The organism is Nocardioides pelophilus, from assembly GCF_014180685.1.
Lineage (GTDB): Bacteria > Actinomycetota > Actinomycetes > Propionibacteriales > Nocardioidaceae > Nocardioides > Nocardioides pelophilus.
Genome location: NZ_JACEHF010000002.1, coordinates 1 through 113,500, shown reverse-complemented (window position 1 = coordinate 113,500; position 113,500 = coordinate 1). Strand labels below are relative to the sequence as shown.

The following is a 113,500-nucleotide window of genomic DNA, read 5'->3' as shown; positions in this document are numbered from 1 at the left end:
TCGAGAACCTCATCCCCGACTTCAACGGCGTGCCCGACCTGCTGCAGCAGGTCTTCGAGTCGCGTCCCGAGGTGCTCGCCCACAACGTCGAGACGGTGCCGCGGATCTTCAAGCGGATCCGGCCGGCCTTCCGCTACGACCGTTCCCTCGACGTGCTCACCCAGGCCCGCGCGTTCGGGCTGGTGACCAAGTCGAACCTGATCCTTGGCATGGGCGAGACCCGCGACGAGGTCAGCCAGGCGATGCGCGACCTGCACGCCGCGGGCTGCGAGCTGCTCACGATCACCCAGTACCTCCGGCCGTCGGTGCGCCACCACCCCGTCGAGCGGTGGGTGAAGCCCGAGGAGTTCGTCGAGCTCAAGGAGGAGGCCGACGAGATCGGTTTCGCCGGGGTGCTCTCAGGACCGCTCGTGCGTTCGTCGTACCGTGCCGGTCGCCTGTACCGTCAGGCGATGGACGCCCGGGCACTCGACAGCAGCGCCACCGCCTGAGCTCCGACCACCAGCACATCCCTACAAGTCAGGTAGGCAGCACAGCACGATGGCGAAAGAGCCTAAAGAGCCCCTCGACCCCTCGACCATGAGCCGGCGCCGGCAGGTCATCGAGACCTTCAAGATGACCAGGGAGGTCGACCGCGCCGTCGGCTGGTGGATGCTCGCCGCGTTCCTCCTCTTCGGCGGGATCGGCTTCGGCATCTTCTGGCTGTTGCCCGGCAGCGGCACGATCGGCCTGATCATGTCGATCGTCGGCGGCGTCCTGCTGGGCTTCCTCGGCATGATGATCGTCTTCAGCCGGCGCGCGCAGAAGGCGGCGTACGCGCGGATGGAGGGCCAGGTCGGCGCCGGTGCCCGCGCGCTCACCATGCTGCGCCGCGGCTGGAAGCTCGAAGAGGTCGTCGGCTTCACCAAGCAGCAGGACATGGTCCACCGCGTGGTCGGGCCTCCGGGCATCGTCCTCGTCGGCGAGGGCAACCCCAACCGGCTGCGGCCGCTGATGATCAGCGAGCGCAAGAAGCACGAGCGGGTGGCCTCCGACTACCCCGTGCACGAGGTGCTGGTCGGGTCCGGCGAGGGCCAGGTGCCGCTGCCCAAGCTGGTCAAGCACGTGCAGAAGCTGGGCCGTCAGGTGAAGCCCGCCGAGCAGACCGACATCCTCCAGCGGCTGAAGGCGCTCGACGCCCAGCGGCCCAAGGTCCCGCTCCCCCGTGGCCCGGTGCCGACGAGCATGAAGGGCATGCGCGGCAACCTCAAGGGTCGCTGATCCCCGCCGCTGGTTGAGGTGCGAGCGACGCGAGCCTCGAAACCAAGGCGTCAGGAGGGGTCAGGCGTGCACGGCGTGAGGAAGTCCTCGCCGTTGCGCTCCGCGACGCCGTCGTGCCCGAGCCAGCCGACCTGGTCGAAGTAGTAGACGTCGGCGGCGTGGTCGTCGGACTCGTCGCGTACGACGTCGAGGTCGGTGGTGGTCCCCCACACCTCCCCCGCGGCGTCGGCGCTGAACGAGACCCGGTCGGCGTCGGTCCAGTCGAAGCCCTCGGGCAGCGGCTCGGTGACCGTGAAGCCCCGGTGGGAGCCGGCCAGGCTCAGCCGGGTGAGCACGACGCCACGGGCGCGGCGCGAGCCGAGCACCCAGGAGACGCTCTCGTCGGTGCCGGCGTCGAAGGTCAGCGCGACCCGGGTGACCCGACGGCAGGGTGTGCCGGTCCAGAACCTCAGGTCGCCGTCGGTCACCCGCACGCCGAGCGCCGGCCGGAGCGACGGCGCGAACTGGGCGTCGGGGCTCCAGTCGTCGCCGGTGTCGCAGGCGGCGAGTCCGAGCACCGCCGCGACCGCGACCACCAGGGGCAACCGCCTCACTTGTAGCCGCCGTCCCCGAGGCCGGCGTCCTCCTCCGTGTGGTTGCCGCCGGTGATCTGCTCCCAGAGGTAGGAGGACAGGAACCCGGCGTACCCCTCCTCGGCCCACTGGTGGGAGTGACGCTCCTCGTGGTGCAGCAGCCGGTCGAGGTCGAGGTTGCCGGTGTAGACGCTGCCGTTGCCGTCGTCGTAGACCGCCCTGCCGGCCTGGATCGAGGCCTTCAACGCCGCGACGGGGTCGCTGTCGTCGACGTTGACCATGAAGATGTCGCCCCAGGTCGTGCCGCCCTTCTGGCTGTAGACGTCCTGCAGCCAGTTGCCGCCGGCGCCCATCAGGATGCCGTTGGGGGTGGTGACGAGCCGACCGCCGTTGCCGTCGACGAAGGCGACGTCGTCGTCGTAGCTCCAGTCGTTGGCCTCCTGGCGCTCCTTGATGTAGCGCACGTAGTCCGACGTGTACGGCTCGATCGGGAAGTCGTGGGCGGTCCCCTCCCCGTAGTCGGTGCCGGCGTTGAGGATGAACGTCATCAGGGCCGCGTCGCGGGCGTCGTCGCCACTGACGCCCTCCGGCAGGAGGAAGAACGTCTTGCCGTCGGGGTCGGTGATCGCCTCCAGGCCCTCGAGCACGTCGAACGAGTCCGGCGTGATGCCGTGGTCGCGCGCGATCTGCACGAGTACGCCGGGCTCGACCCCCTGTCGCTCGGCGTTGGCCAGCCACTCGGCGTAGAAGCCGTCCGGCGACGGGCCGGTGAGCAGCCCCGCCTGCCGGAGCTGGAAATCGTAGCGGCCGCCGGTGAGCTCGAGGTTCTGCGACGCCTTCTCGAACGCGACCTCGCCGAGGCTCTGGCTGGTCGGCGGGTTGTTGCCGACGAACCGCGCGAGCGTCGCGTCGAGGACCGCCACGGCCGGCTGGCTGCGGGTCCGGAGGGTGGCCAGCACGGCGGTCCGCTCGTCGTCGAGGTCCTTGGCCTTCTGCTCGAAGGCGTACTGGGTGCTCTCCCGCCACTCCTCGTGCTCGAACCGGTGGTCCACCCAGTCGGGCGGGTGCTGGTTGTCGTGGATGCGATCGGCGTTCGCGTCGTCGTACTTCTTGCGGATGCCGTCGATGTCGGCGCGCGCCTCCTCGACGTGTCCGACGTACGTCGTGATCGCGGCCGCCGCGTCGGCGAGGGAGCTGCTGTCGCCCAGCATCGCGGTGGCGAGGTGCCGGACGTCGCTGGCGGCCTTGGTCGCGGTGTCGGAGCGCCAGGATCGGGCGAGCTTGAGCTCGTCGTCGTTGACCTCGGCGTGCGTGTCGAGCAGCAGCACGCCGAGGTTGCTGATCGCACGCCCCTGCTGCTCGAGGACCTCGGGGTCCTCGACCGGGTAGGGGTAGCGCAGGTCGGCAGCCTCACTGGTCACAGCTGGTACTCCACGTCGATCTCGTTGGTGACCTGGATCGTGTTGTTGACCAGCGTGCTCAGGGCGAGCAGCTCCGCGGAGAAGACACGGAGTCGGCCGCCGAGCGCGACCAGGATGTCGTCGGCCGCGGACTGGACCGGCGCGGTGCCCGCACCCATCGGTCCGTGCATGCCGGTCGCCGACCCCTCGGCGCCCTGCGCGGCGGCGAGGTCGAGCTCCGCCCCCTTGGTCGCGAACCGGGCAGCTGCGCTGCCCGATCCGTCGTAGTCGATGTAGAACTCGTTGGCCACCCGTCGCCTCCTCGCCCAGGAGACTGACCGGTGGCGCCGAAGGTTAAACGCCGGTCGTCGTGAGGCGGCGGTAGGTGTCCATCGTGACGGTGGCGGTGCCGGCGAGGATGTCGTGCAGACCCCGGCCGTCCTGCTTGAACACCAGCGGCGGGATCACCAGCGCGATCGCGACCTGGCGGGCCAGCAGGGTGAGCGGGTTGGACAGGCGGCCCCGGCCGCGCGCAGGTACGACGCGCAGGCGGGTCGCGAGCTTGCCGAACGAGCCTCCGAGGAGCCACGTGAAGAGCGCCGCCTCGACCACGAAGACGACCAGCGTGTAGATCTGCGCAGGCGACCCGGGCTCGCCGTACTCGTCGAGGCCGACGAACGCGATGACGACCAGCGTCGAGGCGGTCCAGTCGATGAAGAGCGCGAGGATCCGGCGCCCCCAGGACGCGGTCGGGAACGGAACGGAGTGGGCCGGCTGCTCAGACATCGCCGTCACCCTAGTGCCACCGACCGGGGCCACCTCACGGACCCGATCCGGAGCGGCGGGATCGCGCTCTCAGAAACCTGTTACATCCCCGAAACAATATGGTCATGGTCGAGAAACCGCCCCTCCGTAGGTTCCTGGACAGGCGGTCGTCGCGCAGCGTTGCGTAGGTACGATGCCGCGATCAAGCCCCTCGATTCCGAAAGAGTCGGATTCCAGACTGGTGGCTGACCTTGGTCAGCCGAGGAGGAACGAATGTTCAGCAACAGCGAAGAGCTGCTCAAGTTCATCGCGGACGAGGGCGTCGAGAATGTCGACGTCCGTTTCTGTGACCTGCCGGGCATCATGCAGCACTTCACGGTCCCGGTCTCGTCGTTCGACCAGTCGGTGTTCGACGACGGCCTCGGCTTCGACGGCTCGTCGATCCGCGGCTTCCAGGCCATCAACGAGTCGGACATGGCTCTCTTCCCGGACCCGACGACGGCGTACATCGACCCGTTCCGGAAGTCGAAGACGCTCAACCTGAACTTCTTCATCCACGACCCGATCACCGGCGAGCCCTACTCCCGCGACCCGCGCAACATCGCGAAGAAGGCGCTGGCCTACCTGAACACGACCGGGGTCGCCGACACGGCGTACTTCGCCCCCGAGGCCGAGTTCTACATCTTCGACAAGGTCCGCTACTCGACCGCTCCGAACGAGGGCTTCTACCACATCGACTCGGTCGAGGGCTGGTGGAACTCGGGCGCCGAGGGCGACAACCTGGGCTACAAGACCCGCTTCAAGGGCGGCTACTTCCCTGTTGCGCCGTACGACCACTACGGCGACCTGCGCGACGACATGGTGCGCAACCTCGAGAACGTCGGCCTGCAGGTCGAGCGCGGTCACCACGAGGTCGGCACGGCCGGCCAGGCGGAGATCAACTACAAGTTCGACACGCTGCTCAAGGCCGCGGACGACGTGATGAAGTTCAAGTACATCATCAAGAACACCGCGTGGGAGCAGAACAAGTCGGTCACCTTCATGCCGAAGCCGATCTTTGGTGACAACGGCTCGGGCATGCACGTGCACCAGTCGCTGTGGAAGGGCGGCGACCCGCTGTTCTACGACGAGACCGGCTACGGCGGCCTCTCCGACATGGCCCGCTGGTACATCGGCGGCATCCTGAAGCACGCCCCGGCGCTGCTGGCGTTCACCAACCCGACGGTGAACTCCTACCACCGTCTGGTCCCGGGCTTCGAGGCGCCGATCTCGCTGGTCTACTCCTCGCGCAACCGCTCGGCCTCGGTCCGGATCCCGATCACGGGCACCAACCCGAAGGCCAAGCGCATCGAGACCCGCTTCCCCGACCCGTCGGCCAACCCCTACCTCGCGTTCTCCGCTCTGATGCTCGCCGGTCTCGACGGCATCCAGAACAAGACGGAGCCGGCCGCGCCCATCGACAAGGACATCTACGAGCTCCCGCCGGACGAGATGGCCGAGATCGCCCAGGTGCCGACCTCGCTCGGTGCCGTGCTCGACGCCCTCGAGGCGGACCACGAGTTCCTCACCGTCGGCAACGTCTTCACGCCCGACCTGATCGAGACGTGGATCGACTACAAGCGCGAGCACGAGATCGCTCCCGTGCAGCTGCGTCCGCACCCGCACGAGTTCGAGCTCTACTACGACATCTAGTCACGCGTGGGTGATGCCCACCGTCTAGGTGCCTGAAAACGGCCCCTGACCTGCGAAGACACCTTCCGACGTCTTCCATCGTCAGGGGTCGTTTTTCGTTCGTCTGCGGCCCCAGTGCGGCCCACGGCCGTGACGGCTGGTCGCGAGCCAGGGGCCACGCGAGCGCGTGTGGATGACGTCTAGTCGACGCCATGGTGCCGGTTGGACGTCTGGCACGGAGCGCGGCGCCATCGAGTTTTTCCGGCGAGGACGAGCCGCGACCACCGGCCATGGAAAACCTCAGGCCAGGATCCCCTCGTCCACAGCAGTGGCCTTGCACATGCGGCTGAAGTGCTTCGGATCCACGTCCTTGAGGAACTCCATCGTTCTGCGGATCTGGCCGTGAACCGCGCGAGCGTCCAACACATCGACGTGCTCGCCCCCCTCTCCGTGGGAGTAGCGGTTACAGAAGTCGTAGACGTCCCTGTAGGCCTCGGCAGCGTCTTCATCCTCGATGAGGCTCCGCAACTGCTGGTCGAAGTTAGGCAGGTGTGGCGCTCTGTAGTTCGCGTAGGACTCAAGGACACGGCGAGCAGCATTCGGGAGCAGGAACAGACGCTCACAGTCTGTGGCATCGGCGACGCCCTTCATCACCATCGAGAAGAGGTAGGCGTACTCCGAGACGTTGTTCCTGAGCATCCGCGGGAGCTCTTCCATCCTGCTGACCCGCTGCTCGCCTTGAGTAGTGCTGAACACCTCTAGGAAGGCGACGGCGGGGAACTGCTTCTCCGCTGCGTCCCCCTTGTCGATCTTCTTCACCGACTCGGTCCAACGGTTCTTCTGGGACTTGAGGAACAGCCGGAGAAGGTGGAAGTCGTGGGTCAGAACCACGAACTGCCCGAAGTCCTTGAGGGTGTCGTGCAGCCACTGGTGAGTTGCGAAGAGCGCCTCGCGGTCCAGCGAGCTGGAGGGATCGTCCACCACCACGATGCGTTCGGCGGGGGCACTGCGGTTCGTCTCGTCCTGGAGCTTGCGGAGGAAGTAGAGCAGGGAAAGCGTGGTCCGCTCCCCGTCGCTGAGGTGGCGGGCGGCCTCGTTCCCCCTACGGCATGAGTAGGACTTCCCATCGGGGGTCACCGTGACGCTCAAGTGGTCCTTGCCGTAGACCCGGGCCAAGTCCTTTGTAAGCGTTGCGGCCATCTTGCTGGTAGTGAACTGCTGCTGACGAACGTCTTCAAGTCTGCGGTCGGCAAGGTCAGCCGCCTCCCCTGCCTTCTTGGCCTCGGTCTTGTCGGCGGTGGCCTGCGCCTCAAGGTGCCGAAAGGCCTCGCTGCGGGAGCCGATGATGTAGTCAAGGACGGTCTGACAGCGTTCCTCGGTGACAACCGAGTGCTCGTCGGCCTGCTTGTTGTGCTCGGAGATGGCCTGCTGCATGGCCGCCACCGAGAAGGTGGCTTCGAGGAGAGCCCAATCAGGGGCGGCGGGTGTCGTGCTCGGGTCTTCCACCTTGGCGCTCAGCACGGCGGTGAGCTGCCCCAGCACCTCGTGCCGCGCCGTCACCTCCTGCTGGGCGGCCTTGAGGTGCTCGCCGTAGCCGTCTCGCAGCTCACTGACCAGTTCCGAGGGGTCGGGGAGCGTCGTGAGCCAGGCCGAGGAGGCAGCTTCAGCTCGCTGCACCTCCCCCAACAGCGCCTGGGCACGCTCGCGGATCTCGAACCAACTCTTGTCGAAGTGCTTCGCAAGCTGCTTGCGCCGCTCCAACGTGATGGCGTTGCCACAGAAGAGGCACTCGTCCAGCTCCTCGTGAAGCTGCATGCCCCGTTCCGCCCATGCCTGACGACTGTGGTCGGCGGCGAGAGATTCGAGCGCGACGCTGGTGGGGGTTGCGGTCAGCACCGCATCAAGGCTCGCGAGCGCGCCTGCGAGGCCATCAGGCGGCGGCGCCACGTCGGTGACTTGTTCGGCGGCGCCTTCGCCGAGGCGCTTGAGCGCCTCCGCGTGCTGGTTTTCATCGGGGTACTCGCCCTTGTAGTCGCGGAGCAGTCCCTCCACCACTGGCATGGAGTAGCGATTCTTGCTGAAGCGCGTGTAGTCGAACTCCCTCAACTGGTCCGCGATGGCGTCCTGAGCCGCGGTCGCGAGCTTCTTGGCTTTGGTGGCGTGGTCCTGAGCCCGCTTGTCGGCCTCCTTCGCCTTGGAGCCGAAGTCCTCGATCTGCTCGAGCAGCTCCTGCTCCTGCTCCTTGGCCTCGATCGCCTCCTCGCCGAGGGTCACGATGGGCGAGGCGCCCGCTCCTTCGAGGAACTCCGAGAGGTTTTTCTGGACCCATGACTTGGTGAAGACCGCCATCGAGGGCGACGGCCCTCCCCCGCCCTTCACGATCCTGTGTGTGTTGCCGCTCTCGTCTTCCCACGTCGCGTCAATGGGTGAGCTGCCCGCCGCGATCTCAAGAAGGAGGTCGGAGAGGGTGGACTTGCCGCTGCCGTTGTGCCCGTAGATGACAGTGCGCTTGCCGAAGGCAATGCTAGAGGGCCAGAACCCCTGGCCGAGCGACCTGTACTGAGTCGTGGAATCAAGGCGACGAAGCATGGGCAGACAGTAGTTCGAACCGCCGACGATCGAGGGTGCTCCGTGTGAGTCGATCGGCCGAATCCGTGCGCCGACGTTGCGACGGGTCTGCACGCCGGGAGCGCATGCCGCCAGGGCGTCCAGGTCGCTGCCGTCCACTGACTCACCCGAACTCGCCGATATCGGCAGGTGCACTCCCCGCTGTACGCGCTGCTAGGAGCGTCTGCCACGAATGGTCCGTATCGTGTGAAGGGCGGTTTGGCTCGTGAACGACTCGATCTTCCGCCCGCGATCCCCCATCGCACACAGGCCTGAACCCCTACTGTTGACCGCGTCACGGTCAACCGGAGGGACTTGAGTGGCGAACGAGATCATCACCAGGGCTGTGCAGCGCCTCGCGACACGTGGAATCCACACTGAGGCCGACATCCAGTCCGAGATTCAAACCCTCCTGGCCGGCGGAGAGCTCAACCTCACGGCAGACCAGGCACCTAAGCTCGAGGAGCAGACGGCGGACGGCACCCGTCGGCGCATCGACATTGCCATCTGCCACTGCGTGATCGAGGTGAAGAAGGACCTCCGCAACGCCGCGGTCCGGGCCGACGGCCAAGAACAGCTCAAGGGCTATCTCAAGACTCGGCAGGCGCAGTATGGACGCCGCTTCGTCGGCATCCTGACTGACGGCGTCACGTGGGTGCTCTATGACTTGGTGCAGAACGACGAGTTCGTCGAGATCTCCTCGCTGGAGAACGCCGCCGACGCGGACGCACTGCTGCTCTGGCTCGAGGCGATCCTCGCCTCTGAGACCGCTGTCCCGCCGACGCCGGCCGAAATCGAGCAGCGCTTGGGCGCCAGCTCACCAGCACACCTCCTCGACTTCCGGGAGCTATCGGCGCTCTACGAGGCTCACCGAGAAGCTCCCGAGGTCGTCCTCAAGCGCCAGTTGTGGGCCAAGCTGCTGAAGACTGCCTTCGGATCGGACTTCGAAGACGACTCCGACGCGTTCATCAATCACACGCTGCTCGTCCTGACCGCAGAGATCATCGCGCACGCCGTCTTGGGAATCGACGTGTCGGCCGCTGGGCCCGTGGCCGCGGAGGACCTAGTCACCGGCCGCGAGTTCGACGAGGCCCAGATCCACGGGGTAGTGGAGGCCGACTTCTTTGACTGGCTTGTGGCCGTTCCGGGAGGGGCGACGTTCGTTCGCACCCTGGCCGACCGGGTCTCCCGGTTCGACTGGAGCGGCGTCGAGCACGACGTCCTGAAGCACCTGTACGAGTCGATCATTGTTCAGGAGATGCGGGCGAAGCTGGGCGAGTACTACACCCCCGACTGGCTTGCGGACAGGGTCGTGAACGCGACCGTCACCGACCCACTCAACCAGCGAGTCCTCGACCCCTCCTGCGGCTCGGGCACCTTTGTCTTCCACGCGGCTCGCGCGTACCTGGATGCCGCCGACACCGCTGGTCTCGGCGTCGGAGAAGCTGTCGATGGCCTGACTAGTCACGTCTTGGGCATGGACATCCACCCTGTCGCAGTAACTCTGGCGCGAGTCACCTACCTACTGGCCATCGGCCCGGAACGACTGCGTCACTCGGAGCGGCCAGCCATCTCGGTTCCGATCTACCTCGGTGACTCGCTCCAATGGGAGCAGAACCGAGACCTGTTCACACGTGACGACGCCGTCTCAATCGCCACGACGGCTGACGACCTGGTCGGCAAGGGTGGCGGCATCATCGGTGATGACGACCTCGTGTTCCCGATGTCGGTTCTCCAGGACGCCGCAGTGTTCGACCGCCTGGTGGCCCGCATGGCCGATCTTGCGCTCGATGATTCTGGAACGCTGCACCGCACACTGATCACGCCGGTCTTCAAGCAGTTCAAGATCGCGGAGGAGGACCGCACGATCCTCGGGCAGACCTTCGCGACCATGCGAGACCTCGCTCGCAGCGGTCGCAACCACATCTGGGGCTACTACGTCCGCAACTTGATCCGACCGATCTGGCTCGCCCTGCCTGAGAACCGCGTCGACGTGCTGGTCGGGAACCCGCCGTGGCTCCGCTACAGCAAGATGACCGACGCGATGAAGGCCCGCTACAAGGCGTTGGCGAAGCCCAGGAATCTCCTCACTGGAGGACTCGGCGCCTCGGGCCGCGACCTCTCGACACTGTTCGTGACGCGGGCCGTCGAGATGTACCTCAACCCGGAAGGCTCGTTCGCCTTCGTCATGCCACACGGCACGCTGACCCGGCTGCCGCACACCGGCTTCCGGTCAGGGAAGTGGTCCTCGGCTCAGGCAGGCGACATCACCGTCTCCTTCGGCGAGACCTGGGACCTGACCAAGGCTCCAACCGGATTCCCCATGGTGTCGTGTGTGATCAGCGGGTCCCGCACAAACCTTGCGGTCGGGATGACGAAGGCGGTGCGAAAGTGGCACTCGACACTGCGCGCTCCGGACGCGACCTGGCAGCAGGCTAAGTCCACCTTCACCATCTCCAACGGAAACGTGTTCCAGCTGAATGCGGGCGACGACCTTCCCGTCTCTCCGTACAAGCGCAAGTTCCGACAAGGCGCCATCCTCGTTCCTCGTGTGCTCGTCACAGTCGAAGACGCGCCTGCAAGCGCGCTCGGTGCAGGCGCGGGTCGCCGGCGCGTTCGGTCACGCCGAACGAGCCAGGAGAAAGAGCCGTGGAAGTACGTATCGACGCTGACAGGATCTGTGGAAACCGAGCACGTGCGGCGTACCTACCTGGGCGAGAGCATTGCCCCGTACCGACCGCTCGAGCCGATCCTGAGTGTGTTGCCACTCGAGAATGACCGGCTCATGCGCCCCAGCGAGATCGCCGAGAACCAGGGGCTCTCTGACTGGTGGACGCAGGCGGAGACGGCCTGGGAGAGCAACAAGGTCCAGACGGACCCCTCGGACCTGCTCACTCGGATCGACTACATGAGCCAGTTGTCCTCACAGCTTCCAATCGCGAGCCAGCGAGTCGTCTATACAAAGGCTGGATCGGCTCTGACCGCAGCGCTAGTTCAGGATCCAACGGCCGTCATCGACCACAAGCTTTACTGGGCCCCAGTCGGCAGCCTTGCTGAGGGCCGGTACCTCGTCGGTATCCTCAACTCTGAGGTACTGCTCCGGCGCGTGACCCCGCTGCAGAACGTTGGCCTTTTCGGTCCCCGCGACTTCGACAAAAACGTCTTCTACGTGCCGTTCGAGGCCTACGACTCAAGCAACGCCGATCATGCAGCCTTAGTAAGCATCGTCGAGCGTGCCGAACAGGTCGCAGCGAACGTCACCCCCGGTGCCACTGCGGATGCGACCCGCGGCGCCGTCCGTGCGGCGTTGACTGGCGCCGGACTGACCGAGGAGATCGAAGCAGCCGTCGCACGCATCCTGCCCGTCGTCGCTGAGGAATCGGAGAGCACTGACGAGGTGGTGCTCAAGCCCGACATCGCTGGAGAGGTCGAGGCACGTCGCGAAGTTGTCGGCGACGACCTCGAAGAGGCCGACGTCGAGATCGACCTGGATGTCGAACACGACGATACGGGCGTCTACCTCTGGGGCTACCTCGTCACCCGCCGCGGAGTGGCCGACTCCGAGTACCACAGCGTTGGGTCGTCCCAGGTGGTCTCCGATCCCGATGTGCTCCAAGCCAAGTCCTTGGTCAGCCAGGTGTCCGACGTCATCCGAGAAGCCCAGGAAGCTGGGCTACAGGTTCGCCTGTTCCATTACGGAGTCACCGAACGAAGGTTCCTCGAGAAGGTCGGCGGTGACGCGGCGGACCTCCTCGCCGTTGCGACCGACTTGCTTGAGTTCGTGCGTGGCCGGTTCTCGAGCACGGATGGCTTCAGCCTCAAGACGCTGGCGCCTCTTGGGGGCGCCAGCTGGCGCACGCAGGGGCTTGATGGGGAGAGCTCAGCGGAATGGATCGCGAAAGCGCGGGCCGGCTACGAACAGGCGTGGCTTGAGCTACTGGACTACAACGAGGACGACGTCCGGGCGACGCTCATGCTGCGGCGATATCTGCGTAGCTAGGGGGGAAGACCCATGACCGCGCGCGGCTGGAGCTACTGGTCAAGGAACAAGCTGGAGATCCTCCAGGGCTACCTGCCCGCGTTCAACCAGGCCGCCAAGTCCGTCGAGGAACGAATCTACCTCGACCTGATGGCGGGCGAGCCCGAGAACTTCGACCGGGACACTGAGAAGAAGTTCGACGGGTCCGCGCGCATCGCCTTGTCAACGACCCCGTCCTTCACTCGGTTCGCGTTCGGGGAGTTGCCGCCCCGCGCAGCCAGGATCAAGGCCGATCTTGAGGCGCGGCATCCCGGGGCGCCGTTCCGTATCTACCCGGGTGACTGCAACGTCACGGTCAAGCGCATGCTCGCCGATCTCAATGACGTCCGCTGGGCACCGATGTTCGCCTTCCTCGACCAGCAGGCAGCCGAGCTGCACTGGGAGACGATGGCGACGCTCGCTGCTTTCCGGAAGGGGAAGTTCAAGTCAGAGCAGTGGATCTTGTGGTCGCCGGCGATGATCGTGAAGGGCGCCACGGGTAGCAACGGCGACGCGTTCGCAGACCGGGTGGACCGCATGTACGGGTCCGACCGGTGGCGAAAGATCCTGGGCGCGCGACAGGCCGACTCGATCACGGCCAGCGACTTCCGTGCCGAGATGGTCAATCTGCTGCGCTGGCAGTTCGAGACCGAGCTCGGCTACCGGCACACGATCCGGATCCCGATGACGATGAAGACCGGCACCGCGCTCTACGACATGGTCTTCGCCACCGATCACGAGGCCGGCCTGAAGATCATGTCCCACCTCTACAAGAAGGCCGCCGAGCGAGAGCCGCGTATGAGGCAGGAGGCACTGGACGCGCAGTCGGGCCAAGAGGCGCTCTTCGGCGACTACGCCGGGCCGCTGCCCGAATGGAAGAGCGAGCCCTGCTGGGATCCGTCCGAGCGCCCGTGGTGGCGCTAGACGCCTGCTGCCGCCAACGCTGGCATGTCGTCCCAGGTCCGGCCATCGAGCTCGCGGCCGTTGGCCTTCGGCGTCCGGCCACCCCACTGCTTGAAGAAGAACGCGACGTCGGCGCGGAGGCACTGGTCGCGGATGTCCTCGACCCACTCAGGGGCCATCGGTCGGGCATGCAGGCCCGACTCGCCACCGGCGATCACCCAGTCGATCTGCTCGAGGTTCAGCCCCGGCATGGCCGTCAGGAGCGGCTCGCAGGATAGAAATCTCGTGGCTGCCGGCGTCGCCCGTAGGTGGTCGATGCGGTCGACGACGTCGAGGGATTCTACCGAGACGCCCATCCAAAGGTTGTCGGGCCAGTCGAGCTTGTCGGCGACCCGTGCCATGCGGTGCGCGCGCTTCGTCAGCACCTGGTAGGTGTGACGCGGCGTCTCGCGCATGACGTCGAAGATGTCGCGGATGAAGTCCAGCGGGACCTTGGCGTGGAAGAGGTCGCTCATGGAGTTCACGAAGACGACCTTCGGGGAGCGCCAGCGGTAGGGCTGATCGAGCGAGGACGGGTGGAGCGTCACCGCGAACCCGGGTCCAGACGTTCGCGGGTCGCCGTCGTTCTTGTACTTCTCGGCGCCCATCGCCTTCAGTCGCTTCGCCAGAGTCAGCGCGTAGCAGTTGTCGCAGCCCGCGGCGACACGGTCACACCCGGTCACGGGGTTCCAAGTGACCTCGGTCCACTCAATCGCGCTGTGCGTCGCCATGGTTCACCACCCCTCTTCGGACACCGTAGCCGCCCAGAGGACGGCACCGGCGGGAAACGCCGTCTGCATCAGCAGTCACATTGGGCACTCCTGTCAAGCAGCATCGGCTCCTGCGCTTTTCTCGGGGCTCGATCGACTTGCCCCTCGCCCGGTCGAGTGCCGAGATCCTCGGATAGGCCGACCGACCGGGAGGCGAAGCCCTCCGACAGCCGATGCAAGCGAGGTCAGGCATGCCAGGATGGCGAACTTGATCGCATCCCATGCAAGCAGCAGGACGACGATGTTGAGCAAACCCGGGGCGCCAGCATCGATTGCCAGGTGGAGTGTGTGAACCGAAAGGGCGCACGCGAATGCGAGAGCGCCAAGGGCGACCGCCATGCGGATCGTTGGGCGAGCCGATTGAACACGTCGGATCAGGACGTTGGACGGCGCATAGGCCTGGAGCAGGCCGTACGACAGGGTCGCAAGGATGATGACGGGCAACGCGATGAGCAGCAGCAACATCCCTGACCTCCGGGGCTGGGTGATGACGAACCCTGCTTAGGTCAAGTCGCCCGTGTCGCCGAGCCAAACCGGGCCGCTTTGTGGATGGAGACGCCAAGGATGGTCCTATCGGGCGGAAACGGCCCGAAGATCGGCGACAACTTTGCGTCCGGCCGGCGTTGACTCAGCGGCGCTGTCCGCGGCACGTCGTGCGGCTTGTACGGCACGACGACGATCCGCCCGTTGTGCATCGGCCGTCGCTCCTCCTCCGACGGGCAAGTCCGAACTGACCTTGTATCGGTCGCGGTACGCCGCGACTGTGGCCGCGGCGAGCATCCAGGGCGTCTGATCCTTCGGATCGGTCGGCGGCCTTCCCAGTCGGCGAGCCCAGGGTGCGCCCGCGTCCACAGCTGCCGCCGCGAGTGCGAGGGCCCGGGCCTCGATGAGCTCGGCCCGTTCGCCGATCGCCTGGCGGTCCTCAGCGGACATCTCCCCCAGCGGCTCAGGGATCAGCCCCGCGATCAAGCGCGGGCGCAGCCGGCAGCCCCGGGGCGGGGATGCGGCTGCCTGCTCGACCCGGTAGCGAAGCACTGCGGCGATGTCTTCAGCATCGTCCAGCGCGTTCTGCCCGACCACACGCGGAACCAGCTTCTCGAGGTCGTGATGATAGGCCTCGGCCCGGCGGAGGGACGCGGTGAGCGGTCCGAAGGCGCTTGACTGGACTACCGCTTCGTGCTGTTCAGGCGTGAGGCCGGACCGCCGTAGGAGTTCCAGGAAGCGATCGCGTTGGACGTCTGCCGCAAGGGTCTCGAGTTCGGCCGCGAGGCGGTCGATGCCGCCATGGATGGCGTACTCGGCCTCCATCGTCTGGTGCGCGGACATGCTTGCGCCGCTGTGCTGGAGCACCCCGAAGAGCACGGTGCGAGCCGTGACGTCGTCTGGCCCGGGAGTCGAGTGACTGTCGTCCGGCTGGTCGAGAGCTACGTAGGCGATGTTCGACTCCCGGCCGCGGCTCATGGACACGTAGAGGTTCTCTCTGGTCGTCGTCGGTGTGACGACGACGTGGGAGGTGTCGACGGTGATGCCCTGAGCCCGATGAGCGGTGACGGCGTAGCCCAGGTCGACGTACTCGCCCACGTAGTCAGGCGGCAGCACCGCCCTTCCTCGACGTCGCGGGTCGAGCCGGTCGACCAGCACGGAGCCGTCGCGGCGAATGTCGACCACGCGCCAGCGGTCACCGTTCTTGACCCAGCCACCACCGGAGGTCCGGAGGGTGCGCTCGTTGCGCCGCGTGATGACCACATCCCCAACCGAGGCGCTGTTGCCTGCGGCCAGTGGGATCTCACGACCATCGACGGCGCCGTCGAGCAGGAGCCGTTCGGCGCGGGCCCGCTCGTTCAGAGTTCGCACGGCGTGGGATGACTCAGTCACGAGGATGCTGGCCTTGCCGGCGCTGCAGTCCGCGCGCCATGCCTCGTAGGCCCGGTCGAGCATCTCGTCGGTCAGTCCTTCGCGGACTCGCTTCTGGCGGATGTACGTCGAGATGACCTCGACCTCACCCCGACGAAGGGCGAGGGATGCGTGCCTCTCCCACTCGTTGACGAAGCGATGGACGTCGGTCAGCTCCGGGGCGTCGGTACGGCGGCCGACCAGCAGCGCGAAGGCGCCCCCCGCTTCGACGGACTGAAGCTGATGGGGGTCACCGACGAGCAGGACCTTGGCTCCGGCCGCCTCTGCTATGCCACTGATCCGGTCGAGCGTGGTCGTTCCCGCGAGCGTGGCCTCGTCGATGATCACCAACTGCCCGGCGCGCAGGTCCGTGCGTCCGTTGTCGTACTCATGCAGCCACTTCGCTGTGTTGTCACAGGTGACCCCGAGGTCGTCGGCCAGTGCCTGCGCAGCTGTCGCGGACGGCGCCAGACCGATGACGCTGCGCTGCCCGTGCTCGATGATCCACGCGGCGCGGAGGGCGCGCATCGTTGTCGTCTTGCCGGCGCCCGCGGGGCCAACGAGCAGGTCCAGGTTCCGTCCGGACGAGGTGATGCTCTCGAGTGCGGTCCGCTGTTGAGTGCTGAGTCGACCGTTCGAATGCCTCACCACGCGCGCCAGTGTGCTGCGGCGTACGGTCGGCGCGGTCGTGGCTTCGGAGCGGTCCAGGAGACGTGCTTCTGCCTCGATGATCGCGGTCGAGGAGTACTTGGCCGCGTGCCGCTGCCGGAAGAGGCTCGTGCCGTCCTCCCGCTGGAATCGGATCGGGCTGCTCGCGAGCTCCGGCGGGGTCAGCGACACCGACTGACGCTGGGCGGCCTCGACAACCATCGCGACGACCGCCTCGCGGTCCGAGGTGGTCGCGAACCGGAGGTCCATCGCCTGCTTCGACGCCTCCGCCATGAGGTTCCAGTGATTCCACACCGCCCGCTTGACCTCGACGACGGCCACGACGTCGGCTGCGATGGCCTCTGCCGCTGCCAAGGGAACGTCGTCGACGGCGAGCGGAGTGCCTCCGGCGCTCAGGAGTGTTGCGGCCCAGGCTGTTGCATCGGCACCCACGCGCTCGGAGGCTCGCCGCCGCCAGTCAGCGGTGAGGTCGGCGAGGGACCGCAGCTCCTTGGGTGGGCGGGTGGCCAGGGTGGCCTGGGCGCGGAGCTCGACGATGACCTTGGGCGACGGCATCCGACCGTGCCGTGCGACGTACTCCCCGATGAGCTCGTCCTTCTTGAGCTCGATTTCGCGGGTGCGGCTCGAGAACTCGGCGATGAGCTCATCGCTGACGCCGACGACCTCCCACTGCGGATTTCGGTCGGCGCTGCGTTCGCGAAGTTCCCAATCGATCCCGATGTCGCGGCTGAGCCGGTCGGCCAGCAGCCCGTTGTAGTGCGCGGACAGTCCCGTGACGGAGGAGAACACCGGACGGCCGTCGAGGCTTCGCCAGCGCCCGTCCATCACCGTCAGCACCTTGTTGGACACCACCACGTGGGTGTGGAGCTGAGGATCCCCGGCGCGGGAGTCGAAGTGGTCGTAGGCCACCGCAGCCACCCCGGCGACGCTGACTTGAGCCACGGCGCCATCGCTGTCGGAGATACCCGCCCGAGTCGCGGCTACCTCCCGCTCGAAGAAGGCGATGACGTCGGCGACGGCCGCGTGATGTGCATCCGCGATCTGCTCCTGGGTGGCCGCGTCGGCGACTGCCCATAGCACCGACACCGACTTCGGGACGCTGAAGGTGAGATCGAAGCCAGCCACTGCATGGCGCATGCCGGCGGCTGTCTCCTCGGCTTCGATCCTGCTCGTCTCGGCTGCGCAGTCCTCCTGGATCATCTCCGGGTCGAGAGCCGCCACTCGCTCGTCGATGCGGTCCGCCAGACGCTTGTAGGTCGGATACGCGCGTCCGAGCTGCTCCCCCGTGATCGGGTCTCGCCCCATGCCGATCAGCAGCGCGAGCTGCTCCTCGGTCACCTGCATCCCTGCGCCGAGCTGGCCGTTTCCGAAGGCCCGAACTCCCGAGCCGAGCCAGCGACCTGGCGGCGTCCCGACCTCCGAGTAGTACCGGGTGAGTGACGTCGACAATGCTCTGCTGCCGTCGCCCGCGGCGACACTGCGCAGCAGGTACTGGTAGCCGCTTCCCGCGGACATACGACGCAGCGAGACCGTCACGGCCGTTTCCTTTCCACAGCCCTCAGGTGCGCTTGTCCATCCACAGAGATTGGCGGAGGGGTCGTATCCATTCGGGTCGAATGCCCCGGACTCTCGACGGGAGGATGTGATGCTCCTATTGGCCGGCAGGGCCCGGGGGTCGAGGTGCAGCCGCGCCGGCAGCCGGCCCCTCGTTCTAGGGTTTCGTGCTGTGCCCCTTATCGCTCTGGATCTCGATGGAACCCTGGTCGATCAAGCGTCCGCAGCAAGAGCGTGGGCGTCCGGGTTCGTTGACGAGTGGGGGCTCTCGTCGGCTGAGGTCGACGTTGTCGCAGTAGCCCTGACCGCTCGTCGTCCGAAGGGTGAGGTCTTCAGTACGCTCGTCGATCGGCTTGGCCTGTCGACCACGGCCGACAGGGTTTGGGGCGACTACCGCTCGAAGATGCCGTCGCTCGTGACTGTCACGGATGACGATCGGAGCGCCCTCGCCGACCTTCGGGCTGCCGGTTGGACCATCGGCATTGTCACCAACGGCATGGTCGACAACCAGGAGGGCAAGATTCGTCGCACGGGCCTCGATGCCCTCGTCGACGGGTGGGTGGTGTCCGACGCGGTCGGTGCGCGGAAGCCGCTCCCTGCGATCTTCGAGGCTCTGGCCACCAGACTCGGTTGTGCGCTTGAGGGCTGGATGATCGGCGACAGTCTCGAACTCGATGTCGCAGGTGGGGCCGCGGTCGGGCTGAGCACCGTGTGGCTCGACGATGGATCCGACCCGACGGGCTATCACCCGGATCTGGTCGTCGACTCGGTAGCGGCTGCGGTGAGGACCATTCTGGATGGCCAGCCGAGTGCTCCGCGGCTCTGAGCCAGGCACCGCAGGTCTGGGGTGGTCCGCGCCTCCCGATCCCGACGTCAAGTTTGCCTCGGACTCTGACTGAGCGAGCGGTCGGCGATGTAGCTGCGCCAGTCGCGGGCTGCCAGGCGTGCCCAGTCGGCGGCGTTCTTGTGGCTGATGCCGATGAGGTCGCCCAGGACGGGTGCGGGGATGTCGGCGGCCAGTTGGAAGAGGGTGGCCTTGCGTCCCTCGTAGGGCTTGAGCCCGATCGCGACGAGTTGCTTGCGGATGTTCTCGGTGGCGATGTGTCGTCCGGGGCTTCCGCCGGGGAAGAGCCACCCGGTGTCGCGTGATGCATGAAGGCTCATCCCGCGTTCGGTGAGATGGCCTGCGATCAGGTTGTCCAGTGGCGGCGGCATCGCGATGGCGGTGTTGTTGAACGTGACGTGGAGCAGGCCATCGGCGTGACTGATCTGGCTGGTCTTCATCGCGACGATGTCAGCCATTCGTTGAGCGAACAGCAGGGTGAACAGGCCCGCGATGCGGGTGTAGGGCTTGATGCTCGGATCGTGTAGGAGTTGGTCGATGAGCTCCCATCGGTGGTCCTCGCCGACGGTCACGGCAGGGTCGGGCCGCTGCGGCTGGGTCGGCAACCGGATCCTCGGGTTCACGCCGGTCGTTCGCAGCCATCGAATGAATCCGTGTTCCCCGCAGAGGCGTCCTCGGCTGTGGACGTAGTGGTCCAGGTTGGCTTGGGTCGCGGTCTGCGCGGTGACGCCGAGTCCGTCGAAGTACGCGAGGACCTTGCTCGCTATGCGGACCCGATGTCGTGCCGCGTCGGCAGTCCCGCGGCTCAAGCGCCCCACGCTTGCGGAGTGACGCATCTGCTTCATCACGTGCCATCGCCCGAAGCGGCGCAGGAGTTCTCGGTGGCGCTCGGGCACCGTGTCGAGGAAACCGTCGAGCCATGGGCCCATCCGTTCGATGTACGGATCGAAGGGCTCGAGCACTCCGACGGCAGCGAGGAGGTGCCGTAGGTAGCCGTGCGCAAGATCTTGGGGCAGTCCGCGGAACGTGTCGTGAGTGATCGGGACCTCGCCGCGGGCCATCTGGCCGAGCAACACCGCGCCCACGCCAGGCTTCTTGCGCAACCACCAGATCGTGGTCTGGGGCCGTTCGGACTCGATCAGGGTGTCGAACACAGGCTGCAGCCGACTATTGACCTCACCAGTGGTGGGATCGGTCAGCAGCGCGCTAAGACGCTCGCGCAAGAAGCAGCGGGCGCACCGGTGCCGGCCGTAGAGATGCTCTTCGCTTCCACACTCTCGGCAGGCGAACGGCGACGCGACGCCCGCGCAACCGGCGCAGACGACGAGCTGATCGTCGAGGAATGCCAGCGGGCGTCGCACGCGACAGACCGGACACGGCGCCGGGTGGTAGTGCCGTCTTCGGCCGCAGCCCAGACAGAGCGCTCCCTGCGGCACCTCGTATCGCTGCCAGTTGGTTGCCTTGCCGCAGATCCAGCAGTCCGGATCGTCGGCTTCACTCACCCGGTCGACGGACCTTGGCGCGGATCGGGCGCAGGTTGCCGATCCCGGGTCCGGCGTCGTTGACCGCGGCCGGTGCGACGGCCTGTTCGACGCGCATCTCGATGAGGTCGTTGGGGGTGCAGTCCAAGATGTCGCACAACGCTGCGAGTAGATCCAGGTTGATCCGCTGCGGCGTCTTGGTCACGACACGGTGGATCATCTGCCGCGAGAGCTCCACCCCCCGCTCGTGCAGCGGTTCGAGCAGGTCGCTGGTCGCGAACATGCCCTGCTCGGCCATGAGCTGGCGCAGGTTCCACCGCGCCACCATCTTGTTTCCAGACATCACTGCTCCTCGGTTTCGTGGACTCGGTAGACGCGCGCGAGCGCAGCCTGAAGGGTCTTGGTCTTGAAGTCGTTGGACACCGACGTGTAGATCGCCGTGGTCGAGGCGTACGAGTGGCCGACCTGCTCGGTGACGAACCGCTCGGGGTAGCCGAACTCGATCAGGTGCGTGACGTAGGAATGCCGCAGGCAATGCAGCGTGAGATCAGCAGACAGTCCGGCGCCCTGGCGTAGGGATGCGAACCGTCGGTCCACGGTCTTCAACGCCACCCGTTGCCGACGTTCGGTAAGCCACAACTCGCCGCGCTTCCCGGGAGCCAACAACGGCCGGGCTTCCTCGACCCACTGACGCAGCCCGTCGATGACCCAGTCGAACTCCGGGACGGCCAGCACCGTGCGGCGGCGGGGCGCGCTGCCCCGGCTGGACTTGCCATAGCGCACATGCATGGCCGCGTAGGTGCCCCATTGGGGCATCGCTGCGTTGGGTCGCAGGTCCGCGACATCGAGGAAGCACAACTCGCGGCGGCGTAGCCCGAACGCGTAGGCGGTCTTGATCATCTGCGCGTCGCGCAGCGCCGCGAGTGCGCCCTTCTTGCCGGACCGGGCAATCCGATCGACCCTGTCATCGAGGTAGTCGAACAACGTCTGGACTTCGTCGTAGTTGAACGGACGACGCTCCGGGCGGCCCTCGTACTCCGCCAGGTGCACAGCGGTGTTGAAGTCATGACAGACCTGCGAGGGGATCTGGTCGAAACGTGTCTCGCACTGAACGACCCAGTCGTAGCGCCCGTCGAGCAGGTAGTCGCAGAAGAGCTTCAGGCTCACGTGGTGGCCGCGGATCGTCGACGGCGCGAGCTTCGCGTCGCCGCTCATCAAGGACATCGTGAAGTCTTCGACATCGCCCGCGTTCCACTCCCATGGATAGGACCCGGCGAAGGCAGCGAACCGGCGGATCAGCGCCAGTCGCGCTGCCACCGTGGCGTCGCCCAACAACCGAGACTTCTGCTGCCGCTCCCACCCCGACACCATCGCTGCGAAGACCGCTGCGGGCTCGTCCAGGTGCACCACGCCGGCTGCCAGCGACAGCGGAACAGCACCCGGAACGTCCATCACGCACCCTCGATCGCCGTAAACTTAGATGCGACATTGACAACGTCAAGTTACCACGGCGATCTGATACCGCTCCCCAGCAGCGAGAACGCCCGTCGTCGTCCACAGGCCACTTGGAACTCGCCCCTCCCAGCGATCGGATTCGGTCAACCTGGAGTTGATTCGCGGCCTTTCCCCTCGATCTGCAATCCGTGTGAAGGCGAGAAGGGCTGAGGTGGAGGAACGTGGCGGACAGGGCGTAGGGCGCGGGCAAGCGCGGGGTGGCGAGGTAGAAGGCGTGGCAGGGACCAGGAGGAGAAGGAAGGCTCAAGAGGAAGGGGTGAGGTCGGGACGGTTGGAAGGCGGAGAGCACCTGAGCGGTGCCCCGGAAGGCGAAATGACTGGGTGCCAAATCCAAATTCGGGCTTTACGATGAGGCGCAGACGGCGCTCGGGATCCGTCCCCAGCGGCGTCCGCCTCCTCAGTCACATGCAGGAGGGACAGGAACCGCATGATGAATCGACTCGGGCTGATCTCCTGGGCGACCGGCACACTGATGTTGGCCGCGGTCTCCTCCTGTGGCGGCAGCGACACCGATCCCCCGGCGACCGCCGAGCCGTCGTCGACGTCACCGAGCTCACCGACGACGAGCGCCTCGCCGAGCTCCCCATCCGACGCGGCGAGCGCTGATGCAACCGACATAGTCCGGAACTACTTCACGGTGGTCGACCAGCTCCGCAGCGATCCTGGGGCCGATCTCAAGAAACTGAGGTCCGTCGCGACGAGCGCGCAGCTGAACGCGGTCACCACCCTCATCGACCGATCGCGCGACGAGGGACAAAGGCAGACCGGCACGACAGCCATCAACGAGCTGCAGGTCCAGTCAGTGACCCTCGACAACTCCAACCCGAAGGCGGGCAAGGTGCCGACGGTCGTCATCGACGTCTGCTGGGACGTCAGCAAGGTCGACGTGCTCGACACGAGTGGCAAGTCGATCGTCTCCCCCGACCGCCCGGACACCGGGTGGACGCGTTACACCGTCGCGAACTACAAGTACGCCGCTGACCCGACCGGCGGCTGGCGCGTGGCGACGGGCCAGGACCTCAAGCAGACGCCATGTGCCGCATCCTGACTCGCCTCCTCCTGACCGCGCTGACCGCCGCCGGCCTCTTCGTCCTCGTCCACGCTCCGTCATACGCGGACACGGTGTGCTCGCAGACCGACCCGGCCACGGGCGAGTGCCTCATCTGGATCGAGGTCCCGGGCACTCCGGGGACGCCAGGGGAGCCCGGTGACGACGGGCCACAGGACACCGGCAGCGGAGCCGCCTGCTACTGGGACGGCACCAGCCAAGGCATCACAAAGCCTCCGCCCGGGCCGGTGCCCTGCTCCTCGACCGCTGGCTACTGGTCGAACAGCTACCACTGCTACATCAGTCCAGTCGAGCCCCAGCCGCCCGCGGGCGACCCCAGCTGGCAGGGTCACGAACCCGGGGACGGCGCGGTCTACAACTGCTACCAGCCGCAGACCGGCCTCCTCATCACCATCTGGTCGCAGGACCCGCCGCCGAACTCCGGCACCGGACCAACCCCGCGCGAGGTAGCGCAGATCGCGATCGAGGAGATGCATCTGTCCGCTATCAACATCGGCATCGCGCCCGAGCCGGGTCCGGAGAGCGTCGGCCTTGTCGGGATGCCCGTCTGGATGTGGGCCAAGGACCCGAACGCCCACACCGTCGGGCCCATCACTGAGAGCGCCTCCGCCGGGGGCATCACAGTCACGGCCACCGCGAAGGTCCTCCACATCACCTGGGACATGGGGGACGGCGCCGAGGTCATCTGCGACACGGCGGGCACGCCGTACAAGCCGTCGTACGGGAGGGAGGACTCCCCCGACTGCGGCCACACCTACACGAAGTCGAGCGCGCACGAGACCGATGACGCCTACACAGTCACGGCCACGTCGAGCTGGGTCATCACGTGGTCGGGCGCCGGCCAGACCGGAACGATCCGGCTCGACGGCCTCAACCGCTCGACACAGATCAGGATCGGCGAGGCGCAGGTGCTCGTGAACTGACGAGCTGCGCGGGAGGTACGACGAAGTGTCCACAACTGCCCGAGAGGACCGGAGGACCGGCCCGCGCCCCTCCGCGCCGGAGACCACCGCCAGCATCACTCCCCCGCCCAAGCTCCGGAGACGCCCGGCGCTCGTCGTGGCCGCGGTCATCGTGACGGCGCTCGGCTGCCTTCTCGGCGCGTGGGCCTGGAGCGCGACGACGAACACCCAGGAGGTGCTTGCCGCCCGCGACACGATCCACCGCGGTGAGATGATCGAGGCAGAGGACATCCAACGGATCCGTATCAGCGCCGACCCGGCTCTCTCGCCGCTACCCGCTTCGGCGTTCGACGATGTCGTCGGGCAGCGGGCAGCTCTCGACATCGCGGCTGGCGGCCTGCTCACGAACGAGTCGACGGCCGAAAAGCCGCTACCTCCGCAAGGCCAGTCGATCGTCGGGATCTCTCTGACACCCGCGCAGGTCCCCGGAATGCCGCTGTACGGCGGCCACAAGGTCCGCATCATCGTCACCCCAGGCGACAACGGCGAGGCGCCGGCAAACGCCCCGGCATTCACCGTCGCCGAGGTCGTCGGCACTTACCTGGACGAGACAACAGGCAACACGGTCGTCAACGTCCTGGTGCCTTATGCGGACGCGGGTGTCCTTGCCGCACGAGCCGCCACCGGGAACGTCGCCTTGGTGCTGGACTCGGGGACCGAATGATGGCTGTCATCTGCCTGACCTCCGCATCCGGATCGCCCGGCGTGACGACAACGTCCGTCGGCCTCGCGTTCTGCTGGACGCGCCCTGTGCTTCTCGTCGAGGCCGATCCGACCGGCGGCTCGGGGATTCTTGCCGGATTCATGAAGGGCACGACGCCGTACGACGCGGGACTGGTCGAGCTGGCGCTCTCGCCGCTGGGCACGGCGGATGCGCTACGGGACGTCGTCCGGCCACTGAGCCCGAACGTCTCGCTCGTCGCGGGAACGCGGACACACGCTCAGGCGGCGGCACTACGCGACGTGTGGGAACCACTCGCCTCGGCCTTGCGCGAACTCGAAGCGAGCGGGCAGGACGTCATCGTCGATGCCGGCAGGCTCGGACTGACGGGGTCGCCCCAGCAACTCCTGGACTCGGCTGACGCAACCGTGCTGGTCACTCGCGCCAACCTGCCGGCGATCTCGGCGGCACGCTCGTGGGCGGAAACCGTCCGCCAGCCCGGGACCGGGTGGCGACACCCGGGCCTGCTCCTGATCGGCGAGGGGCAGCCCTACCGAGACACCGAGGTCTCCAAGGTGCTCGGCATGCCGGTAGTCGCCGACCTCCCCGACGATCCGGCGGCGGCCGCTGTCTATCACCGCGGCGCGCGCCCGCCCCGCCAGTTCGAGACCGGACCCTACGTCCGGGGGCTCCGGGCATTAGCTGAGTCGGTCCAGGCGCACGTCGCACGCAGTCGGTTCGCTCTCGTCGAGGAGGCGGCACAGTGACCGAGGCCTCCCGTTACCGGAGCGAGTACGGCGACCTCTCGCGCCTGCCGCTGTTCAGCCAGTCGACCAACGGCACGGCGTCAGCAGCCGCCAAGCTCGGCTCTCCGGTCACCGCTCCCCCGCCATCGGGCCCCGACGTCGAGTGGTCCGTCGTGTCAGAACTGCGCGCTCGAGCGTCCGAGCAGCTGAGCCAGGCCGTCGCCTCAGACCGCAGCCGCCTCGACAAGGCAGCTCAACAGGAGCTCGGCCGTTCGATCGTCCTGGACCTCATCGAGTCCGCGATGGCCGACGACGTCGACGCCGGCCGCGGCGCATGGAGCCCCGCGCGCCAGCAGGCGACGGCGCAGGCTGTCTTCGACTCCCTCTTCCGCCTTGGCCGACTGCAGCCCCTGGTCGACAACGACGACATCGAGAACATCGTCATCGTCGGCCACGACAACGTCCTCCTCGAACTGGTCGACGGCACCCTGATCGATGGCCCACCGGTCGCTGACTCCGACCAGGAGCTCATCGACTTCCTCGTCTTCCTTGCCTCGCGCAGCGAGGTCAACGCTCGCTCCTTCTCCGAGGCACAGCCGCGGCTCCATCTGCGGTTGGACGGCGGCTCCCGCCTGGCCGCCGCAGCCTGGGTTACGCCCCGTCCATCAGTCGTGATCCGCCGACACCGGCTGATGCAGGTCACCCTCGACGATCTCGTCGCCAGAGAGATGATGACGCCGACCGCGGCATCGTTCCTGCGGGCCGCTGTCCGTGCGCGGCGCTCGATCGTCGTCGCCGGCGCCCAGGGGGCGGGCAAGACAACCCTGGTCCGGGCGCTCTGTGCCGAGATCGATGCCATGGAGGCGATCGGCACCTTCGAGACCGAGTACGAGCTGCACCTCCACGAACTCGGCCGCCACAAGGTCGTCCACGCGTGGGAGGCACGCCCGGGATCCGGAGAGCGTGGGCCTGATGGCCGCCAGGCTGGCGAGTTCACTCTCGACGAGGCGCTCGTCGACTCCTTCCGGTTCAACCTCTCCCGCCAGATCGTCGGCGAGGTCCGGGGCAAGGAGATCTGGGCGATGATCAAGGCGATGGAGTCCGGGACGGGCTCCATCTCGACGACGCACGCGGCTGACGCCGTGTCGGCCGTCCGCAAGCTCGTCACGTGCGCGATGGAGGCTGGTCCTCACGTCACCCAGGGGCTCGCGACAAGCAAGCTCGCGGCCACAGTGGACCTGATCGTCCAGCTGAGCATGGAGACCAAGGCCGTCCCCGGCGGCGCGCAGCGGACGAGACGGGTCGCCGAGATCATCGCCCTTGCCCCCGGCGAGAAGGAGGTCGGGTACGCGACCACCCACGTCTTCCGTGCCGATGCGTCAGGTGTCGCCGTACCGGACGTGCTTCCGGACGAGTACCGCGCACTGGCCCACTACGGCTTCGACCTCGCGGGGTACCTCTCGACCCAGCCGTACGGAGCCCAGCCGTGAGCCCCCTGATTCCCGCCCTCGCAGGTGGACTGGTCGCCATCGGCATCCTCGGTATTGCCCTCGGCCTGCTACCGACAGCCGAGCCACCTCGCAAAAAGCGCATAGCCCGAGGCCGCCGCGTCAACCTGACCTCGCGCACCCGGATGCTGCTTCTGACCGGCGTCGGGCTGGGCGTCCTCGGCTGGATCATCACCGGCTGGATACTCGCTCTGGTCATTGCGCCTGTGGCGGTCATCGGACTGCCGGCTCTGCTGGGCGCTCCGCCCGCCGCCACCCAGATCAACCGACTCGAAGCGATGGAGGAATGGACGCGTTCGCTCTCCGGTGTCCTCACCGTCGGAATCGGGCTCGAGCAGGCACTGGTCGCGACACTGCGCTCCACTCCGGCGCCGATCAGTCCTGAGGTCAGCCGACTCGTCGCTCGCCTTCGTGCCCGATGGGACACCGAGACGGCGCTCAGGGCCTTCGCGGACGAGCTCGACGATGCGACAGGCGACCTGATCGCGGCGAACCTCATCCTCGGAGCACGCCGCCGCGGCGCCGGGCTCGCGAGCGTTCTCGAGGGGCTCGCAGAGTCGGTCGCGGCCGATGTACGGGCCCGCCGCCAGGTGGAGGCCGATCGAGCCAAGCCTCGCGCGACCGCTCGATGGGTGACACTCATCAGCGCCAGCGTGCTGGTTGTCCTTGCGCTCTCCGGCCAGTACGTCGAGCCGTACGCGACCGCCATCGGCCAGGTGATCCTCGTCGTGCTCCTCTCGGCGTACGTCGGCACCCTGATCTGGATGCGACGCATGGCTACCGGCAAACCGCTGCCGCGCTTCCTCGAGACTCGACCCGATGCGGTGGCGACGCCATGATCACGGGTCTCCAGTTGGCGGTCCTGTCCGGCGGCCTGATCGGCCTCGGGCTCGCTCTGGTCGTCGCGCGGCTCTTGCCCGCGGAGCCGGACCTCGCGGACGCGTTGGAGCGGGTCTCCTCGACGCGCAACCGCGCGAACACGAGGGCTTCGGCGGCGCGGACTGGCAAGGAACGGCTCGGGCTCTGGGGCATGCGGGTGCTGCCTCCCGGAGTGTGGGTGCGGACGCCGACCCACGAGCTTGCCCTGCTCCGGATATCCGTCGCGCAGTTCTACGGCGAGAAGCTCACCTTCGCGGGCCTCGGTCTCCTCATCCCGCCCGGGCTCACGCTGCTCTTCAACTCGCTCGGCCTCGGCCTTCCACTTCAGATCCCGGCGCTCGCGTCGATCGGCCTCGCGGCCGTCATGTTCTTCATCCCGAACTACAACGCGCTCGATGAGGCGCGGAAGGCGCGCGTCGAGTTCGCCCGCGCCCTCGGCGCCTACATCGACCTGGTCGCCCTCGAAAGGCACAACGGCATCGGTGTCCGACAGGCCATGGAAGCGGCGGCGGAGGTCGGCGACTCCTGGGTCTTCACCCGGCTCGCGGAGGAGCTGACGCGGTCGCGCTGGTCGGGCCTCCCGCCTTGGGATGCATTGCACACCTTGGCAGAGGAGCTCGGACTGCCCGAGCTCGACGACTTCGCCGACATCATGCGGCTCTCCGGCGAGGAGGGAGCGAGCGTGTACGCCACCCTGCGTGCCCGATCCGCCGCCATGCGCACGGCGATGCTCAACGAAGAGATCGCCCAGGCGAACGCCGTCGGCGAGCGGATGACCATCCCCGGCTCGCTGCTCGGCGTCATCTTTATGGCCCTGCTCGTTGCCCCCTCATTGCTTCGCATGTTCACGACCTCGTGAAACGGAAGGACAGATCCAAGGAGGAACTCATGTTGAAAGTCTTGATCCTGCTTCAACTGGCGGTCCTAACCTCGTACGACGACCTGCGAGCCGCCCGACGGGACGAGCGTGGCTCGGTGACCACGGAGCACGTGCTCTGGGCTGTCGCCGTGATCGCCATCGTCGGGATTGTGGTCGCGGCCGTGACTACCTATGTCAAAAGTCAGGCCGGCAACATCAAGTAGCCGCCGCCGGCGGCGCGACGACCGGGGCTCGGTCTCGATCGAGCTCGTCATCCTGCTGCCCGCGCTCTTCGCGGTCATGTTCCTTGGGATGCAGGCCGCGCTCTTCTACCACGCGCGAACGGTCGCCATCGCCGCCGCGCAGGAGGGCGCCCGAGCGGCCGGCGCTGAACATGGCCGGGAGGCCGACGGCGTGGGCGCTGCCAACGACTTCCTCGCAGAAGCTGGTGGCGAGGATGTCATCACCGGGACGTCGGCCACCGCCAACCGCACGACCACCACCGCGACGGTCACAGTCACGGGCTTCAGCCTGAGCGTGATCCCCGGATGGAACGTTCGGATCACACAGAGCGCGTCAGTTCCCGTTGAGCGGCTCACTGCTCCCAACGCGGCGGGAACACCATGAAGCGGCGAGACGAGCGCGGGTCGGCGGCGATCGAGGCGGCGATCGGCGTACCTGCCTTCGCGCTGTTTCTCGGCCTGATCATCTTCGGCGGCCGTACGGCGACCACCCACGAGGCGCTTCAGTCTGCTGCCACGGACGGCGCCAGGTCAGCCTCGCTGGCGCGGGACGCGCAGACCGCACGCGCCGACGCTCACGCGGCTGCCGTAGCGAGTATCGCGAACCAGAAGATCGGCTGCTCCGATGTCGACGTCAACGTCGACACCGACGACTTCAACAAGCAGCCCGGTGTGCCCGGCTCGGTCGACGTCACCGTCTCCTGCCGCCTGAACCTCTCCGACCTGGCGGTCCCGGGCGTCCCCGGCTCGCGGGTCATGCAGGCGACCATGTCCAGCCCCATCGACACCTGGCGGGAACGATGAACAGGGAGCGGGACGAGCGCGGCTCGATCACCGTGTGGTTGGCCCTGGCCAGCTTCGTGATGATGTTCCTCGTCGGACTCGCCGTCGACCTCGGCGGGCAGGTGCACGCACACGAACGAGCCCACGATGTTGCAGCCCAAGCGGCTCGCGCCGGCGGCGAAGAGGTCGAGGGCAGTGCGGCCATCCAAGGGCGGGAGCTCACCATCAGCCCAGCTGCCGCTCGTGCTGCCGCTCAGCGCTACCTGGACTCCGCGGGCGTCACCGGGACGGTCGAGATCACCAACGGCGACACGATCACGGTCACCTTGCACGACTCGTACGACCCGCAGTTCCTGGGCTTGATCGGCATCCATCGTCTTGACGTGTCGGGCACCGCGACGGCTCGTCTGATCCGCACCCTCGGAGGTAGCCAGCGATGAGCACCCTCAACTCCCGCCTGAGTGGCCTGGCAGCCACGCTGGCCCTTGTCGCTTTCGTGCTCGGCGTACCGACTGTCCTGGTCGCGATCGACGCGCTTCCGGACCTTGCGCAGTTCGCGTGGTCGCGACTCACCGCACCGGACGACGGGACGTTCGCGGTCGAGCTGATAGCCGCCGCCTGCTGGATCGCCTGGGCAGTGTTCACCTGCCAGGTCATCACATCGATCGTCTCCCAGATCCGGGGCATCCGCACGCCACGGTTGCCTGGACTGGCCGTGCCGCAGCTCGCGGCCGATCGACTCGTCGCGGCAGCTGCCCTGCTGTTCGTCGCCTTGCCGACGGCGACAGTGTTCCTGCCTCAGCCGAGGGCGGAGGCCGCTGCGACCGCTGCACCGTTGGTCGACGACACCCGTCAGATAGTGAAGCCCGCATACGCCGCTGCGCCTTCGCCAACGGTCGAGCATGAAGAGGAGAAGGAGCCGGAGGTCGAGCGGTACACGGTCAAGCGTGGCGACAGCCTCTGGAAGATCGCCGAAGAGCGCCTCGGCGGCGGCACAAGGTACGTCGAGCTCGTGGCGCTCAACGAGGCCGTCCTCGATGGGCGTCCCGACTTCCTCCTGCCGGGCACCATCCTCCGTGTGCCGATCGCCGAGACCGCTCCGGCGGACCCCTACGTCGTGCGGCCCGGCGACACCCTCTCGGAGATCGCAGAGGCCCAGCTCGGCGACGCCGACGCCTACCCCACGATCTACGAGGCCTCCCGGAACACCGTCCAGCCCAACGGAGACCGCCTCACCGATCCGGACCTGATCCTGCCCGGGTGGAAGCTCACCATCCCCGGACAGACGCCGGCGCCGGGCTCACGGGAACCCAGGCAGGCGAAGCCGCCGGAAGAGCCTGCCGAAGCGACCCCAGCCCCGACCGAAGTCACGCCTACTGAACCGGTCGGCGAAGTGGCGGCTGACTCCGACGAGCCGGGCCCGAGTTCGGATGACAGCGTCGTGCCCGGCTGGCTGGTTCCCGGTCTCGCCGGTGCGGGAGCGGTCCTCGGCGGCGCGCTGTGGGTCGCACTCCGCTCCCAGCGACGAACGCAACTGCGGCATCGGCGTCCGGGCACGGTCATCCCTCCCCCGCCCGCCGAGCTCGTTCCCGCCGAGAAGACGGCACGCGCCACAGCATCGGTGCTCGCGCCCCGGATCGACGCCCTCGACGCCGCGCTCCGATCCTTGCCGCCGCTTCACCTGGTCACGGTGACGCTCGCAACCGACGAGATCTCCTTGGCTCTTCTGGAGCCGGCCGACCTGCCAGCGCCATGGTTCGGGGCCGGCGTTGAGTGGCGCCTCGATCTAGCGGCCGTGCCCGATCGCCCCGACGACTCGTTCCCGCCGTACCCGCTCCTGGTGAGCGTCGGACAGCGCGACGACGGCTCCTTCCTGTTCCTTAACCTCGAGCAACTCCGCACGGTCACCGTCACCGGGGGCAGCACCCGGAAGGAAGCCTTCGCACGCCACGTCGCTGCCGAGCTGGCGGTCAACCCGTGGTCGGTCGTAACAACGGTCGACGTCCTCGGGCTCCGGTCTGACCTAGCGTCGTTCAACCTCGGTCGGGTCCGGACGCACCCGGCTGGCGACACCGAGTTCATTGCGGACCTCGTCCGCGACCTCTCCTCCATGACAGCGGGCGTCGAGCCCGACGACTTCCACGCCGCGATCATCGCCACCGCAGACCGCCCCACCCCCGACTTCGACAAGCTCGCAGACCTGATCGAGGGCATCCCGGGTCGGTCTTCGGTAGCGCTCGTCGACCTCGCGGGCGAACCTCGACCCTCCGGAACCCATCTGGTATTGACACCAGGCGGTCGTCTCCGGGTGACGAGCCTGGGTATCGACGTGACTGCTGCCGGACTCAGCGGTGATGAGGCCAGAGCGTGCGCGCTCCTTCTCGATCTCACCCTCGACGACACGGTCGTACCTGTCCCGAAGCCGGACGCTGAAGACGCCGTGGCCGACCTCGGCGGCGCCCTCGTCGACGACCTGACGGACCCGCGTTCCGAAGGTCCAGCGGGCGACCTCGCCTTGCTGCCTCTCGATGCAGCCGTCTACGCCGACGCCGCTGCCACCACCGCCGAGGACGTTGAGGTTCTGGCACCGCCCGCGAAAGCTGAGGCCGGTCGGGCAGTCGAGGCTGCGGACCCGAGCCTCGACGAGGACCTCGCACGCTGGGAGTCGCCCACGCTGTCTTCGGTGAAGCTGACGCTCCTCGGGCCGGTGGGCGCCCGGGCAACGGGCGACACCAAGGCAACGGCTCATCGGCGGCCGTTCTACGTCGAACTGCTGGCCTTCCTCGCACTCCATCCCCATGGTGTCTCCGGCCACGAAGTCGCAGACGCGTTCGGGATCCGTCCTGAGCGCGTCCGGGTGGACATGAGCCAACTACGTCGCTGGCTGGGGAACGATCCCCGCAGCGGTGAGCCCTGCCTGCCAAGAGCAGAGCCCGGCCCCAGCCCCGACTCACCTGCTCTCTACAAGCTCAACAGCGTCTTGTGCGACCTCGATCTGTTCCGTCGCCTCCGGGCTCGAGGGCAGAGCCGCGGCGCCAGCGGCATCGACGATCTGATCGCGGCACTCCGACTCGTCAACGGCGAGCCGTTCACCGACCTCCGCGAAGGCCATTGGAACTGGCTGCTCGACGGCGACCGCTGGGACCACATCATGACAAGTGCCATCGTTGACGTTGGCCATATCGTCACCACCCATGCACTCGCCGCGGGCGACACCGGCCTCGCCCTGTGGGCTGCTCAGGTTGCCTACACGGCGTCGCCGTACGACGAGGTCGCGCAACTCGACATGGTCCAGGCGGAGAAGGCAGCCGGTAGCCATCAGAAGGCCGACCAGGACCTGAATGAGAAGGTCTTCAACCGCCGTGACGACGAACTGCCGCCGATCGACGTTCCGCAGCGCACCGCACAGATCGTTCAGGGTAAGGACTGGGCAACCCGTGGCCCCAGTGGTCGTCGCACCGGATGATCTGAGCGCCAACGACCGTCGTTCCGACGATTCCGAACATCGCTCAATCTTGACCAGACCTCGAACATGTGTTCGACTCGGTGTGTGGCAATGACATCTGGCGAGCAGCAGTACATGGCTGGTTACAACGCGGGCCGGACCATCGCTCTCCAGACAGGATCGGCGGACGCGGGACACCGCTGGCTCGCCGAGCACAGAGAGACTGACAGCGCCTTCATCGCAGGCTACGAGTGGGCACTCTGGGATTACCAGGATGCCAACGGACTGGTCCACGGCTCCCGGACCGTGGCCATCTCCGGTTAGGTGACCCCGGGCGGGCCAGAGAGCCAAGTACCGGCACCCTCCCCAATACAACTTAGGGAACGCCTCTGACCTGCGGAAACGCAGCGTTCCCCGGTACGTTCCCCCTCCTTGTTACCCGATTCCGGTAACACTGCGGCTCCACTCTCAGGGGCATGTTCGACCCGGCAAACCCGATCCCAGAGTGGACAGTCTCGACGATGCAGCGTGTCGCTGCCGAACCGACCCTCGCGGGCGCCGCGATCCGCTACGCCAACCTGGGCATTCCGGTGTTTCCCTGTGTCCCAGGCGGTAAGCAGCCGCTCACGCCGAACGGCTTCCTCGACGCGACGTCCTCGGCCAGCGTCGTCCATCAGTGGTGGCAGCGGACACCCGACGCGAACATCGGTCTTCCCACCGGCGCCCGCTCCGGCATCCTCGTCGTCGACATCGACGTTCACGCGGGCGGCAGTGGATTCGCGCCGTTCGAGCGTGCTCGCTCCGAAGGGCTCGCCCTGCACTGGGGCTGGATGGTCCGCACGCCGTCGGGCGGGGTCCACGCCTACTACCCGAGCGTGCCCGACCAGGAGCAGCGGTCGTGGCAGGTCCCGTCCGCGCACGTCGACTTCCGAGGCGACGGCGGCTACGTCATCGCTCCCCCGTCCCGGATCGAAGTCGGCGGCGCGATCAGGACGTACGACGTCATCGCGGTAACGACCCAGCCGGCCAAACCGGTCGACGGGGTCAGACTGCGTCAGTTCCTCGAGCCGCCCCGACCGAAGCCACTGGGGCCGCCTTCTGGTCTTCCACCAACGCGATGTCGCCCCGAGGCCCTCGCCCGGGTGGTGGCCCTGACTCCTGAAGGCGGTCGCAACCGGGCCCTCTTCTGGGCGACGTGCCGGATGGCCGAGGACGGCCAGAGCCATGCGAACGCTGTCAGCTACCTGGTGCCCGCCGCCCAGTACGCCGGCCTTCCCGATCGGGAGATCGAGTCGACCATCGACTCCGCCTTCCGGATCGCGTCCCGGCTCCGCCCCGGGAGCCGCCTGGGCCCTACCCAGAGGAATGAGGCGATCCAGCTGTGAACACCCACGCCGAGTACCGCCGTCACAGCTACCGTCCGCCGGAGCCGCTGGCGCCAGCGCCGGCGCCGGCGCCGAACACCGAAGCGGCCGCTAGCGCTCTCGCTCGCCACCGTGATCCGTCGCTCTCCGCGGAAGGCAAACCGCCGACACCGACGGCGAGGGGAATCGCCTGGGTCCGGCCCACCGAACTCGCGACGTACGTCGCGCCCACGGTTGGGCGTGGGGTCGACCTTCATGCCGAACTGCTCCGACGCGCACGCCGGTCTCCGGTTACGACCACGCGCTCCCTCAAGCGAAGCCTCCCCCACTCGCCAGCGCCGACCCGAGCGGCGAACCGAACAGAGGGGTTGTCGCTGTGAGCCATTCGTTCGAGACCGCGACGGGGCTGCGCCGGCTTCTCGTCCGTCTACGGGTGTCCGGACCGAACGCGTGGGAGCACGACGCCGAGGCCCACGACCTCATGCTTTACGCCGCGCGGAAGTACGAGGCGCTCGCGATCAAGCACCGCTGCGACCCGACCGCCGGAGCTGCAGCGGCGTTCGAGGCGATGCGGACCTACGCGGTCCGCACGGCCGATGACCCGTGGGCCGTCGTCACCATGGCGGTCAAGGTCACGCTCATCGCCGAGGAGCGTGCCGACGGGCTCCTGTGCTCCGTCGACCAGGCCAGGCGGCCGGAGATCTCCAGGCACCACGACGTACGCCGGTTCTGCGACACGGAAGCCGACCTGCCCAACTTCCTTCCCACGCTCGCCGTCGAACCGTTCAACCCGGACGAGACTCCGCCGACTGGCGCGTACGAAGCGGTCGACGCGACGATCGACCTCTTCACCGCGCTCGGCTGGCCGCGGGACACAGCCACCTGCACGCTCGACTACATCTCCGCACGCCTGGTCGAGTCCGGATCCCGCCCGAAGGCCCATGCAGCTCTGCGGCGCGACCACACGGCGCGGGCGCTCCTCGACATTGATCAGGAGGCGTGGTCGACCGTGCTGCGCATCGTGCTGGGGAATCCGAACCCCGACGAAACCTGTACGTCCGACGGGCACGGCGTACTCCTGCGGCTGCTCATCGGGCACCCGGTAGCCGAACTCCTCGACGACGACCTGCTCGTCTTCGAGATCAGCGAGTCCGCTCCGCGGCCGAAAGTCCAGATCCATGCCTGACACCCGCGGCCACATCGAACTCGACCGAGCGCTCGACTCGATCACCGTCGGCGTCCGCCACCGCAAGGACCCTGGCGACCTCAGGCCACTCATGGAGTCGATCGAACGGCTCGGCCTGCTACAGCCGATCACCCTCACCCCCGAGGGCGTCCTGGTGTGCGGGTGGCGGCGGCTCGAGGCCGTACGCCGGCTCAGCTGGCGCACGATGAAGGTCTGGGTCCGGTCCGGCATCTCCGACAAGCTCTCGCTGCTGCTCGCTGAGCAGGACGAGAACCAACTGCACAAGCCACTGAACGAGCTCGAGAAGGCGGCGCTGTACCGGGAGCTGAAGGCTCTTCGAGCCGAGGACGCCGAGCGGCGGATGCAGGCGACCCAGTTCGGGAGCTCCGGCTCCGCACCCGGTGCGGAGCCGGGCGAGAACGGCGATGCGCGGTCGCAAGCGGCCATGGCGATCACCGGAAAGGCGTCGTACAACACCCATGAGCGGGTCTGTGCGCTCATGGACTGGGCCTCCCGAAAGGCCACGCCACCAGAGATCCGCGCGCTGGCGAACGACGCGCTGCAGAGGATCGAGCGGGGCGAGCCGGTGAAGCCGCTCTACCTCAAGGTCAAGGAAGCCTTCGACGATGCGCAACAGCCGCAGCCGGAGGAAGAGACCGATCTCGCTCGGCTGGCGCGTGAGGCACGGGCGCGTGCCGAGCGCGAGGTGCGCGAGAAGGGCCGCAGCGGCCTCAAGCGCAACCACGGACCGAGCAGCCACTTCCGCAGCGTTCGCTCGTTCAACCTGACCTGGACCGAGCTCGATGGCTGGACGGAGCTGTACGACGTCGATGCCCTCGCCGCTCAGCTCAGCCGCAGTGACTGGGAACGGTTCGACCGGGTGGTCACCGCCACGATCGCCTTCCGCGACCAACTCGTTGCCGCCCGACGTCACGCAACGACATCGGCGTAGGTGGTGCACCTATCGAACGTCCCTGAACCCGTCACTCGGAGCTCCGATGTCCAACCTGACCGGCCGCCAGATCATGCTTCTCCTTGGATGCGCGCTCGCGATCCTCACCGCCGCCGTCGGCATCTACGGCCTGATTCGCGGACCTGGGGGCACATCCTCCGGAGACGGGCCACCGGCGGCTACCGAGGTCGTGGCGGATCCGACCAACCCGGTCGACACCCTGCGGGATCGCTCTCTCCCAAAGACCACCGACCCGGTGGCCTACGCGCGCGCAGTGGCGGTCTCGCTCTTCGAATGGGACACAAGTGCAGGCTTCCTGCCCACTGACTACACCGCGGCGGTGCTGGCCGACGCCGATCCGTCCGGCGAGGAGACTCCCGGACTGATCAATGACGTCGCGACCTACGTGCCGACGGTCGAACAGTGGCTCGACCTAGGAGCGATGGAGGTCGTCCAGACGATCGAGATCGACGACGCCTATGTACCGGACTCGTGGGCAGCCGCCGTCGATCAGGCTCACGGGCACCTGCGGCCCGGAACCACGGCAGTGACGATCACGGGGACCCGCCATCGCAGCGGAGTCTGGAACGGTGAGAAGGCCGAGTCGTCGTATCCGCTCTCCTTCACCGTCTTCGTCGCGTGCCCGCCCTCCTTCGAGCGCTGCCACGTTCTGCGCCTCTCGCAGCTCGACAACCCAATGAGGTGAGCGGCCGATGGGCATGAAGGTCCTAGCCGCCGGCGCCGCCACGGCGATCCTGTTCGCGCCCGGGGCCGCGGTCCTTGGCGTAGCAACGCTGGTCAGCCCCGCGGCCGCCGGGTCCGGCAGTTGCATGTGGGAGGGCCAGTCCACCGCCAGCCTCGGTGTCGCCGGCCCGGTGCCCGCGACCCTCACTGCGACCAACACGAACGGCGAGACCGTCACCCTCAGCAAGCAGCAGCTCACGCGGGCCGCGACGATCGTCGCCGTCGGTAACGACGAGGGCATCCCGGCGCGAGGCCAGCTGATCGCCGTCATGACCGCCCTGACGGAATCGTCCCTGCGAGTCCTGTCGAACACGAGGGCCTACCCCCACTCGGCCAACATCCCGAACGACGGTGACGGGAGCGACCACGACTCGGTCGGGCTGTTTCAACAGCGACCCGCCGCAGGCTGGGGCACGATCGAGAACCTGATGGACCCGGTGTGGTCGTCCCGCGCGTTCTACGGCGGGCCGAGTGGACCGAACCACGGCTCTCCGCGCGGCCTGCTCGACATGGACGACTGGCAGACGATCGAGCCTGGCACCGCCGCACAAGCTGTCCAGGTCTCCGCCTACCCCGACAGGTACGCCGTCAACCAGCCGGTCGCCGAGAAGGTTCTTAGCGCCGTTAGCGGCGTATCGCTAACCGGCGACCTGGAGTGCGCGCAACCCGCCGGCGACCTACCCGCCAACCTTCCGCCCGGCTTCCCCGGAGCTCTCATCACGGCGGCCGCTTCGCAACTCGGCAAGCCGTACGTCTGGGGCGGCGGCGACTTCAACGGTCCCACCGGCGGCGGATTCGACTGCTCCGGTCTCGTGCTCTTCGCCGCGTACCAAGCCTCCGGCGGCCGGATCCGGCTCCCCCACTACTCGGGCGACCAGATCCACGCCGGCACGGGCATCCCTTGGGCCCTCAAGCGACCCGGCGACCTGATCTTCTTCAGCTATCCAGGCGCTGGCCGCCCACACCACGTCGCGATCTACGTCGGCGGCGACAGGATCCTCCACGCGCCCCGGACTGGCGATGTCGTCCGCTACGGAACGATCAGCGAATTCGCTGGCGAGGTAATCACCATCCGCCGCCTGCACTGACTACGAGTCCGGGTCGTCGGCAGCGCCTTTGAGCAGGAACTCGTTGATGTCCTGAGAGCCGACGTTCGCGCCCTCTGGAGGCAGAAGACCTCGCGCACGCAGCCACTCGTAGGAGGCTCGGTTTCGCTCGAAGAAGTGGCGCTCGATCTCAGCATCCTTTGCTGCATCACCTGTCACCTGGTGCATCGAGGCAGGCGTCTCGAGATGCTCAGAGGTCCCATCTGCGTAAAACCGCTGTGCGCTCATCCCAGCCATGCGGTGCTCGGACAGGAAGTCGAGGAAGCAGCCCCTGCGATCTTCGGCCCACGCCCACCCGACGTGCATGCCACGGTGGAAGGAGTGGCCGTTGTCGACGACAACAACCGCCTCAGGCGTGACGGCGAGGTAATCCTCGGGCACCGTGCGGAGAGCTGCTTCCGCGCAACGCAATCTGTCAGGGTTCATGAGGCTGACCGTACGGCGTAGGTACGACACAACAGCATCAGTTCTTGTTGTGGCCCAGCGAGCGAGCGTGAAGGACTTCCTTCCAGTACGACTCGCGCTTCAAGACGTGGTCGTCATCGGTACGCATCGACCAGAACTCCAGCAATGCGAACTTCATGTTCGTTCGGAAGTAGTCCTCGCCCCCTTCTTTCAAGAGCTCCTTGAGACCTACGTTGTTCCCGTGGAGCGTCGCGGCGTAAGTGCTCCAGCGCTGCCAGATTCCAGTGTCACCGTAGGCCGACCCCACGTACCTGGCGCCGGTCGTTTGGTCGTGGATGACGTAGACGCCCTTCATGTGCTCGAGGGCGATCCGCCAATCAGGTCGTTGCTGGCTCACGATGACCTGGAGATCGGCGAGCGTGTGGTTGATGCGATCGTGGCCCGGGAATGGGTCGCCCACGAATGCCTCTTCAAGGATCGAGGACACGGTCATCTCATCAAGGCATGACTCCATGGTCCTTCTTCGCTGCCGCCCGGCTAGGTGCAATCTGACGTAGAGACGGCGAACGAAGGGACCCATCAGGTCTTCCCGCGGGATGACGTCGTAGGAATACGTCCTCGGCTCAGGGCGCCGATCCACAACCTCCCAGATCCCGCCAAAGAGCCACAGAGTTGGGTCATGGCGATCCTGCGCGAGCGAGAAGATGAACTGCCGGTTGAAGTCGTTCTTGTCACCGCGCCACGAGTTCCAGCGTTGCCACTCCGCGGGATCGTTGGCCAGCACGTCAATCGGGTAGTTCTTGCCGTTGAAGACTGCACAGTGCAGCTTGCACGTTGCCGGGTCGAAGTGCGCGGGAAGAAGCTCTGCAAGCAGAATCGGCTCCATGAGCGGAGCGTACGCAGAGGGACCGACCTCGACCTCGTCCGGTGCGATCGACGGTGCACCTGAATGCCATGAGTACGCCAGGTCAGATCCGCACGGACGTAGGCCCGGACTTCGGCGCAGTGGGCGGCGCTGGCGATCTGCGGGCAATCGTCGGCGCGCTTCTGACCTACGGCCTGATCATCGCCGTACTCATGCTCGTCATCTCGGCAACGACCTGGGCCATCGCGTCCAACTCCGGTAGCTGGCACACCGCGCAGAAGGCGAAGGTCGGCTGTTTCGTCGCCATCGGCGGCGCCGCCCTGACCGGTGCCGCGCTCGCCTGGGCGAACTGGCTGCTGGACATCGGCGCACACCTGTAAGACGTCCGCCCATTCGACGTCAGGAGTCCTCCCGATGGACCTTCTCACCGCAGTCCTCTTGCTGCCGCTCGACATCGAGATCGACCCGAACTCAAACGGCCTACCCGGGATCGGCCAGCTCAAGAAGATCGTCGGAGCCTCGATGACCGTCGGGCTCGTCCTCGCCGTACTCGCGCTGATCATCTCCGCCATCGTGTGGGCGCTGGGGGCCAACTCGTCCAACCCACACCTCGCGGGCCGCGGCAAGCTCGGGGTACTCGTTGCCCTCGGTGCCGCGATCGTCTGCGGCGCCTCGGTGACGCTGGTGAACTTCTTCTGGAACGTCGGCCAGCAGGTCTGAGGAATCCGTCATGGGTGTCTGCGATGTGCCGGTAATCCACGAGGTCTGCAACGCCGCCGGCGACGCGGCCGGCTCCGTCGTGACCGCGCCATTCGACTGGCTTGCTCAGGGCATGGGCGGCGCGGCCGAGTGGATGTTCATTTCAGTCTGGAAGGTCATCGACACCACGACCTTCGTCGACGTGACCAGCGGTGAGTACACGAAGGTCTACAACATCATGTTCGGCGTCGGCGTCTTCGTGATGCTCGGCTTCTTCATGCTCCAAGTCATCGGCGGCATGATCCGCCGCGAACCAGCAGCCCTATCCAGAGCCGCGCTCGGACTCGCGAAGTCGATACTCGGATCCTTCGTCGCTCTCGCCCTGCTCGCGACAGCGCTCGAGATCACCGACCAGCTCTGCATAGGCATCGTGAACGCCGCCGGCACGAACATGAACGAGATGGGCGACAAGGTCGCCGTACTCGCCGCCGGACTCGGAGCGATCAACCTCAGCGCACCCGGCGCGGGCGCGATCCTGACGATCTTCCTCTCGAGCCTCGCCATCGTCGGTGCGATGGTGGTCTGGATCAGCCTCCTCATTCGCAAGGCCCTCCTGCTGATCGCGATCGTGTTCGCGCCCATCGCGCTCGCCGGATCCAGCTGGGACCACACCCGCACTTGGCTGAGCCGCTGGGCGACGTTCGTGATCGCGATGATCCTGTCGAAGGTCGTCCTGGTGGTGATCTTCCTGCTCGCCACCGCCCAGGTCTCAGCTCCGATCGACGCTGACCTGGAGTCCGTCAGCCAGCCGATGGCCGGCGTCGTACTCATGCTGATGGCCGGGTTTGCGCCGTACCTGACCTACAAGGCCATCGCATTCATGGGCTTCGACATGTACCACGCGATGTCAGCCGAACAGGAGGCCAAGGCGTCGCTCAACCGACCGATGCCCATCCCGCTCTCGCGCCGCACCGGCAGCGAGCCCACCAAGATCCTCGGCGACACCGGCGGAGGTACGGCGACGGGTTGCTCGCCCGCGGTCACACCCACTGTCGGCGGTGGTGGCGGGGCGTCCGGAGCCACTGCAGGCGGCGGCACCGCTGGTGGCGGTTCCGGTGGCGGGGCCGCTGCGGGCGGCTCGAGTGGCGCGGCAGCCGCAGGCGGTGCGGTCGCTGCTGGCGCGGTCGTGGCGAAGGAAGCGGCGGCGGCTGGGCCGCGTCTCGGAGGCTTCGTTGCAGCCCAGGCGACCGACCAAACCCAGGCCCACGATTCGGCGGCGCCGTCCACGGTCCCGCCGCCGGTCGCGGACTCGACGCTTGCCAAGCCCGCAGGACGGAAGTGATCGGCAGTGAGTACGTCGAGCAGTGCCGAACCGTCGCTGAGACCCATCAAGTTCTCCCGGCTCACCAAGCGCGGGATCCTCCTCGGATTGTCAGGTCCGCAGCTGGTGATGGCGAGCCTCGCCGCCGGCACCCTTATCCTGGGCCTCTATCTGGGCGCGGTCGTCATGACCTTCCCGATCATCCTCGTCTTCGTCGTACTCGGATTCGTCGGCGTCGGTGGCCGGAAGATCATCGAGTGGGGACCCATCGGAGCACGCTGGCTCTGGCGCTCCGCCGGAGGTCAACTGTTGTATCGCCGCCGGGTGGTCAAGCCGCGCCCGGCGGGAACGCTAGCGCTCCCGGGCGACGCCGCACGGCTCAGGCAGTGGGTCGATCCGGAGACCGGGGCAGTCATGGTCCATGACCCCCACGCGGCCACCGTGACCGCAATCGTGGGTGTCTCCCACCCCGCCTTCGTGCTGCTCGACCCTGCTGAGCAGGAACGTCGGGTGGTCAGCTGGGGACGCGTGCTCGCGACCGCCTGCCGATCCGGACGCCTGGCCTCGGTCCAGGTCATGGAGCGCACGCTCCCCGACTCCGGCAAGGGACTGGCGGACTGGTGGGAGCAGCATGGAAACCGCGTCGAGACGTGGGCATCGACGACGTACGGCGAGCTCGTCGACCGCGCCGGTCCGGCTGGTGAGCGCCACGCCAGCACCATCTCGATCTCGCTCGACATCAAGACCGCTGGCCGCGCAATCCGGGCCGCAGGTGGCGGGAACCGCGGCGCTGCCGCCGTACTCCGCCAGGAGATGGCAACGATGCTCGCTGCCCTTCGGTCCGCTGACCTCTCTCCCTCTGACTGGCTCACCCCTGGCGACCTCGCCCTGATCCTTCGATCGGCCTACGACCCAGCTGTGGCGGGCGCCCTGGAGCGGCACGGCGCCGTGGGCCGCGACCTGGCAACCGCCGGCCCGGTCGCCGTCACCGAGTCCTGGGGCAGCCTCCGCAGTGACTCAGCGCACCACTGCGTCCTCTGGATCAGCGAATGGCCGCGCTCACTGGTCTTCCCCGGCTTCCTCGCACCAATCCTCCTCTCCTCCGGGATCCGGCGGACGTTCTCTCTTCTCTACACGCCGATGCGCACCGACAGAGCGGCTCGGGACATCCGCAAGAAGAAGACGGAGTACATTTCCGACGCCGCCCAGCGGCAGAAGATCGGGCAGATTGAGGACGCCCAGCAGACGGCCGAGTACCAGGACGTCCTCCAGCAGGAGGCGGACCTCACCGCCGGTCACGGGGTGCTGCGGGCAACCGGCTTCGTCGCCGTGAGCGCGAGTGACCCCGACGAACTCGAGCGCGCTGTCGCAGCGATTGAGCAGGCGGCAATCCAGGCGTCGTGCGAGACACGTCGGCTCTGGGGACAGCAGGCTCAGGGCTTCGCCGTAGCCGCGCTGCCACTCGCACGAGGCGTCTAAGGACACCGGAACCACCTTGAATCTCGATTCCAGGGACAACGGCCGACGGCATACTCCAGGATTCTGCCCAGACCCCGCAGGTGACCCGAGACGCCTGCGGGGTCTTCCGTTGCCCGGGAAGGCGTCGGACGTCCGGCGTAGCCTTCCTCCATGGCCGCGATCCCGCACCAACCCCGCCCTCCGTGGCGGGTGTTGTTCACGGATCGGAGTCGTCACCATGGCGCACTCGCCTCACCGGCAGCACAAGGGCTGCCAGCTCTGTAAGTCCCACAAGAACCGCCGCAACGGTCGGGCTGTGCGCGAGCCTTGGCCGGTGCTTCGCAAGACGGGCAAGCGCCGCCGTGTCCGCCGCCGAGACATCGGCGATGCCGCCGACGAGTAGACCAGCTCAGCTACAGGGAGCGCCCTCACAGCAGGGCCGGATGTAACCGCATCCGTCGCAACGCTCGTGAGAGGTCTCCCAGCGCATCAGGTGTCGCAGTTCGGGCAAGGCTCCGTCAGATCGGCCACGGCCACAGGGTAGGTCGGGCAGCGACCGCCGCCACGACGACACGGCGGACCACCACGCGCACCTCATCGATGAAAGACCATCGACCGAGGAGCCACCGATGCCTACCTTCAACGACCCGGTCGCCGACGCTGACGAACTCCGGGAAGCAGTCCGCGGCCTCGCCCACGCGACGCGCTCGATCGAGGATCCGACCTCGCTCTATGCCGTACTCGGGTCCATCAGCTCCGCGCTCGCGTCGCTGAGTCAGTCGCTGCACCAGCTCGGCCAGTTCCACGATGGGCCGACTCGCAAGCAGGCATGGATGAACGGCGATGCCAACGCCGGGCGCGCAGCGTCGTACAGGGAGTCCTGGGAGCTTCACCGCGCCGCCGAGATGATCCACCAGGTTGCTGAATGCGTGGACCGGGCGCACGAGATCGAGGCGACGATCGCCTACGACATCCACGACTACCCGTCATTCGCACCGGTTCAGCGCTCGCCGCACCAGCCAGGGATGTCGCTGTGACCGGGTGGCAGGACGGGCGCCTCCACTCAGCCGTCCTCGTCTCACCAGGCCGCGAACGGCGGCACGATCGCAAGCTCCGCAAGGCGGCTGCGCGAGAGCTCCTGTCCACCGATCGCGAAGCCCGGCGTACCGAGGCGAAGCGCAAGGCTGAGCAGCTCTCGGCTGAGAAGCGGGCAACGGTGACGCTACCCCGCCCCGGCGAAACGGGCCCGGCCGCTCTCCGCACGCCCGGACGATTCCGAGTCCCACGCCATCAGGACACGTCAGCAACCCTGGCGGGCGCGTACCCGTTCCTTGCCGAAGGCGGCCTGGGCAGCGAGGGCGTATTCGTCGGCCAGGACCTGTACTCCGGCAGCTCGTTCGTCTACGACCCCTGGATCCTCTACGCCCGCGGCCTCATCACCGCACCAAATCTGGTCCTTGCCGGCATCGTCGGTTCCGGCAAGTCCTGCCTCGCCAAGAGTCTCTACACGCGATCCATCCCGTTCGGCCGCCGCGTGTACGTGCCCGGCGACCCCAAGGGCGAGCACACCGCGGTCGCCGAGGCCGTAGGCGGCCGAGCCATCGCCCTCGGCCACGGGATGCCCAACCGACTCAACCCGCTCGACGAAGGCCACCGACCATCTGGCCTCGACGATGCGCAATGGTCCAACCAGATCGCCTCCCGCCGCCGAGACCTCGTCGGCGCGCTCGCCGAGACCGTGCTCGACCGCCGCCTCAGCCCGCTCGAACACACAGCCGTCGACATCGCGATCGACCGCACAGTGCGGAGCACCGACGTCCCCGTCCTCCCGATGGTCGTCGACCGGCTGCTCGCACCGGACCGCACCGACGACCCGGATGGGCGCCTCACCGAGGACGGGCGACTCGTCGGGCACGCCCTCCGTCGGCTCGTCGCCGGCGACCTCGCCGGCCTCTTCGACGGGCCGTCCACGGTCACTTTCGACCCAACGCTCCCGATGATCTCGCTCGACCTCTCCCGCGTCACCGAGAACGCGACCCTCATCTCGGTCCTGATGACCTGCGCGTCGGCGTGGATGGAGTCAGCGCTCCTGGATCCCGCCGGAGGTCAGCGCTGGGTCGTGTACGACGAAGCGTGGCGGCTCATGTCGCACCCAGCCCTGCTGCGGCGGATGGACGCGCACTGGCGGCTCGCTCGCCACTACGGCATCGCGAACATGCTGATCTTCCACAAGCTCACTGACCTCGACAACGTCGGCGACCAGGGTTCGGCAATGCGTGCGTTGGCCTCCTCGCTTCTGGCGAACGCCGAGACACGGATCGTCTATCGCCAGGAGTCCGACCAGCTCGGCGCCACCGCCACCGCACTCGGGCTCACCGGCACCGAACAGAGCCTCATCCCCACGCTCGGCACGGGCCAGGGCTTGTGGCGGATCAAGCACCGGTCGTTCGTCGTCCAACACCAGATGCATCCTGCCGAGGTTCTGCTCTTCGACACAACGGCCCGGATGACTGGAATGCTCTAAGAAGCCGAAGCTTCTCGGTGCGCGGTGCCGTCTTCCGCGCCGGATATCGGGTGCTGTCACACCCCGTTGACGTGTTCGCGAGGCCAGGCCGCTCATCGGCCAGTTCCTCCAGCATGCGGCCGAGGGTGTCCGCCAGGCGACGCGTCCCGGCATCGACCGCGTCAGGCACGGCTCCGCGCTGCGTGAGATCGGTCAGATCCAGCGGACGACCGATGCTGATCGTGACCGTCGTGCGCTTGGACAGTCTCGGCCGTCGACCATAGGCGGGGAGGATCTCTTGGGCGCCCCGCTGTGCTACCGGAATGAGCGGTGCTCCTGTCTCGAGCGCCAATCGGACGGCGCCTGTCTTGAGAGGCATCATGCGCCCACCTGGGTCCTTCGTGATCGATCCCTCGGGGTAAACCACGAGAAGTGCACCGCCACGAAGTGCCATCAACGCGGCGCCGAATCCGTCCGCACCATGCGATCGATCCACCTCGACATGCCCGGCAGCGCGGAACCACCATCCCACGACGCCCTTCCCGAAAAGACTGCTCTTGGCCAAGAAGGCCGGAGTCCTGCCGTGCGCGAGCACCAGCTCGGCGATGAGCAGGGGATCCACATGGGAAACGTGGTTCGCGGCAAGGACAGCGCCGCCACACGACGGGATCTGTTCGAGCCCACGCCAGTCTCGACGGCGGACCAACACCAACACCGGCTTGCAGATCATGAAAGCGACCCACCACGCCACGCCCCAACCAGGCCGGATTGCATGAATCCTCACCGGCACTCCGCCTCCAGCTGTGTTTCTGGGTCAACCGCGGTGAAGTGTTCAGGGCCGACCACCACGAAAGTGGCCCCGGCCGATCCGGCCTTCTGACCGGCGTCGTCCCACGCGTCCGCATGAAGTAGCAGCCGACGTCCTTCGTGTTGCGCCACACGGGCACGGAACGTGTACGTCCGATGCAACCGGAACGGGGCTCGGTAATCGACGGTGAGGCTGCGTGTGACGGCGAGCGACCCAACGGTGTAGAGGGCGAACCCGAAGAGGTCGTCGAAAGCGAGAGCGACCGCTCCTCCGTGTGCGATACCAGGGGCGCCTACCTGGCCCTCGGCGAAACGATGCACAGCTTCGACGCCCGACGCCGTGCGGACCGCGTGCAAATGCAGGCCGGAGGGGTTATCTGGCCCGCACCCGGCGCAGTCGGGCGAGTGCGGGGGCAATGTCTGGCCAATCTCCACCGGAGTCTGGCCGGCGAGGTGCGACGCCCACCGCGAGATCGTTTCCCGATCGCGGGGCGCTCCTACTTCGGTGCCGCCCTGCGCATGCTGGTGGTCGCCTTGGTCCAATGCTTTCGATATCCGTGTCACTCCTGGTCCCCTGTCTGCCTCAGGACCTCCGAATGGGGCGAGCCGTCGGCAAGCTCGATGGCAGCCAGGGTGTGCAGCGCAGCACCCGTCGAGGGCAACGCCAGCTCGTGACGCAGAGCTGCTGTGGTCGTCGGGAGGACGTTCAACATCGTTCTCTGCATTCGATTCCTAGATTCATGTGCACTTCTTGACGGAGCGATTTCGCAAGCACGCAAACCTCGGGATGACAATGGAGATGATCAGTGATCTCTCGCGTTCAAGGAGATTGCGGCACGCTCGAGGGACTCGACGAGACGCAACTCCAACTCCGGTAGCCGGCTGGCCGTCCGGACCAGGTCGTCAATCCGCGACCGCGGATGGGTGTCGCTTTTGACCGCGGCGCGGGCGGCGTCTGTCCAGCCTTGTGCGCAACGGGCGGCTTCGGTCGCAAGCTCAGCGCTTGCGGGGTCGCCGGTCAGTCGTGCGACCTCAGCGCAACCGTCTGCGAGCAGTCGGCGGAACAGTCCGCCGCCGGTGCCTGCCTTCTCGATGAAGGCACCGAGGCTGAACAGCATGATCCCGAGTTCGTCTTCGGGAAGCTCCGCCCAGGTCGCGATGTCGTCAGCGAACAAAGCAACCGCCTCCAGGCCCTCGGAACCGACGGCGGCAGTGGTCGGGCCGGCAATGCTGTGGCGTGACGGATTGCGCATGTTGCCTGCGGATTGGGAGAACGCGCTTGCAGCGACTTCCGCGATGCCGGGCAAGGAGGGGGGCCAGGTGATGCGGTACATGCAGTGACGAGTGGGTTGCGGGAACGCCTGTGAGGCCCGTGCCCGAGCCAACGCTGCCAGCGGAACCTCCTGCGCCTCGGCGCGATCGTTGTCCACGACGTAGGCGAGTTGTCTCTCATCGTCATAGCCGATGACGACGATGTCGTGGCGGCTCATCTGCAACTGGACACGGAGATAGGGAAGTTCGGCGATGTCGCCCCAGATCAGGCTGGGCCTGCCGGCGTCGAGTTCCTCACGCACCCACGACCAGCCCTCCCCGGGATCGTCGGTGGTGAGCACCTGCACGACTCCGCCCAGTCGTGTCGGTAGATCGACTTCGAAGTCGGCACCTCGTCCCACCAGGTACAGCGGGGGAAACAGTTCGCTCGACCGGAGGTAGGAGAGCCCTAGGGCGCCGCCGAGCGCGAACACCAGACCCTCATCGGGCGGGCCGTCCCATCCCAGACCGTGCCAGTGCAGGAGATCGCGCATCGCACCGGAGCCGCAGTGTCCCCCCATTCGATGGGGGTAGTCCTCGACCAAGGCGGTGACGGTCATGTTGCGTCCTCTCATGTGCCGGATGGTTCTGGAGCGTGGAGTCAGTTGTTCCGGATTCGGTCCAGGTAGGCCTGGCGCGCGCCCATGTCGACGTCGTCGAGGAAGACCGAATCCGTGCCGAGGGTCGAACCCAGCGCGGAGGCCAACCGTCCCGGCACGAACTTCATTGCTGCGACCATGCCTCCGGCGAGGCGGGTGACGCGTACGAACGGGCGGGGACGTTCGATGAGCTCGGCTGTCGCCCGAGCAATCTCCTCGGGCTCGGCGTTGCGCAGCCCCTTGGCTCCGGTGGTGCCGGCGACGAGCTCGGTGTTGGTGAATGTCGGCCGAACGGTGGAGAGCTGGACTCCGGAGTTGCGGTACTCCTGTCGAGCTGCCTCGGTGAATCCGATGACCGCGAACTTGGTGCCGCAGTAGGTAGCCAGGCCCGGTACGGGGAGCTCCCCGGCCAGCGATGCGGTGTTGATGATGTGTCCGGCCCGCCGCGGCAGCATCCGCTGGAGGGCGAGCTTGGTTCCGAAGATCACTCCGAGGACGTTGATCTCCACCTGCCGCCGGGTCACGGCGTCGTCCTCCTCGTGAGCGTGCCCGGTGGGTATGATCCCCGCGTTGTTGACCAGCACGTCCAGGGGACCAAGCTGGTCCTCGACCATGTCGAGAAAATGCACGGAATGAGTCGGTGTCAGTGACGTCGAGGCGGGTGACAGCAGAGATACCGAGCTCATCCGCCGCCTCCTTGACACGGGCCTCATCGATGTCGCCGATGGCGACCCGATGACCGCGTCGGATCAGCTCCTTCGCGGTCTGATAGCCGATGCCGCGAGCTCCACCGGTGATCGCGATCGTCTTGGCGGGGAGGGAAGTGGTGCGCGTCATTTGCTCTGTTCCTTGTTCAGGCCGAGGCGTTGGCGCAGGCCGCGCCCGGCTGCGGCGCGCAAGACCATGGCGGCGATGGCCGTGCGCCGGGCGGAGTACGGGTACCACGTAAGTTCTTTTGGCAGGACGGGAAGTCGCGGCTCAGTGACCGCTCGGACGCGGCAGTACTTGTGCAGCCCGTCGGGTCCTCCGAGCCGGGCGCCCATGCCGGAGGCCTTCCAGCCACTGTGAGGCAACGTCATCGCGAAGAGGTTGCTGAAGACGTCGTTGATGTTGACCGCGCCGGCCTCCAGGCGCCGTGCGACGCGGCGGGCGCGAGCGTGATTGCGAGTCCACACTGTCGCCGACAATCCGTACGGGGAGTCGTTGGCCAGTCGGATGGCCTCTTCTTCGTCGGCGACGCGCATCACCGGGATCGTGGGTCCAAAGGTCTCTTCGGTCATGCAGGACATCGTGTGATCCACGTCGACGAGGACCGTTGGCGCGTAGTAGTTTCCGGCCGCTCCCCGTCTGCCGCCGGCCACTACCTTCGCTCCCGCCGCCACCGCCTCGCTGACGTGGCGATCCGTGATGTCAACCTGTCTCGCGGTCACCAACGCACCGACATCGTTGCCGGCGTCCGCACCCTGGGTCAGGGACTGCACGCGCTCTGTCAGGCGGGCCACGAACTCCTCGTAGACCGCAGCGACGACATACACGCGCTCGACTGAGATGCAGACCTGCCCTGCGTTGAACAGGCCACCCCAGGCGACGCCCTCGGCCGCTCGAGCGAGGTCGGCGTCCTCCAGCACGATCGCCGGATCCTTGCCGCCCAGCTCCAGACTCACCGGTTTCAACTGCTCAGCACAGCGGAGGGCGACCTGGCGCCCTGTCGCTGTCGAGCCTGTGAACTGGACGAAGTCGGCGGCGTCCGCCACTGCGGCACCAGCGCCGCCGGCTCCTGTGACATGGGCCAGGACTGGTGGAGCGCCGATCTCACGCCAGCCGTCGATGACCCGCGCACAAGTCAGCGGTGTCTCCTCCGAGGACTTCACCAGTACCGCGCAACCAGCAGCCAGTGCGGGGGCTGCGTCCATGAGGAATAGGGTGATCGGGAAGTTCCACGGGGTGATCAGACCGACGAGAGGGTAGGGCTGGTAGGTCCGGGACAGTCGCTTCGGCAGGCTCAGGACGCCCGCGGTCTTGACCCTTTCGTCGGCGAGGAACTCCTCCGCATGGTCGGCGTAGTAGGTGATGAACTCGCACGACGCGGTCGTCTCTACGAGAGCGTCAGGACGCACCTTGCCCGTCTCGGCCTGTAGCAGGTCGGTGAGCTCATCGGAGTGAGCGAGGATCCAGTCGCGCCAGAGGCGCAGCCACCTGGAACGATGCCGCGGACCAGCGTCGGCCCATGCACCTTGGGCCAGGCGGAGCTGCGTGGCACGGCGGTTCACGGCGTCTTGGTCGTCAACGGACACGGTTGCCACCAGCCGACCGTCGGACGGGTTGCGCACTTCGAGTGCGGCACCTGTAGTCGTTGTGATCATTGATCCTCCTGAGGCGAAGTGGACCGACCTGAGGAACCATCGGCTCTGACCGGGCTGGCGGGCCCGGCGGTGAAGGCGTCGTCGATCGCGTGCGCCGAGGCTTGGACCATCGATCCATAGGTGGTCCGGAGCTCGGTCAGGATCGCGGTCAGGGGAAGGTCGTCAAAGACACCTCGGTCGCGGACGTACTCCATGTGCTGGGTCCCGTCCCCAGTGAAGGCGTGCATGAGCGCGTCGTGCTCACCGTCGAACTCCACAGGCGGGACACCGAAACGAGCGCACAGTTCGACGTTGAACGTCGGGGTGGCCTTGAGCCATTTCCCGTCGATGTGGAGGCTGCTGTATCCGTGGTAGACGAACAAGTCGGTGCCGCCCATGAGGGTTCGCAACGATTCGGTCTGCAGATGGTTGCGCACATCGGCGAACCCCAACCGCGCTGGGATTCCGGCTGCACGGCACACCGCGGTCAAGAGCACCGCCTTCGGGACGCAATAGGCGCGCCCTGCTTGGAGGACGAAGCTCGCGCGGTAGTGGGTGGGGTCGGTCGACACGGTGTAGGGGTCGTACCAGACTTGGTCGCGGACAGCAGTGAAGAGGCGCTTCGCCTTTTCTTTGTCGCTGCGCGCGTCCCCCACGGTGGCCTCGGTGAAGGCGCGGACGTCCTCGTGCTCGGTGTCGAGAAACTCGGTCGCCGCCAGGAGCGTCGCTGGTGCGCGACTCATCGTCGCTCCAGTGTGATCGGCAGCCCGTCTACCGGAATCGGTAGGGATGTGTTGTCCCATCTGACTTCGTAGCCGTCGGGGACCGTCCATCGATAGTTGCGCAGCATGTGGTGAAGGATCGCCTTGACCTCGAGTGTTCCGAAGTGGAGACCAATACACTTGTGCACTCCCCCGCCGAACGGGATCCACCCGAAGCGGTGATGCTGGTCCTCGCGCCGCGGCTCGCTGAATCGGCTCGGGTCGAAGGCGTCAGGGTCGGTCCAGCACGATTCATCGAAGTGGTTGACCGCCGGAGCGACGGCCACCAGTGTGTCAGCTGGAATGTGGTGACCCGCGATCTCTGCATCCTCGATGGTCTTGCGCATGACTATCGGCACTGGCGCCGCCAGGCGCAGCGTTTCCTTGATCACGAGATCGAGAGTCACCAGCGACTCCAGGTCGTCGATGTTCGGGGTCCGTTCACCGATGCGGTCGGACTCGGTCCGGGCCCGTTCCTGCCACGCCGGGTGCTTGGCGAGAAAGTAGGCGGCGGCCGCGGTGGTGATGGTGGAGGTGTCGTGGGCCGCCATCATCAAGAAGATCATGTGGTTGATGACGTCCTCGTCGGTGAAGGCCTGTCCTTCGGGCGTCCGCGCATGACACAGTCCCGCGAAGAGGTCGCTGCCCTGACCGTTGCGCGCTGCCGGAAGGTGACGCGCGAAATAGGCCTCCAGCAAGGCGCGCCCACGGACACCGGCTCTCCAGCGCGTGCCAGGCAGCGGGACCCGGACGATCGAGCTGGCGGCGCGCACGGTCGCCACGAAGGCTTCGTTGATCGCAGCGGCGTCCTCGCGTCCGCCCCGCCCTGCCATGAAGACCTCTGTCGCAACGTCCAGGGTCAGGGTCTTGAGCAGCGGGTAGATGCGCGTGGACTTGCCGGCAGTCCACTCCGGGATTCGCGCCTCCAGCGTCGGTCCGAGCTGGTTGACGTATCCAGCGAGCCGATCGCGGGTGAACGCCTCCTGCATGATCCGTCGATGCATCTTGTGTTCGTCGAAACTCATCAGCATCAGGCCCCGGTGAAAGAAGGCATCGATGAGGAAGGTCCATCCGTCCTGAGAGAAGGACTTCGCCTTGGTGGTCAGCGCCTCCTGTGTGGCGTCCGGGCCGGCCACTACCACCACCTTGGTGCCAAAGGCGCCCATCCACGTCACCGGCCCGAGCCGCTCGTGTCTGGCGCGCGCGAAGTCGGATCCGTATCGGATGTAGTCCAGGGTGTGGCCGAGAACCGGGAGTCCGGCCGTCCCTTGAACGGACTTGAGGCCCGAGCCTGCCGGAACGGGGGCGAGGTCGCGGACCGGCCACCGGTCCTGGGCCTCACACAGGGCTCTGTCTACCCGAGCCGGTAGCGGGACGAGAAGCACCGACGACAGTCGGTCGCGTCGGTTCGGCGCCAGCCGAAGGAGGTTCGTCATCGATTGTCCCTTCTACGAGCGGTTCCGCTTCTCGTTGTCCTGCGACTACCTGATGGGCCGGTTCTCCGGACAACCGCGGCCCGACTCAGGCCACGACGGTGATTCGACTCGAGGGCCATCACGCACCGAGGTCACTCACGGTCACCAGGGGCAACTCTGCCCGCCCAACGCCCTGAGTTGCTTGCGTTAGAAGCCGCTTGCTGAAGACGAAGTCGCGGGGGCGGTTGACACAGTCCGCGGCGATCAGCTCGCCTTGGCGGAGGTAGAAGCAGGTGAAGTCGCGGTCCCGGTTCGGATCACCGCTGAGGACGACTTCGTCGTACCCGGTGTTGAGTCCAGCGATCTGAAGCTTGACGTCGTACTGATCTGACCAGAACCACGGAAGCGCCCTAATCTCCCTGCACTTTCCAGAGATTGTCGCCGCCGCCGCCTTCGCCTGCTCCCCCGCACTGGGCACGCACTCCAGGCGGACCCGACTGCCGTAGCGGGCGATGTCTCGACTCGTGCAGTCGCCGGCCGCGACGATGTCCGGATCGCTGGTCCGGGCCCGGTCGTCAATCACGACACCGTTGTCGATCACCAGGCCGGCGGATGCGGCGAGTTCAGTGTTCGGCTCGATACCGATACCAACAATGACGAGGTCTGCCGGGACTGATTCACCGCTGGACAGGACCACTTCGCGGACCCGAGCATCACCCGCGAGGGCCTCGACCAGGGCGCTCGTCTGAATGCACACCCCCTCCTCACGGTGGATTCGATCGAAAAATGCCGAGACCTCGGGGGCCGTCACGCGTTCGAGGACTCGCTCGGTCGCCTCGAGGACGGTGACGTCGAGACCCAGCGCGCGGAGTGAGGCGGCCGTCTCCAGCCCGACATAGCCGCCACCGACGACCACCGCCCTGCTGCCCGGTTTGGCTGTCGCTCTGATCAAATCCACGTCCGCGGCGGTGCGAAGGTAGTGGACTCCGGCAAGGTGGGCTCCCGGAACCCGGAGCCGTCGCGGACGCGCGCCGGTGCACAAAGCCAGCTTGTCGTAGGCCAGCGACTCGCCGGTGCTCAGCGATACTCGACCAGCAGAGCGGTCGATCCGCTCCACGGTCGCACCGAGAAGGCGGATCTCTTGGCGTGCGTAGAACTCTGCGCTGCGGATCGCCAGTTCCGCGAGTGTGCTCTTCCCTGCCAGGTAGGCCTTCGACAAGGGAGGGCGTTGACAGGGAAGTGCCGACTCGTCACCGACCAGGACAACCTCGCCGGCCCAGCCTTCCTGGCGCAGACTGGCGGCGACTTGGGCACCGGCATGGCTTGCCCCGACGATCACCGCTCGCTGCACGCTCATGCGGTGGGCTTCGCGGTGAGCCGGACCATCAGCTTGCTGATGCCCCGTACGAAGTTGGACTGTACGTACTCCGGCTCCCCCACGACCTCGATCTTCTCGAAGCGCGGGAGCAGTTCCTCCCACAGGACCCTCAGCTGGAGCTCGGCCAGCCGATTGCCCATACAGCGGTGGACGCCGAAGCCAAAGGCGATGTGGTTGCGCGCGTTGGGCCGATCGATGATCAGCTCATCCGGACGCTCGAACACAGTCTCGTCGCGGTTGCCGGAGGCGTACCACATCACGACCTTGTCGCCCTTGCGGATGAACTGGCCGTTCAGGACTGTGTCCGCCTTGGCGATCCGGCGCATGTAGGCGAGCGGAGTCTGCCAGCGGATGATCTCCGACACCATGTTGGGGATCACGTCGGGGTTGGCCTTCAGCTTCTCAAATTGATCGGGGAACTGGTTGAGCGCAAGAACGCCGCCACTCATCGAGTTGCGGGTCGTGTCGTTGCCCCCGACGATCAGCAGCACCAGGTTTCCGAGGAACTCCATGGGGCGATCGATCAGGTCCTTGGTGTTCTCGTTGCTCTGCAACATGGTGATCAGATCGAAGCCCGGTTCCTCCCCTGCGGCAGTTCGGGCGGCCTTGTCATGCCAGAGCGCGCTGAGACCTCGCGCCATGTCGCGCATTCCGTGGAAGACCTCGTCGTTGTCAGAGGGACCGCCGTTCGCCTGCTCCATCGACGACGCAAGATCTGACCAGTAGGTCAGCTTGTGTCGTTGCTCGTACGGAAAGTCGAGCAAAGTGGCCAGCATGCGGCCCGTCAGCTCGATCGACACGTGTTGCACCCAGTTGAAGGGTTCGCCGACCGGAAGGCCGTCCAAGACCTCGCGGACGCGCTCTCGGATGAGACTCTCCATCTCGCGGAGGTTCTTCGGCGCGACAACGCCCTGGACCGCCTGCCGCTGCAGGTCGTGCCGCGGCGGGTCCATTGCGATGAACATCTCGATATCGAGGAAGCGGGGTGGCACGCCGATCACGATCAAGGGTTCGGCTGAGAAGACCTCATGGTTCTTGTCGACGGCGATGATGTCGGCGTGCCGGGTGACCGACCAGAATGGCCCGAACGGGCTGTTCGACTGATAGTGGACGGGAGCCTCGTTCCGCAGCCGCTGGAAGTAGGACTGCCAACGGCCCTGTCGGTACAGGAACGGATTGCTGAGGTCGATGTCCGCGAACTCGACTTCTTCGACTGGCGGGATGGGACGCTCGACGAACATTCGCTCACCGTTGGTGCCCGTCACCCACCTCCTCGTCTTGTCGTAGAGATGCGCACCCTGGATCTGCCGCTCCATCGGGATGGCTGACTGAACTTTGGCAGTGATCGCCTCAGGAATCCTCATGATTTCGACGCTCCTCTCGTTGATCACATCTGGAATTCGGGCAGACGGACAGTCAGTCCGTCCCAGGCCTCGGAGACCACCATCTGGCAGGACAACCGAGAGGTCGGTTCACGCTCGGGGTTCATGGCGAGCATCTGCTCCTCGTCGGCACCGGATGGCCCCACGCGGTCCGACCACCGAGGGTCAACGATGACGTGACAGGTCCCGCACGCAGCCTCGCCCCCGCAGTCGCCGTCGATGCCGGGCACCGCGTTGTTCGTCGCGACCTGCATCAACGACTGCCCTTCCTCCAGGGACGCCGCGTGTGTCTCGCCGTCGTGCGACACGAAAGTAACCACTGCCATAACCAACTCCTGGTGCATGTCGGGGGCCGCAATGCCTTGCTCAAACTCTTGCCGCGGGCGCCGGGCCTGGCTATGTTCACCGGATCCAGATAGTTGTGAGTTCGGGTCAGAGAAAGGCTTCGATGAGCTTCACCGAACCGGGTGTCCCCTACACCGCATTCGCGCAGTTGCTCGAGAGCCAAGCGCTCGACGCGCACGCGGTCGCACAGTTCCGCGCCATCATGACTCGCGAGAGTGCCGCCGATCCGACCCTGCTGCAGCTTGAGGGCCAGGTCCCGGTGCGGTGGTTCCGGGAGGTCTACCCCGAGCTTGACGCCGAACAAGCAACCAAGCTCGGCCACGCGTTCGCAGAACACGCTCAGTTGACCTCTTTCGGCCCCTTGAGCGTTCCGCTCATCAGCGCAGGGTCCGTAGCCGAGATCATGGAACTGCTCACGTATCTTCCCTTGATCACGACGGCCGTCACGACACGGTTCCATCCGAACGAAGAGGGACTCACGGTTGGGCTCACAGGCCACATAGGTGATTCGGACCTGGACTGCCTGATCGTCACCTACTGCGGCGCCGCGCTGCGGCGATTGGTCCAGATGCTCGTCGGCGACGAATCAATCGTCAGACTGCACACGAGTTGGCCAGCACCGACCGACGTGGATCAGGACGACGCGCGGCCCGGGAACATGGTTTTCAACGCCCCGATGACGTTCCTCCACGTGCCCACTGAGCCTCTGAATGAGGTCTGTCGATTCTCCGATCCCGTTGCCTATCGGCTCGCCATTGCCGACCTCCGGGAAGCTCTCGAGCACAGGGTCGGACCCACGTCGTACTCGGCCAAGGTACGAGCGTCGTTGGACGAGGCTGCAGCGCTCAAGACGTGCCGGACGGTCGCCGAGGAGCTGTCAGTGTCCGCCAGCACCCTCAAACGGCGCCTCCACGAGGAGGGCACCACGTTCCGCGAGTTGCTCGAGTCGTCGTTGCTTGAGCGCGCCACGCTACGGCTACTCGACCGATCCATGTCGGTCAGCGAGATCGCCGTTGACCTCGGTTACAGCGACCTCACCAACTTCTCGCACGCCTTCAAGCGGTGGACGGGCCGGTCTCCACGGCAGTTTCGAGAATCGTGCCGGAGCTGGTGATCGATCCGCTTGGTGTGCGGCTCGCGTAGCCGGCACAGCGCCCGGCCCGACCTACGTGCCGGCATCGATCAGATCTGTCCCGACTCGCCGTGCTCGGCCAAGGTCGGCGCCCGATCTCACGATGCGTGCCCTCCGTCGCCTGCCAGGTACTGGCTACTGCCGCCCCCAACTGCTGATTCCAGATTCCGACGAGCTCCACCGATAGCGAGACCTCCAGCGGTGTCGGAGGAGTACAGCGGTCGGAGACGCTAGCCAGCAAGGCCCTGCATCAGTACAGCGAGGACCCGTTTCGCGATTTGTTCTGCGGACGGGCGGGTGTCTTCGACGGCGTGGTAGAGACCGGCGACGGTGATGGCGCCAAAGATCGCGAGCGAGGCGTCTTCGGGGTGGGGCTGGACCTGTAGCGATCCATCGGCGGCGCCTTCGTCGAGAAGTTGTTCGATGGGTCGCTGGAAAGCCTCCTGGAGGGCGTGGGCCAGCTCCGGGAGTCTGGTGGCACGACCAAGGTCACCCACGAGCGCTCGGCATGCGGCCGGCTGGTCGAGCATGACGGCGATCTGCGCGTGGACCGCGGCTTCGAGACGCTCGCGGGCGGTTCCGGGGGTGCCGACGGCGGCCGCAACCTCCCCGGCGATGGCTTCGAGCATGTCGGTGAGCAGGAAGGCCAGGATCTCGTCCTTGCCTGTGAAGTAGTAGTAGAGCGTTGCGCGGGGGATGCCGGAGGCGGCGGCGATGTCGTCCATCTTGGCCTCGGTGATGCCGCGCTCGGCGATCAGCTCTGCTGCGCCGTAGAGCTTGCTCGCGATCGTTGCTGGCAGTTGCCGCATCTGTGCCTTGACCTTTCGGGCGAACGTCTCTGCGTTCGTTCGATGTGTATCGACTGTGGCGCCAGTCTATGTTGTACTTTGAGTACAAACCAAAGATGCAGACACCGTGGGGGTATCCGTGGGTGTTGGGGCGCCGGGCCGTCTGGCCCACTTGTGCGCGGTGGGAATCCGCTTCCCGCGTGTGGTGGTTGTGGGCTGGCTGATCGCCGCTGCGGCGGTGACCTTCGGGCTGCCGTCTCTGCCATCGGTGGTTGAGCGAAACAGCGCCGCGTTCCTGCCCGAGGATGCTCCGACGTTGGCTGCGTTGCACCGGATGGATGAGGCGTTCGGGTCGGGACGCACCGAGTCGTTCGCCTACGTCGTGTTCCGCAACGAGAAGGGCTTGAGCGCAGCGGACACGCGCGCCTACCGCAATCTAGTGCGGACCCTGCAGGCGAATGAGGAGCGGGTCTCCGATGTGCAGCACTTCGTCGGCAACAAGGAGGCCCGGCAGCAGCTGGTCAGCGAGGACGGTCAGGCCGCCTACCTGGTGGTGGGGCTGACCAGTGGGATCGGGTCGCCGGACTCCGAGCAGGACGTGCACTGGCTGCGTGAACAGGTTGACGAGCTGTCGGCGCCATCGGGAACCACGACGCATGTGACCGGCGACCCGGCGATGATCACGGACCTGACCACGGAGGTGAACGCCGCCTCGGTGAGGATCACCGTCGTCTCAGGCCTCCTCCTGGTCATCATCTTGTTGATTATCTACCGCCGGATCACCACGGTGCTGCTCACCTTGGTGACGATCGGTGTCGCACTGGCCTGCGCCCGAGGGGTGCTGGCGTGGGCCGGTGAGCAAGGAATGGCGCTGTCGACCTATACCGATGCGTTCGTAACCGCCATCGTGCTCGGCGCCGGCACCGACTACTGCGTGTTCCTGATCAGCAGATTCCGTGAGGCGTTCGGGCGCGGGATCGACCCGCTCGCGGCGGTCGAGGAATCCGCGACCAGGGTGGGACCAGCCCTGGTGGCCTCCGCGGGCACGGTCATCCTGGCCGCGATCTGCCTGGGGTTCACCAAGCTGGCCATCTTCTCCACGACCGGACCGCCGATGGCGATCTGCGTCGCGGTCACCGTGGCGGTGAGCCTGACCTTTACCCCGGCGCTGATGGTCTGGTTCGGCCCGAGAATCGGTCCGGCGCGTACGCCCACACCGACCTCGGCGTGGTCGCGTGTGGGCCAGCTCGTGGCGCGTCGACCCGCTCGCGTGCTCTTGGTCGGTACCGCCGTGTTGGTGGCGCTGGCCGCGTTCTTGCCGACGATGGTGATCTCCTACGACCAACGGAACTCCCAGCCCGAAGAGACCCCGAGCAACCAGGGCCTGACAGTGCTGGAGGAGCACTTCCCCCGCAACGAGACCCTGCCTGACTATCTGCTGGTCGAATCCCCTCGCGACATGCGCAATCCCAAGGACCTCGCCGTCCTCAACGAAGTCAGCCGTGCCGTGGCCAAGGTCGACGGCGTGACTGGTGTACGCAGCATCACCCAGCCGGCCGGCACGCCTCTGAAGCCGGCATCGATCGCCCGGCAGCTCAAGCGACTCGCCAACGGCCTCGGGCGTGCCAGCGACGGCCTGGAGGAGGGCCAACCCGGGCTGGAACGCCTCTCCTCAGGCAGCACTCAGCTCGCGGACGCGATCGACCAGGTGGCCAACGGCGCCGACCAGGCCCACGACGGCGTTGGCCAGCTGGTAAGCGGCACCAACGACCTCACCGACGGCCTCGGCCGGGCTGCGAAGAACACCCGGGGAGCCGCGCAGGGCGCCCGCCGCCTCCAGACCGGTGCCGCCACCTTGGCGACAGGCCTCCAGACCGCGCACGACCAAGTCAGCATCGCAGTAGACGGCATCGACCTGATCGTCCAGGCACTCAACCGCGACCTGCTCTGCACCGCCGACCCAATCTGTCGCCGATCCAGGGAGGGCCTCGCCCAGATCCACCGCGGCCTGAAGAACGAACTCCTGCCCGGACTGCAGAAGGCAGCCAACGGCGCGGCACGGATCGCCCGCGGTCAAGGGCGGCTCGCGGGTGGACTCGACAGCCTCGTCGCCGGGCTGAACCAGGCCAAGAAGGGTTCCAAACAGATCACCAAGGGCCAACGCATCCTGCGCACCCGGCTGGGGCAAATGGCGGACGGCACCAACCAGATCGCCGGAAACGCCGAGGCCTTCGCTCCGGGAATCGAGGAGCTCATCAGTCAGACCAGCGTGCTCGCCGAGAACCTGGAACGTTCTGAGTCCTACCTGCGAACAGTCAACCGTCAGGCCAACACCCCAGAGGCAGGCGGCTTCTATCTACCCGCCAGCGCCCTGCGCGACCAGCGTTTCGCTTACGCCCGCGACGTCTTTCTCAGCCCCGACGGCCGCGTCGCACGCATCCAGGTCACCGGCGACACCGACCCCCTGAGCCCCGACGGGCTGCGCCGCTTCGACGAAGCCCAGGCGACCGCCGAATCCGCGCTCAACCAGACACGTCTCGACGACGCGACCATCAGCGGCACCGGAGCGGCAGGGCTCGGCGCCGACCTGAACCGCTACCTGTACGACGACGCCAAGCTCGTGCTCGCTGCGGTCCTCCTGGTCGTCCTGCTGCTACTCATCGTCACGCTGCGCTCCCTCGCCGCCCCCCTGTACCTGCTCGCCTCAGTCGCGCTCTCCTGCGCTGCGGCCCTCGGTCTGACCACCCTGGTCTTCCAAGACATCCTCGGCCACGACATCCAGTTCCCCGTCCCGGTCATCACTTTCGTGCTGCTGGTCGCCGTTGGCGCCGACTACAACATCCTGCTCATGAGTCGCATGCGCGAGAACGGCACCACCCTGACCCGCGCGGCAGTCGCCGAAGCCGTCACCCTCACCGGCCCGGTGATCACCTCCGCCGGCATCATCTTCGCCAGCACCTTCATCGCACTCCTGAGCTCACCGGTGATCACCCTCGCCCAAACCGGGTTCGCCGTCGCAGCCGGGCTGCTGCTTGACACCTTCGTGGTCCGCAGCCTCATCGTCCCCGCCTGTGCAGCGCTACTCGAGAACCACAACTGGTGGCCCGCCCGCAACCCGCGGCACTCTGAGCAACCCGCGGCATCGCGGGCAAAGACGGCCTCCTGAACCGCGCCCGCACATCTCCATCCGCTGAGCCATCCGATTGTGCCGCGCAAGGGGATCGAGTGCCGGCCTTGGCTTGCTGTGCGGATCGGAAGTGGCTCGGACTAGCGCCGACCCTCGACGTCGTGGCGCAGTTGGGGTACGACATGCCGTCTGAGCTGGCTGCTTCCCCGGAGCGCCACCGACCGCGACACGGCCTATCGCGACGCTGACCGGGGTCGCAGGGACCACGACCGCGTTCACCGCCCCTTGGACGAGCAGGGACTCGGCAGCATAGACATCGTGATCGCAAGCTTGTGGTTCTGACCGTCCCGGTCATCGCCGTCGTGGCCCACCGGTTCGACGAGCGCCACCGCCTCTTTGGGCCTCGCGCCGATCGCCGGCGTCGTGGTCGTGGGCGCGCTCGACCTCCTCACCAGCGACGCCTCGATGGCGGCGCAGATCTTCTTTCATCTTCCCAGCGCTCTACGGGCGTCGCAGTTGTCGATGGCCGGCGAGATCGCCGTGGTCTTCCACGTTCCGGAGCCCGGGGGCAGCGCACAGCGGCGGATCGCGACTGTGGTGCGCAACCTTCAGCGGCCCGCTGCCCCGCCCTTCGAAGCAACGTGCGTTCATGCATGCATGTAGTCTCTCCCCGTGCCGGTCCAAGTCAGAACCCAAGAAGAGCGCTCGGCCGCGACGCGGCTGGCGCTCCTGGACGCCACGGTGGCCTGCCTGGCCGAACTCGGCTACGCGGGCACGACCAGTGCCGCGGTAGCGGCGCGGGCAGGTCTCTCGCGCGGCGCCCAGCTGCATCACTTCGGTACACGGGACCAGTTGGTCGTCTCGGCCGTCGAGCACTTGGCGCAGGAACGCCTACGCCGGGCCCGAGAGCAGATGGTCCTCCTCGGACCCGCTGGCGCCGGAGCAGGGAAGAGGGAGACGGCGCTCCGGTTGCTCGCCGAGGCCCTCTCCGGCCCCCTGTACGCCGCGAGCCTCGAGTTGTGGGTCGCAGCTCGCGCTCATCAGGCCCTACGGGCCGAGCTGGTTCCCGCCGAAGAACGCGTCAACGCCGAGCTCGCCGAGATCTGCCGCACCTACGTCACCGAGGACCCTGTGGAGATCCGGCTCACCCTCGACCTCCTCCTCGGTCGAGGGGTCAGCGGCCTGCTGAGTCCGCATTCAGGTCAGCGTCAAGCCGAGGCCCTGGACGCCTGGGCGCGACGCCTACAAGGACGGCCTCGTGGCTGACCTGCAAACGCTGCTCGCGGCGTGGGCGGAGAAGTTCGTCAGCTACCCCGACGGCGCCGACCTGCCGCCCCACCACGACGAGTGCCTGGGGTGCGGACCGCACAACCCCCACGGGCACCACCTTCGATCCGTCCGCCACGGCGATGGCGTGCACGCCTGGCACACCTTCGACAACCGCCACGTAGGCGCCCCTGGGATCGTCCATGGCGGCGCCGTGGCCACGGTCGTCGATGACCTCTACGGGTTCCTTCTCTTCCTAGAGGGCGGGCCCGCTGTCACCCGCCAGCTCTCCATCGACTACCTGGCGCCGGTGCTGATCGGAACGACCTACCGACTCCAAGCCGACGTCATCCGACGCGACGGACGCAAGTTGTTCGTCGCCGCCAGCGCAGCCGCACCAGACGGTCCCACCGTCATCACTTCGACGGCCGTGTTCGTCAAAGTGGGCGCCGAGCACTTCGCGCAAGGCACTCCATCGGGATCCCCCACCGGCTGACTCTCCACGGCGGCCAGACCGCTTCGCGCCAACCAACGGGCGCCTGTTGCGTGTCCGCTGACCATCCGCGGAGGTTCGGTGCCCCCACGGCGCGAGATACACCGGGCTCCCCAGTCACGACGCCCTCAGGCGAGACAGATGCGGCCCAACCTCCGGCCGCTCGCGCGCCCCCGGCTGGAACGCCGGCGCGCTTCCTCCTCAAGGCCGCTCCGGCAAGCCCCACCCAACGCTGCCCTCGAAGACTTACATACATGCGCGATCGCATGTAGCCTGCTGATTGGACGGTCCTCTCGTCCCGTCCACGTGAGGCGGGTAACCCATGCATGACCGACACGCCTGGCACCAGATGGCTGACCTGCTCTCCGACGCGGTGCTAAACGCCATGTGGTGGCTCTACGGCGGACTGATCGCCTTCGGGAGCTGCTGGTGGATGGGATACGGCGGCTACCGCGCCTGGCAGGAGTGGGATCGGGATCGGCTTCAGCGGCGCGAGGAGCGGCGGGCACACCGGCTCGAGGATGACGTCGCTCGCGGCCTGCGTGAGGTTGAGCTGTTCTTGCAGGACCAGTGTCCTTCGAACGGAGCGCACGCGGAGAAGGCGTCGAAGGCACCCCGGACCCACCGGTGGCGCCCCTACCGAGGTGAATCTCCCCGAGCCTGAGTCCGCGCCGCCACACCCACCCTGTGCGGCGACTGTGGTCGTGCCGGGCCGGCATGGGCTCCGCCGTGGCGGCGTCCTTGGATGGTCAGTCGGTTGCCTTGCTCACGGCGTCGATCCCGGGCGTCCCCTCGCTGCCCTCGCCTTCGGTGAGCATCCGCAGGAGTCGGTCACCCTCGACGTCGAGGTCGGGCAGGATCCGGTCCAGCCAAGGCGGCAGCCACCATGCCTTGTCGCCAAACAGTGCCATCAGCGCCGGGGTCAACGTGATGCGCACCAAGAATGCGTCGATGAGGATGCCGATCGCGAGCGCGAACCCGATCTGCTTGATCATCACGTCGTGGCTGGAGATGAATCCGGCGAACACCGAGACCATGATCACCGCGGCGGCGACCACGACCCGGCTGGCCTGGTCGAAACCGTGCACCACGCCGGCCTGGCCGTGGTGGCCGTGGACGTGGGACTCGCGCATCGAGGAGACCAGGAAGACCTGGTAGTCCATCGCCAGCCCGTAAAGGATTCCAGTGACGATCACCGGGACGAAGCTGAACAACGGCCCGCCGGTGTCGATCCCCACCAGCCAGCCAAGCCACCCCCACGAGAACACCGCGGTGGTCACCCCGAAGGTCGCCAGGATACTGAGCAGAAATCCGAGCGTGGCCTGGATCGGGACCACGAGTGACCGGAAGACCACCAGCAGAATCATCAGCGACAGTCCGACGATGATGGCCAGGTAGAGCGGCACGATCTCGGCGAGCCGGTCGGACATGTCGATCCCGATCGCGGTGAAGCCGGTGACACCGACTTCGACGTCGTACTCCTGTGCGACCGCCGACCTGGGTGCACGCAGCGCCTTGACGAGGTCAGCGGTGGCGTCGTCGTCCGGACCGGAGGTTGGGATGATGCTGAGGACCGTCATCTGCCCGTCCTTGCTGGTGCCCACAGGCACCGCGGCCACCACCTCGTCACGCTGCTGCAGCTGCTGGCTCACCGCAGCGAGGGTCTGGCCGTCGAGGGCAGCACCCTCCGAGGACTCCACGGTCACCAGCAGCGGCCCGTTGAACCCCTCACCGAACCCCTGCGTCACCAGTTCATAGCTCTGCCGGGCGGCCGTGTCGGTGTTCGCGGTCGCACCCGTCGGCAACCCCAGGTCCATGCTCGCCGCGGGAGCAGCGCCCACGCCCAGCACCGCCACCACACCGAGGATCACCGGCCAGCGAAACCGCAGCACCGCCTTGACCCACCGGTCGGCCACGCTGTGGCTGCCCTGCCTCTCCCGCTTGTTGTGTCCCTTCTGCCGCGTCTTGGCCGAGACGATCCGCTCTCCGATCAGTCCGAGCATGGCCGGCAACAGGGTCAGGGCGATGAGGACGGCAAGCAGGACCGTGGCCGCGGCGACCAAGGCCATGGTGGTGAGCATCGAGATCCCGATGACGGTGAGCGCGACCAGCGCCACGATCACGGTGAGGCCGGCGAAGAGCACCGCGCTGCCCGCGGTCCCGACCGCACGGCCAGCTGCCTCGCGGGCATCGAGGCCGCGGTCGATGATCAGTCGCCGCTGCCGGTTGACCACGAACAACGCATAATCGATGCCCACGGCGAGGCCGATCATCAACGCCAGCACCGGGGTTGCGGTGGTCATCTCCACCGACGTCGACAGCGCAAACGCCGTCCCCACACCCACCCCGACTCCGACCAGGGCGGTGATCAAAGGAAGACCGGCGGCGACGAGCGAGCCAAGCGTGAGGACGAGCACCACGGCCGCGACCGCGAGACCGACCACCTCGGCCGCGCCGACCGGGATCTCGATCGCCTTAAGCGAGTCACTCGGCAGTACCTGCAGGCCGGTTCCCTGCTCCGCATCCTCGACCACCTCCAACACCGCAGAGACCTGCTCGTCGGTCAGCGAAGTGGACGGCACCGTGAACTGGAATTGGAGCAGCGCCACCGGTGCCCGGGTCGAGACCAGGACGCCGGGCACCGGGGTCCCGTCGACGACCATCGGCCGGTACGGCGGCGCGGTCGTCTCCGACTCCCGTTGCGGCTGGTCGACCCTCGGCTCTGCCTGAGGTTGTGCCTGGCCCTGGCCCTGGCTCAGTTCGGCCGGGTTGACGACCTGCTGCAGCTCGTAGACCTCCCGCACCGTCTCGGCGATGGCGGCCATCCGCTCCGGTGTCTCCAGCCGCTCGCCGTCCGGGACGGTGAACACGACACTCGCCTGGCCACCCGAAGCCTGCGGTAGCTCCTCGGTGACCCGGTCCAGGACCTGTTGGGCCTCGGTGTTGTCGATCTTCATCTCCGAGGTCACCTTCACCCCGTTGACCACCAACGCAGCCGCCACCGCAGCCAGCACCAACAGCCACCCGACGATGAAGGGCCAGGGTCTGCCGTAGCAGCCGCGTCCGAGGTGGTACAAGAATGTGGACATCGGGGCTGCTCCTCAGCGGGTGATGTGCGGGTCAGAAGCCGTTACGGAGGTGCTTGAAGACCTCGGTCAGGAAGTCGTCGAACTCCACGGCCCCGCGACTGGGAAGTTCGCCAGGAAGGCGGACGTCGACGAGCCCCTCGAGCGCGGAGGAGACCATGCCGTAGACGGCGCCGACCAGCAGCGTGACGTACGAAGGCGGGTAGCGCCCGGCCGCCACGGCGACCATTCGCTCCTCGACCTCCAACCGCATCCGGTGTTGGACGTGGTAGACGTGTGGCTCCAACGAGGGATTCGCGCGCGCCAACGTCAAGACCTCCCGCATCCGGGACAGTCCCGTGGTCGTCAGCTGCAGCCGCAGCACGACCTCGACCGCATCCAGCAACCCCCGTCCCTCCGACACTTCCTCGAGTGCATCGGCGGCTGCCTCGATACCGGCGTAGGCGACCGATGCCACCGCCGCCTCCTTGCAGGGATAGTGGTTCGCGAAGGTACGGCGCGAGTACCCAGCCATCTCCGCGACCTCCTCGATCACGAACCCGTCCAGGCCGCGCTCCTTCGCCAGGTCGAAGGCGGCCTCGGCAAGTGCCCGCGCGGTCGCCGCACGCTTCCTCTCCCTCAGGCCTTCGATCACGACGCCACTCTCACAGGAATGTGCCCATTGGGCAAGATTGCCCATTACGCACCCCGGCCGTCGAGATGGGGCCACGTCGGACGGCATGAGGAGGACGGTCCTGGGCACCATGGGTCGCAGGGCTGCCCGACTGGCGTCCGCGCCGTGCCAGGGCCGGCCGAGGCTCGACGATGAGGTGAGTGGGAATGGCGATGACACCAGGAGGTCACTCCGGGACCGAGGGTTCGCGCGTCCCTGAGGCCCGCCGCGGACTAGCCAGATTGGGCCTGCGTTTGATCGCTGGTTCTGTCCTCGCCTCGGCCACGCTTCCGTGGCTCGCAGACTGGAACCGCCGCCATACCTTCGGCCCCGAGTACGGGCCGCACGCCCGCTGGCACGGCACGTCGGAGGTCGTCAGCGCGACTACGGAAGGACTTGTGGCGCTCTGGCTGCTGCGCAACCGCCAGTCGGGCGCCCCCTCCTCGGAGCGTCTCATCACCGCAGCGGCTCTGCTGCCGATCGCCCGCTGGGCGCCGTTCAACCTGACCCTGCTCATACCGGGCACGTCGCCCTACGACCAACACCACATCCCCCAACGGATCCTGGGAATGCCGGCCGCACTGCTGAGCCAGGACCTGATCGCCGCCGCAGCGGCTCTGGGCCTCATTCTGAGACGAACCGCGCGGCGAACGTGATTGCCCGAGGGCGACGGGGCGCCGACGAACGTCAGACCTGTTGGCCCGCCCACTTCTGACAGGGCCCGGGAACGACCCCTCGACTCTGCCAGAGGTCTCGACCTGAACTGTGGGGGTGTGTTGTACTCGGAGTACAAACACATTGTCGAGACCGAGAGTTACCTCTGGGGTCCTCGGCCCTGACGGGATCACCACCTTCCGGCAGCGCCCTCGCAGGACGCCCAGGCGAGACACACCAGATTCCGGCAGGAGTGCAGCGGCGTGAGCGGGCGCCTCCGCGCAAGGCACGGGACGAACACCACTTGGAGAGCGCCGATGGGCAACCAACAGCTGACCTACAGCCCCTTCGATCCCGACATCATCGCCGACCCCTACCCGATCTACCGGGAGCTTCGCAGCGAAGCCCCCGCCTACTGGTCGGAGCAGGCGAACACCTGGGTGCTCAGCCGATACGACGACGTCTGCGCAGCTCTCGCCGACCCGGCGACGTACTCCTCGGCGTCCGGGATCTTCCCGACCCCTCCGGGGGTCGACATGACCGAGTTGTTCCTGCCCATGCTCATCATGACTGATCCACCGCGGCACACCGCGTTGCGCAAGATCGTCAGCAAGGCCTTCACCCCCCGGCGAATCGCCGCACTCGAACCACAAATCCACACCATCGTCGAGGACCTCCTCAACGATTCGCCAGAATCCGGCGGGTGGGACTTCGTCTCCGGGTTCGCCGGTCCCCTCCCCGCCGTCGTCATCGCCGACATGCTCGGCGTGCCACGCGCAGACCGTGACCGGTTCCGTATCTGGTCCACCACCCTCATCCAATCCAACCCCACCCGCGGCGAGTTCGGCCCCGGCCTGGACGCCGCGGCGTCGCTCTACGAGTACTTCTCAGGGTTCCTCGAGGAACGACGCGCGCACCCGCAGGACGACCTCATGACCGCCCTGGTCCAGGCCGATGCCGACGGCGAACGCCTCAGCGAGGAGGAACTGCTCGGCTTCTGCCTGCTCCTGCTCGTGGCCGGACACGAGACCACCACGAACCTTCTCTCCAACAGCGCGGTCGTGCTCGCTCAGCATCCCGATAGCCGCCGCGAACTGGCGAACCGCCCAGAGCTCGTCACCAGCGCCGTGGAGGAACTGCTCCGCTACGACTCCCCCGTCCAGGGCCTCTCGCGCACCCTGACCCGCCCGGTCGACGTGCACGGACAACACATGACGGCTGGCCAGACCGTGCTGCTTCTGTTCGGATCCGCCAACCGCGACGACCAAGCCTTCCCCAATGCGGATCACTTCGACCTCCACCGCGCGCCAGAACGGCAGGTCGCGTTCGGACGCGGCATCCACTTCTGTCTCGGCGCGGCGCTGGCCCGGCTCGAAGCGCGCATCGCCCTGCAGACACTCTTGGCCCGCAAGCCGGACTGGCAGGTCGACCTCGACTCGGCCGTTCGACTCCGCTCTGGCCCCATCCGCGGCTACGTCTCGCTTCCCCTGGATTAGGGGCAAGTCTCCATGGGCCCCCGGGGCCCAGGCGGCAGCAACAGCCCGTCAGCGATTGAATCGCCCAGGGGGCTGACGGAGGATCGGGACACACCAGAGTCTCCACGAAACGCGGGCGATCAATCGGCTCCGGCGACGCGAGGAACGTCGCACCATGGAATCCAGCCGCGACCTGCGGGCGGATCGCGGAGGCGATCACGAACTCATAGGCATTGAAACGGCGCAGCGTAGCCAGCGCTACACCGCTCTGCCGCCGGCTGCGGCTATCAGCCGTGATTGAGGTCGAGTGACATGGTCATTAGCCACTCGCGGACACTGCCAGCGCGTACGGTCGACCAGCTCATGCTCCAAGCCGGCTCAGCCCGCGTACCTAGAAGTGCCGGATCAACAGGGGGTCCCCGGCAACGCCCAACCCCGTCAGCCATGGACTTCGAGCGAGGCGAGCATGCGTCGACAGTCTTGCGAAACCGTTAGCCAGAGCGATGGCTCATCCGCTCTGTGTCCGCTGCCCACACACGGGCGTGACAAGCACATACTGAGGTGCGGCGCGCTGCCCTGCCGCGATGCATCGCCGCCCGACGCGATTCGGCAACCGGGATGACCGGCCAGCCCGGCGCCCGAGACCGTCGCGAGGCGAAGCTCGAGGCCCTACAGCAACAACTCTCAGCGTCGGTGTCCGCGCTCGTCACGGGTGATGACTGGAAGCGAGCGCTGACGTTTGCCGCCGAGTTCCGCTCGCGCAGCTTCAACAACACGATGCTGATCTACGCCCAGCACTACTCTGCGTTCAAAGAGGGACGCGTGCCCGAACCGACGCCGACGTACGTGGCCGGTTTCCACCAGTGGCTCACGCTCGGACGCCATGTCGAGAAGGGCCAGCACGGCTACGGGATTCTCGCGCCGGTCACTGCCAGGTTCGCCTCCGCGAACCCGTCGGACCCGGCGTCGTGGCGTCGTCTCTCGCGCGGCGAGAAGCCGGGTTCTGGGGAGTCAGTGAGGTCGAAGCTCGTCGGCCTCAAGCCCACCCACGTCTGGGACGTCTCGCAGACGGCCGGCGATCCCCTGCCCGAGTTGCCCCGCCCGACCCTACTGCACGGCCAGGCGCCTGCCGGTCTCTGGGACGGTCTCGCCGATCAGATCACGGCTCTCGGGTTTGAGCTCCGATTGGTCTCCTCCGCGGCGGCGATCGGTGGCGCCAATGGGCTGACCGACTTCCTCGCCCGCGAGGTCTCGGTACGCACGGACATGGATGACGCCGCCCAGGTGAAGACTCTGGCCCACGAGCTCGGACATGTCCTTCTCCACCCTCCTCAGGAGAACGTCATCTCCACAGACCTCGCCGCCGACGCGACCCTGCACCGTGGGATCGCGGAGGTCGAAGCGGAGTCGATCGCGCTGATGGTCGGCGCAGCGCACGGGCTCGACACCTCGTCGTACACCGTCCCTTACGTCTCGACGTGGGCAGCGAGCGTCCCCGGCAAGACGCCGGTCGAGGTCGTCCAGTCGACGGCCGAGCGGGTCAGGAACACGGCGCTCAGCGTGCTCGACAAGCTCGACACCCAGAAGGTCGGCGACGGCACCCCGCCCGGTCTCGATCGAGAGCCACTCAGCCACCGAGCTGGGATGGCGCCTGCCATCACCGGCACGCGTCGCGACGGATCGGTTATCGGGCTATGAAGGTCCCAGTCGTCCTCACCACCGTCCGCTTCGACATCGACAACGCCGGCCGGCTCGAGGTCAGCGTCGACGGGCAGCCACACGCCGACGATCGAAGGTTGTCTCGCAGCGACCTCCGATCGGTCCTCGACGAGATCACTGCGAGGCTCGGCACTGCTGTGCGTGTCGAAGTCCACGAGGCTGACGGCACGACGTACTCGGACATCGAGACTCCCGCGGAGAGCACGGCTCCGAATGCCATGGAGCCCGAGCCGGAGACAGCCACAGCGGCACTTGCCGGCGCCGGCTTCCGCCCAGGCGAACAGGTCGCCCTCGCCTACGTCGTGGCACGCCAGGAAGCCGATGCCAACGGCAATGCCGCAATCAACCTCCCACCGGCGCTGTTGACCGGAACACGCCAAGGGCTGGTTCTCCTCGGTCTGACCTCGCTGACGGTCGCGCCAGTCGAGGCGCAGGCATGAATCCGAATGCTCGCAGCGCGAATGACGAGCTCGTCAACCTTGCTCTGATGGGTCTCACCGCCCTCTTCGGCTTTGGGCTCGCCCTCGGAGTCGCCGGAGAGGTCGCAGCGTTCCTGGCCGGTGCGCCGGGGCCCCGCGGAGGTATGGCCAGCGGGCTTCGTGTCCTCACTGACCCAGGGCACCCCGGAACGGCGCTCGGCACACCCGGCCTGTCCGCCGCGGCGTACTGGCTCGTCGTCGCAGCCATGCTGACGCTGGTCGCCATCGCTGCGTGGCTCGTCTGGACCGTCATCGCGCAACTGCGCCACCGCACCAAGCAGGATCCTCACAAGATCGAGGGCATCGCCACCCGCCGCGACATCGACCTGGTGGCGTCAAAGCGAGCACTCGTACGCAGAGGCGAGACCCTCCGCCCCTCGATCGGCCGGCCGCGGCCGGAGGATGTCGGCTACCTGCTCGGGCGCAGCTGCGGCCGAGAGATCTGGGCCTCGGTCGAGGACTCGATCCTGGTCATCGGACCGCCCCGGTCCGGCAAGGGCCTGCACCTCGTCATCAACGCGATCCTCGACGCGCCCGGTGCCGTCGTCACGACGTCCACCCGCCCCGACAACATCGTCGCCACCATTGCGGCCCGTAAGAAACGCGGACCGGTGGCGGTCTTCGACCCGCAGCACCTCACTGCAGGACTCCCTATCGTCGACGGGACCGGAGTCCGCTGGTCCCCCATCCGCGGCTGCGAGCAGCCACTAACCGCGATGATCCGAGCTGCCGGTCTCGCATCGACGACCGGTCTGTCGTCCGGCGGAGTCGAGTCCGGTGGCTTCTGGGAGGGGAAGGCGAGATCAGCACTCCAATCCCTGCTCCACGCGGCTGCGATCGAGCGTCTACCCACCCGCGCACTCTTCGAGTGGTCGCTGTCGCCCTCGGCTGCGCTCGATGCGGTCGGCATCCTCGCCAGCCGACCCGAAGCCGCGCCAGGTTGGTCGGATGCTCTCGACGGGATGATCAACGCCGACCCGCGCACCCGAGACTCGATCTGGATGGCGGTGAGCCAAGCCCTCGCGTGCCTGGCCGATCCGGCTGTGCTCGACGCCGTGAGTCCCGACCCAGACGACGCCTTCGATCCGCGCGACTTCCTTCTGCAGAACGGGACGCTGTACTTACTGGGGACCGGCGCCGGCGCTGGCGCTTCCTGGCCACTCGTGGCGGCCTTCATTGAGGACCTCACCGAAGTCGCCCGGCACCTCGCGGCCGGCTCCACCGGCGCACGGCTTGATCCCCCGCTTCTTCTGGCGCTCGACGAGATCGGCAACCTCGCCCCGCTCCCCTCCCTTCCAGTCCTCATGGCGGAGGGCGGCGGGACCGGCATCACGACGATGCCCGTCCTCCAGTCGCTCTCACAGGCGCGCAACAAATGGGGTGACCACGCCGCCAGCACGATCTGGGACGCCTCGATCGTCAAAGTCATCCTCGGCGGAGCGTCGGCTTCCAAGGACCTCCAGGAACTTTCTGTACTCATCGGCGACCGCGACGAGCGCTCCGACACAGTGACGATCAGCGACTACGGCGCCCGCTCTCTACAGCGGTCGACCCGACGGGCGCCAGTGATGCCGCCCGAGCGGATCCGCACCCTCCCGTTCGGTACCGGGCTCGTGCTCTTGCGTAGCGCTCCGCCACTCGTTGCGGACCTCCGACCTTGGATCATGCGTCAAGGATCGGGCGGTGCTGACGCCCGGCGGTCACATCCCGCTTGACGGACCCGGATCCGGGGCTGACCCGGAACCGTTGCCGTGAAGCGCATTGAGAACCTTGCTAACGCCGGCTGCGCCGTAGCCGTCCAGGGTGGTCCCGTCAGGAAGCACAACGCGTTTCTTGTCGTGCCTTGCCAGAACAGCAGCGAGAACCTTCGCGAGGGCATCGATTCCTGCCGCTGCCTTCCCGAGGCTCACGAGAATCTCAATCGCCTGCTGGCCGTGGGCTGCATGCGAGAGCGGAACCTCTGCATGGAAGCCCGCGCGTTGAAGCGTTGTGGTCAAGTCGTCGGCGTAATCCGCGGAAGCGCGGAACACAAAATCACTGCCACCGATGGATCACCGCCTGCGAGTCGAAGTTCGAGCGGAGCGGTCATGGACCACATGATCCACTCTGCGGGGCCTTCTGCGCTCCACATTGCCGAACCGAGCGACGCGCCTGCTCCCGTCAAGGAACAGGCATCTGCTGGGAGGGCCAACGCACCTGATGACTGAACGCGGAGCTAAACCGGAGTCCGCTCGATATCAGGAGGCAGCATGTCCATCCCCACCCAGATGAGCCTGGTCGGCTTCATCGCCTCAGCACCCGAACTTCACTTCACCAAGGCCGGCGCCGAGTGCTGCCGCATGCGCGTCGGCATCGAGCAGTGGCGCAAGGAGGTCGACGGGAGCTTCACGAAGCTCGACCCGACCTTCCACGACATGGTCGCCTTCGAGAGCACGGCCCGCGAGACCTACGCCCGCTTCCGCAAGGGCGACTCCTTCGTGGCCAGCGGCTACGTCCACGAGTACGAGGTGGACGGCCGCGAGGGCAGCGTCATCAAGGAGGAGTTCGTCGCCCGCAAGATCGGCCACAACGTCAACAAGACTGACTACGTCGTCCAGCGCGGCCGGCACGCTGCTGACCGGTCCCTGACATCCGTGCCCCAGCCGCCCGCCGTTGGCCTCTGATCGGGCTCGCCATGAGTCCGTACCCGGACGAGCCCAACGACCCTGACGGCTACCGCAGCGTGGCCGATCTCCTGGAGCGACCGCCGGTTCCGATCAACTGGAACCTGCTGGACGCGGAGCAGGCCGAGATCGAGTGGCACGACCTGGACCAGTGGGTCAAGTGGCTCAAGAACACGTTCGGTCTCCCGCCGAACATCGTGCCGCCGTACTGGCATCGCCACGACGAGCTTGTCTGGGAACTGTCGGCGCTGCACTGCCACTGGCTCAGCTGCTACCACGAGTCGGCATCGCCGTCGGCTCCGATCAGCTGGATGCGGGACTTCGCCGAAGCTCGCAGCCGACTTCGGGACTGGGTCTCGATCTGCGGCACTCGGCTCGACCGCGACCGCCCGACTAGGCAGACCACCTGGCCCGGTGATCTCCCCGCTGATGAAGGCGGCGAGATCGAGATCCGCGACCGCAACAAGGACTTCGTCGAGTTCATCCGCGAAGACGTTCTGCGTCGTCGCCGGATCGAGGCAATCGCGAATCAGGAACTCATTGGGTGAGCCGGATACGTGCCATGGCCGAGTCGCGCCCACATTCGTCCACAGCATTCGCGCCGCAAGACGACTGAGAGCGATCACCGGCGCACGGTCGATTCCCGACCCCTGAAGGAGGGAACATGCTTCTCCACCACACACAGACCCTCGCCCAAGCCAGGTCGTACGTCGCCGCCCTCGCCGACCAGGCTCTGACCCTCGAGGCGTCGTCCGCTTACGAGCGGGTGCTCCTGGAACTCGACCGCGTCCACGCCGACGACTGCCCGGCGCTCAACACCGAGGACCTCACGGACGACCGCGACATCCTGCTCGCCGTCGCGAGCAACGCGGTTGAGGAGCTCGAGAACTACGGCGTCGACCCCCTGTCGGTCGAGCTCATCCTGGCAATGCTCGTCGACGCACACGATCTGGACATCGGCTGATGTATGGCGAGAACGGTGCCCAAATGCGCACGGAGTTGGCTGCGCTCCTGCGCCAGCACCGGGTAATGCACCGCCTCCCCGCTGACTCGCCCGCCGAGCGGACTGAGGTCGGGCAGCAGATCCTTCGCTTCAGGCACGCGCTCATCGTCTGGTGCGCGCAAGCCATCCGTGTGGCACAGCCGCTCACGTTCCCGAACATCCCGCCGAAGCCGGCGGACCCGTTCCGCGCGACGACCGAGCACGGCGCGGCAATCAGCGAGCTGGCGCGGGCCCTCGAACTCGCTCGCGACCAGGCAACTGCGCCCGCCGCGTCCAGTACTGAGCTCGCGACGCCAAGCTCGAACGACGTCGTCGAACACTGGCGCTTGGCGGCCCGGGCCGCGGCACTCGCGGAGCACGACACCGCGCCCGACCTGGCGGTCCACCTCACGGCAGCCCAGGCCCGAACCATCGCAGGCGACGTCGCGGCGATCAGCCAAGCACTGGTCGTGCTTGATCGTCGCTATCGGAACACACCTGACTGGGAGTCGCTCCCTGGCTGCGATCGCCTCGGGTGGGCCGCACTCGCTACGGCGCTCGCCGTCAGTCTCGGGCAGCCCGACTACAGCGTCGACCAAACCGGATGGCGCCCGCGGACCAAGCCGATCCGCGGACCGGCCAAGCCGGGGATCCTCGGAGTGCTCCAGGCCGAGCACAACCTCCTGGTCCGACTGAAGTCGTTCCCGAACGCCATGAACCTGCGTCTGATCGTCGACTCCCAGCGCCTCCTCAGCTCGCAACTAGTTCCGTACGCCGAACGCGTCGATCCCGAGCTGGCCGAGCAATGGCGAGCCCGCACCGCGACGTACACGCGGATGCAGCGCGAGCTCCGCAACGTCGGAGGACGACTCGGCAATGGGGCCGGCGCCACGACAGAGGCAGCGAACGCGGTCAGCCGAATGAAGGCGTTGCCAGCCGACACCGTGATCGAGCCGCGGATGCTCGGTGGTTTCCAGACACTCTTCCGCCGCATCGACGAGCGCATCAGCGATGTCCTCGAAGCCGGTGTCGAGCGCGGGGCATTCGTCCAGCGCGTGACTGTCCCGCGGCTGGTGAGCGGCGAGGGACGGCTGGTCCACCCCGTTCGCGAGCGCTTCGTGCCAGTCGCCCGTGCGGCCGACCTCGAGGTCATCAGAACCGCGCGTGAGCACCTGCGGCCGCCGGCAAAGCCCGTCGCGGCTTCGCCAGGCGCGAGCCGGATCGATCTCCATGCCGCCCTGATTCACCGTCCGCTCGAGAAGGGAGCGCAGCCCGATGTCCCAGGTTTCTAGCGCGAAGGCGTCCGTTCCCCGGCAAAGGCAGAAGATGGAGAGTCTGCTCTCGGTGGACGAGGTTGCCGAGTTCCTCGGCATTCCGGTGGCGACCCTCTACCAGTGGCGACACAAGGGCGCCGGCCCTGAGGCCTATCGCGTCGGCCGGCACCTCCGGTACGAGCCGGCCGCTGTGCGCGCATGGCTGGACGAACATCTGGCGGATCGCCATGGCCCACGTTGAACGGCGCGAGCGCCGCGGGAAAAACGGCCAGGTCCTGAGGTCCTACCGCGTCCGCTGGCGCGGTCCGGACGGCAAGGAGCGCAACAAGAGCTTCAAACGCAAGGTCGACGCAGACCGCTTCGCGGCCACGATTTCAGCCGATCTCGTGCGCGGTCAGTACGTCGACCCTGACGCGGGCAAGATCCTCTTCGAGACCTACGCCCGGAAGTGGCTCGCGGCCCAAACCTTCGATGAAGGCACCCACGTCGCCGTCGAGCTCAGGTTCCGCCTGCACGCGTTTCCGGTGCTCGGGAAACGGAATCTGAACGACATCCAGCCATCGACGATCCAGGGCTGGCTTCGCACGCTCACGGATCTCGCGCCGTCCTATCGACTGATCATCTTCGCGAACGTGTCGACGGTCTTCACGGCGGCGGTCGACGACGCCCTGATCGTCGCGAACCCGTGTCGAGCGCGGTCCGTCCGCCGCCCGAAGCGCGGGCACCACAAGGTCGTGCCCTGGACCCGGGATCGAGTGCTCGCCGTCCGCGACGAGTTGCCGCCGCGCTACCAACTCATGGTCTGGCTCGGTGCCGGACTCGGCATGCGGCAGGGCGAGATCTTCGGACTCTCCCCCGAGGACATCGACATCGACCGTGGTGAGGTGCACGTTCGGCGCCAGGTCAAGCTGGTCGGCAACAAGCAGATGTTCGGCCTGCCGAAGGGACGGAAGGTCCGAGACATTCCGCTGCCCGACGCGGTCCTGGAGGCGATCAACGCGCACATGACCGCCTACCCACCTATCGAGGTAACGCTCCCGTGGGACAGGACGGATGGGAAGCCCACGACCTTCTCGTTACTCCTGTACAGCCGCGAGAAGAAGGCGCTGGGCCGGAACTACATCAACACGTTCATCTGGAAGCCGGCGCTGAAGCGAGCGGGGGTGCCCATGACACGCGAGAACGGCAGCCACGCTCTCCGGCATTTCTACGCCAGCACAGCGCTCCATGAAGGTGAGTCGATCAAGGCCCTGAGTGAATACCTCGGTCACGCCGACCCAGGCTTCACCCTGCGCACCTACACCCACCTCGTCGAGGACAGTGCCGAGCGCACCAAGCGCGCCGTCGACGCCGTGTTCGGGCACCAGACGCCGGAGCCCGACCCAGACGACGCAGACAACGCAGAACCAGACGAAGGCCTCACGGAGGACGATGAGCCAGACGAGGGCGACGACGATGATGTCTGAGCACGCGGGGTTTGGCTTCATGACCGTGGCCAGAGCCGTGAAAGGGTCAAACTGGGATCGAACTGCCGTCGCCGGCGCGTGTCGCGACTCGGTGACGTGCGGCCACGGCGCGGCCCACGAGCCCTGAAATCGAGCGTTTGAGCAGGTCAGGGGCCACCCGGCGTCAGAACTACGACATCTAATTCCGGGGTCTCGCTGACCTGCGGCTAGATGCCTGAAACGGCGTCTGACCTGCGAAAACGTCTTTCAACGTCTTCCAGTGTCAGGCGCCGTTTCTCATCCTTGTGCGTACCCAGTGCACCCCATGAGCGACGCGCCAACTCGACCGGTCCGATGGTCCCGGCGACCAGATCGTCCTCGCGAACGAGCATCCATACGCCGTCGGCAAACTGGATCTCGAACAGTGCCCGCTCCCCTTCAGGGCGGTGTCGTTCGACCAAGCGATTCATCGAGAAGTACGGGTGCCCATCGCGCGCTAGCGCCTCACCGTCTCGTGTCACACGAGCGCGGAAGACCCCGATCTCATAGCCAACGGATTCCATGGGTACATCTTCCGCTCTGAATTGGACGAGCGGGACGACAACGCCGTACCTGTGGAGGGCGGGAAGTGGTTCCCGGCCATGGCGAGTTCCTGGGGCGTTGCTTCGCCGAGGCGTGCTCAGATCGAGAGGACCTCTTCGGGGCGACGGTGCGTGACTGCCCCGCCGTAGCCGTCGATCGTCGACTGAAGCAAGGCTCTCAGGTCCCCGCCGAAGTTCGCCTGGGCCATCTTGCGCACGCTAGCTGCGAGCGTGCCTCCAGAGATCAGGACTACCGGATACTGGTCGTCGATGATCTCGATCTGCGCCTGTCGGGAGAAGGAACCGGTGGTCACGTAGACCCCGATCCAGCCGCGGCGAAGCCGGGCGACGACGCGTGCGACCTGCTCGGGCGAGACGGCTGACGACGGGAGGATGCATTTGGCCTGGCCGAGCACGACGACCGGCGTGCTGGCCGCTACCGAGCCCATGTCGATGCGACCGATGAAGTCGACTCCCCCGTCGCCAGACGATCTGGACAGCCACCCTTCCTTGTACCGAGCACCCGACTCGCGAAGCACGTCCGCAGCTACCCTGGCCGCCAGGAGCTCGAACGAATGCTTCCGTCCGTCGTAGAACTCGTACAGCTCGCGCAGGACGTCTGCATCCGGGCTCCCGGGCGCGGGCTGCTGCTCCCTGCTAGTGCGAACGGTGCTGGCCAGCACTCGCCGCCGCACGCCTGGAATCGCGATCCGCCCCTGCTTCACCCAGCGCACCCACGATTCAGGGGCGTGGCGAAGTGCCTCCTCGGCCGTCAGGCTGGAGTCCCGGCGATCATCAATCCACCGAAGATCGATTCCGTCGACCGCTCCCCCGGACACGACAGCCAGGTCGAGGGACAGGTTCGGAAAACTGCGGCCCGACTCCGGGTCTCGTTGGACGACATGCTCGAGGCGCTCGATGATTGCCGCGCCGCAGAACTCGACATGCCCTTTCACGATGGCCCGACCGTCACGGTAGATGGTCAGGCTGCGGAACAAGAGCAAAGGTGGGGCTAGCAGTCGCTCGTCGAGCGTCGTCCCGGCATGCAATCGAGCCGCTTCTAGAAGTAGGCGATTGCCTTTGGTCGCGCCGGGCAGACCGACCGTCCCCGGCTTGTGGTCTCCGAAGTAGCGAACGTGACCATGATCGAGGTCGAACTCGTCATGCCAAGGATTGCTCTCGTGGCCCGCCTTCCACGGACTCGACCGGATGGCGATCAGTGCGCGCCTGGGGCCGTCGGGGCCAACGACCTCGGAGGGAGCGTTGATGCCTGCCTCGAGCATGACCATGGGGCGCCCGAGTTCCGCAGGGCTGAGAAGCCAGTGATAGTTCAGGAAGCCGTCGTGCACCACTTCGATCTGGTTCGACCGCTTCGCGTAGCGCAGTTCGTCGTGAATGAAGAGATGTCTCGGGCTCGGTTCGCCGGTGGGCGCAGGCCACACGATGTCGACGCGCGACCGATCCACCACAGGTTCCTCTCGCCAGATTCGAGTGAGGCGTACAAGCTACCGAGCCCGAGGGCCTCGTGGCAGACACAAGGCACGGGCGGCGACAATTGCGGGATGGCGTTCGATCCGACTGCTCCGGTGTTGGTGCTGATCATCGACGCCTGCGACGACGTCGCCACGTTGCGCCCCGCGGCCGTCAATGTGTCCGGCCGCATCGCTGAGATCATGGGGGCTCTCTCGAGGCGATCGAGATAGACGGCGGCTCCGTTCTCTGGCTCGACGAGTCGGGAAAGAACCGCGGTCTCCCGACGAACCTGCTGGCAACCAAGGTCGCGCACCGGCTTCATGCCGGCCTGTTTCCCGACGACACGATCAACGGCCGGGCCCTGATCGTCGGCGAGGGGCCGGGGCCGCACGGAGATCTCGTCAGCATCGACGTGACTCCTTCGACGCTGGACGCAATCAGCGCGGTCAATGTCGAGGTCGTTCCCGGGTAGATCAGTCTGGGCGATCGTGGTGCACAACGGCCCCGCGTCGGTCCTGCACCGCGTGGATGATCGCCTCGGCAACCTCGCCCGGCGGCTCGTGCTCCCAGAAGCGGAGAACAAGCCATCCCGCGTCCTTCAGTCGCTGTGACGTGTCCACGTCGCGCAAGCGGTTGCCCGCGACCTTCTCCGCCCAGTACGTCGCGTTCGCCTTCGCGACCGTGTGGTGGTCGGGACAGCCGTGCCAGAAGCACCCGTCGATGAACACCGCGACCTTGGCTCGCGAGAAGACCAGATCCGCCCGACGGTTCAGCGCTGCGAGAGGGCGCGCGTCGACCCGGTACCGAAGACCGCGCGCGTGCACGATCCGCCTGACGGCGATCTCGGGGCCGGTGTCCCGCCCGCGGTTGCCCTGCATCGATCGGCGTGTGGCTTCCGAGGTAGCCCAGGACGAGGACTCGGGCATCGCGTCGACCTCCGTCCTCCAACCACGCCGGTTGCTCCTCATGGCGCCGATTCAGACGCCGTTCTCCACAGGATGGCGCCGCCACGCGACGACTCTCAACGCGTGGCCCGACAGTTGGGCACATGAAGAGCCCCGACCCAGATCCCGTAGCAGGTTCGCGTCACATGCGTCACTCCGGTCACGCCACGGCGTTGCTTCCGAAACTGTCGGCGCCGGAACATACGCTACGTGCCATGACCAATCCGACCGTGATCGACCTCTTTGCAGGCTGCGGAGGCATGACGGTCGGGTTCCACGACGAGGGCTTCGAGCCGGTGCTCGCGGTGGAGTGGGACCTGCACGCCGCCGCTACGTACGCGGCCAACTGGGGCGAGGACCACGTAATCGCCGGCGACATCGCCGCAGTCGAGAAGCGTCAGATCCCCCTGGCCGACCTCATGATCGGCGGCCCGCCGTGCCAAGGCTTCTCGAATCTGGGCTTGAAGAAGCTCGACGACCCGAGGAACCAGTTGTGGCGGGAGTACATGCGGTTCATTCGGACCGCGAAGCCCCAGGTCTTCGTCATTGAGAATGTTGACCGTTTCTCAAAGTCGCCAGAGTTCCAGATGCTCTTGGACGAGGTGGATCACGGCGTTCTCAAGAACTACGAGATCTCGTATGGCGTCCTGAACGCGGCCGACTACGGCGTGTCGCAGCGGCGCCGGCGAACCATCGTCATCGGTTCACGGGTCGGCAAGATCGAGCTTCCGAACCCGACACACGCCCGGGCGCCAGAACCAGGCTCGGGGCTGCTGCCGTGGCGAACCGTTCGTGATGCCATCGAGGGCCTGCCTGCTCGTCCGGATACGACGGAGCTGCCGGAGTCTGTTACCGAGTTCTTCGGCGAACCCATGCCGGGCGTCTTCAAGGGACTCGACATCCACTTCCGCCGCAATCCCAATCAGATGTCGCTCGACCGGTATTCGTACGTGCCGCCAGGAGGCGGCAGGTTCGACGTGCCAGTCGAGCTACTCCCCCGCTGCTGGCGGGAGAAGCCCACAGGTACGACGGACGTCATGGGCCGCATGCGGTGGGACGCACCGTCGCTGACGATCCGAACCGAGTTCTTCAAGCCCGAGAAGGGTGCCTACCTCCACCCTCAGTGGGTGCCCGGCCGACAGCGCCGTGGCGACGATCCGAAGTACATCAAGGGCGACCCCGGGAAGTCCGTCGATCGAGTCATCACCCACTACGAGGCGTCCCTCATCCAGGACTTCCCAAAGGACTACCTTTGGGTCGGGACGAAGACCGCCATCGCGAAGCAGATCGGCAACGCCGTTCCTTCTGGACTGGCACGCGCGATCGCCAAGCAGGTCCGCCCGTTCATCGCCTGACAGTTGAGTCCCAGCCCGCCACGGGCTGACAGACTGGCGCGGTGAATCAGGAAGCCCTGCCGCTCGACGACCAGTTGAGGACGCCGACACAGGACTCGCGCGCCCGCGCGATCAGGCGCCGACGAAACACCTTTCGTACGCATCCAGCCCCAGCCGAGCCGATGGGGAAGACCCCCGCCGCGTGGTCGATACGCAGCGGGCTCGAGCAGACCGTGCCGCAGGAGCTGGCAGACATCGTCGCGTGGTTCGAGAACGAGCCTGACGCACGCGAGAGATTCCGCTGGGCGCTGCGCGACTCGCTCGACGAGCTGCTGGATGGACAGCGCACTGGGCGCTGGGCCTATCAACATCTCTCGAAGACCGAGAAGACCTACCTGGGCACCGCCGTTGAGGTCAACCTGACCAAGGAGTTCGAGTTCGCCAACGGACATGATCTCGACTGGCGCGTCGCGGACCGCGACGTCGACTGCAAGTTCTCGAAGGATCTCGGTGGTTGGGAGATCCCGATGGAGATGTACCGCTGCGCGGACCATGAGGGCAGGCAGGGCAAGGCCGACCACCCCGCTCTGCTCACCTGGATCAACGACGACACCAGCACCTGGGCAGCCGGACTCGTCAAGATCACCGACGAGCGTCTGCGGTGGCGGACAGACAAGAACACCGGCGATGTGGGCAGGGCATACAACCGCGACAACAAGAGACGGCTCGCGGACGCCTCGGCGCGCGACGTCTACTGGCTCTGGGGCGGGCTGCAGATCGACCTTCCACGAAACCTGCTGCTCCACATGGACCCAGCGGCACGGGATCGCATCTTCTCGTTCCCCCGGTCGGGTCAGGCTCGGGTCGATCAGCTGTTCCGGGAGGTCCGCGACTCGATCGTCAGTCGCCAGATGGTGCTCACGGTCGCCCAACAGGACGACGCTCCCAAGCGTGCTCGTGACGCCCGACTGAATCTTTGCGATGAGGGGCTTCTGGTCCTCGGGCACCAGGAGTCGCATCCCCACATTGCCAAGGCCCTGCAACTTCCAGTCCCGGTCAAGGGCGAGTGGATCGCCACCCGCGTCGTTCCGGTGGAGGCAACCGACAGCCGGCCGTTCTTCAGCGTTGCGGAACAGCGATGGGCGCGAGCTCACGCGGACGAGCCGGTCGTTCCCGCGCCGAAGCTGCCCCAACGGCTCGACGTCTTCTGGACATGAGCGAGCTGCCGCCGCGCAAAAGAAGGTTCGCTAGCAAGCGCAGGAGCAAGAAGCTGGCCGACACGGCGAACTTGATGCTGTCCCACGCGAGCAACATCACGACAAGGAACAGGGACCTACTCGCGCCAGAGTCAATCGCGATCAGCGCGAGGTGGACGGCGAACGCAAGCCCAAGGGCGAGCAGCGTCTGAGCCATCACGACTCGCCAGGACAGCTCCGACCTCCATGCACGACGTACGGCTTGTTCGACGGAGCGCGGCGGTGGAGCGCTCGGTGGCAGAGGGCGACGATGAAGATCACGGGTACGGCCAGAAAGACGATCATCGGATACCTCCAAGGGGACTGGCCCAGACATAGGTCCGACTACTCGCCACCTCTACCGCTAGGTGTCCTTCTGTGGATAAGGACGCCGAACGCAGACCTGTGGCGCGCACAGCGTTCGCCGCGTGACGAAGGTCGAGACTGCGAAGCCGCGCGCCGCGGACGCGACGTCCTCTCGCGAAGCTAATCTCCGGGCCATGAGGAAGCTGCGCGTCATCGACCTGTTCGCAGGTTGTGGTGGCCTCAGCGCAGGGTTCGAAGCGTCCGGCAGGTACACCCCTGTCGCCGCCGTGGAATCAGACTTCCAAGCCGCCGCGACATACGCACACAACTTCGGCGATCACGTGTTCGTCGGAGACATCGCGGACTGGGCCGACGGCTCAATGCCGGCCGCGGACGTCGTTGTCGGTGGTCCGCCGTGCCAGGGGTTCTCGGCGCTGGGCCGGCGTGATCCGGACGATCCTCGCAACAAGCTGTGGCGGCATTACGTCGAGGTGCTTAGTCGCGTACGACCGGCGTTCTTCGTCATCGAGAACGTCCCACAGTTTCTTGGGACCACCGAGTTCGCGAGTCTCCACGCGGAGACCTCGGCTGGAGGAGTGCTGGCCTCGTACCGACTTGAGACCTTCGTGCTGAATGCAGCCGACTACGGCGCTCCTCAGGCGCGGAAGCGAGCTGTCGTTGTCGGCCGACGCAGGGAGCTCTCGCCGATCGGTCCCCCGCCCGAATCTGCCCGCAAGGTCCTAGGCGATGCGTTCCCCGCATGGCTCGATGCGCGGGTCGAACTCAACGACCTTCCGAGCCGGAGCACGGAGTTCCGCGGCAAGGTGGTACCGGGGCCGTTCAAACTTCCCGAGCTGCACTTCACACGCATCGTTCCGCCGCTGTCAATAGCGCGGTATCGCGCGATCCCGCCAGGGGGAAGCCGCTTCCACCTGCCCGACGAACTCCAGACTCCCGGCTGGCGCAAGCACACCCGCGGCGCGGGGGATGTCATGGGCCGCCTCTCGTGGGACAAGCCGGCCGTGACGATCCGGACAGAGTTCTTCAAGCCGGAGAAGGGGCGATTCCTGCACCCCAGCGAGCACCGGCCGTTGACTCACGCCGAAGCGGCACTCATCCAGGGCTTCCCCGAGTCGTTCGCTTGGTGCGGGACCAAGGCTGCGATCGCGCGACAGATCGGCAACGCGGTACCCGTGCCGCTTGCTCAGGCTATCGCCGCGCACCTCGCAGGTTTCATGACCGTGTAGGTGCTCTGATTGAGCACCGGTGAGTACCGGTTCCTTTGCCAAACCCTGATTTCTGTCGGCGGGTTGCCATAGATTCGCTGCGTTGGTCGACGGGAGGTTCGGCCTTCGCGGATGTCGTCTCACGATGGGGTTGCAGTGCAGGGTTGGGAACGCGGGGCGGACGGCCTTGCCAAGGTCGTATGGGAGCAGACCGACGTCTGTCTAAAGGTCTACGCCGAGGACCCGAGCCGTGTGCTGCAGGACGCGAACAACGAGCGACGGATCTCCGAGGGCGGGTACGCAACCCGGCAGCTTGAAGAGCTTCTCCAGAATGCGGTCGACGCGGCGCGCAAGGGCGGCGAGCGCGTCGAGGTCCTTCTGACCAAGGACACCCTGTACGTCGCCAACGACGGTGAACCGTTCGACGAGCGCGGCTTGCGGTCGGTGATGGCATCCGACATCTCGTCCAAGGACGACGACAAGATCGGCAAGTTCGGCATCGGTTTCAAGTCGGTCCTGGCTGTTTCGACCAGCCCGCGCGTGTTCAGCCGCACCGTGTCGTTCGGCTTCGACAAGGCCTGGGCCACAGAGACGCTGAAAGACGAGGGATACGAGTTCGAGCAGTACCCGACGATGCGCCTGGCTCGTTCACTCGACCCGATCTCCGAGGGCTCGGCGCGAGACGACAACCTTCGCGAACTCATGGAGTGGGCGAGCACCGTGGTTGTCGTACCCCTGGCGGTCTCGTACGAGACGATCTCGCGCCGCCTCTACGACTTCCCTGCGGAGTTCATCCTCTTCTCGGCGCACATCAAGCGCGCACGACTCAGAAACCTCGCAGAGTCGGACCCCGCTGCAAAGCGAGGGGCATCGGGTCGCCCGGCTGATCGATCGATCAGTCAAGAAGCGGTAACGGATGGCTCGGTGATCCTCAAGTCCGGCGGGGTTTCGGCCCGCTGGGTCGTGAAGCGCGCGCTGCACGTACCGAGCAGCTCGGCTCGACGCGAGGGCGGGCACGTGGCGTCCCGCCAACAGGTGGAAGTTCAGTACGCCCTGCCGATCCCACCCGGCTCCAATCGCCTGGGCCGCTTCTGGGCGTACTTCCCCACCAACTTCGAGACCACGCTGACCGGGCTCATCAACGCTCCGTGGAAGTTGAGTGACGATCGGACGGGCCTCCTCGAGGGCGGATTCAACATAGAGTTGCTCGAGAGGCTTCCCGGGCTCGTCGGCCAAGCGCTGCAGATCCTCAGCGGAACCAACGACGCGGTCTCGGCCTTGGACGCGATGCCGGCGCGAGGGCTCGAATCCCGGAACTGGGTCGATCGTGAGATCAACGACCCGATCTTCAGGGAGCTTCGGCGGGTGCCCTCGCTGCCTGATGGCACCAACACGCTCCGCCGGCCCGCGGACGTGAAGTGGATCGGCGACGCGCCGACGGAATGGCTCGAGCATTGGGCGCGGATCAAGGACGCACCTCTCGAACACTGGCTGCACCCCAGTGCCTACTCGAGTCCCGAGCGTCGCAACAAGATCGTGCGGTTGATGCAGCACGAGCGCGGTTCATCGGACGCTCCGACTCACTCGGGCATCGACGAGTGGCTGGAGGCGCTCGTCTCCGCAGGGACCGTGGAGGCGTCTGCGGAGGCGATCCTTCTTGCAGCCAGGGTCGCGATGGACGCCGCGGCGTCGACCGAGGTGAGAGTGCGCAACGCCGCTGCCGACGTGCGTAGTGCGAAGATCATCCGTCTTGAGAACGGCGAATTCCGTGCTCCGGCAAAGGGCCGGGTCTTCGTGCGCGTCCCGGGTGACACGTCATCCGACGTCGACTTCGTGGACCCGGCACTCGCTGCGCTGCCTGCTGTGCGGGAAGCGTTGAGTCAGCTCGGCATCGTCGTCATGGACCGAAGCGGAGAGCTCCGCCGCTTGCTCGCCGAGGCGAAGACACCCGCGGCCCTTAAGTCGCCTGACAACGTCTGGTCGGCTATCTGGGCCGTGCTTCGCGACATTCCGCGCGATACTGCGCTCCAGATTCTGCGTGAGGACCTCGGGCAGGACCTCCTGAGTCACGTTCGAGTCCGGACGGCTGCCGGCACCTGGCTGCCGATACCGCAGGTGTTCCTGCCAGGCAGGATCATCCCGGCAGACGGAAGTCGGGATCGCGACCGTCTGATCGACCCGCGCTTCCATGCCCGGGATGAAGACCTCCTGCACGAGTTGGACGCTGTCGACGCTCCCGTGTGGCGGATGCATGCGCCGACCGAGGCGTGGTTCGCGGTGTACGAGGACGACATGCGCAATGCCTTCATTGCCAAGCAGCCCAAAGGCGGAAGCCGGCCGGACCCAGCGAAGATTCAAGTCTCCGCCGGGACGAAAGGATCTCCTCCCCCGTGGCCACTCGCCCCGCTTCGGACACTGAGCGCAGAAGGCATCGCGGCCGCGACAGAGCATCTGATGTCCCGGCCTGTGAGCGCATGGTGGCGGGTACAGCACACGTCGAACGCGAGCTATGGAACGTTCTCAGTCATTCCTCCTGAGGTGTGGTTCCTGCGCAAGCACGGACTGCTACGCACCGAATACGGGGTCCGACGCCCTACCTCCACGCTGCTGGCCGGCGAGGGCATCGACCCGTCGATCTTGCCCGCAGTCGACGTGTCTGATGCGTGGGCCAATGCGCTGGGAATCGAAAGGGACCCGGAGACGCTTAGCGCCGCGGACTGGCGCGACCTGAAAGCCATCGCAGACACCTGGCGAGGTCCGGAAGACGACGAGCGTCGAACCACGTTCTACGCCTGGCTCCCCGGTCGCATCGAGTGTGACTCCCTGGTCGTCCGAGTCGGTCGCCAATTGCAGTCCGTGGAGACGAAGAACATCGGTGTCACATCCGAAGTTGCTGTGCACGAATCGATGGTGGAAGCGCAGATCCCCGTCTTGTTCGTCGCGGACGCCGACGACGCTGAACGGTTTGTCGAGACGTGGGGTATGCCGCGCGGCAAGGACCTCCTTCAAGAGGAGATCGTGGCCGAAACATCGGGCGAAGCCGTCTTCTTGACCGACATGTATCCGCCGTTGAAGCTGCGCCTGGATCCGGCCGACCAAGACCTGCGCCTCCAACCGGCGTCCAGGCTCGTCAAGATGATCGCGACGCCTCGGGGCCAGGTAGCGTCGCCGATCCAAGCGCGCCGCGACGGTGACGTGATCCTTGTGACCGCCACCAAGCCCACCGAGCAGATCGCTCAAGTTTCACGTGTGCTCGGCCTCGGCATGGATGCGGCAGCCATCGCCAAGGTCCTGCAGCAGATGGAGCGGACCGCCACCAACAAGCTGCGGACTGAGATCAAGAAAGCCAAGTCGGATGACGAGAGGCTTGTAGTCGCGGTCGGCGTCGACGCGCTCCGCAGGTGCGTGCCGGCTCAGGCGCTCGAAGTTCTAGATGGGGCTACGGGCGGAGCGAGTCCTACGGACGTCGCCTCCCTCGCGCGCTCGGTGCACGGGGTCGCGATCCTCAAGCAGCTCCGTCCCGCACTCGAAGAACGCGGCCTCGAACCGCCCCGCGAGTGGACTGGACGGCACCGGACCCGTCAGTGGGTTCACGACCACGGGTTTCCTGCCGACTGGGCGGGATTTCCTGGCAGCAGCCGCGCGGCGGTGGAGGTCATCGACGGCCCCGCGATCCTCAGCCCACTGCACGATTATCAGGACTTCGTCACCGATCGCATCAAGAGCATGCTTCGAGGCGTCGGCAACGAGCGCGGGATGGTCTCTCTGCCCACCGGGGCAGGTAAGACCCGGGTGACGGTGCAGGCGCTTGTGAATGCAGTTCGCGAAGGCGACGTGCCTGCGAGCGTCCCCCAGATCTGGATCGCCCAGACGGACGAGCTCTGCGAGCAGGCTGCCGAGACCTGGACGTACGTGTGGCGGGCGATCGGGCCGCAGGTCCCGATGCGTCTCGGCCGCCTCTGGGCGAACAACGAAGTCCCTGAGGAACCCGGGACGTTCCAGCTCGTGATCGCAACAGTGGACAAGCTCAACTCTCTGGTGACGCGATCCAATGGCGAGTACGACTGGCTGCGCCAGCCGTCGGTCGTCGTCATCGACGAGGCTCACACGTCGATCGCTTCGTCCTACACACGCGTGTTGGACTGGCTCGGCCGCGGCGCGCGCCCGCGCAAGGGCGAGGTTCGAAAGCCTCTCATCGGTCTTACGGCAACGCCCTTCCGCGGCACCTCGGTCGATGAGACCGAGCGGTTGGCGGGCAGATATCTCGGAAATCGGCTGGATCGTGGTGCGTTCACCAAGGAAGACCCATACGAGGAACTCCAAGACATGCGAGTGCTCGCACAGGTCAAACACCGGATCCTCGATGGAAGCGATGCCGAGCTGACCGCGTCTGACATCGCCGAGATCGAGAAGATGAAGCGGCTGCCGCCGGCCGTTGCCGAGCGCCTGGGCGCGAACCTGACTCGAACGTTGAAGGTCGTCGATTCCATCGCCGCACTCCCTGACGACTGGACGATCCTGGCGTTTGCACCGTCTGTGGAGAACGCCCGAGTTCTCGCAGCGTTGCTCTCGCATCAGGGCATCCCAGCGGTCTCAGTCTCCGCGGATACAGAGACCGCGGCCCGGCGACACTACGTGGAGGAGTTCAAGGCAGGCCGAATCAGGGTGCTCACGAACTTCAACGTACTCACGCAAGGTTTCGACGCACCGAAGGTCCAAGCCGTATACGTGGCGCGGCCGACCTTCAGCCCGAACGTCTACCAACAGATGATCGGTCGTGGACTTCGCGGTCCGAAGAACGGCGGTTCGGAGGAGGTGCTGATCGTCAACGTTCAGGACAACTTCCAGCAGTACGGCGATCTGCTCGCCTTCAGGGAGTTCGAGTATCTCTGGACCAAACGATGACGGATGTCGCGCTGGACCCGAGCCAACTCGAGGCGGTCCAGATCGAACCGGAGGAGCGGCAGATCGTGATTGCAGGCCCTGGCTCGGGCAAGACCGAAGTCGTGTCGGCGCTGATCGAACATCTGACAGAGGAGGCGGGCGTCGATGCCGTCGACGGACTCCTCGTCATCAGCTTCTCGAACGCGGCGGTCAACGCCGCGGAGGGCCGGCTAAGGGCCCACGGCGCAGCACCTGTTTCGGTCCAGACGATGGACTCGCTCGCCGCCGAGATTCTGAGAGAGCTCGCTACCGAGGATTACAAGGACCTCGACTTCGACGACCGAGTAGAAGAAGCCACGCGTCTGTTGGCCGACGACGGATGGGACCGGATCGGCGACCTTCAGCATCTCATCGTCGACGAGGTCCAGGACGTCGTCGGGGTCAGAGCAGACTTCCTCAGGTCGATCCTTTCCGCCATGCCGGCCGACGCCGGGTTCAGCCTGCTGGGTGATCCGGCTCAGGGGATCTACGACTTCCAGCTTCGAGAGACACGTCGTGGCCGCGGGGCCTCGTCCACCACTACGTCTACGCAGCTCTTGGAGTCCGTGTCCGAAGCTCACGCTCCAACGCTCCGCGAACTGACAGGGCAGTACCGCGCGTCAAGCCGCGATTCTCAAGCGGCTATGCGGTTGCGCGACGCGGCGCTCCCCCACGGCGATGCGTCGGCGCTCGAAGGCTTCTTCGCCGACCTCATACACCTCGGCCAGATCGAGGACGCCGTCGATCTCCTTGGCAGCTGGCGGGGCTCGACTGCTCTGCTCACAGCGACGAATGGCCAGGCACTGGCAACCGCCGGCGCACTCCGACGGCTGGGCGTGGGTGTAGAGATCCGTCGAAGCGCGCACCAGCAGGTCGCAGCCAGCTGGGTAGCGGCGACGTTGGGCGACTCCACGACTGACAGTGTCAGCAAGGCAGACTTCGAAAAACTCATCTCGGACAGGCGCCCAGACGTCGATGCAGCCGCCGCCTGGCGCGCACTCAGAAGTCTTGTTGGTGCTCGCGGCACGGAAATCACTGTCAGCTCGATCGCGAACCGTGTGCGAGCAGGCCGCCGCCTGCTTCCCGACCTGGCGCAGAGCCCCGTGGCGGACGTGGTCGTGTCGACCGTTCACCGGGCCAAGGGTCTCGAGTTCGACAATGTCGTACTTCTCGACTTCCCAGTACGGGGTAGGGCCGCGGCTGATACCGAGATCGACGAGGTCCGTCGCACGCAGTTCGTCGCCCTGACTCGAGCGCGGAGCTATCTCGTTCGGGCGGACGGCCCGGATGATCGAGACCTTCGCCTGGCCACCAGCCCTACGGCACGGCGAACTCGGTGGTACGTGGGCGGCCACAAGCCTTGGATGACGTTCGGATTCGAGATCGGTATCGGTGATACCGAGCCGATTTTCGACAATCCCGCACCAAGCCAGGCCCACATCGTTTCCGAAGTCGCGCCGGGTTCTGAACTGGCACTGCGTCTCGACGTAGAGCCGTCGACGTTGGATCTCCCGGTGTACGCGGTCGTGCACAACGGGACGACGATCGCCCGCACATCGCGAATGTTCGGCGAGGATCTGGCCAGCCGCATCGGGACGCTCGAACGTCGACGGGGCACGTGGCCGGACCTACGTGGCGCACAGGTCGAAGCCATCGCCACGGCAGCGTCAGACCCGCGGCCGGACTCGCCGTGGCGACATGGCCTCTATCTCGCACCGATCATCACAGGACTTCTCACTCTCGACTGGAACGGAGCCGCCGAATGAGCACGCTCGACCCGTGGTACGAAGCTCGCAAGCGCATGGTCGACGCGGTGGTCGCGGATCTCTTCGGCACGAACGAGGACGAGCTCATCGACGAGGAGCCTCTGGAACGGTTCATCGTAGGAATCCTTCACCCCCGCACCGCCGAGGGGGCAAGCGCTCCCGTCGAGGTTGCCGACGAGGATCCAGACAGCGAAGGCGGCACGGCCCCCGACGCTGACTTCGACCCGGGAGTTTCCTTCGCTCACCTGCGTTACCCCTCGACCATGGGGTTGACCTTCGGCATGACCGCCGACGCCACCGCGTTCGAGGTGGAAGTCGTCGCTGATAGGTACGAGCCACTGGAAAAGGCAGCGGAGGGCTCGCCCGAGACGGGCGTCGCAACTCGCGCCTACGGCAAGCGAGTCACCGATTGGCGGCGCGTTGGAGTCGGACCAGTGCTCGAGGCTTTCGAGGTCGCCCCAGGATCTGTCACCAGAACCATCGTCGACGGCCTCGAATTGCGCTCGGTGCAGCGCCCAGCGATCGACGGCGTCGTGAACGTCACTGTCGTGTTGGTCAACACACACACCAAGCCGGAGAAGGGTCGGTCCGATGGACTGTGCTGGTTCCGTCCGGCTCTCCGGGTGCGGGTTGTGGACGGAACCCTCGCCGACCGACGGCCTGATCGCCTGCTCGATCACATGGACACCGACGAGCGCAGCGGCGAGTTGCTGTACAGAAAGCAGCGCCACCTCGCGGTCGGGCATGGCGTTGCTGTCACCTGGGACGAGGACGACGACGTCGCCGAGGTGGGCACGACGTTCTTCCCCGCTTACGATCTGCAGCTTGCTCAGGCCGATCGGGACGATGTCCATGGGCTGGAAATGCCGAACCTCGCGGCAAGGGATTCTCGCTCCGCACTTGAACGGCTCGTTTCGCAGTACGAGTCGTGGATCGACCGCGAGGCCGAGAAGCTTCCGGCGCTGACGCCACCGCACGCAGCTACCGCTCGCGGTCACTTGTCCGACGCCCGGGTGGCAGCCGGGCGCATGCGACGCGGTATCGACCTACTCGCCCGCGACCCCGACGCCGCCGAGGCATTTCGCGTCATGAATCTCGTCATGCAGCAGCAAAGGACCCGTCAGGAAATGGTGCGGCGAGGTCTGACCGCTCCGCCGAACGATGTCGTCGGCGCGTGGCGGCCGTTCCAGATTGCCTTCATCCTCCAGAACCTCGAGGGAATCGCGGACCCGAACTCCGAGGACCGCGATCTCGCCGACTTGCTGTGGTTCCCTACCGGCGGTGGCAAGACAGAGGCGTACCTCGGCTTGATTGCCTTCACATTGGTGCACCGTCGCCTCCGTGGAGCCGGAGCGGACGGCAACGGCGCCGGAGTCGGCGTCCTGATGCGATACACGCTCCGACTCCTAACGCTCCAGCAATTCGAGCGGGCCGCCGGTCTGATCTGCGCACTTGAGGACTGGCGCACCGGAGAGGGCGGACAGGATGGCTGGGAGCCCTTCTCCATCGGGCTTTGGGTTGGACAAGGGGCGACACCCAACAAGACGGAAGACGCGGCCAAAGCGATCAGGAAGCGCCAGGGAGGTGAGGATCCCGGCGATCTCGGGGATCCCATTCAGCTGCTGCGATGCCCGTGGTGCGGTTCCAGGCTCGGACCCGAGCACTACGAGGCGGACACGCGTCGCGACAGGGTGACCGTCCATTGCCCGAACGCGACCTGCAGGTTTGCGTCGGGTGACGGATTGCCTGTCCACCTCGTCGATTCACAGGTCTACGACGTGCGGCCTTCCTTGGTCATCGGGACGGTCGACAAGTTCGCGATGCTCGCGTGGCGGGAGCGGAGCGGTGCCCTGTTCGGCTCCCGACACGACGCCCCACCAGACTTGATCGTTCAGGACGAGCTGCACCTGATCAGCGGCCCGCTCGGGACGCTTGTCGGGCTTTACGAGACGGCGATCGACGAACTCGCCACGGATTCTCAAGCACGCACGCGACCGAAGCTGGTTGCCTCCACCGCGACCATCCGGCGCGCCGCGGACCAAGTGCGGGCGGTCTTCGACCGCGATGCACGCCAGTTCCCGCCTCCCGGGGTGGACGCCGAGGATTCCTTCTTCGCGGTCGATGCCGCACCTGATGTCAAGGGCACGAGGCAGTACGTCGGACTCATGGCACCGAGCGCGAGTCACGCGACGTTGCTGATCCGCACCTACGCTGCCGCGCTCCAGGCCGCCAAGGACCTCGATGCCTCCGACGAAGTCCGCGATGCATACTGGACGATCCTGGGCTATTTCAACAGCCTGAGGGTGCTGGGCGCCGCCTATATTCAGTCCATCGACGACGTTCGGGACAGGGTCAAGGTCGTAGCCCGTCGAAGCGGCAACGAGCAGCGTGAAACCCGGGACCCACGAGAGCTGACGTCTCGGAAGAAGTCAAGCGAGATACCGCAGGAACTCGACGCGCTTCAGACTGCGTACCCAGACCCCAACTCGCCGGACATCGTTCTCGCAACCAACATGATCTCGGTTGGCGTCGACGTTGATCGACTCGGACTCATGGCGGTGATGGGTCAGCCGCAGACGACGTCGGAATACATTCAAGCGACCAGTCGTGTCGGGCGCAGCCGCCCAGGGTTGGTGTTCACCCTTTACAACGCGTCGCGCTCTCGCGATCTGTCTCATTACGAGTCCTTCACCTCGTACCACCGGGCGCTCTACCGCCAGGTCGAGGCCACAGGCGCGACGCCGTTCGCGCCCCGCGCGCTCGATCGCGGGCTGCACGGCCTCCTCGTCATCCTCGCCAGGCATTTGGTGTCGGGGGCCGCGGGAGACAAGGCGGTATCCGTGCCGGTCGATAGCGACGCACTGGGCGACCTGGCGGGGGTCGTCGTCGCTCGTGCCCGTCGGGTGGATCCCGATTCGGCCGACGGTGTTAGAGAGGCCCTCGACAGCCTCATCGAGCACTGGGAGGCGGCGATCGAGAACTCCGACGTACTTCAGTACCCGCGGTGGGCGCAACAAGGTCCGGAGGTGAAAGGACTGATCATTCCTGCGGGCAGTTCGGGGATGGACTCGTCGACGGGCGAACCGCTAGCCGAGATCTTCCCGCCGGCCGAGCCTCCGTGGCCGACGTTGATGTCGCTCCGGAACGTGGACCGCGAGAGCACGCTCAAGATCATATCGACCCGACACACCAAGGCGGTGCGCGATGGCGACCACTGATCGCCCGAAGGCCCGACAGAGTCAGCTCGTCACGACGTATGGCGTCGGATCGCTGTACCCGGCCGGCGACCAGAGTTTCATGGTGTGCGGCACTGACGAGTGGGACGGCAAATGGTCTCCGTCGGTCGAGGAGCCTCGCCTCGCTCGCTCTCTCGGCGTCCACACTTTCAAGGCGCCTTCCAGCGGCAAACGGTCTGGCGATGTCCCTGTCGTGCGCTTCCCGCTCTTCCACTACTGCCCGGAGTGCAGGCGTCTCGATCGCTTCTGGGCCTTCGACGCCAGGAAGATGGAATGTCCCGATTGCACTCGGGATCTGACTCCCTCGCGCTTCGTGGCCTGCTGCGAGAACGGCCACATCGAGGACTTCCCTTACTTCCAGTGGGTCCACCGCGGCGCCGACACGAGCGGGAGCGACCACACGATGCGCCTTGAGTCCCGCGGAGCCTCGTCATCGCTGGCAGACATCGTCGTTCGCTGCTCGTGCGGTGTACCCGCGCACGACCTCGACGGGTCCTTCAACCGAAACGCCCTCACCGAGATCAAGCGCTGCGGAGGCAAGCGCCCCTGGCTCCCAGGCTCTCCGGACGAGATCTGCGACAAGCCGCTTCGAGCCCTCCAGCGCGGTTCGTCCAACGTCTGGTTCGGCGCTGTCCGCTCCTCCATCTCAATCCCACCGTGGTCCAGCCCGAACGCTCAGTTTGTGACCAAGCACTGGACAGTGCTCGAGCATCTCCCGGAAGACGCGTTGCGCGCCGCACTGCCCGGGATGCTTGCGGGGCGAAGCGGCCTCTCTATCGACGGAATCATCGAGGTCGTCCGTGGACGGAAGGGACTCGAGTCCGGCCAGCCGCCGACGGACAAGGACCTTCGTGAGGAGGAGTACCGCGCACTGATCGACGGGAACGACGGTGGCGCCATGGATACATTCCAGTGTGTGCCGGTCGATGTCGACGTACGCCTGCGGGGCATCGTTCGCCAGGTTTCGAAGGCGACGAGACTCCGCGAAGTGCGTTCGCTGCACGGGTTCTCCAGAGTGACGCCTATGCCGACCGACTCGACGAGTCCTCGTCTCGCGCCGTTGAGCGCTACGCCGCTCTATTGGCTCCCAGCGACCGAGGTGCTCGGAGAAGGGATCTTCGTCAGGCTGGACGAGGAAGCTGTCTCTGGGTGGGAGGGAGAGAGACTGGCCGAACGTCGCCATGCCATGCTGAGCCAGTCGCTACGGCAGCGCACGACCGAGTCGGGGGCCCCCGTCGTCGAGGCGCCGTCGGCACGCTTCATCGCAATCCACTCTCTCGCTCACGCGCTACTCCAAGAGCTGAGTTTGGATGCCGGCTATCCCATCGGGTCGCTCCGGGAACGGATCTACGCCGAGCCGGGCCAATCCGGTCTTCTCATCTACACCGCCTCGTCCGATGCCGCAGGCAGTCTGGGAGGGCTGGCGGCGCTGGCAGCGGAAAAGCGGCTAGCAGACGCCGTAATCGCGTCGATGAGCCGGGCGAGCTGGTGTTCGAACGATCCGGTGTGCTGTGAATCCGGGCCGTCTGGGAGCGACGGGCTCAACCTGGCCGCATGCCACGCGTGCTTGTTGCTTCCGGAGACCAGCTGCGAACACCGCAACATCTATCTCGACAGGGTGTCCATCGTCGGCGACGGCGTCGGCTCAGGCGACGGTCTGTTCAGTGCGTTCGGTACCTGACGGCTCCTCCCGGACGTCGCGCGTAACGCCGCCTGGGCTCGGCCGCGGTCAGCGCGCTGAGCATCATGGTTCGCTCCGCCGCCAACCGGCAGGTCGGAGGTGATCTTGTAGCGGTCGCGGTATGCCGCCACCGTCGTCGCCGCGTCGAGCCATGCTTCCTTGCCTCCCGCGTCGACGGGGCGCGGTCCGAGTCGTCGAGTCCAAGGCTCATGGGCCGCAGCTGCCTCCTCGGCCAGGGCACGGGCACGCGCTTCGATCAGTTCCGTGCGCTCATCGACCGCCCGCCGGTCCTCCGCTGACATCGCGCCGAGCGGCTCGGGGAGCAGGCCGGCGATCAGTCGCGGACGGAGGCGACACCCACTCGGCGGGGTCGCTGCGAGCTTGTCCACCCGGTAGCGGAGGACCGCTGCAATGTCATCGGCGTCATCGAGACCGTGTCGCCCGACGACTCGAGGCAGAAGACGTCCGAGGTCGTGGTGGTACGCCTCGGCACGGCGAAGGGCCGCCCATGAGCGGGCCGAACGCTGTCGACGCGACGACCGCAGCATGCTGCTCCGCGGTCAGCCCTGAACGGCTGAGCAAGTCGACGAAGCGGTCGTGCTGGGCGTCGGCGGCGATCGTCTCGAGTTCGGCTGCGAGGCGGTCGATGCCGCCATGCAGTTCGTACTCGGCCTCGATCGTCTGTGTGGCCGACAGGTCGGCGCTGCTGTGCTGGAGGACGCCGTACAGGACGGTTCTCGCCGTCACGTCATCCGCCTCGGGCGTGGAGTGGCTGCGTCGGGCTGGTCGAGGGCGACGTACGCGATGTTGGACTCACGGCCACGCGTCATCGAGACGTAGAGGTTCTCTCGGGTCGTGGATGTGGTCACGACGACATGGGCCGTGTCGACGGTGACGCCCTGAGCGCGATGCGCGGTGACGGCGTAGCCGAGGTCGACGTGCTCGGCGACGTACTCCGGCGGCAGGACCGTTCGCCGTCCACGGGCTCCGAGGCGCTTGACCACGACAGAGCCTTCGCGCCTGATGTCGGTGATTAGCCAGCGGTCGCCGTTCTTCACCCACCCGCCGCTTGTCGTCCTGATGCGGCGGTCGTTCTGGCGCGTGATGACGACGTCTCCGACCGAGGCTCGGCAGCCGTCGATCAGAGTGACCTCGCGGTGTGACATCCTCGAATCCGGAGTCGAGCGAGGAGCATGCGTTCAGCGCGTGACCGTCCCTCGGCTCGTAAGCGGCGACGGACGCTTGGTCCACCCGGTCCGCGAACGGTTCGTGCCCGTCGCACGCGCAGCTGATCTCGAGGTCATCCGGACCGCACGCGAGCACCTGCGCCCCCCGGAGGAGCCCACCTTCTCATCGGCGGGCACGAGCCGGGCAGACCTCCACGCCGCCCTCATCCACCGTCCCCCAGCGAAGGGAGCGCACTCAGATGTCCCAGGTCTCTAGTGCGAAAGGCAGCGGGCCCGGGGCGAGGCAGAAGATGGAGCGGCTTCTCTCCGCCGACGAGGTGGCCGAGTTCCTCGGCATCCCGGTCGCCACCCTCTACCAGTGGCGACACAAGGGCTGCGGCCCCGACGCGTACCGGGTCGGGCGGCACCTCCGGTACGACCCGGCAACCGTCCGCGCGTGGTTGCAGGAGCACCTGGCGGTGGAACGTGGCGTGGGTTGAACGGAGGGAGCGCACATCGACCGACGGGAAGCGAACGGTCACCTACCGGGTCCGCTGGCGGAGACCGACGGCCGGGCCCGCGCAAAAGCGTTCCGAAGGAAGGTGGAGGCGGACCGCTTCGCCGCCATGGTGTCCGCAGACATCGTCCGCGGCCACTACGTCGATCCCGATGCCGGCAAGGTGCGCTTCGACGACTACGCAGCCCAGTGGCTGGCGGCGCAGACCTTCGAAGAGGGCACAGTCGAGATGGTCGAGCTCCGCTTCCGGCTTCACGTCATGCCGCACCTTGGAAGTCGCAACCTCGCGGACATTCAGCCCTCCACGATTCAGGGATGGCTTCGCACCATCACGGGGCTCTCGGGGAACTATCAGAAGGTCGTGTACGCCAACGTGTCCTCGGTGTTCACGGCCGCGGTCGACGATGACCTGATTCCCAAGAATCCATGCAAGGCGCCTTCAGTACGGCGGCCGAAGTCGGATCCTCGCAAGCTGAAGCCGTGGACGCGCGAGCAAGCCATGGCGGTACGTAAGCAGCTGCCCGATCGGTTCCAGCTCGTAGTCGACCTAGGCATCGGGCTCGGGCTGAGGCAGGGCGAGATCTTCGGGCTCTCGCTGGACGACATCGACCTCAACACCGGGGAGATCGAGATCAAGCGCCAGGTGAAGCTTCTAGGGAGCAATCGCCAACTGTTCGGGCTGCCGAAAGGTCGCAAGATCCGTACCGTCCCGCTCCCGGACCGTGTGCTCGAGCTCATCAACGACCACGTCACGCGTTACCCGCCGCGCTCGGTGACGCTCCCCTGGGACAAGAGCGACGGGCCGGAACGCACCTTCGACCTGATCCTGTACTCGCGGGAGTCGCGCGCGCTCAATCGCAACTACTTCAACCCGAAGATCTGGCATCCAGCGCTCCGAGCGGCGGGCATGGAGGCAAAGCGCGAGAACGGCTGTCACGCGCTGCGGCACTTCTACGCGAGTACGCTCTTGGATGCGGGCGAGTCGATCCTCGCGCTGAGCGAGTACCTCGGCCACGCGGACCCAGGCTGCACACTCAGGACCTACACACATCTGATGCCGTCGTCGACCGAGCGCACGAAGGCGGCCATCGACGCGATGCTGAGCGTACCGAGTGCACCCCATGAGCCCTCGTAGGACCTGTTTTCGCAGGTCAGCGCGCTGAGGTACTCACTACTACGACATCTGAGATCAGCCGGAGCAGTACCGCTCGTCCCGAAGCTCCACACCACGGCGAAGGCCCCAGCGATCAAGCTGGGGCCTTCGTCGTTGCACCGCGGCCTAGCGCGGGCTGCCGATCCAGTCGCGGATCGTGGCGGCAACCAACTCGGGGTCGTCGTACATCGGCACGTGACCGACGCCAGGGAGGACCCGGAACGTGGCGTGCGGCGCGGCCGCGTGCCACGGGTCGCTGAAACCGGGCGCCGGCAGGAACCGGTCGTGCTCGGCCCAGGAAATCAGGGTGGGCACGCCGGTGTCGGCATAGCGCTGAACGGGTGAGTCGAGGAGCTCGGACACGCGCCGGTCGGCCGCCAGCGCGATGTCGAGCAGCTCGACCGCGTGCTTGGGCGAGATGCGATCCCCCCAAACCGCGACCTCGGCGAAGGAGTAGCGGCGCACCCGGGCGTTCCGGAGTCCGAGTGGCGCCACCCTGCGGGTCAGCTCGATCTGGCGTCGGATCCGGGCCCAGTGGCGCCGGATCCGCTCCCTGTCGTCCGCGTTGTCGGGCCATCCGCCGGCCGGGGAGAGCGCGACCACGCTGCGCGCCCGTCCACGCCGCCCCAGCTCCATCGCGGTCCAACCGCCGAGCGAGTTCCCCGCGACGTGCGCCGTGTCCCAGCCCGCGGCGTCCATGACCGCCTCGACCGAGTCGGCGTAGCGCTCGATCGTCACGGGACCGTCCGGGAGCGGTGCCCCGCCGGCATGGCCACCCAACGATGGCGCCAGGACGTCGTAGTCGTCGGAGAGGAGGGGGATCACGTCCTGCCAGGAGGTGCAGTGGTTGCTGCCGCCGTGGAGCAACAGCAGGGGCTCGCCTGCGCCCGCGCGCAGCTGGGCGGGGAAGACCTTGCGCATGGGCAACCTCCCACCTGGGTCATCGACATCGCGGGACCCCACCCTAGGACGGTTGGGCCGCCTGGCCTGTGGCTTCACGACCCGGCGCTCGAACCGGACGGCGCCACCCGGCCGCCCGTCGGCGAGGCCGGTGCGGACGCACGCACGCGGCGGGGGTGGGTTCCGAACCACCGGTGACGGCGTAGCAGAGCGCGGACTGCTCGGAGAACCCGATCAAGGCCGCGATCTGTCCCAGGGGCAGGTCGGTGGTGGTGAGGTACTGGTCGGCGAGCTCTCGTCGGGCTTCGTCGGGCACTTGCGTGAAGGTGACGTCGCGAGCCCGGAGCTGTCGTTGCAGCGTCCGCGGGTGCACCGAGAGCAACGTCGCGGTCGCCGCGATCGTCGCGGTGCCTGAGGGCAGGGCGCCGAGCTTCGCCGGGTGGGCGTGCAGCTCCCACACGAGGGCGTGGGCCGAGTCGACGGCGTGGGCTGCCGTGGCTTTGCCGCGTCGGGACACGGAGCCGCTCAGCGGCCTCGGAGACGGCAAGCAACGACACGACATACAGATTCGCTTACGCGAAGCTATCCGTCAGACGTGGTCAATCCAGAAGGTGGCAGATTGCTGCAGATCCGCACAAACGGCCGTATTCGCGTCTCTGGCGTCCTGAACCTCAGAGACCCATGCTCTTGGCGATGATCAGCTTCATGACCTCCGACGTGCCGCCGTAGATCCGCGTCACGCGGGTGTCGGCGTACAGACGCGCGATCGGGTACTCGTTCATGTAGCCGTAGCCACCGTGCAGCTGCAGGCATCGGTCGATGACCCGACCGGCGACCTCGGTGCAGAAGAGCTTGGCAGAGGCGGCGTCGACGGCCGAGAGCTCGCCCACGTCGTGGGCCTCGATGGCGCGATCGCACACCGCCTCGGCGGCGTCCACCTCGGTCTGGCAGGCGGCCAGCTCGAACTTGGTGTTCTGGAACGAGGCGACCGTGTTGCCGAAGACCTTCCGCTCCTCGACGTACGCCTTCGTGAACCGGATCGCCGCCTTGGCCTGGGCGTAGCCGCTGACCGCGATGCCGAGACGCTCCTGCGGCAGGTTCTGGCCGAGGTAGGAGAAGCCCTCGTTCTCCTCCCCCAGCAGGTCCGCGGCCGGCACCCGGACGTCGGTGAAGGAGAGCTCAGCGGTGTCGGAGGTCTTCAGACCGATCTTGTCGAGCTTGCGCCCCACCTCGTAGCCGGGCGACTTCGTGTCCACCGCGAACAGCGAGATGCCGAACCGACGGTTGTTCTCCAGCGGCGGCGAGGTCCGCGCACACACGATCACCCGGTCCGCCAGGACGCCACCGGTGATGAACGTCTTCGCACCGTTGAGGACGTAGCTGTCGCCGTCCCGCTTCGCCGTGGTCTGCATGCCCGCCAGGTCCGAGCCTGTGCCCGGCTCGGTCATCGCGATCGCCCACATCTCCTCACCGGAGATGAAGCCGGGCATCCATCGCTCCATCTGCTCGGGAGTGGCGAGCTTCTGCAGGTAGGGCAGGCAGAGCTCGAGGTGGACGCCGATGCCTCCGAGGTGCACGCCCGCCCGGGCGGTCTCCTCGGTCAGGATCGCGGCGAACTTGAAGGAGTGGATCCCGGCGCCGCCGTACTCCTCGGGGACCTCGATGCCGAGTACGCCGAGCTCTCCGATCTTGGTGTAGAGGGAGCGGTCGACCAGGCCGGCGTCGTACCACTCCTGGTAGTGCGGAACGACCTCGGACTCGATGAACGACCGCATGGTCCTGCGGAAGTCCTCGTGCTCCTCGGTGAAGATGGTGCGACGCATGGTGCTCCTCTCGCGACAGGTGTGCCGCACCCATCTTTACACCACCACTGTCACAGTCCAGCGCGGCAGGCCTCTGGGGCGGCGCGCTCCCTGTGGTGGTGGGTTGGATCTCCGTGATCTCTGAGACGAGCGGATCAGGCGTCGCCCCGCACCAGGGCGAGCTTCCACGTCTCGGGGCCGCGCTCGCGGTAGTCGGTCGTGAACCGGCCCGGCCAGCGCTGGTCGATCTGCGCCAGCAGGGGCAGCGGGTCGTGCGGGGCCAGGAGCACCAGACCGGATCCCGGCTCCAGCGACTCCAGGGCGCCGAAGATCGTCGCGTGCCGGATGGCGTGCGGGATCGCGCGCGCATCGAGCTCCGGATGGTCGGGTCCGTCGACCTCTCCGCAGGTGCAGGCGTGCCCGCCGCAGCCGCCCTCCGCCTCGGACCCCGAGCCGGTCGGCGCCGCATCATGTCCGCCGAGCAGCTCGTGCATCCCGGAGAGGAGCTCGGCGACCGAGACTCCGGGCGCCGTGGCGAGCACCGGCAGGATCAGGTCGTTCTCCTTGGCCAGGTGGGACTCGAACACGGTGCGCAGCGCCGTGGCTGCCGCCGCGGCCCGGACCAGGTCGTCGGCTTCGGCGACCTGGTCGATGAGCCTGACGACCAGCTCGTGCTCGCCCAGCATCGCCTCGATCAGCAGCCGCCCCTCGACCGTGTCGCCGGCGGCGGGATACATCGCCTGCTCCTCGGCTCGCGCGTGCGGGAGCAGGTCTCGGGCACACCACCCGAGCAGCTCGCGGCGCACCTCCTCCCCAGCCGCCTCGTGACCGGAGGTGGCAGCTCCCACGAGCCTCTCCACGAGCAGAGCCAGCTCCCCGGCCATCGCGGCGTGGTGCTCCCTGACGGCGTCCGCCGCCCGTGCGTCGGCCTCACTGGAGGCGATGAGGAGGTCGGACATGGGGGTCTCCTTCGGTCGTTCGGCGACTGAACACTGATTATTTACTACACTCTACTCCGTGGAAAATAATCACGCTCTCGGTCCCCTGCCCAGCACCGGCCGCGCGCGGGCGCCCTTGTCGCGATCGCGGGCGGCGCTCCTGGAGACCCTGCGAGCACAGAGCGAGCCGATCACCCTGGCGGCACTGGTCGACCAGACCGGGCTGCACGCCAACACGGTGCGCGAGCACCTCGATGCGCTGGTGCAGCAAGGGCTCGCGCGCCGCCACGCGGCCGAGCCGAGCGGACGAGGCCGACCGGCGTGGCTCTACCAGGCGATCGGCAGCGACGCCGCCGCCTCCCCCGAGTACGGCGGCCTCGCCTCCGCGTTGGCCGCCACGATCCACCGCACCAGCCGATCGCCCGCAGCCGACGCCGCCCGGGCCGGCGTCGCGTGGGGACGCGAGCTGGCCGGCGAACGCGGAGCGAGTCCGGCGCCCAGCGCGGTCGCCGCGCGGCGGGAGGTCGTCTCCCTGTTCGACGAGATCGGCTTCGCGCCCCAGCCCGACACCCGCAGCACGGTGGTGCGACTCACCCGCTGCCCGCTGCTCGAGGCCGCCCACCAGTACCCCGACGTGGTGTGCAACGTGCATCTCGGGCTGGCCCAGGGCGCACTGGAGGCGTACGGCGCGGACCCGCGGGGGGTGGAGCTGCTGCCGTTCGCCGAGCCCGGCGCCTGTCGCCTGCACCTGACGGCGCGCACCTGAGCTCCCGCGAGATCCCTAAGGCTTGACGGCGACCTTGTGGGTCGCGTCGCACCAGGGCGGCCGCTGGGTCAGCCCGCAGAGGCAGACCGCGACGACCGGGCGGGTCGCCTCGTGGGTGACGCCGTCGGCGTCACGGATCCGGTCGGCGCCGCGGATCAGAGCCGGTCCGTCGGGAATGAGGGTGACCTGGCACTCGCTCACGCGACCTCCCTGTCCCGCACCACGCGCAGCGCGGACCGGCCGTCGGCCCAGGCGTCCAGCATCTGCTGGGCAGCGACGGCGTCGAGGTGCACGCACGCCGCGGCGCCGAAGAGGACGTCCGGCCGGAGCTGCGGCTCTGCCTCCACCAACGCTCCGCAGATCCCGCGCGCGGCCAGGTGCTCGTGCACCGCATCCGCCTCGACGTGCTCGTCGAAGTAGTGCCCGACCGGCTCCCCGAGTCCCAGCCGCTCGGCGCCCTGCAGGTAGCGGCGACACGGCAACGAGCTGGTCATCTCGAACGCCGCCAGGTGGCCCATCGCCGCACCTCTGAGCCGGCGGTGCAGGCCGAAGAGGGACATCGCGTTGTTGACGGCGAGCGTGTACGCCGGCACCCGGTCGACGTAGGCGCCGTACGACGCGTCCAGCCGGCAGGCCTCCATGGCCTCGGCGAACAGCCGGCTGTGCAGTCGCTCGGGCCGACCGCCGCCGTACTCGTCGTACTGGAGCTCGGCGAGCGCGACCTTCGCCGGCCCCTCGAGCCGCGGGACCGCCCAGGCGGCCGGGTCGCTCTCCTTGAGGTGGTAGAGGCTCCGCTGCGCGAGGAACTCGAGGTACTGGTCGGCGCTGGCCTCGCGCTGGACGAAGTTCGGGAGCGACACCCCGACGTCGTAGGCCGTGATCGCGGCGAGCTGGTCGGGCACCGACCCCCGGGCGTCGGCCAGCTCGACGATCGGGCGGCAGGCAGCACGGAGGTCGGACTCGAACCGGCCCTCGAGACGCGCGCGCACGGTCAACAGGTCCGGGTCCCACTCACGCGCGTCGTCGACCCCGTCGAAGCCGCGGTAGTGCAGCTCGTAGAGCATCCAGAGGCTGAGGTGCAGGTCCTCCTCGTCGTCGGGCTCGACCGACGACAGGTCCGGAGTGCCGTCGCGAAGCGCGTCGGACAGCGTGGCGCTGAGGGCTCCGCGGGCTTGTGGCAGCTCCACGTCAGGCCCCGGGCCCGATGTCCAGGAGGACGCCGCCGGGCTGGTAGTCCCGCACCTCCAGGACCGTCCTCGGCGACCGACCCTGGCCGAGGCCGTCGAGCACGCGGCCGACCACCTCTGCCTGGTCGGTGTCGCGGGCCTGCACCACCAGGTGGCCGTCGGGGTGCAGGTGTCGCAGGGCCACGCCCAGGCCCAGGACCAGCTGTTCGGTGCCGTCGAAACCTCCGTCGATCGCCCCCACGGGATCCTCGGGGAACTCCGAGACCCGTGCCGTGGGCACGTACGGCGGATCGAAGATGACGAGCCCGAACAGCTCCTCGGGCTGCAGGGCGTCGGCCAGCGCGGCGGTGCGGACGTCGCTCGGGACCCCAGCGTCCGCGGCGTTCGAGCGGGCGAACGCGGTGGCCGCGGGGTCCCGGTCGACCTGGACCAGCGGCCGGCCGGAGAGCACGGCGGCCAGCAACCCGATCTGCCCGGCCCCGCAGCACAGCTCCAGGATCGGACCGTCCGGGCAGTGCGGCGAGAGCGCCGCGGCCCAGTGGCTCTGCGCGGTCGTCCACGCACGCGGGCGCAGCACGCGCCGGTCCCAGCGGATGTCGAGGTCGCCGAAGCGCGCAAGCTCGGTCGGCGCGTCCAAGGTGGTCACCCCCGGTGGGTACCCAACGCCGGCCCCGTCGATACCCGCCAGTGGGGGTCGGGTCCGCACCTGTGAGGGGAAGCACGTCGCTGCTGTCTTGAGCTAGCGGCCCGCGAGGTGTTGCCCTTGGTGCAGCACATCCAGGATCAGGAGCAAGCCATGGCAGACGTATCCGACCTCACCAACAAGGGCCGCGACATCGTCGCGAAGACCGTCGGCGCGGCCGACGCGGTCGTCGGCGCCGCCCGCGACGTGGTCCGCGACAAGGCCCCCGGCTTCGAGAAGGTCGCCGACCTGGTGCCCGACCCGAGCGACGTCGTCGACCAGGCGACAGCGACGGCCAACCAGCTCCTCGGCCTCGCGCAGGACGTCCAGAAGAAGGTCGTCGCCGCGCTCACCGCCAACGCGTGACCGGCTGAGGTCGATCTCCAGGAGGTCGCCGGTGCGAGAATGGCGGCCATGAAGATCGCAGTCCTCGGCACCGGCACGGTCGGCCGGACCATCGCCGGTCGTCTCTCCGAGCTCGGCCACACCGTCACCGCCGGCACCCGCGACCCGCAGGCGACGCTGGCGCGCACCGAGCCCGACGGCATGGGCAACGCGCCGTACGCCGAGTGGGCCGCCGCGCACCCCGCCGTCACCCTCGCGTCCTTCGCCGAGGCCGCGGCCGGTGCGGAGGTGGTGGTCAACGCCACCAACGGCGCCGCGTCCCTCGACGTGCTCGGCCTCGCCGGGGCGGACAACCTGGCCGGCAAGGTCCTGCTCGACATCTCCAACCCGCTGGACTTCAGCCAGGGCATGCCGCCCACCCTGTTCGTCAAGGACACCGACTCCCTGGCCGAGCAGATCCAGCGCACCTTCCCCGACGCGCGGGTCGTCAAGTCCCTCAACACCCTCAATGCCGACCTGATGGTCCATCCCGAGACCCTCCCCGAGAGCTCGAGCGTGTTCGTGTCCGGCGACGACGCCGAGGCGAAGAGGACGGTGACCGGCCTGCTCGAGGAGTTCGGCCACACCGATGTCATCGACCTCGGCGACATCACGACCGCCCGCGGCGTCGAGATGCTGCTCCCGGTCTGGCTGCGGCTCTGGGGAGCCCTCGGCTCCCCCGCGTTCAACTTCAAGATCGTCCGCTGAGCGGGCGGCCGAGCCGGCCGAGCCAGGGTCAGGCGGCGGCGACGGTGGCGCCGCCGCCGGTCACGGCGAGGTAGTGCTCGGTGATCAGCTCGTCGACGACGTCGGCCCAGGACCGGTGGGCGACGCGAGCCAGGCCGTTGGCCGCGAGGCTCGCACGCAGCGACTCGTCGGCCGCGAGCCGGCGTACGGCGTCGCGCAGCGAGGCGCCGTCGCTCGGCTCGTAGAGCAGCCCGGTGTGCTCGTGCCGGACCAGGTCGAGCGGCCCGCCCCGGGCGGGAGCGACGACGGGAACGCCGCTGGCCTGGGCCTCCTGGATGGTCTGGCAGAAGGTCTCGTTCTCGCCCGTGTGCACGAACACGTCGATCGACGCGAACGCGGTCGCGAGCTCGGCACCGCTCAGCATCCCGGTGAGCTCCGCGTCGGGCAGCCGCTTCCGGAGCCACCGCATCTCGGGCCCGTCGCCCACCACGACCAGGCGGATGCCGGGCACCCGCGCGAGCTCGGCGAGGCGGCGTACCTGCTTCTCGGCGGCGAGCCGGCCGACGTACCCGACGACGACCTGGTCGCCGTTGCTGCCGGCCCGCGCCCAGCGGTCGTGCAGCTCGTGGTCGCGGCGAGCGGGGTCGAAGAGGCCGAGGTTCACGCCGCGTCCCCACACGTGCAGGTTGTCGACGCCGAGGTCCGCGAGCTGGGCGTACGCCGACCGCGACGGCACCAGGGTCCGCGTGGAGCGCTTGTGGATCCGCCCGACCCAGCGGGCGCAGGTCGCCTCGCCGGGGATCTTGTACTGGCGGAGGAAGCCGGGAATGTCGGTCTGGTAGACCGCGACGGTAGGGATGCCGAGCTTGCGGGCCGCGCGCAGCCCGACCCAGCCGAGCGCGATCGGCGAGGCCAGGTGCACCACGTCGGGACGGAACCCGGCGAGCGTCTCCTCCACCTGCCGGTCCGGCAGGCCCAGCGGGAACGACTTGTACCTCGGCACGGCCACCGACCGCACCCGCACCACCCGGACCCCGCCGTACTCGCTCGGGCCCGGGCCCGGCGCGATGATCAGCGCCTCGTGCCCGTTGTCGACGAGGTTGTCGACGACGTGGCGCACGGAGTTGACGACGCCGTTCACCAGGGGCAGGAACGACTCGGTCACGATCGCTACCTTCATGCCTCCAAGGTCGGCGGCCCGGGTGAACGAACCGTGACCACGCGACCAATGTCGCAACGCCTCCGGCGGTCCAGCGAGAGACCCGCGCCCGACCGGTCCTGGCTGTACACCCCGCGGTCACCCGACATCTCACTCGGAGGTGCGAACGCGTCAGGTCCGGACGCTGCCCTGGGGGACATGACCCGGTCCCTCCGGCGGCCCGGCCTCCGGGCCGTCGTCGCCGGCTCCCTCGCGCTCGCCGCGCTCACCAGCGGCTCCCTCGCCGCCCGCCAGGTCCTCCGGTTCCAGGCCGCGCTCGCCCGCAAGACCATCGGCAAGGACCTCGGCGAGGAGGCGCACCGGGCCGACCGGACCTACAAGTCGAAGTACGGCGACCGCATCGAGCTGCTCGTCCTCGGCGACTCCATCGCCGCCGGCCTCGGCGCCGAGACACCGCGGCAGACGCTCGGTGCGCACCTGGCGAAGCGGTTGGCGAAGCAGACCCGGCGGGCCGTCCGCCTGCACACCGCGGCGATCGTCGGCGCCGAGACCTCGATGCTGCGGGCCCAGCTGGCCGGACTGCCGACCGGCTACCGCCCCGACGTCGCGGTGATCGTCGGCGGCAACGACGTGACCCATCGGATCAGGTTCTCCACCTCGGTCGCCCACCTCGTGGAGGCGGTCGAAGCGCTGCAGGCCGGCGGCTGCCAGGTGGTGGTCGGCACCTGCCCCGACCTCTCCGCGCTGCCGTCGGTGCCGCAGCCTCTGCGGGCGCTGGCGGGCCGGAGCTCACGCCAGCTCGCGGAGGCACAGCGGGCCGCCGTCACCGGTCTGGGTGCCCGCGCGGTCGCCCTCGCCCAGGTGGCGGGCCCGTTCTTCCTCGCCCAGCCGGACGAGATGTTCGCCATCGACCGCTTCCACCCGTCCGGCGCGGGCTACCGCCGTACGGCCAAGGCGCTGCTGCCGAGCGTGCTGATGGCGGCAGGTCACGGGACCACCCTGCCCTCCGGTCACTTCGGCCCGACAGCGGTCGGCTGATGGTTTCCATTTCAAGCATCGTTGTGGACCGGGGCGACTACGCGCTAAACCTAGACCTGACGAGGCGCTCGGAAGTACTCGCTTACGCAGCCGAGTACTCCCGAGCGCTTCGTCGTCGCTCGGGCCGGCGGCTCAGAGCAGCGGGTAGGGCGGCTCGGCAGCCCGCCCCTGGAACGCCAGGATCGCGGGGTTGACCACCCGGCCGTCCCGGATCTCGATCGCCCGGCTCAACGTCTCGTCGGCGTCCCACGCCTCGGCACCTTCGAGCACCGGCCGCAGGAAGGGGATCAGCGCGTTGCTGTTCTCCCAGGTCGCCGAGTTCCAGAGGTACGACGGGCTGTGGTCGACGCCGTAGTAGAGGATGTTGTCGCCGACGAAGAACGTCGGCTCCTCGAAGCTCGTCGGCCGCGCCCAGGTGAAGCCCATCCCGAGGTCGCACGACACGTCGACGATCACGCTGCCCGACCGGAACGCCGGAAGGTCCTCCTCCCGCAGGTAGATCAGCGGGTTGGCGGTGTCCTGCAGGGTGCAGTTGACGATGATGTCGGCCTGGGCGAGGTACGCCGGCAGCGGCTCCCGGCCCCGCTCGGTGATCACGTGGCTGCCGCCGTCCGGGTCGTGGTCGAACTGGCGGATCCGCACCGAGTGGATCGGGGCGCCGACAGCAGCGACACCCCGGTTGGTCAGCACCGCGACGTCGTGGACCCCGTGCGCGTTGAGGGCCGTCACGGCGCCCCGGGCGGTCGCGCCGAACCCGATCACCACCGCGCTCAGGCGCCGACCGTAGTCACCGGTCAGCCCGGCGATCTCCAGCGCGTGGATCACCGAGCAGTAGCCGGCCAGCTCGTTGTTCTTGTGGAAGACATGTAGGCCGACCGCGCCGTCCCGGGTCCAGTGGTTCATCGCCTCGAAGGCGATCAGGGTGAGGCTCCGGTCGATGGCGAGCTGGGTGAGCTCGGTGTCCTGGACGCAGTGCGGCCAGCCCCACAACACCTGCCCGGGCCCCAGCGCGGCGACGTCGGAGTGCTGCGGCTTGGGCAGCAGCACGACGTCGGAGTCCGCGAGGATCTCGGCGCGCGACGCGAACCCGGCCACGTGCGCGGCGAGGTCCTCGTCAGCGACACCGAACCGGGCGGCGTACCCGTGCTCGAGGGTGATCCGCGCTCGCAGGTCGGCGTCCAGGTGCGGGATGTGCTCTGGGTGGAGCGGCAGCCGGTGCTCGTTCTCCTTGGCGGACGAGCCGACTACTCCGAGTCCCAGCAGGGTCATTTCTTCTTCGGGTGGATCTTGTCGGAGAAGGTCTCCTGGTTGCCCTGGTTGCGCTTCTCGGCGCGCTTCTCCTTGATGGACTTTCCCGACTTCTTGGTCATGTTCTGCCGCGGCGACTTGTCGCTCATGGGGATCTCTCTGAGAAGGAAGCCTGAATGACTCCGTCCCTCGACAATACGCCCCGGACGGGCCTCTACGATGGCGGCGATCACCATGCCACCCTCCGACGCCCCCGCCGACCGCAGGCTGCTCCTCGTCGTCGACGCCCCGTCGCTCCTGCACCGCAACCACCACGCCCGGGCGCACACCCGGATCACGGACCGCGCCGGTCGGCCCGCGTGGGCGCTGCACGGCATGGTCCGCCAGATCATCGAGGCGATCGAGGGGTTCGCGCCCGATGCCGTGATCTTCGGGCTCGACGACCGCACCGCCTCCGAGCGCCGCGACCACTACCCCGAGTACAAGGCCGGGCGTGCCGTGAAGGACCCGGCGCTCGTCGACCAGCTCGACCGGGCGGGTGCGCTGCTCGACGCACTCGGCCTCGCCACGCTCACTCCCCCGGGTCTCGAGGCCGACGACGTCAACGCGTCCGGTGCGACCTGGGCGCGCAGCAACGACTGGAACTGCATCATCATCACCTCGGACCGCGACGCCTTCGCCCACATCAGCGACCACACCCGGGTGCTCCGCCTGATCGACGGCGGCATCAACGGCTCTCCCCTGCTCACGCCCGCCCGGCTGCACGCGATGTACGGCGTCGCTGCCGAGCGCTACCTCGAGTACGCCGCGCTGCGGGGTGATGCCAGCGACAACCTGCCCGGCGTCTCGGGCATCGGCGAGAAGACCGCGGCCATCCTGCTCGAGCAGGCCGGGCCGATGCGCACGGTCTGGGCCGACATCGACCACAACGGCGGGGAGGCGGTGACCGCGGCCCTCGACTCGTGGGCCGAGGAGACCGGCAGTCGACGGATCGGCGCCACCGTCGTCCGCCGTCTCGCCGCGGCCGGCGCCCGCGAGCGCTACGACTTCAACGTGCGGATCATGTCCGGGCGTGACGACCTCGACCTCGGACTCACCCCCGACGTGCCGGGCAGTCCCGGGCTGCTCCCGCTCGACCAGGGCAGGGTCAGCCAGGTGGTCGGGTTCCTCAACGTCGAGGCGACCACCGCGCTCGCGATCCGCGTGCTCAGCACCGACCCGGCGTCCGTGCCGCGTCACTGACGATCGGCGCGAACGGGACCCGAAAGATCTCTGTTCGGCCACACCGCACGAAATGCCGTGATCTCGCGCCGATCCGGGGTTCCAATGGTCGGAGAGGTCGACGACCTGCCAACTCGGACGGGCCCGGCTTCGGAGAGACCCAGGGACCATGGTGGAACAGCACCCGACCAGCAGCGTCGCCGACATCGCGGCGTGCACGATGGCCGCCGCGCACCGTCGCGACCACGAGCACCGGGCAGCCGGTGACCACTGCCACCCGCACGTGGTCGAGGTCGTGCACCTGGGGCCACAGGCCGTCTGCGTGTGCCACGACTGTCGGCTCGACTCGGGCTTCCTGCCGCGGCGCGAGGCCGAGGTGATGGCAGCCGGACACCGACAGCTGACGCGCGACGTCAGTGTCCGGCTGCGCAGCGCCTGATCAGGCGACGGCCGCGCGCACCGCGTCGGTCAACGTCGTGGTCGGACGGCCCAGGAGCCGGCCCAGGTCGCCGGAGGTGACGTGGAGGTCGCCGCGGGCGATGCCGAGGTCGGAGTCGGCCAGGATCTCGGCGTACTCCTGGGGCAGGCCGGCACCTACCAGCACCTGGGCGTAGTCGGCGACGGGAAGGTCGCGGTACTCGACCGAGCGGCCCGCGGCGTCGCCGACCGTCGTCGCGAGCTCGGCCAGGGTGAAGGCGTCGTCGCCGCCGAGCTCGTAGGTCTTCCCTGCCGGGTCCTCCTCGAGCAGCACGACGGCCGCCGCTTCGGCGTAGTCGGCGCGCGCAGCGCCGCTGACCCGTCCGTCGCCGGCGCTGCCGAGGACGGCCCCGTGCTCGAGGAAGGTGGCGAGCTGGGCGGTGTAGTTCTCGAGGTACCACCCGTTGCGCAGCAGTACGTGCGGGAGCCCGGAGCCGGCGAGCGCCTTCTCGGTGGCCAGGTGGTCCGCCGCCAGCTTCATGCCGGTCCGGTCGGCGTTGGCGACGCTGGTGTAGGCCAGCAGCTCCACACCGGCCCGCGCGGCCGCGTCGATGACGTTCTGGTGGTGGGCGACGCGCCGGCCGAACTCGCTGCCGGAGACCAGCAGCACCCGGTCGGCACCAGCGAACGCGTCCTGCAGGGCGTCGACGTCGTCGTAGTCGACGGCGCGGACCTGCACGCCGCGGTCGGCCAGGTCACTGATCCGGTCGACCGCACGGCCGAGCGCGACGATCTGGTCGGCTGGTACGGCGCGCTCCAGCAGCGCCTCGACGACAAGCCGGCCGAGGTGACCGGTGGCACCGGTGATGACGTACTTCATGAGGGTTCCTCTCGTGGGTGGACGTGCTCGCACCCACGGCCAACCGCCCCTCCACGTAGTTACTTCCCATCGGAGAGTACGCACTTTGAAGTAAGGTACTGGCATGTTGGTAAGTAGGCATGTCACCGCGCTCCGCGACCAGTTCCCCGACGGCGTGTTCCCCGCGGCGTGCCCCAGCCGGGTCGTGCTCGACCACGTCACCAGCAAATGGGGGGTGCTGATCCTGGTCTCCCTGACCGACGGGCCCCAGCGCTGGAGCGACCTGCGGCGCCGCGCGCAGGGCGTGAGCGAGAAGATGCTCGCCCAGACCCTCCGGACCCTCGAGCGCGACGGGTTCGTGCACCGCGACGCGCAGCCGGTCATCCCGCCGCGCGTCGACTACAGCCTCACCGACCGCGGCGAGGAGCTCGCGGCACTGCTCGTGCCCCTCCTCAGCTGGGTCGCGGCGCACGCAGAGGAAGTGCTGGAGAGCTCCGACGAGTCGCGGTGACCTCGGTCTCCGGCGGGACTACTGCTCGGGCAGCGCGTCCGGGTCGTCCTGCGCCGACGCCCGGCGCGCCTGCGTCCGGATCCGGTCGCCCGCGACCTTGGTGAAGGCGACGCTGATCGCCAGGCCGATGATCACGGCACCTGCGGCGATGGGGGCCATCGTCGCCACGCCCTCGGGGCTCTTCGAGACGAGCCCGCACAGGTAGATCACCAGCCCCACGGTGAGGAGGAGGAAGCCGATCCGCTTCTCCGCCAGCAGCCGGGCGTGGGTGGAGATCGCGTCCGGCTCCCCCAGGGCCGACCCGTCCTCGCCGTCCTCGCTGATCTCCTCGCGCAGCTCGACGATGGACTCGGCGTTGTGCGCGTGCGAGAGCACGCCGGCACCTACCAGGTCCAGCGCCACGCCGGTCACGAGGAGCACCTCGGTCATGAGAGTCACGGGCGTCCTTCCGGTCGTCGGGCCGAGATCCAGGCAGTCACTACCCGCTCTGGACCCCGGGCAGCCCTGCTGCGAGCCTTTGCCAGTGAGCGAATGGTTCCTTCCGGAGTCCGACCGGCCGTGGACGTCGGGGAACCTCGTGGTGCCGCACGTGCACGGGGCCGGCTACTTCGCCCGCCTGCTGGAGGTCATCGGGGCGACGGAGTCCGGAGACCGGATCTTCCTGACCGACTGGCGCGGCGACTCCGACGAGAAGATGACCGACGACGGTCCGACGGTCGGCGAGGTCCTGGCGTCGGCGTCACGCCGCGGGGTCGAGGTCCGGGCGCTGCTGTGGCGCTCACACCCGGGCAAGCTCAACAGCGAGGAGAACGAGCACCTCGGCGCCGTCATCAACGCGAGCGGCGGTGAGGCGCTCCTCGACGAGCG

At 67.3% G+C, this 113,500-nt stretch carries 108 protein-coding genes and 4 pseudogenes (1 of these 112 cut by a window edge); 65 read left to right on the top strand and 47 right to left on the bottom strand.

Translation table 11 applies throughout. From position 1 onward, the window contains the following. Both lipA and H0488_RS01475 read left to right on the top strand, forming a co-directional pair. Nucleotides 1-491: the 3' portion of a lipoyl synthase gene (lipA, locus tag H0488_RS01480; protein WP_183097501.1), read on the top strand. The gene continues 457 nt to the left of window position 1, outside the view; the window shows 491 of its 948 coding nt (coding positions 458-948); its start codon lies off the left edge, out of view; its stop codon occupies nucleotides 489-491. Between the two features lie 88 nt (nucleotides 492-579). Continuing rightward, nucleotides 580-1,260 (top strand): DUF4191 domain-containing protein, encoded by a 681-nt coding sequence (locus tag H0488_RS01475; protein ID WP_246371296.1) that lies wholly within the window; start codon nucleotides 580-582, stop codon nucleotides 1,258-1,260. A gap of 50 nt (nucleotides 1,261-1,310) precedes the next feature. Here the strand turns inward: H0488_RS01475 and H0488_RS01470 are convergent, their stop codons facing one another. Genes H0488_RS01470 through H0488_RS01455 form a run of 4 tightly spaced genes read right to left on the bottom strand, consistent with a single transcriptional unit; the run spans nucleotide 1,311 to nucleotide 4,018 of the window. Beyond that, nucleotides 1,311-1,853: a hypothetical protein gene (locus H0488_RS01470; protein WP_183097499.1), complete on the bottom strand. Its 543-nt coding sequence runs from the start codon at nucleotides 1,851-1,853 to the stop codon at nucleotides 1,311-1,313. After that, nucleotides 1,850-3,253 carry a hypothetical protein gene (locus H0488_RS23565; protein ID WP_220794079.1) on the bottom strand — a complete coding sequence of 468 codons (1,404 nt, stop codon included), beginning with the start codon at nucleotides 3,251-3,253 and terminating at the stop codon, nucleotides 1,850-1,852. Before H0488_RS23565 ends, H0488_RS01470 begins: the two co-directional genes overlap by 4 nt. Next, a complete protein-coding gene (locus H0488_RS01460; protein ID WP_183097498.1) occupies nucleotides 3,250-3,543 on the bottom strand; it encodes a hypothetical protein in 294 nt (97 codons plus the stop codon). Before H0488_RS01460 ends, H0488_RS23565 begins: the two co-directional genes overlap by 4 nt. A 43-nt stretch (nucleotides 3,544-3,586) precedes the next feature. Beyond that, a complete protein-coding gene (locus H0488_RS01455) occupies nucleotides 3,587-4,018 on the bottom strand; it encodes an RDD family protein (RefSeq protein WP_183097497.1) in 432 nt (143 codons plus the stop codon). 252 nt (nucleotides 4,019-4,270) lie between these two features. Between H0488_RS01455 and glnA the strand changes: the two genes are divergently transcribed. Then, nucleotides 4,271-5,689, top strand: coding sequence for a type I glutamate--ammonia ligase (glnA, locus tag H0488_RS01450; protein WP_183097496.1), 1,419 nt, complete (start codon nucleotides 4,271-4,273; stop codon nucleotides 5,687-5,689). 279 nt (nucleotides 5,690-5,968) lie between these two features. On the opposite strand, the gene H0488_RS01445 is transcribed toward glnA, so the two are convergent. Continuing rightward, nucleotides 5,969-8,395, bottom strand: coding sequence for an AAA family ATPase (locus H0488_RS01445; RefSeq protein WP_312856164.1), 2,427 nt, complete (start codon nucleotides 8,393-8,395; stop codon nucleotides 5,969-5,971). Nucleotides 8,396-8,594: 199 nt separating this feature from the next. On the opposite strand from H0488_RS01445, the gene H0488_RS01440 reads away from it, so the two are divergent. Further along, on the top strand, nucleotides 8,595-12,275 hold the full coding sequence (locus H0488_RS01440; protein WP_145725767.1) for an N-6 DNA methylase: 3,681 nt from the start codon (nucleotides 8,595-8,597) through the stop codon (nucleotides 12,273-12,275). 12 nt (nucleotides 12,276-12,287) lie between these two features. Next, entirely contained in the window at nucleotides 12,288-13,217 is a 930-nt protein-coding gene (locus H0488_RS01435; RefSeq protein ID WP_145725766.1) for a three-Cys-motif partner protein TcmP, read from the top strand. Here H0488_RS01435 and H0488_RS01430 read toward each other — a convergent pair. The 4 genes and pseudogenes from H0488_RS01430 to mobF all read right to left on the bottom strand — a co-directional run. Beyond that, complete coding sequence (locus tag H0488_RS01430; protein WP_145725765.1) at nucleotides 13,214-13,966, bottom strand: DUF5131 family protein; 753 nt, start codon at nucleotides 13,964-13,966, stop codon at nucleotides 13,214-13,216. The two genes, H0488_RS01435 and H0488_RS01430, sit on opposite strands and share 4 nt — an antisense overlap. Before the next feature lie 93 nt (nucleotides 13,967-14,059). Beyond that, nucleotides 14,060-14,470: a hypothetical protein gene (locus H0488_RS01425; protein ID WP_145725764.1), complete on the bottom strand. Its 411-nt coding sequence runs from the start codon at nucleotides 14,468-14,470 to the stop codon at nucleotides 14,060-14,062. Between the two features lie 105 nt (nucleotides 14,471-14,575). Beyond that, nucleotides 14,576-16,888 carry an AAA family ATPase gene (locus H0488_RS01420; RefSeq protein ID WP_312856165.1) on the bottom strand — a complete coding sequence of 771 codons (2,313 nt, stop codon included), beginning with the start codon at nucleotides 16,886-16,888 and terminating at the stop codon, nucleotides 14,576-14,578. 174 nt (nucleotides 16,889-17,062) lie between these two features. Beyond that, nucleotides 17,063-18,082, bottom strand: a pseudogene (gene mobF / locus H0488_RS24855) (MobF family relaxase); the annotation flags it as partial. A 211-nt stretch (nucleotides 18,083-18,293) separates the two neighbouring features. On the opposite strand from mobF, the gene H0488_RS01415 reads away from it, so the two are divergent. Beyond that, nucleotides 18,294-18,947 carry an HAD family hydrolase gene (locus tag H0488_RS01415; protein WP_183097495.1) on the top strand — a complete coding sequence of 218 codons (654 nt, stop codon included), beginning with the start codon at nucleotides 18,294-18,296 and terminating at the stop codon, nucleotides 18,945-18,947. A 47-nt stretch (nucleotides 18,948-18,994) separates the two neighbouring features. Here the strand turns inward: H0488_RS01415 and H0488_RS01410 are convergent, their stop codons facing one another. From H0488_RS01410 to H0488_RS01400, 3 genes are read right to left on the bottom strand one after another with little or no spacing between them, the layout of a single operon-like run. Beyond that, the gene (locus H0488_RS01410; RefSeq protein ID WP_220794078.1) at nucleotides 18,995-20,467 is read right to left on the bottom strand and encodes a hypothetical protein; all 1,473 of its coding nucleotides are present in this window, start codon (nucleotides 20,465-20,467) and stop codon (nucleotides 18,995-18,997) included. Then, nucleotides 20,460-20,789, bottom strand: a complete 330-nt coding sequence (locus H0488_RS01405; protein ID WP_183097494.1) for a helix-turn-helix domain-containing protein — start codon at nucleotides 20,787-20,789, stop codon at nucleotides 20,460-20,462. Before H0488_RS01405 ends, H0488_RS01410 begins: the two co-directional genes overlap by 8 nt. Continuing rightward, on the bottom strand, nucleotides 20,789-21,898 hold the full coding sequence (locus H0488_RS01400; RefSeq protein WP_183097493.1) for a tyrosine-type recombinase/integrase: 1,110 nt from the start codon (nucleotides 21,896-21,898) through the stop codon (nucleotides 20,789-20,791). Before H0488_RS01400 ends, H0488_RS01405 begins: the two co-directional genes overlap by 1 nt. 490 nt (nucleotides 21,899-22,388) lie before the next feature. Here H0488_RS01400 and H0488_RS01395 point away from each other — a divergent pair, with 490 nt between their 5' ends. The 18 genes from H0488_RS01395 (at nucleotide 22,389) to H0488_RS01310 (ending at nucleotide 38,449) form a co-directional block, all read left to right on the top strand. Further along, nucleotides 22,389-23,009: a hypothetical protein gene (locus H0488_RS01395; protein WP_183097492.1), complete on the top strand. Its 621-nt coding sequence runs from the start codon at nucleotides 22,389-22,391 to the stop codon at nucleotides 23,007-23,009. Continuing rightward, nucleotides 22,994-23,953 (top strand): hypothetical protein, encoded by a 960-nt coding sequence (locus tag H0488_RS01390; protein WP_145725762.1) that lies wholly within the window; start codon nucleotides 22,994-22,996, stop codon nucleotides 23,951-23,953. Before H0488_RS01395 ends, H0488_RS01390 begins: the two co-directional genes overlap by 16 nt. 136 nt (nucleotides 23,954-24,089) lie before the next feature. Continuing rightward, the gene (locus tag H0488_RS24500) at nucleotides 24,090-24,656 is read left to right on the top strand and encodes an SAF domain-containing protein (RefSeq protein ID WP_261376737.1); all 567 of its coding nucleotides are present in this window, start codon (nucleotides 24,090-24,092) and stop codon (nucleotides 24,654-24,656) included. Next, nucleotides 24,653-25,420, top strand: coding sequence for a MinD/ParA family ATP-binding protein (locus H0488_RS01380; RefSeq protein ID WP_246371292.1), 768 nt, complete (start codon nucleotides 24,653-24,655; stop codon nucleotides 25,418-25,420). The genes H0488_RS24500 and H0488_RS01380 overlap by 4 nt, the downstream gene beginning before the upstream one ends. After that, nucleotides 25,417-26,889 carry a TadA family conjugal transfer-associated ATPase gene (locus H0488_RS01375; RefSeq protein ID WP_145725760.1) on the top strand — a complete coding sequence of 491 codons (1,473 nt, stop codon included), beginning with the start codon at nucleotides 25,417-25,419 and terminating at the stop codon, nucleotides 26,887-26,889. Before H0488_RS01380 ends, H0488_RS01375 begins: the two co-directional genes overlap by 4 nt. Then, nucleotides 26,886-27,746, top strand: a complete 861-nt coding sequence (locus H0488_RS01370) for a type II secretion system F family protein (protein ID WP_183097491.1) — start codon at nucleotides 26,886-26,888, stop codon at nucleotides 27,744-27,746. Before H0488_RS01375 ends, H0488_RS01370 begins: the two co-directional genes overlap by 4 nt. Further along, entirely contained in the window at nucleotides 27,743-28,645 is a 903-nt protein-coding gene (locus H0488_RS01365; RefSeq protein ID WP_145725759.1) for a type II secretion system F family protein, read from the top strand. The genes H0488_RS01370 and H0488_RS01365 overlap by 4 nt, the downstream gene beginning before the upstream one ends. A 29-nt stretch (nucleotides 28,646-28,674) precedes the next feature. Beyond that, nucleotides 28,675-28,869 (top strand): hypothetical protein, encoded by a 195-nt coding sequence (locus H0488_RS01360; RefSeq protein WP_145725758.1) that lies wholly within the window; start codon nucleotides 28,675-28,677, stop codon nucleotides 28,867-28,869. Beyond that, complete coding sequence (locus H0488_RS01355) at nucleotides 28,838-29,272, top strand: TadE family protein (RefSeq protein WP_145725757.1); 435 nt, start codon at nucleotides 28,838-28,840, stop codon at nucleotides 29,270-29,272. Before H0488_RS01360 ends, H0488_RS01355 begins: the two co-directional genes overlap by 32 nt. Next, entirely contained in the window at nucleotides 29,269-29,691 is a 423-nt protein-coding gene (locus H0488_RS01350) for a TadE/TadG family type IV pilus assembly protein (protein ID WP_145725756.1), read from the top strand. Before H0488_RS01355 ends, H0488_RS01350 begins: the two co-directional genes overlap by 4 nt. After that, complete coding sequence (locus H0488_RS01345; protein WP_183097490.1) at nucleotides 29,688-30,110, top strand: TadE/TadG family type IV pilus assembly protein; 423 nt, start codon at nucleotides 29,688-29,690, stop codon at nucleotides 30,108-30,110. The genes H0488_RS01350 and H0488_RS01345 overlap by 4 nt, the downstream gene beginning before the upstream one ends. Further along, nucleotides 30,107-33,136, top strand: coding sequence for an AfsR/SARP family transcriptional regulator (locus H0488_RS01340; RefSeq protein WP_183097489.1), 3,030 nt, complete (start codon nucleotides 30,107-30,109; stop codon nucleotides 33,134-33,136). Before H0488_RS01345 ends, H0488_RS01340 begins: the two co-directional genes overlap by 4 nt. Before the next feature lie 114 nt (nucleotides 33,137-33,250). Continuing rightward, nucleotides 33,251-33,439, top strand: coding sequence for a hypothetical protein (locus tag H0488_RS01335; RefSeq protein WP_183097488.1), 189 nt, complete (start codon nucleotides 33,251-33,253; stop codon nucleotides 33,437-33,439). Nucleotides 33,440-33,636: 197 nt separating this feature from the next. Next, complete coding sequence (locus H0488_RS01330) at nucleotides 33,637-34,500, top strand: bifunctional DNA primase/polymerase (protein ID WP_246371288.1); 864 nt, start codon at nucleotides 33,637-33,639, stop codon at nucleotides 34,498-34,500. Between the two features lie 355 nt (nucleotides 34,501-34,855). After that, nucleotides 34,856-35,665: a serine/arginine repetitive matrix protein 2 gene (locus tag H0488_RS01325; RefSeq protein WP_145725752.1), complete on the top strand. Its 810-nt coding sequence runs from the start codon at nucleotides 34,856-34,858 to the stop codon at nucleotides 35,663-35,665. Beyond that, complete coding sequence (locus H0488_RS01320) at nucleotides 35,658-36,617, top strand: ParB N-terminal domain-containing protein (RefSeq protein ID WP_145725751.1); 960 nt, start codon at nucleotides 35,658-35,660, stop codon at nucleotides 36,615-36,617. The genes H0488_RS01325 and H0488_RS01320 overlap by 8 nt, the downstream gene beginning before the upstream one ends. Nucleotides 36,618-36,663: 46 nt before the next feature. Next, entirely contained in the window at nucleotides 36,664-37,323 is a 660-nt protein-coding gene (locus tag H0488_RS01315; RefSeq protein WP_220794077.1) for a hypothetical protein, read from the top strand. Nucleotides 37,324-37,330: 7 nt separating this feature from the next. Then, nucleotides 37,331-38,449 carry a C40 family peptidase gene (locus H0488_RS01310; protein WP_145725750.1) on the top strand — a complete coding sequence of 373 codons (1,119 nt, stop codon included), beginning with the start codon at nucleotides 37,331-37,333 and terminating at the stop codon, nucleotides 38,447-38,449. Here H0488_RS01310 and H0488_RS01305 read toward each other — a convergent pair whose 3' ends face one another. Further along, entirely contained in the window at nucleotides 38,450-38,893 is a 444-nt protein-coding gene (locus H0488_RS01305; protein WP_183097487.1) for a hypothetical protein, read from the bottom strand. A 37-nt stretch (nucleotides 38,894-38,930) separates the two neighbouring features. After that, on the bottom strand, nucleotides 38,931-39,758 hold the full coding sequence (locus H0488_RS01300; RefSeq protein WP_145725460.1) for a GIY-YIG nuclease family protein: 828 nt from the start codon (nucleotides 39,756-39,758) through the stop codon (nucleotides 38,931-38,933). Nucleotides 39,759-39,811: 53 nt separating this feature from the next. On the opposite strand from H0488_RS01300, the gene H0488_RS01295 reads away from it, so the two are divergent. From H0488_RS01295 to H0488_RS01270, 6 genes are all read left to right on the top strand, one after another. After that, the gene (locus tag H0488_RS01295; RefSeq protein WP_261376694.1) at nucleotides 39,812-40,117 is read left to right on the top strand and encodes a DUF6112 family protein; all 306 of its coding nucleotides are present in this window, start codon (nucleotides 39,812-39,814) and stop codon (nucleotides 40,115-40,117) included. Nucleotides 40,118-40,151: 34 nt separating this feature from the next. Continuing rightward, nucleotides 40,152-40,457: a DUF6112 family protein gene (locus H0488_RS01290; RefSeq protein ID WP_030485688.1), complete on the top strand. Its 306-nt coding sequence runs from the start codon at nucleotides 40,152-40,154 to the stop codon at nucleotides 40,455-40,457. Nucleotides 40,458-40,467: 10 nt separating this feature from the next. Further along, nucleotides 40,468-41,778, top strand: a complete 1,311-nt coding sequence (locus tag H0488_RS01285; RefSeq protein ID WP_145725461.1) for a TrbL/VirB6 family protein — start codon at nucleotides 40,468-40,470, stop codon at nucleotides 41,776-41,778. Between the two features lie 6 nt (nucleotides 41,779-41,784). Continuing rightward, entirely contained in the window at nucleotides 41,785-43,236 is a 1,452-nt protein-coding gene (locus H0488_RS01280; protein WP_145725462.1) for an SCO6880 family protein, read from the top strand. Nucleotides 43,237-43,844: 608 nt separating this feature from the next. Then, nucleotides 43,845-44,252 (top strand): hypothetical protein, encoded by a 408-nt coding sequence (locus H0488_RS01275; protein ID WP_145725463.1) that lies wholly within the window; start codon nucleotides 43,845-43,847, stop codon nucleotides 44,250-44,252. 179 nt (nucleotides 44,253-44,431) lie between these two features. Then, nucleotides 44,432-45,739, top strand: a complete 1,308-nt coding sequence (locus tag H0488_RS01270; RefSeq protein WP_446685598.1) for a putative type IV secretion/conjugal transfer ATPase — start codon at nucleotides 44,432-44,434, stop codon at nucleotides 45,737-45,739. Here the strand turns inward: H0488_RS01270 and H0488_RS01265 are convergent. From H0488_RS01265 to H0488_RS01220, 11 genes and pseudogenes are all read right to left on the bottom strand, one after another. After that, nucleotides 45,648-46,448, bottom strand: coding sequence for a lysophospholipid acyltransferase family protein (locus H0488_RS01265; RefSeq protein ID WP_183097486.1), 801 nt, complete (start codon nucleotides 46,446-46,448; stop codon nucleotides 45,648-45,650). The two genes, H0488_RS01270 and H0488_RS01265, sit on opposite strands and share 92 nt — an antisense overlap. A 50-nt stretch (nucleotides 46,449-46,498) precedes the next feature. After that, complete coding sequence (locus H0488_RS25210; RefSeq protein WP_376768439.1) at nucleotides 46,499-46,846, bottom strand: PaaI family thioesterase; 348 nt, start codon at nucleotides 46,844-46,846, stop codon at nucleotides 46,499-46,501. 482 nt (nucleotides 46,847-47,328) lie between these two features. After that, nucleotides 47,329-48,336 (bottom strand): annotated as a pseudogene (locus tag H0488_RS01255) (BtrH N-terminal domain-containing protein); the annotation flags it as partial. Nucleotides 48,337-48,437: 101 nt separating this feature from the next. Next, nucleotides 48,438-49,049 (bottom strand): SDR family NAD(P)-dependent oxidoreductase, encoded by a 612-nt coding sequence (locus H0488_RS01250; protein ID WP_261376695.1) that lies wholly within the window; start codon nucleotides 49,047-49,049, stop codon nucleotides 48,438-48,440. A gap of 70 nt (nucleotides 49,050-49,119) precedes the next feature. After that, nucleotides 49,120-49,272, bottom strand: a pseudogene (locus H0488_RS24495) (SDR family NAD(P)-dependent oxidoreductase); the annotation flags it as partial. Then, nucleotides 49,269-50,798, bottom strand: a complete 1,530-nt coding sequence (locus tag H0488_RS01245; RefSeq protein WP_145725467.1) for an aldehyde dehydrogenase family protein — start codon at nucleotides 50,796-50,798, stop codon at nucleotides 49,269-49,271. The gene H0488_RS01245 and the pseudogene H0488_RS24495, both read right to left, overlap by 4 nt. After that, the gene (locus H0488_RS01240) at nucleotides 50,795-51,520 is read right to left on the bottom strand and encodes a transglutaminase-like domain-containing protein (RefSeq protein ID WP_145725468.1); all 726 of its coding nucleotides are present in this window, start codon (nucleotides 51,518-51,520) and stop codon (nucleotides 50,795-50,797) included. Before H0488_RS01240 ends, H0488_RS01245 begins: the two co-directional genes overlap by 4 nt. Then, entirely contained in the window at nucleotides 51,517-52,974 is a 1,458-nt protein-coding gene (locus H0488_RS01235) for a cytochrome P450 (protein WP_145725469.1), read from the bottom strand. The genes H0488_RS01240 and H0488_RS01235 overlap by 4 nt, the downstream gene beginning before the upstream one ends. A gap of 118 nt (nucleotides 52,975-53,092) precedes the next feature. Then, a complete protein-coding gene (locus tag H0488_RS01230; RefSeq protein ID WP_145725470.1) occupies nucleotides 53,093-54,310 on the bottom strand; it encodes an NAD(P)/FAD-dependent oxidoreductase in 1,218 nt (405 codons plus the stop codon). 14 nt (nucleotides 54,311-54,324) lie between these two features. Beyond that, nucleotides 54,325-55,695 (bottom strand): annotated as a pseudogene (locus H0488_RS01225) (cytochrome P450); the annotation flags it as partial. 23 nt (nucleotides 55,696-55,718) lie between these two features. Then, nucleotides 55,719-56,057 (bottom strand): 2Fe-2S iron-sulfur cluster-binding protein, encoded by a 339-nt coding sequence (locus H0488_RS01220; RefSeq protein ID WP_246371286.1) that lies wholly within the window; start codon nucleotides 56,055-56,057, stop codon nucleotides 55,719-55,721. A 104-nt stretch (nucleotides 56,058-56,161) separates the two neighbouring features. On the opposite strand from H0488_RS01220, the gene H0488_RS01215 reads away from it, so the two are divergent. Next, the gene (locus H0488_RS01215) at nucleotides 56,162-57,172 is read left to right on the top strand and encodes a helix-turn-helix domain-containing protein (RefSeq protein WP_145725472.1); all 1,011 of its coding nucleotides are present in this window, start codon (nucleotides 56,162-56,164) and stop codon (nucleotides 57,170-57,172) included. A gap of 248 nt (nucleotides 57,173-57,420) precedes the next feature. Here the strand turns inward: H0488_RS01215 and H0488_RS01210 are convergent, their stop codons facing one another. Beyond that, nucleotides 57,421-57,999: a TetR/AcrR family transcriptional regulator gene (locus H0488_RS01210; protein ID WP_028655366.1), complete on the bottom strand. Its 579-nt coding sequence runs from the start codon at nucleotides 57,997-57,999 to the stop codon at nucleotides 57,421-57,423. A 160-nt stretch (nucleotides 58,000-58,159) separates the two neighbouring features. Here H0488_RS01210 and H0488_RS01205 point away from each other — a divergent pair, with 160 nt between their 5' ends. The 4 genes from H0488_RS01205 to H0488_RS01190 all read left to right on the top strand — a co-directional run bounded on the left by H0488_RS01205 (nucleotide 58,160) and on the right by H0488_RS01190 (nucleotide 62,867). Beyond that, nucleotides 58,160-61,144 (top strand): efflux RND transporter permease subunit, encoded by a 2,985-nt coding sequence (locus H0488_RS01205; protein WP_261376696.1) that lies wholly within the window; start codon nucleotides 58,160-58,162, stop codon nucleotides 61,142-61,144. Nucleotides 61,145-61,534: 390 nt separating this feature from the next. After that, on the top strand, nucleotides 61,535-61,768 hold the full coding sequence (locus H0488_RS01200) for a hypothetical protein (protein WP_145725474.1): 234 nt from the start codon (nucleotides 61,535-61,537) through the stop codon (nucleotides 61,766-61,768). A 9-nt stretch (nucleotides 61,769-61,777) separates the two neighbouring features. After that, nucleotides 61,778-62,371, top strand: coding sequence for a TetR/AcrR family transcriptional regulator (locus tag H0488_RS01195; RefSeq protein ID WP_145725475.1), 594 nt, complete (start codon nucleotides 61,778-61,780; stop codon nucleotides 62,369-62,371). After that, nucleotides 62,364-62,867: a PaaI family thioesterase gene (locus tag H0488_RS01190; protein WP_145725476.1), complete on the top strand. Its 504-nt coding sequence runs from the start codon at nucleotides 62,364-62,366 to the stop codon at nucleotides 62,865-62,867. The genes H0488_RS01195 and H0488_RS01190 overlap by 8 nt, the downstream gene beginning before the upstream one ends. A 746-nt stretch (nucleotides 62,868-63,613) precedes the next feature. Here H0488_RS01190 and H0488_RS01185 read toward each other — a convergent pair. Both H0488_RS01185 and H0488_RS01180 read right to left on the bottom strand, forming a co-directional pair. After that, nucleotides 63,614-65,953, bottom strand: a complete 2,340-nt coding sequence (locus H0488_RS01185) for an MMPL family transporter (RefSeq protein ID WP_145725477.1) — start codon at nucleotides 65,951-65,953, stop codon at nucleotides 63,614-63,616. Between the two features lie 31 nt (nucleotides 65,954-65,984). Then, complete coding sequence (locus H0488_RS01180) at nucleotides 65,985-66,671, bottom strand: TetR/AcrR family transcriptional regulator (protein WP_183097484.1); 687 nt, start codon at nucleotides 66,669-66,671, stop codon at nucleotides 65,985-65,987. Nucleotides 66,672-67,000: 329 nt separating this feature from the next. Here H0488_RS01180 and H0488_RS01175 point away from each other — a divergent pair, with 329 nt between their 5' ends. Further along, nucleotides 67,001-67,258 carry a hypothetical protein gene (locus H0488_RS01175; protein ID WP_028655360.1) on the top strand — a complete coding sequence of 86 codons (258 nt, stop codon included), beginning with the start codon at nucleotides 67,001-67,003 and terminating at the stop codon, nucleotides 67,256-67,258. A 410-nt stretch (nucleotides 67,259-67,668) separates the two neighbouring features. Here the strand turns inward: H0488_RS01175 and H0488_RS24490 are convergent, their stop codons facing one another. After that, complete coding sequence (locus H0488_RS24490) at nucleotides 67,669-67,794, bottom strand: hypothetical protein (protein WP_281369465.1); 126 nt, start codon at nucleotides 67,792-67,794, stop codon at nucleotides 67,669-67,671. On the opposite strand from H0488_RS24490, the gene H0488_RS01170 reads away from it, so the two are divergent. The 4 genes from H0488_RS01170 (at nucleotide 67,793) to H0488_RS01155 (ending at nucleotide 72,644) form a co-directional block, all read left to right on the top strand. Further along, on the top strand, nucleotides 67,793-68,752 hold the full coding sequence (locus tag H0488_RS01170) for a cytochrome P450 (RefSeq protein WP_246371284.1): 960 nt from the start codon (nucleotides 67,793-67,795) through the stop codon (nucleotides 68,750-68,752). The two genes, H0488_RS24490 and H0488_RS01170, sit on opposite strands and share 2 nt — an antisense overlap. 672 nt (nucleotides 68,753-69,424) lie before the next feature. Beyond that, the gene (locus H0488_RS01165) at nucleotides 69,425-70,429 is read left to right on the top strand and encodes an ArdC-like ssDNA-binding domain-containing protein (RefSeq protein ID WP_376768437.1); all 1,005 of its coding nucleotides are present in this window, start codon (nucleotides 69,425-69,427) and stop codon (nucleotides 70,427-70,429) included. Then, complete coding sequence (locus H0488_RS01160) at nucleotides 70,426-70,890, top strand: hypothetical protein (protein ID WP_028655357.1); 465 nt, start codon at nucleotides 70,426-70,428, stop codon at nucleotides 70,888-70,890. The genes H0488_RS01165 and H0488_RS01160 overlap by 4 nt, the downstream gene beginning before the upstream one ends. 47 nt (nucleotides 70,891-70,937) lie before the next feature. After that, nucleotides 70,938-72,644, top strand: a complete 1,707-nt coding sequence (locus H0488_RS01155) for a TraM recognition domain-containing protein (protein WP_246371282.1) — start codon at nucleotides 70,938-70,940, stop codon at nucleotides 72,642-72,644. Here H0488_RS01155 and H0488_RS01150 read toward each other — a convergent pair. After that, the gene (locus H0488_RS01150) at nucleotides 72,630-72,959 is read right to left on the bottom strand and encodes a hypothetical protein (RefSeq protein WP_183097481.1); all 330 of its coding nucleotides are present in this window, start codon (nucleotides 72,957-72,959) and stop codon (nucleotides 72,630-72,632) included. The two genes, H0488_RS01155 and H0488_RS01150, sit on opposite strands and share 15 nt — an antisense overlap. A 219-nt stretch (nucleotides 72,960-73,178) precedes the next feature. On the opposite strand from H0488_RS01150, the gene H0488_RS01145 reads away from it, so the two are divergent. From H0488_RS01145 to H0488_RS01120, 6 genes are all read left to right on the top strand, one after another. Then, entirely contained in the window at nucleotides 73,179-73,592 is a 414-nt protein-coding gene (locus H0488_RS01145) for a single-stranded DNA-binding protein (protein ID WP_028655356.1), read from the top strand. 11 nt (nucleotides 73,593-73,603) lie between these two features. Next, a complete protein-coding gene (locus tag H0488_RS01140) occupies nucleotides 73,604-74,140 on the top strand; it encodes a hypothetical protein (protein ID WP_145726337.1) in 537 nt (178 codons plus the stop codon). A gap of 116 nt (nucleotides 74,141-74,256) precedes the next feature. Beyond that, a complete protein-coding gene (locus H0488_RS01135) occupies nucleotides 74,257-74,556 on the top strand; it encodes a hypothetical protein (RefSeq protein ID WP_028655354.1) in 300 nt (99 codons plus the stop codon). A gap of 23 nt (nucleotides 74,557-74,579) precedes the next feature. Further along, the gene (locus H0488_RS01130) at nucleotides 74,580-75,866 is read left to right on the top strand and encodes a hypothetical protein (protein ID WP_183097480.1); all 1,287 of its coding nucleotides are present in this window, start codon (nucleotides 74,580-74,582) and stop codon (nucleotides 75,864-75,866) included. Between the two features lie 34 nt (nucleotides 75,867-75,900). Further along, on the top strand, nucleotides 75,901-76,089 hold the full coding sequence (locus H0488_RS01125; protein ID WP_028655352.1) for a helix-turn-helix transcriptional regulator: 189 nt from the start codon (nucleotides 75,901-75,903) through the stop codon (nucleotides 76,087-76,089). Beyond that, nucleotides 76,076-77,314, top strand: coding sequence for a tyrosine-type recombinase/integrase (locus H0488_RS01120; RefSeq protein WP_084255024.1), 1,239 nt, complete (start codon nucleotides 76,076-76,078; stop codon nucleotides 77,312-77,314). The genes H0488_RS01125 and H0488_RS01120 overlap by 14 nt, the downstream gene beginning before the upstream one ends. Nucleotides 77,315-77,520: 206 nt before the next feature. On the opposite strand, the gene H0488_RS01115 is transcribed toward H0488_RS01120, so the two are convergent. Together H0488_RS01115 and H0488_RS01110 are read right to left on the bottom strand one after the other, a co-directional pair. Next, nucleotides 77,521-77,856, bottom strand: a complete 336-nt coding sequence (locus tag H0488_RS01115) for a hypothetical protein (protein ID WP_183097479.1) — start codon at nucleotides 77,854-77,856, stop codon at nucleotides 77,521-77,523. 116 nt (nucleotides 77,857-77,972) lie between these two features. Next, the gene (locus H0488_RS01110) at nucleotides 77,973-79,340 is read right to left on the bottom strand and encodes a restriction endonuclease (RefSeq protein ID WP_183097478.1); all 1,368 of its coding nucleotides are present in this window, start codon (nucleotides 79,338-79,340) and stop codon (nucleotides 77,973-77,975) included. 96 nt (nucleotides 79,341-79,436) lie between these two features. Between H0488_RS01110 and H0488_RS01105 the strand changes: the two genes are divergently transcribed. Then, complete coding sequence (locus H0488_RS01105) at nucleotides 79,437-79,577, top strand: hypothetical protein (RefSeq protein ID WP_183097477.1); 141 nt, start codon at nucleotides 79,437-79,439, stop codon at nucleotides 79,575-79,577. Beyond that, nucleotides 79,568-79,819: a hypothetical protein gene (locus H0488_RS25345; protein ID WP_446685599.1), complete on the top strand. Its 252-nt coding sequence runs from the start codon at nucleotides 79,568-79,570 to the stop codon at nucleotides 79,817-79,819. The genes H0488_RS01105 and H0488_RS25345 overlap by 10 nt, the downstream gene beginning before the upstream one ends. A 1-nt stretch (nucleotide 79,820) precedes the next feature. Here the strand turns inward: H0488_RS25345 and H0488_RS01100 are convergent, their stop codons facing one another. Further along, nucleotides 79,821-80,273: a very short patch repair endonuclease gene (locus H0488_RS01100; protein WP_183097476.1), complete on the bottom strand. Its 453-nt coding sequence runs from the start codon at nucleotides 80,271-80,273 to the stop codon at nucleotides 79,821-79,823. Nucleotides 80,274-80,506: 233 nt separating this feature from the next. Between H0488_RS01100 and H0488_RS01095 the strand changes: the two genes are divergently transcribed. After that, the gene (locus tag H0488_RS01095) at nucleotides 80,507-81,646 is read left to right on the top strand and encodes a DNA cytosine methyltransferase (protein ID WP_183097475.1); all 1,140 of its coding nucleotides are present in this window, start codon (nucleotides 80,507-80,509) and stop codon (nucleotides 81,644-81,646) included. Between the two features lie 41 nt (nucleotides 81,647-81,687). Next, the gene (locus H0488_RS01090; protein WP_220794075.1) at nucleotides 81,688-82,842 is read left to right on the top strand and encodes a NaeI family type II restriction endonuclease; all 1,155 of its coding nucleotides are present in this window, start codon (nucleotides 81,688-81,690) and stop codon (nucleotides 82,840-82,842) included. A gap of 195 nt (nucleotides 82,843-83,037) precedes the next feature. Here the strand turns inward: H0488_RS01090 and H0488_RS24485 are convergent, their stop codons facing one another. Continuing rightward, nucleotides 83,038-83,166 (bottom strand): hypothetical protein, encoded by a 129-nt coding sequence (locus H0488_RS24485; protein ID WP_281369464.1) that lies wholly within the window; start codon nucleotides 83,164-83,166, stop codon nucleotides 83,038-83,040. A gap of 194 nt (nucleotides 83,167-83,360) precedes the next feature. Here H0488_RS24485 and H0488_RS01085 point away from each other — a divergent pair, with 194 nt between their 5' ends. The 5 genes from H0488_RS01085 to drmB all read left to right on the top strand — a co-directional run bounded on the left by H0488_RS01085 (nucleotide 83,361) and on the right by drmB (nucleotide 95,998). Continuing rightward, the gene (locus H0488_RS01085) at nucleotides 83,361-84,413 is read left to right on the top strand and encodes a DNA cytosine methyltransferase (RefSeq protein WP_183097474.1); all 1,053 of its coding nucleotides are present in this window, start codon (nucleotides 83,361-83,363) and stop codon (nucleotides 84,411-84,413) included. 111 nt (nucleotides 84,414-84,524) lie between these two features. After that, complete coding sequence (locus H0488_RS01080) at nucleotides 84,525-89,297, top strand: DEAD/DEAH box helicase (RefSeq protein WP_183097473.1); 4,773 nt, start codon at nucleotides 84,525-84,527, stop codon at nucleotides 89,295-89,297. Then, the gene (locus tag H0488_RS01075) at nucleotides 89,294-91,081 is read left to right on the top strand and encodes a UvrD-helicase domain-containing protein (protein WP_183097472.1); all 1,788 of its coding nucleotides are present in this window, start codon (nucleotides 89,294-89,296) and stop codon (nucleotides 91,079-91,081) included. Before H0488_RS01080 ends, H0488_RS01075 begins: the two co-directional genes overlap by 4 nt. Further along, nucleotides 91,078-94,299, top strand: coding sequence for a helicase-related protein (locus H0488_RS01070; RefSeq protein WP_183097471.1), 3,222 nt, complete (start codon nucleotides 91,078-91,080; stop codon nucleotides 94,297-94,299). The genes H0488_RS01075 and H0488_RS01070 overlap by 4 nt, the downstream gene beginning before the upstream one ends. Further along, nucleotides 94,286-95,998, top strand: a complete 1,713-nt coding sequence (gene drmB / locus H0488_RS01065; protein WP_183097470.1) for an MrfA Zn-binding domain-containing protein — start codon at nucleotides 94,286-94,288, stop codon at nucleotides 95,996-95,998. The genes H0488_RS01070 and drmB overlap by 14 nt, the downstream gene beginning before the upstream one ends. A 743-nt stretch (nucleotides 95,999-96,741) precedes the next feature. Here the strand turns inward: drmB and H0488_RS01060 are convergent. Then, a complete protein-coding gene (locus H0488_RS01060; protein WP_183097469.1) occupies nucleotides 96,742-97,164 on the bottom strand; it encodes a hypothetical protein in 423 nt (140 codons plus the stop codon). Nucleotides 97,165-97,475: 311 nt separating this feature from the next. On the opposite strand from H0488_RS01060, the gene H0488_RS01055 reads away from it, so the two are divergent. Then, nucleotides 97,476-97,664, top strand: a complete 189-nt coding sequence (locus H0488_RS01055; RefSeq protein ID WP_183097468.1) for a helix-turn-helix transcriptional regulator — start codon at nucleotides 97,476-97,478, stop codon at nucleotides 97,662-97,664. Between the two features lie 102 nt (nucleotides 97,665-97,766). Next, a complete protein-coding gene (locus tag H0488_RS01050; protein WP_183097467.1) occupies nucleotides 97,767-98,816 on the top strand; it encodes a tyrosine-type recombinase/integrase in 1,050 nt (349 codons plus the stop codon). Nucleotides 98,817-98,960: 144 nt separating this feature from the next. On the opposite strand, the gene H0488_RS01045 is transcribed toward H0488_RS01050, so the two are convergent. The 4 genes from H0488_RS01045 to H0488_RS01030 form a co-directional block, all read right to left on the bottom strand. Continuing rightward, nucleotides 98,961-99,755, bottom strand: a complete 795-nt coding sequence (locus H0488_RS01045; protein ID WP_183097466.1) for an alpha/beta fold hydrolase — start codon at nucleotides 99,753-99,755, stop codon at nucleotides 98,961-98,963. 43 nt (nucleotides 99,756-99,798) lie between these two features. Further along, nucleotides 99,799-100,251 carry a helix-turn-helix domain-containing protein gene (locus H0488_RS01040; protein WP_183097465.1) on the bottom strand — a complete coding sequence of 151 codons (453 nt, stop codon included), beginning with the start codon at nucleotides 100,249-100,251 and terminating at the stop codon, nucleotides 99,799-99,801. A 154-nt stretch (nucleotides 100,252-100,405) separates the two neighbouring features. Then, nucleotides 100,406-101,557 carry an acyl-CoA dehydrogenase family protein gene (locus tag H0488_RS01035; RefSeq protein WP_183097464.1) on the bottom strand — a complete coding sequence of 384 codons (1,152 nt, stop codon included), beginning with the start codon at nucleotides 101,555-101,557 and terminating at the stop codon, nucleotides 100,406-100,408. Between the two features lie 134 nt (nucleotides 101,558-101,691). Then, nucleotides 101,692-102,495, bottom strand: coding sequence for a DUF2249 domain-containing protein (locus tag H0488_RS01030; protein WP_183097463.1), 804 nt, complete (start codon nucleotides 102,493-102,495; stop codon nucleotides 101,692-101,694). 58 nt (nucleotides 102,496-102,553) lie between these two features. Here H0488_RS01030 and H0488_RS01025 point away from each other — a divergent pair, with 58 nt between their 5' ends. Continuing rightward, nucleotides 102,554-103,240 (top strand): helix-turn-helix transcriptional regulator, encoded by a 687-nt coding sequence (locus H0488_RS01025; protein ID WP_312856163.1) that lies wholly within the window; start codon nucleotides 102,554-102,556, stop codon nucleotides 103,238-103,240. A 15-nt stretch (nucleotides 103,241-103,255) separates the two neighbouring features. Here H0488_RS01025 and H0488_RS23805 read toward each other — a convergent pair whose 3' ends face one another. From H0488_RS23805 to H0488_RS01010, 3 genes are read right to left on the bottom strand one after another with little or no spacing between them, the layout of a single operon-like run. Beyond that, the gene (locus H0488_RS23805; protein WP_183097462.1) at nucleotides 103,256-103,441 is read right to left on the bottom strand and encodes a CDGSH iron-sulfur domain-containing protein; all 186 of its coding nucleotides are present in this window, start codon (nucleotides 103,439-103,441) and stop codon (nucleotides 103,256-103,258) included. Further along, nucleotides 103,438-104,427, bottom strand: coding sequence for an iron-containing redox enzyme family protein (locus H0488_RS01015; RefSeq protein ID WP_183097461.1), 990 nt, complete (start codon nucleotides 104,425-104,427; stop codon nucleotides 103,438-103,440). The genes H0488_RS23805 and H0488_RS01015 overlap by 4 nt, the downstream gene beginning before the upstream one ends. A 1-nt stretch (nucleotide 104,428) precedes the next feature. Next, complete coding sequence (locus H0488_RS01010) at nucleotides 104,429-105,073, bottom strand: methyltransferase (RefSeq protein WP_183097460.1); 645 nt, start codon at nucleotides 105,071-105,073, stop codon at nucleotides 104,429-104,431. A gap of 150 nt (nucleotides 105,074-105,223) precedes the next feature. Between H0488_RS01010 and H0488_RS01005 the strand changes: the two genes are divergently transcribed. Next, entirely contained in the window at nucleotides 105,224-105,475 is a 252-nt protein-coding gene (locus H0488_RS01005; protein ID WP_183097459.1) for a hypothetical protein, read from the top strand. Nucleotides 105,476-105,523: 48 nt separating this feature from the next. Beyond that, nucleotides 105,524-106,201: an NADPH-dependent F420 reductase gene (locus H0488_RS01000; protein ID WP_183097458.1), complete on the top strand. Its 678-nt coding sequence runs from the start codon at nucleotides 105,524-105,526 to the stop codon at nucleotides 106,199-106,201. A gap of 28 nt (nucleotides 106,202-106,229) precedes the next feature. On the opposite strand, the gene H0488_RS00995 is transcribed toward H0488_RS01000, so the two are convergent. Then, the gene (locus H0488_RS00995) at nucleotides 106,230-107,360 is read right to left on the bottom strand and encodes a glycosyltransferase family 4 protein (RefSeq protein ID WP_183097457.1); all 1,131 of its coding nucleotides are present in this window, start codon (nucleotides 107,358-107,360) and stop codon (nucleotides 106,230-106,232) included. 177 nt (nucleotides 107,361-107,537) lie between these two features. Between H0488_RS00995 and H0488_RS00990 the strand changes: the two genes are divergently transcribed. After that, the gene (locus H0488_RS00990) at nucleotides 107,538-108,377 is read left to right on the top strand and encodes an SGNH/GDSL hydrolase family protein (protein ID WP_183097456.1); all 840 of its coding nucleotides are present in this window, start codon (nucleotides 107,538-107,540) and stop codon (nucleotides 108,375-108,377) included. Between the two features lie 132 nt (nucleotides 108,378-108,509). Here H0488_RS00990 and H0488_RS00985 read toward each other — a convergent pair whose 3' ends face one another. Both H0488_RS00985 and H0488_RS24480 read right to left on the bottom strand, forming a co-directional pair. Next, nucleotides 108,510-109,646: a N(5)-(carboxyethyl)ornithine synthase gene (locus H0488_RS00985; protein WP_183097455.1), complete on the bottom strand. Its 1,137-nt coding sequence runs from the start codon at nucleotides 109,644-109,646 to the stop codon at nucleotides 108,510-108,512. Beyond that, on the bottom strand, nucleotides 109,643-109,774 hold the full coding sequence (locus tag H0488_RS24480) for a hypothetical protein (RefSeq protein ID WP_281369463.1): 132 nt from the start codon (nucleotides 109,772-109,774) through the stop codon (nucleotides 109,643-109,645). Before H0488_RS24480 ends, H0488_RS00985 begins: the two co-directional genes overlap by 4 nt. 85 nt (nucleotides 109,775-109,859) lie before the next feature. Here H0488_RS24480 and H0488_RS00980 point away from each other — a divergent pair, with 85 nt between their 5' ends. Next, nucleotides 109,860-110,867, top strand: coding sequence for a 5'-3' exonuclease (locus tag H0488_RS00980; protein WP_183097454.1), 1,008 nt, complete (start codon nucleotides 109,860-109,862; stop codon nucleotides 110,865-110,867). Between the two features lie 148 nt (nucleotides 110,868-111,015). Then, entirely contained in the window at nucleotides 111,016-111,285 is a 270-nt protein-coding gene (locus H0488_RS00975; RefSeq protein ID WP_183097453.1) for a hypothetical protein, read from the top strand. Here the strand turns inward: H0488_RS00975 and H0488_RS00970 are convergent, their stop codons facing one another. After that, nucleotides 111,286-112,143 carry an SDR family oxidoreductase gene (locus tag H0488_RS00970; RefSeq protein WP_183097452.1) on the bottom strand — a complete coding sequence of 286 codons (858 nt, stop codon included), beginning with the start codon at nucleotides 112,141-112,143 and terminating at the stop codon, nucleotides 111,286-111,288. It lies immediately after the preceding gene. A 103-nt stretch (nucleotides 112,144-112,246) separates the two neighbouring features. On the opposite strand from H0488_RS00970, the gene H0488_RS00965 reads away from it, so the two are divergent. After that, complete coding sequence (locus tag H0488_RS00965) at nucleotides 112,247-112,633, top strand: winged helix-turn-helix transcriptional regulator (protein ID WP_183097451.1); 387 nt, start codon at nucleotides 112,247-112,249, stop codon at nucleotides 112,631-112,633. Nucleotides 112,634-112,651: 18 nt separating this feature from the next. On the opposite strand, the gene H0488_RS00960 is transcribed toward H0488_RS00965, so the two are convergent. Next, the gene (locus H0488_RS00960; RefSeq protein WP_183097450.1) at nucleotides 112,652-113,071 is read right to left on the bottom strand and encodes a hypothetical protein; all 420 of its coding nucleotides are present in this window, start codon (nucleotides 113,069-113,071) and stop codon (nucleotides 112,652-112,654) included. Between the two features lie 85 nt (nucleotides 113,072-113,156). On the opposite strand from H0488_RS00960, the gene H0488_RS00955 reads away from it, so the two are divergent. Beyond that, nucleotides 113,157-113,500 (top strand): phospholipase D-like domain-containing protein (locus H0488_RS00955; protein ID WP_512698533.1); only part of this gene is annotated, 344 nt, incomplete at its 3' end.

Excerpts from the sequence above, each read along its gene's own strand:
- H0488_RS01300 (WP_145725460.1), bottom strand. The coding sequence starts at position 39,758 with ATGGAGCCGATTCTGCTTGCAGAGCTTCTTCCCGCGCACTTCGACCCG.
- H0488_RS01105 (WP_183097477.1), top strand. The coding sequence starts at position 79,437 with ATGGCGTTCGATCCGACTGCTCCGGTGTTGGTGCTGATCATCGACGCC.
- H0488_RS01000 (WP_183097458.1), top strand. The coding sequence starts at position 105,524 with ATGAAGATCGCAGTCCTCGGCACCGGCACGGTCGGCCGGACCATCGCC.
- H0488_RS01360 (WP_145725758.1), top strand. The coding sequence starts at position 28,675 with ATGTTGAAAGTCTTGATCCTGCTTCAACTGGCGGTCCTAACCTCGTAC.
- H0488_RS01005 (WP_183097459.1), top strand. The coding sequence starts at position 105,224 with ATGGCAGACGTATCCGACCTCACCAACAAGGGCCGCGACATCGTCGCG.
- H0488_RS01145 (WP_028655356.1), top strand. The coding sequence starts at position 73,179 with ATGTCCATCCCCACCCAGATGAGCCTGGTCGGCTTCATCGCCTCAGCA.
- H0488_RS01265 (WP_183097486.1), bottom strand. The coding sequence starts at position 46,448 with ATGATCTGCAAGCCGGTGTTGGTGTTGGTCCGCCGTCGAGACTGGCGT.
- H0488_RS01055 (WP_183097468.1), top strand. The coding sequence starts at position 97,476 with ATGGAGCGGCTTCTCTCCGCCGACGAGGTGGCCGAGTTCCTCGGCATC.
- H0488_RS01425 (WP_145725764.1), bottom strand. The coding sequence starts at position 14,470 with ATGTTGCTGCTGCTCATCGCGTTGCCCGTCATCATCCTTGCGACCCTG.
- H0488_RS01285 (WP_145725461.1), top strand. The coding sequence starts at position 40,468 with ATGGGTGTCTGCGATGTGCCGGTAATCCACGAGGTCTGCAACGCCGCC.
- glnA (WP_183097496.1), top strand. The coding sequence starts at position 4,271 with ATGTTCAGCAACAGCGAAGAGCTGCTCAAGTTCATCGCGGACGAGGGC.
- H0488_RS01130 (WP_183097480.1), top strand. The coding sequence starts at position 74,580 with ATGCGCACGGAGTTGGCTGCGCTCCTGCGCCAGCACCGGGTAATGCAC.
- H0488_RS01035 (WP_183097464.1), bottom strand. The coding sequence starts at position 101,557 with ATGCGTCGCACCATCTTCACCGAGGAGCACGAGGACTTCCGCAGGACC.
- H0488_RS01455 (WP_183097497.1), bottom strand. The coding sequence starts at position 4,018 with ATGTCTGAGCAGCCGGCCCACTCCGTTCCGTTCCCGACCGCGTCCTGG.
- H0488_RS00970 (WP_183097452.1), bottom strand. The coding sequence starts at position 112,143 with ATGAAGTACGTCATCACCGGTGCCACCGGTCACCTCGGCCGGCTTGTC.
- H0488_RS01390 (WP_145725762.1), top strand. The coding sequence starts at position 22,994 with ATGTGCCGCATCCTGACTCGCCTCCTCCTGACCGCGCTGACCGCCGCC.
- H0488_RS01045 (WP_183097466.1), bottom strand. The coding sequence starts at position 99,755 with ATGCGCAAGGTCTTCCCCGCCCAGCTGCGCGCGGGCGCAGGCGAGCCC.
- H0488_RS00965 (WP_183097451.1), top strand. The coding sequence starts at position 112,247 with ATGTTGGTAAGTAGGCATGTCACCGCGCTCCGCGACCAGTTCCCCGAC.
- H0488_RS00980 (WP_183097454.1), top strand. The coding sequence starts at position 109,860 with ATGCCACCCTCCGACGCCCCCGCCGACCGCAGGCTGCTCCTCGTCGTC.
- H0488_RS01240 (WP_145725468.1), bottom strand. The coding sequence starts at position 51,520 with ATGAGTCGCGCACCAGCGACGCTCCTGGCGGCGACCGAGTTTCTCGAC.
- H0488_RS01305 (WP_183097487.1), bottom strand. The coding sequence starts at position 38,893 with ATGAACCCTGACAGATTGCGTTGCGCGGAAGCAGCTCTCCGCACGGTG.
- H0488_RS01395 (WP_183097492.1), top strand. The coding sequence starts at position 22,389 with ATGATGAATCGACTCGGGCTGATCTCCTGGGCGACCGGCACACTGATG.
- H0488_RS01230 (WP_145725470.1), bottom strand. The coding sequence starts at position 54,310 with ATGAGCGTGCAGCGAGCGGTGATCGTCGGGGCAAGCCATGCCGGTGCC.
- H0488_RS01140 (WP_145726337.1), top strand. The coding sequence starts at position 73,604 with ATGAGTCCGTACCCGGACGAGCCCAACGACCCTGACGGCTACCGCAGC.
- H0488_RS01345 (WP_183097490.1), top strand. The coding sequence starts at position 29,688 with ATGAACAGGGAGCGGGACGAGCGCGGCTCGATCACCGTGTGGTTGGCC.
- H0488_RS01475 (WP_246371296.1), top strand. The coding sequence starts at position 580 with ATGAGCCGGCGCCGGCAGGTCATCGAGACCTTCAAGATGACCAGGGAG.
- H0488_RS01250 (WP_261376695.1), bottom strand. The coding sequence starts at position 49,049 with ATGGTCGAGGACCAGCTTGGTCCCCTGGACGTGCTGGTCAACAACGCG.
- H0488_RS01100 (WP_183097476.1), bottom strand. The coding sequence starts at position 80,273 with ATGCCCGAGTCCTCGTCCTGGGCTACCTCGGAAGCCACACGCCGATCG.
- H0488_RS01315 (WP_220794077.1), top strand. The coding sequence starts at position 36,664 with ATGTCCAACCTGACCGGCCGCCAGATCATGCTTCTCCTTGGATGCGCG.
- H0488_RS00985 (WP_183097455.1), bottom strand. The coding sequence starts at position 109,646 with ATGACCCTGCTGGGACTCGGAGTAGTCGGCTCGTCCGCCAAGGAGAAC.
- H0488_RS01080 (WP_183097473.1), top strand. The coding sequence starts at position 84,525 with ATGTCGTCTCACGATGGGGTTGCAGTGCAGGGTTGGGAACGCGGGGCG.
- H0488_RS01355 (WP_145725757.1), top strand. The coding sequence starts at position 28,838 with ATGTCAAAAGTCAGGCCGGCAACATCAAGTAGCCGCCGCCGGCGGCGC.
- H0488_RS01060 (WP_183097469.1), bottom strand. The coding sequence starts at position 97,164 with ATGTCACACCGCGAGGTCACTCTGATCGACGGCTGCCGAGCCTCGGTC.
- H0488_RS24480 (WP_281369463.1), bottom strand. The coding sequence starts at position 109,774 with ATGAGCGACAAGTCGCCGCGGCAGAACATGACCAAGAAGTCGGGAAAG.
- H0488_RS01185 (WP_145725477.1), bottom strand. The coding sequence starts at position 65,953 with ATGTCCACATTCTTGTACCACCTCGGACGCGGCTGCTACGGCAGACCC.
- H0488_RS01405 (WP_183097494.1), bottom strand. The coding sequence starts at position 20,789 with ATGTCTGGAAACAAGATGGTGGCGCGGTGGAACCTGCGCCAGCTCATG.
- H0488_RS01135 (WP_028655354.1), top strand. The coding sequence starts at position 74,257 with ATGCTTCTCCACCACACACAGACCCTCGCCCAAGCCAGGTCGTACGTC.
- H0488_RS01330 (WP_246371288.1), top strand. The coding sequence starts at position 33,637 with ATGCAGCGTGTCGCTGCCGAACCGACCCTCGCGGGCGCCGCGATCCGC.
- H0488_RS01290 (WP_030485688.1), top strand. The coding sequence starts at position 40,152 with ATGGACCTTCTCACCGCAGTCCTCTTGCTGCCGCTCGACATCGAGATC.
- H0488_RS01085 (WP_183097474.1), top strand. The coding sequence starts at position 83,361 with ATGAGGAAGCTGCGCGTCATCGACCTGTTCGCAGGTTGTGGTGGCCTC.
- H0488_RS01245 (WP_145725467.1), bottom strand. The coding sequence starts at position 50,798 with ATGATCACAACGACTACAGGTGCCGCACTCGAAGTGCGCAACCCGTCC.
- H0488_RS01430 (WP_145725765.1), bottom strand. The coding sequence starts at position 13,966 with ATGGCGACGCACAGCGCGATTGAGTGGACCGAGGTCACTTGGAACCCC.
- H0488_RS01220 (WP_246371286.1), bottom strand. The coding sequence starts at position 56,057 with ATGCACCAGGAGTTGGTTATGGCAGTGGTTACTTTCGTGTCGCACGAC.
- H0488_RS01320 (WP_145725751.1), top strand. The coding sequence starts at position 35,658 with ATGCCTGACACCCGCGGCCACATCGAACTCGACCGAGCGCTCGACTCG.
- H0488_RS00990 (WP_183097456.1), top strand. The coding sequence starts at position 107,538 with ATGACCCGGTCCCTCCGGCGGCCCGGCCTCCGGGCCGTCGTCGCCGGC.
- H0488_RS00995 (WP_183097457.1), bottom strand. The coding sequence starts at position 107,360 with ATGAAGGTAGCGATCGTGACCGAGTCGTTCCTGCCCCTGGTGAACGGC.
- H0488_RS01215 (WP_145725472.1), top strand. The coding sequence starts at position 56,162 with ATGAGCTTCACCGAACCGGGTGTCCCCTACACCGCATTCGCGCAGTTG.
- H0488_RS01170 (WP_246371284.1), top strand. The coding sequence starts at position 67,793 with ATGACCGAGTTGTTCCTGCCCATGCTCATCATGACTGATCCACCGCGG.
- H0488_RS01365 (WP_145725759.1), top strand. The coding sequence starts at position 27,743 with ATGATCACGGGTCTCCAGTTGGCGGTCCTGTCCGGCGGCCTGATCGGC.
- H0488_RS01350 (WP_145725756.1), top strand. The coding sequence starts at position 29,269 with ATGAAGCGGCGAGACGAGCGCGGGTCGGCGGCGATCGAGGCGGCGATC.
- H0488_RS01160 (WP_028655357.1), top strand. The coding sequence starts at position 70,426 with ATGAAGGTCCCAGTCGTCCTCACCACCGTCCGCTTCGACATCGACAAC.
- H0488_RS01335 (WP_183097488.1), top strand. The coding sequence starts at position 33,251 with ATGGCTGGTTACAACGCGGGCCGGACCATCGCTCTCCAGACAGGATCG.
- H0488_RS01400 (WP_183097493.1), bottom strand. The coding sequence starts at position 21,898 with ATGGACGTTCCGGGTGCTGTTCCGCTGTCGCTGGCAGCCGGCGTGGTG.
- H0488_RS01380 (WP_246371292.1), top strand. The coding sequence starts at position 24,653 with ATGATGGCTGTCATCTGCCTGACCTCCGCATCCGGATCGCCCGGCGTG.
- H0488_RS01125 (WP_028655352.1), top strand. The coding sequence starts at position 75,901 with ATGGAGAGTCTGCTCTCGGTGGACGAGGTTGCCGAGTTCCTCGGCATT.
- H0488_RS01155 (WP_246371282.1), top strand. The coding sequence starts at position 70,938 with ATGGGTCTCACCGCCCTCTTCGGCTTTGGGCTCGCCCTCGGAGTCGCC.
- H0488_RS01075 (WP_183097472.1), top strand. The coding sequence starts at position 89,294 with ATGACGGATGTCGCGCTGGACCCGAGCCAACTCGAGGCGGTCCAGATC.
- H0488_RS01070 (WP_183097471.1), top strand. The coding sequence starts at position 91,078 with ATGAGCACGCTCGACCCGTGGTACGAAGCTCGCAAGCGCATGGTCGAC.
- H0488_RS01210 (WP_028655366.1), bottom strand. The coding sequence starts at position 57,999 with ATGCGGCAACTGCCAGCAACGATCGCGAGCAAGCTCTACGGCGCAGCA.
- H0488_RS01340 (WP_183097489.1), top strand. The coding sequence starts at position 30,107 with ATGAGCACCCTCAACTCCCGCCTGAGTGGCCTGGCAGCCACGCTGGCC.
- drmB (WP_183097470.1), top strand. The coding sequence starts at position 94,286 with ATGGCGACCACTGATCGCCCGAAGGCCCGACAGAGTCAGCTCGTCACG.
- H0488_RS01435 (WP_145725766.1), top strand. The coding sequence starts at position 12,288 with ATGACCGCGCGCGGCTGGAGCTACTGGTCAAGGAACAAGCTGGAGATC.
- H0488_RS00975 (WP_183097453.1), top strand. The coding sequence starts at position 111,016 with ATGGTGGAACAGCACCCGACCAGCAGCGTCGCCGACATCGCGGCGTGC.
- H0488_RS01120 (WP_084255024.1), top strand. The coding sequence starts at position 76,076 with ATGGCCCACGTTGAACGGCGCGAGCGCCGCGGGAAAAACGGCCAGGTC.
- H0488_RS01030 (WP_183097463.1), bottom strand. The coding sequence starts at position 102,495 with ATGTCCGACCTCCTCATCGCCTCCAGTGAGGCCGACGCACGGGCGGCG.
- H0488_RS01235 (WP_145725469.1), bottom strand. The coding sequence starts at position 52,974 with ATGACGAACCTCCTTCGGCTGGCGCCGAACCGACGCGACCGACTGTCG.
- H0488_RS01180 (WP_183097484.1), bottom strand. The coding sequence starts at position 66,671 with ATGCCGTCCGACGTGGCCCCATCTCGACGGCCGGGGTGCGTAATGGGC.
- H0488_RS01310 (WP_145725750.1), top strand. The coding sequence starts at position 37,331 with ATGGGCATGAAGGTCCTAGCCGCCGGCGCCGCCACGGCGATCCTGTTC.
- H0488_RS01095 (WP_183097475.1), top strand. The coding sequence starts at position 80,507 with ATGACCAATCCGACCGTGATCGACCTCTTTGCAGGCTGCGGAGGCATG.
- H0488_RS24490 (WP_281369465.1), bottom strand. The coding sequence starts at position 67,794 with ATGTCGACCCCCGGAGGGGTCGGGAAGATCCCGGACGCCGAGGAGTAC.
- H0488_RS24485 (WP_281369464.1), bottom strand. The coding sequence starts at position 83,166 with ATGATCGTCTTTCTGGCCGTACCCGTGATCTTCATCGTCGCCCTCTGC.
- H0488_RS01115 (WP_183097479.1), bottom strand. The coding sequence starts at position 77,856 with ATGGAATCCGTTGGCTATGAGATCGGGGTCTTCCGCGCTCGTGTGACA.
- H0488_RS01275 (WP_145725463.1), top strand. The coding sequence starts at position 43,845 with ATGCCTACCTTCAACGACCCGGTCGCCGACGCTGACGAACTCCGGGAA.